This is a genomic window from Variovorax sp. 679, assembly GCF_003952185.1.
Lineage (GTDB): Bacteria > Pseudomonadota > Gammaproteobacteria > Burkholderiales > Burkholderiaceae_C > Variovorax.
Genome location: NZ_RXFS01000001.1, coordinates 730,462 through 837,336, shown reverse-complemented (window position 1 = coordinate 837,336; position 106,875 = coordinate 730,462). Strand labels below are relative to the sequence as shown.

The window sequence follows — 106,875 nt, the reverse complement described above, 5'->3', positions numbered from 1 at the left end:
TGGCAGCACGGGCACGAGCTACACGGGCCTGCCGCGCTCCTCCACCGGCTACGACTTCGGCATCCGCCACGCGTTCTGAAGTTGAACGCGCGCCGCGCGGGAGAAGGGGGCATTTGCTGCCCTTTTTCTCCTGCGCGGCTTTTTCGTTTTCCGCTCCTTCATCCATCCACCCATCTATCTGGAAGCGAGCTTTCGACAATGAACCGAATCAGACTTCTTGCAGGCGTGCTGGCGGCCTCCGGGCTGACCGGCTGCATCATGCTGCCGCCGCCTCCGATGCCGTATCGCCCACCACCGCCGATGCTCTTCGGCGATGCTCGCAGGCCGCCGCCTCCCGGATGGGGAATGTGCGCGGCCGACGGTGCTCCCGTGCAGGAACGCTGCGCGCGCGACGTGCCGGGCGAGCCCGGACCACAGCCTCCTGGAGCACACTGATGAGCGGTGCGCAGCTGCAATCGGGCAACCTCGGCGCCATCATTGCCGGCGCGATCCTGCTGGGCCTCGGCAGCGTGGTCTGCATGATGCTCTCGCTGTTCATCGCCAACCTGCGGCAGAGCGCGAAGGCGCAGGAGTTCGCGGCGCAGGCAAGGAGAGAAGCACGGCAGCGCCTGGACGCCAGCCGTGCACAGGACCTGCGGCCGCTGCTCGACGCGGCCGCGACCCAGGCCGATGGCAGCAAGGCCATCCGCCTCGACATCCGGCTGCCGCATGAAGCCGTGCGCGTGTTCGCGATAGAGGAGGAGCTGCGCGAGCTGCTCGCGAAAGTCACGGCCTATGCGGCCAGCGTGATGCGCGCCGGGACGACCTTGCAGGTATCCGCGCACGCGGAAGGCGAGCAGGCGGTGATCCACTGGCGCGACCTCGATGCCGTCGATGCGCGCCCGCTGCTCGCGAGGTTCTTCGACAGCACGCACGCGTCGGCCGCCGCGGCCAGCGCCAAGGCCTGCGAACGCATCGCCGACCATCATGGCGGGCGCATCTATTCGGCGCCCCATGGCGACGGCGTGCTTGGGCTGACGCTGCGCCTGCCGCTGCTGCGGGCATGACCGCAACCGGCGAACATGGACAAACGGTAATGAAGCTGCGGCGCTTTCTCTGATCCAATGGCGGCCAGGACGGCCCCGGCAGCGCCCGCGCGAGCGATGGGCTGCCGGCCGGCCTCATCGCCATGATGGCCATGATCGCCATGAGCACCAGAACGCAGCCACTCCCCAGCCTTCTTCCTTCACCGCCGGTTCCTCCCGCCGCTCCTCAACGGAGCGCCACGCCGCAGTGCTAGGCGCCACCGCCATGTGGCGCTGCCTCATCGTCGAGGACGACGCCGACAACGCGCGCTACATCGCCGACGGCTTCCGTTCGCTCGGCCACGTGGCGGTGATCAGCCGTGACGGCGCGGACGCGCTCGCGCGTGCCACCGGCGAGCCGTGGGACCTCGTCATCCTCGACCGCATGCTGCCCAACGAGGTGGATGGCCTGTCGATCCTCTCGACGATGCGCGCGCTGGGCAAGAAGACGCCGGTGCTGGTGCTCAGCGCGCTGAGCGCGCTCGACGAGCGCGTGCGCGGACTCAAGGCCGGCGGCGACGACTACCTCGCCAAGCCCTTCGCCTTCTCGGAGCTGGCGGCGCGTGCCGAGGCACTGGTGCGGCGCTCGCGCACCGGCCCCGAGATCCGCATGCTGCAGATTGCCGACCTCACGCTCGACCTGGCACGCCGACATGTCGAGCGCGGCGGCCGGCCCATCGCGTTGCAGCCGCGGGAGTTCAGGCTGCTGGCCTATCTCATGATGCATCCGGGCCAGGTCGTCACGCGCACCATGCTGCTCGAGGCGGTGTGGGACTACCAGTTCGACCCGCAGACCAACGTGATCGACGTGCAGGTCAGCCGCCTGCGCGGCAAGCTCGATGCAGGCGGCGCCCCGACGCTGATTCACACCGTGCGCGGCGTGGGCTACACGCTGGCAGCGCCGCAATGACCGCGACCCTGCGCCGGCTGTGGCGCTCGGTCGGTTTCCGGCTCGCCTTCTACTACGGGCTGCTGGTGGCGATCACCATGCTCGCGGCGCTGGCCATCGTCTACATGCAGACGGTGGGCGTGCTTCAGCAGCGCATGGTGCGGCAGGTGGCGGCGAGCATGCAGCAGCTGATGGTGCGCTACGACGCGCGCGGCGCCGACGGCGTGGCGGGCGAGATCGCGAATGCGCTTTCCGACGGCCGCAACTCCGACAACGAGATCTACCTGCTGACCGACCGCGAGGGCCGCAAGCTCGCGGGCAACCTCGACCAGATGCCCTCGCAGGCCCCCGACGCCGGCGACGGCGTGCACCGCCGCGTGGTGCGCGCGGGCCAGACCGTCATCGCCTACCTCGTGATGCGCCCGTTGCCCGACGGCGGACTGCTGGTGGTGGGCCACGACCTGCGCGACCAGGAGTCGATCGAATCGCTGGTGGCCAGCGCCAGCGCGGCGGCGGGCATCGTGGCGGTGCTGCTGCTGATCGGCGGTACCTTCGTCTTCCGCCAGGAGCTGGAGCGCAGCGTGGGCGCGGTGCGGCGCACGGCGGCTCGCATCGCGGCGGGCGAGCTGCAGGAGCGCGTGGAGCCTTCCTCGGGCGAGGAGGACGAGTTCGCGCTGCTGGAGCACGACATCAACGCGATGCTCGATCGCATCCAGTCGCTGATGGACGGCGTGCGCCACGTCTCCAACACCATCGCGCACAACCTGCGCACACCGCTTACGCGCGTGCTGGTGCGGCTGCGCGCGGCCGAGGCCGGACTCGGCGCGGACGATCCGCAGCGCGAGGCGGTGGCCACCGCCATCCGCGAACTGGAGGAACTGGCCGTGGTGTTCGAGAAGCTGCTGCAGATCGCCGAGGTCGAGGCCGGCGCGCGGCGGCAGCAGTTTGCGCCGGTGGCGCTGCACGTCATTGCCGACGACGTGGCGGAGCTGTACGAAGCCGTGGCCGAGCTGCGCGGCATCGTGCTGCTGCGCGAGCCCGCCGACATGGCCATCGCGCTGGGCGACCGCGACCTGCTGGCAGGCGCGGCGGCCAACCTGCTCGACAACGCGCTGAAGTACGCGGGCAGCGGCGCCACCGTGCGCATCGGCACGCACACGGTGGATGGAAGGGCGCAGCTCTTCGTGCAGGACGACGGGCCGGGCATTCCGGCCTCCGAGCACGAGCGCATCGGCGTGCGCTTCCACCGGCTCGACCGCAACGTGCCGGGGCACGGGCTGGGGCTGGCCAGCGTGCTGGCGGTGGTGGCGCTGCATGGCGGTCGGCTGGACTTCGCGGATGCGAAGCCGGGGCTGCGCGCATGCATCGACCTGCCGATGTCGGACGGCTGAGCGCACTCTTTCTCCCGCTCCCTCGTTCCCAACATTGCCGAACGGCAATGTTTTGTTCATGCACGGCGGCGCCGTGAATTCCTAGGATCGCCTGAGCGCACATCTCGTGCGGATCAACGCAGTTCCAGGAGACATCAACGGTGAGAATCAAGAGTCAGAGAGACTTCTGCTCGGGCGTGCTCTTCAGCGCCTTCGGCGTGGCCTTCGCATGGGGCGCCACGACCTACAACGTCGGCACCGGCGCCCGCATGGGGCCGGGCTACTTTCCCCTGATCGTGGGCATCCTCATCGCGCTCATGGGCGTGCTCATCACGCTCAAGGCGCTGGCCGTGGAGACCGACGACGGCGAGCCCATCGGGCGCATCGCGTGGAAGCCGCTGGCCTTCATCATCGGCGCGAACCTGATGTTCGGCGTGCTGCTGGGCGGCCTGCCGAGCATCGGGCTGCCGTCGATGGGGCTCATCGTCGCCATCTACGCGCTCACCTTCATCGCCAGCCTTGCCGGAGACAACTTCGGCTGGAAGGGCGTGACCGTCCTCGCGACCATCCTCGCGCTCGGCAGCTACCTGGCCTTCGTGGTCGCGCTGAAGCTGCAGTTCCAGGTGTGGCCGACCTTCATCTCGGGCTGATGCGCAAAGAAGAACAACAAGACCAAAGACAAGACACATGGACCTGATTACCAATCTCTCGATCGGCTTCGGCGTCGCCTTCACGGCGCAGAACCTCGTCTACGCCTTCGTCGGCTGCCTGCTGGGCACGCTGATCGGCGTGCTGCCGGGCATCGGCCCGGTCGCGACCATCGCGATGCTGCTGCCGGCCACGTACGCGTTGCCGCCGGTGTCGGCGCTGATCATGCTGGCCGGTATCTATTACGGCGCGCAGTACGGCGGCTCCACCACCGCGATTCTGGTCAACCTGCCGGGTGAGTCTTCATCGGTGGTGACCGTGATCGACGGCTACCAGATGGCGCGAAAGGGGAGAGCCGGACCGGCGCTCGCCGCGGCCGGCCTGGGCTCGTTCTTCGCCGGTTGCGTGGGCACGCTGATCCTGGCCGCCTTCGCGCCGCCGCTGACCGAGCTGGCCTTCAAGTTCGGCCCCGCCGAATACTTCTCGCTGATGATCCTGGGCCTGATCGGCGCCGTGGTGTTGGCTTCGGGCTCGCTGCTGAAGGCCATCACGATGATCCTGCTGGGCCTCGCGCTCGGCCTCGTGGGAACGGACGTGAACTCGGGCGTGGCGCGCTACAGCTTCGACATTCCGGAGCTCACCGACGGCATCGGTTTCATCGCCATCGCGATGGGCGTGTTCGGCTACGGCGAGATCATCGCCAACCTGGCCGTGCCCGAGCACGAGCGCGAAGTGTTTACCGCCAAGGTGAAGGGCCTGTGGCCCACCAAGCAGGACTTCAAGGACATGATGCCCGCCGTGCTTCGCGGCACGGCGCTGGGCTCCGCACTGGGCATCCTGCCCGGCGGCGGCGCGCTGCTGTCGGCCTTCGCGGCCTACACGATCGAGAAGAAGATCAAGCTCAAGAAGGGCGAGACGGCTTTCGGCAAGGGCAACATCCGCGGCGTGGCGGGCCCCGAGTCGGCCAACAACGCCGGCGCGCAGACCTCCTTCATCCCGCTGCTGACGCTGGGCATCCCGCCCAACGCTGTGATGGCTCTGATGGTGGGCGCGATGACCATCCACAACATCCAGCCCGGCCCGCAGGTGATGACCAGCAACCCCGAGCTGTTCTGGGGCCTGATCGCCTCGATGTGGATCGGCAACCTGATGCTGATCGTGCTGAACCTGCCGATGATCGGCATCTGGATCAAGCTGCTGACCATTCCCTACAAGTGGCTCTTTCCGTCGATCGTGCTGTTCTGCGCGGTGGGCGTGTACTCGGAGAACAACAACACCTTCGACGTGTGGATGGTGGCGATCTTCGGCATCGTGGGCTACCTGTTCCTCAAGCTGAAGTGCGAGCCCGCGCCGCTGCTGCTGGGCTTCATCCTCGGGCCGATGATGGAAGAGAACCTGCGGCGGGCACTGCTGCTGTCGCGCGGCGACTGGAGCGTGTTCGTCATGCGGCCGCTGTCGGCGGGCCTCCTGATCGCGGCGGCCCTGCTGCTGATCGTGGTGCTGCTGCCTTCGGTGAAGGCCAAGCGGGAAGAGGCCTTCGTGGAGGACTGACGGCCGGGGAGGAGAGGCGGGGCGGAACTCCGCGCCATACTTGCGGTCCCAGCTGCCGCCGCCTTCCTCCTCTTCGATGCCCGCCGTGCGACTTCCTTCTTCCCTGAGCCTTCTTCGTGCGCTTGCCGCCAGTGCAGCGTTTCTGGCCGCTGGTGCATTGCACGCGCAGGCCCTTCCACCGGGCGTGCGGCTGGGCATGTCGGCCGGGGAACTGCAGGCCGCGTTGCCCACCGCCGAGCGCGTGCAGCGGCCCCAGCGCTTGAGCGGTGGCCTCGTCGGCAACTGGCGCGCGGCGCCGGTCGAGATGGCGGGGCTGATGTTCGAGCCGACCTTCTTCTTCGCGGCCTCGGAGCTGAGGCGCGTCGAGTACGTCGCCTCGGCGCAGGCCACGCCGGACGGCGGCACGGCGGCCTTCGCGGCGCTGGTGCAGTGGGGCCGTGGTGCGTTCGGCACCGAGCTTTCTTCGCGCGACCCGGGCAGCGCGTATGCCGCATGGGTGAGCGACGACACCGACATCTACGTGCAGCAGCAGTCCGGCGACCCGCGCCGCGCCAGTGTGCGGCTGGTCTACAAGATGCGGCAGCTGCGCGACGGCAGCGAGCTCTGATCTTCGCCGCCGGGCTGCCTCAGGCGGCGGCCAGCATGCCCCGCTCCTCGATGAACGCGACCACGTCGGCCACGCCCGAGAGCGTCTTGAGGTTCGTCATCACGTAGGGACGCTGGCGGCGCATGCGTTGCGTGTCCTGTTCCATCACGTCGAGATTGGCGCCCACGTAGGGTGCGAGGTCGGTCTTGTTGATGACGAAGAGGTCGCTCTTGGTGATGCCGGGGCCGCCCTTGCGCGGGATCTTCTCGCCGGCCGCCACGTCGATCACGTAGATCGTGAGGTCCGACAGCTCGGGGCTGAAGGTGGCCGCGAGGTTGTCGCCGCCCGACTCGACGAACACCACGTCGGCGTCCGGGAAGTCTTCGAGCATGCGGTCGATGGCCTCGAGGTTGATGGAAGCATCTTCGCGGATCGCGGTGTGGGGGCAGCCGCCCGTCTCCACGCCCATGATGCGTTCGGCCGGCAGCGCGCCGGCCACGGTCAGCAGGCGCTGGTCTTCCTTGGTGTAGATGTCGTTGGTGATGGCGATCAGGTCGTACCTGTCGCGCATCGCCTTGCAGAGCATCTCGAGCAGCGTGGTCTTGCCGGAGCCGACCGGGCCGCCGATGCCCACGCGCAGCGGGGGCAGTCTCTTGGTGCGGTTGGGAATGTGGTGCAGGGCGGAGGTCATGGGGTGGTGTCCGGTTCAGCTTCGGAAGAGGCGGGAATATTGTGTTTCATGGCGGGCCGACAACACCGCCAGCAGGGGCGCGAAGGCCTGGCGCTCGTCGTCGCCGAGCGCCATGGCGCGGGTCGCGGCATCCGGGATTTCCTGTGCCAGCCGTCCGAGGATGCGCTGGCCCGCGCTCTGGCCCAGCGGCACGGCCTTGACGGCGGCGGCGACCATGTTCTCGGCCCAGCCGAAGGCGAAGGCCAGGCAGGCGTCGTGCACCGTGGCGCCGGCGCGGCTGGCCGCGAAGGCGAAGGCGATGGGGTAGCTGGCGGGCAGGTCGGCGAAGACTTCGACCGTGTCCGCGTGATGCAGCTTGAGCCACTCGACGAAGGAGCGGCCCATCTGCTCGGTCTGCAGGAAGAACTCGGCCGACTCACGGGTGCTCAGCACCCACTCGTTGAGCTGGCGGATGCGCGGCATGTCGCTGGCGCGCCAGGCCGCGACGGCCTGCGCGAAGACGGCCAGGTCGCCGCGCGCGAAGCCCAGGTGCAGCTGGTCGGCGAGCCATTCGGCGGCGCGTGGTTCGGAATCGACACCGGCCCATTCGACGGCGGCCTCGACGCCCTCGGAGTACGAGAAGCCGCCCACGGGCAGGGCTGGGGAAGCGAGCCAGATCAGCTGCAGGAGGCTTTGGGCAGACACGTCAGTCGTTGCGCCTTGCGTCGTGTTCAGTGCGAGTGGCCATGGTGGCCGTGACCATGATCGTGGTGCGAGTGGTCATGGTCGTCGAGCAGCTCCGGCGCGAGCACGAGCGGCTTCGGGCCTTTGCCGGCACTGCTGCCATGCGAGTGGCCGTGGTCGTGGTGGTCGTGCCCGTGATGGTCGTGGCCGTGGCCATGCGAGTGCTCGTGCGACCCGTACGCGCCACCCTCGGGCTCGAAGGCCTCTTCGACCGCCACGACGATCAGGTGCATCGAACGCAGCATGTCGGCCAGCACGTGGTCGGGCTCGATCTTCAGGTGGTCGGGCTTCAGCTCGATCGGCACGTGCCGGTTGCCCAGGTGGTACGCCGCGCGCGTCAGGTCGAAGGGCGTGCCATGGGCCGTGCAATGCGTGATGCGCAGCACCGGCTGCGGCGCCGCGACCACGCGCACCAGCGAGCCGTCTTCCGCCACCAGCACGTCGCCGCCCCGCACGGCGGTGCCGCGCGGCAGGAACACGCCGATCTGGCGGCCCTGCGAGTCGGTGGCGTCGAAACGACTCTTCTGGCGGATGTCCCAGTCGAGCTCGATGGTGGCTGCGCGCTTGAGCAGCACGGGCGCGAGGCCGCGGCCCTGGGGCATGAGTTTGTTGGCGGTGAGCATGGTGCAAATGGAGCGCCCCGGAGAGCGCCCGCTGGCTGGATGAATACCTTCGAGGATACGCAGCCTGTCAAGCAGGCGCACTCCCCGGGGCTTCAGAACAGGAAATAGCGCTGTGCCATCGGCAGCAGCTTCGCCGGCTCGCAGGTCAGCAGGTTGCCGTCGGCGCGCACCGCGTAGGTCTGCGCGTCGATCTCCATCTTCGGCGTGTAGCCGTTGTGGATCAGGTCCTTCTTGCGCACGTTGCGGATGTTCTTCACCGCGCTGAGCTGCTTCTTCAGGCCGTAGCGTTCGCCGATGCCCGCGGCCAGCCCGGCCTGCGAGACGAAGGTGAGCGAGCTTTTCGCGAGCGATCCGCCGTAGGCGCCGAACATCGGGCGGTAGTGCACCGGCTGCGGCGTGGGGATCGATGCGTTCGGGTCGCCCATGGCCGCCAGCGCGATGGTGCCGCCCTTCAGGATGGTGAAGGGCTTCACGCCGAAGAAGGCCGGCTTCCAGATCACGATGTCGGCCCACTTGCCGACCTCGATCGAGCCCACCTCGTGCGCTATGCCGTGCGCGATGGCGGGGTTGATCGTGTACTTGGCGACGTAGCGTTTCGCGCGGAAGTTGTCGTTGCGCGCGCTGTCCTCGGGCAGCGTGCCGCGCTGCAGCTTCATCTTGTGCGCGGTCTGCCAGGTGCGGATGACGACCTCTCCGACGCGGCCCATGGCCTGGCTGTCGGAGCTGAACATGCTGATCGCGCCCAGGTCGTGCAGCACGTCTTCCGCGGCGATGGTTTCCTTGCGGATACGCGATTCGGCGAAGGCCAGGTCTTCCGCGATGCCGGCGTCGAGGTGGTGGCACACCATGAGCATGTCGACGTGCTCGTCGAGCGTGTTCACGGTGTAGGGCATCGTCGGGTTGGTGGAGGAGGGCAGGAAGTTGCTCTCGCCCACCACGCGAAGGATGTCAGGCGCGTGGCCGCCGCCCGCGCCCTCGGTGTGGAAGGCGCAGATGCCGCGCCCACCCACGGCGGCGATGGTGTTCTCCACGAAGCCCGATTCGTTGAGCGTGTCGCTGTGAATGGCCACCTGCGTGTCGGTGGCGTCGGCCACGTCCATGCAGTTGCTGATGGCCGCGGGCGTGGTGCCCCAGTCTTCATGCAGCTTCAGGCCGATGACGCCGGCGTCGATCTGCTCGTGCAGCGCGTGCGGCAGGCTGGCGTTGCCCTTGCCCAGGAAGCCCAGGTTCATCGGGAAGGCGTCGGCCGCCTGCAGCATGCGTTCGATGTGCCAGGGGCCGGGCGTGGAAGTGGTGGCGAAGGTGCCGGTGGCGGGGCCGGTGCCGCCGCCGAGCATGGTGGTCACGCCGGAAGAAAGCGCCTCCTTGATCTGCTGCGGGCAGATGAAGTGGATGTGGCTGTCGATGCCGCCCGCGGTGACGATGTTGCCCTCGCAGCTGATGATCTCGGTGCCCGGGCCGATGACGATGTCGACGCCCGGCTGCACGTCGGGGTTGCCGGCCTTGCCGATGGCTGCGATGCGGCCGTCCTTCAGGCCGATGTCGGCCTTCACGATGCCCCAGTGGTCGAGGATGAGTGCGTTGGTCAGCACGGTGTCGACCGCGCCCTGCGCGCGGGTGCGCTGCGATTGCGCCATGCCGTCGCGGATGGTCTTGCCGCCGCCGAACTTCACCTCTTCGCCGTAGCCGCCGGCGCGAAGGGTGTAGTCGGCCTCGACCTCGATCAGCAGTTCGGTGTCCGCAAGGCGGACGCGGTCGCCCACGGTGGGGCCGAAGATTTCAGCATAGGCGCGTCGCCCGATGGTGGCCATGTTTCAGAGCTTCCCTTGAACGAGGCCGCGAAAGCCGTAGACGATGCGATCGCCGGAAAAATCGACCAGCTCGACCGTGCGCTGCTGGCCCGGTTCGAAGCGCACAGCGGCGCCCGAGGCGATGTTCAGCCGCATGCCGCGCGCGGCCTCGCGGTCGAAGCCGAGCGCGCCGTTGGTCTCGGCGAAGTGATAGTGCGAGCCGACCTGGATCGGCCGGTCGGCGGTGTTCTGCACCACCAGCGTGAGGGTGCGGCGGCCGGGGTTGAGCGCGTGCTCGCCGTCGTCGGTGAAGAGTTCGCCAGGGATCATTGCCGGCTGCCTCAGATGGCTTGCGCCAGCAGCGTCGCGCCCAGGCCGAGCACTGCGGCGCCCGCGATGCGCGGCAGCCAGGCGTTGGCATGGCGCAGTGCCCAGCCGATCGCGATGCCGGCGGCGTGCAGCAGCACCGTGGCGCTGACCATGCCGGCCAGCGTGAGGGCCGCGCCTTCTTCGCTGGCCAGTTCGTAGCCATGCGCCACGCCGTGGAACACCGCGAACACGCCGACCACCGCCATCGCCGCCACGGCCGGCAGGTGCACGCGCGTGACCACCAGCAGGCCCAGCACCAGCAGCGAGGCCGCGATCATCGGCTCGACCGCCGGCAACTGTACGCCGGCCATGCCCGTCAGCGCGCCCACCAGCAGCATGCCTGCGAAGGCCAGTGGCGCCCAGAGCAGGTCGGGCCAGGCGCGGCGCGCGGCCAGTGCGCTCCAGAAGCCGACCGCGACCATTGCGGCCAAGTGGTCGGCGCCGGTCAGCGGGTGCAGAAAGCCGGTGACGAAGCCATGGTGCATGCCGCCGTCGACGCCGGTGTGGGCGCTGGCCGCGAGCGGCAGCAGGAGGGCGAGCAGAGCGAGGGTTCTGGAAGCGTTGTTGCGCATGGAAAGTCCTTTGTTCTTCGAATTTCAGACGATGGGCTGGTGCACGGTGACCAGCTTGGTGCCGTCGGGGAATGTGGCTTCGATCTGGATGTCGGGAATCATCTCGGCGATGCCGTCCATCACGTCGGCGCGGGTCAGCACACTGCGCCCGTCGCTCATGAGCTCGGCGACGCTCTTGCCGTCGCGTGCGCCTTCCATCACGGCGGCGGAGATCAGGGCGATGGCTTCGGGGTAGTTGAGCTTCAGGCCGCGGGCCTTGCGGCGTTCGGCGAGCAGCGCCGCGGTGAAGATCAGCAGCTTGTCTTTTTCGCGCGGAGTCAGTTCCATGGGATCGGCATCGGGTGGCGGAGAGTGGCGGCCATTATGGGCAAGCCGGCTTCTTTGCAACAGTCGTGCCCTGTTCGCCAAAAGTCGTACGGATGGCACGGAAGATGCACCGAAACGGTGTGAACACCGAAGCCGCCTCTGCCACCCCGGACGACGCTCCCCAGCGCATCGTCAAGGTGCGGCGCGACTACAACAGCTGGGTCGCCAGCGAGACGCTGGAAGACTACGCCCTGCGCTACACGCCGCAGCGCTTTCGCAAGTGGTCCGAATGGCGGGTGGCCAACACGGCCTTCGGGGCGGCGTCGTTCCTGATCCTGGAGGCGGTGGGCGCCACGCTGCTGGTGCAGTACGGCTTTGCCAACGCCTTCTGGGCGATCCTGGCGACGGGGCTCATCATCTTCCTGGCGGGCGTGCCGATCAGCGTGTACGCGGCGCGCTACGGCGTCGACATGGACCTGCTCACGCGCGGCGCGGGCTTCGGCTACATCGGCTCCACGCTCACTTCGCTGATCTACGCGAGCTTCACCTTCATCTTCTTCGCGCTCGAGGCGGCGGTGATGGCCTATGCGCTGGAGCTGGCGCTGGGCATTCCGCCGGTGTGGGGCTACCTGGTGTGCGCGCTGGTGGTGATCCCGCTGGTCACGCACGGGGTGTCGGCCATCAGCCGGCTGCAGCTGTGGACCCAGCCGCTGTGGCTGCTGATGCTCGTGGTGCCCTTTGCCTATGTGCTCGTGCGCGATCCTGGTGCGTTCGCGGGCATCGTGCACTACAACGGAGTGCGGTCCGGCACCAAGGGCTTCGATCTGCACCTGTTTGGCGCAGCGCTCACGGTTGGCATCGCGCTCATCACCCAGATGGGCGAGCAGGCCGACTACCTTCGCTTCATGCCCGCGCGCACTGCGACTACGGCGCGCCGCTGGTGGGCCGGGGTGCTGGCCGGCGGGCCGGGCTGGGTGGTGCTGGGCGTGCTCAAGATGCTGGGCGGGGCGCTGCTGGCCTACCTGGCGATCACGCACATGGTGCCGGCCGACCGCGCGGTCGACCCGAACCAGATGTACCTGGCGGCCTACGAGTACGTGTTTCCGCACTACGGCTGGGCGGTGGCGGCCACGGCGCTGTTCGTGGTGATCTCGCAGCTCAAGATCAACGTGACCAATGCCTATGCCGGTTCGCTGGCCTGGAGCAACTTCTTCTCGCGCGTGGCGCACAGCCACCCGGGGCGGGTGGTGTGGGTGGTGTTCAACGCGCTCATCGCCTTCATGCTGATGGAGATGAACGTGTTCGAGGCGCTTGGCGACGTGCTCGGGCTGTTCGCCAACATCGCCATCGCCTGGATGATGGCCGTTGTGGCCGACCTGGTCATCAACAAGCCGCTGGGGCTGTCGCCGCCGGGCATCGAGTTCAAGCGCGCGCACCTGTGGGACATCAACCCGGTGGGTGTGGGCGCGATGGCGCTGGCCTCGGGGCTGTCGATCACGGCGCACCTGGGCGTATTCGGGCCGCTGGCTCAGGCGTTCTCTGCGCTGATCGCGCTGGGCACGGCGCTGGTGGCCTCGCCGCTGCTGGCGTGGGCGACGGGCGGCAAGTACTACCTGGCGCGCGGTCCGGCGGCAGCCTTCGAGCCCGCCGCCGGACCGCGCGCGGTGCGCTGGGCGAAGGTCGAGACGGGCAGCTACCAGCGCCTGAAGGTGCAGCAATGCGTGATCTGCGAGCGCGAGTACGAGGGGCCGGACATGGCCCATTGCCCCGCCTACCAGGGCGCGATCTGCTCGCTGTGCTGCACGCTCGACGCGCGCTGCGGCGACCTGTGCAAGCCGCACGCGAGCCTGTCGTCGCAGTGGTCGGCGGTGCTTCGCTGGATGCTGCCGCGCCGCAGCTGGCGCTACCTCGACACGGGGCTGGGGCATTTCCTGCTGCTGATGCTCATCATCGTGCCGCTGCTGGCCGTGGTGTTCGGCGTGCTCTACCAGCAGGAGCTGCGCGCCTTCGCCGAAGGCGCGCTGGAGCTGGCTTCCGAGTCCGACGTGGCGGCCGCGCTGGCGGGCGTGCAGAAGCTGTCGCTGCGCTCGGGCTTCCTCAAGGCCTACATGGCGCTGCTGGTCATCGCGGGCATCGTTGCGTGGTGGCTGGTGCTGGCGCACCAGAGCCGCAAGGTGGCGCAGGAGGAGTCGAACCGCCAGACCCACCTGCTGGTGCGCGAGATCGAACTGCACCGCGAGACCGACCGCGCCCTGCAGGCCGCCAAGCAGGCCGCCGACGAGGCGCGCGAGATTGCCGAGCAGGCCAAGCAGGCGGCCGACCAGGCCAACCAGGCCAAGAGCCGCTACATCAGCGCCATCAGCCACGAGCTGCGCACGCCGCTCAACAGCATCCTGGGCTATGCGCAGCTGATGGGCGAAGACCACTCGGTGCCGCCGCATCGCCAGCAGGCGGTGGCCGTCATCAAGCGTGGCGGGGAGCACCTGCTGTCGCTCATCGAGGGCACGCTGGCCATCGCGCACATCGAGGCCGGCAAGCTCACGCTGCATGCACGGCCGATGCGCTTCGCCGACACGCTGCGCGAACTGGCCGACATGTTCGAGCTGCAGGCGGCGGAGAAGGGGCTGCAGTTCCGTTTCGAAGCGGCGGGGGCGTTGCCCGAGGTGGTGCGCGCGGATGAAAAGCGCGTGCTGCAGATCCTCATCAACCTGCTGGGCAACGCGATCAAGTTCACGGCGGTCGGGCAGGTCACGCTGCGGCTGGCCTATGCGCGCGAGTTCGCTTCCATCGAGATCGAGGACACGGGCCCCGGCATGCCGGCCGGGGACATCGAGCGCATCTTCGAGCCCTTTGCGCGCGGCAACGCGACGGGCACGGCCGCCGCGCCGGGCGCGGGGCTCGGCCTCACCATCGCCAAGATGCTCACCGACCTGATGGGCGGCGAGATGAAGGTGAGCAGCACGCCGGGCGTGGGGTCGCTCTTCTGCGTGCGCCTTTTCCTGCCGCGCGTGCACGACACGACGGCCGGCTCCGGCCGCCCGCTGCCGGTGCAGCGCGCGCGGCGCGGCTACGAGGGCCCGCGTCGCCGTTTGCTGGTGGTGGACAACGAAGAGGCCGACCGCGACCTGCTGGGCCACCTGCTCGCGCCGCTGGGCTTCGAACTGCGCAGCGCGGCCAGCGGACACGACGCGCTCGACCTCATCGCGGCCGGCTACCGGCCCGATGCGATGTTCGTCGACCTCGCGATGCCCGGCATCGACGGCTGGGAAACCATCCGCCGCGCGCGCAAGCTGGGGCTGACCGAAGCCTCGGTGGCCATCGTCTCGGCCAACGCATTTGACAAGGGGCTCGACAACGACGTGGGCATTGCGCCGGAAGATTTCTTCGTCAAGCCCGTGCGCCATTCCGAATTGCTCGACTGGCTCGAGCGCCGGCTCGGGCTGCAGTGGACCGACGTTGCCGCCAGGCCCGCCGCCGCTGCGGCGCCGCGCGCGATGCAGGCCCCTTCGCTGGCTCGCCTGCGCGCGCTCGACGAGGCCGTGAGCCTGGGTTACTTCCGCGGCATCATGAACCAGCTCGACGACATCGACGCCGCGCAGCCCGAATGCGCGGCCTGGACCGACGCCCAGCGCGCGCTGGCCCGGCAGTTCCAGTTCGAGGCCATGAGCCGCGCGCTGGCCGAGGCCGTCGAAAGCGCCGCATGACCCCGCCGACGCAACCTCCTGCCATGGAAACCTCATCGCTCGCCAAGACCCTGCGCGAACAGCAGGGCGCCAACAGCGACCTCGTGCTGATCGTGGACGACGTGCCCGACAACCTTGCGGTACTGCACGACGCGCTCGACGAATCGGGCTACACCGTGCTCATCGCCACCAACGGCGAACAGGCGTTGCAGCGCGCCGTGCAGGCCAAGCCCGACATCGTGCTGCTCGACGCGATGATGCCGGGCATCGACGGCTTCGAGGTCGCGCGCCGGCTCAAGGCCGATGCGGCCACGGCGCACATTCCCATCGTGTTCATGACGGGCCTCACCGAGACCGAGCACCTGGTGGCCGCGCTCGAGGCCGGCGGTGTCGACTACGTCACCAAGCCCATCAAGCCGAAGGAAGTGCTGGCGCGCATGAACGTGCATCTGCAGGGCGCACGTCGCGCGCGGCAGGACGCTCAGCAGGCCGGCCAGGCGCGCAACGCGCTCGATGCCTTCGGCTACGCGAGCATCACGGTGCGGCTGCCCGAGGGGCGGCTGATCTGGCAGACGGCGCTCGCGCGCGACCTGCTGCAGCGCTACTGCGACACGCGCGCGCCGGAAACGCCGCCGGCCGTGCTCGAATGGCTGCGCAGCCACACGCCCGACGCACGCCAGCGCGGCATCGAGCCGCCGGCGCTGTCCATCGTGCAGGGCGCCAGCAGCCTCACGCTGCGGCTGCATCAGCAGACTGGCAGCGACGACGACGGCGACGAGTGGATGATCATCATGCGGGAGGTGTCCGACACCGCCGTGATCGAAGCGATGAGCCTGAGCCTGAAGCTCACGGCGCGCGAGGCCGAGGTGCTGTACTGGGTGGTCAAGGGCAAGACCAACAAGGACATCGGCGAGATCCTCGGCAGCAGCCCGGCCACGGCCAAGAAGCACCTGGAGCGGGTTTACGTGAAGCTGGGCGTGGAGACGCGCACGGCTGCGGCCGGCGTGGCCATCAAGCGCATCCGGGAGCTGCAGCCCCAGTTCGAAATCTGAAGGGTACCCACCGCGCGGCGCCGCGTCATGGCGCCTTCTTGCCGCCTCCCTAGAATGGTTCGAGGGCCCACGGGATGCGAGCGATGAAGAACAGCAGCAGGTACAGCAGAACAATGCCCCGGCCGCCATGGCGCGGCTGGATGCTCGCGGCTTCCGGTCTGTTCACGGGACTGGGCGCGCAGGCCGCAGGGCATTTCGACGTGGACGACGCCAGCACGCTCGATCCGGGCCAATGCCAGTACGAGACCTGGTGGGGCCGCACGGGGGTGGAGCCCATCACCGGTTTTCACTTCGGGCCCGCCTGCCGCGTCGGGCCGTTCGAGCTGGGCCTGAACCTCGACCGGACCTCGGTGGACGGCGTCCATTCGGTGACCGGCGGACCGCAGCTCAAGTGGAATTTCTACGGACAGGCGGCCGACGCGCCATTCAGCGCCGCCGTGTCGATGGGGGCGGTGTTCGACATGAAGCGCGGCGGCCGTGCGGGCGGCCAGTTCGTCGTGCCCCTTACCTGGCGGCCGCTCGGCAGCCTGCAGATCCATGCGAACGTGGGCGCCGACTGGGCCACCGGAACCGGCGTACGCACGCCGCGCGGCGGCATCGGCGCCGAATGGGCGCTGAACGACACCGTCTCGCTCATCGCCGAGCGCAGCCGTGCGTCGAACGTCTGGACCTCGCGCATCGGCGGCCGCTTCAGCATCACGCCGCTCATCAGCGTGGACGTGAGCGCGTCGCGCACCGGGCCGCAGGGCGTGCGCGGCTTCGTGATCGGGCTGAACCACGAGTTCAGCTGGAAGTGAGCTTCCCTCCCGAGCCTGCCTATCGCAGGTAGCGCTGTATGCGCTTCTCGTCTTCCGCCAGCTGCTGGCGCATGAGTGAAATGAAATCGCGCGCGGTGGCCGACAGCACCTTGCCCGCGGGCAGCGCCAGCAGGCAGGTGAAGTACACGTCGACCGAGAACCTGCGCACCACCAGGCCGCGCTCCGCGTAGTCGAGCGCGGTGATCGGGTTGACCAGCCCCACGCCCAGGCCACGCAGCGCCATCTCGCACACGCTGGCCGCGTAGGGCGTCTGCACCAGCACGCGCAGCGCCACCCCGTGCGGCGCCAATGCCGCCTCCAGCCGCTGGTGCGAAGGGTCTTCGGGGTTGAGCGAGATGAAGGGCGCCTCGGCCAGCTGCTCGGGCTTGATGGTCTTGAAGCGGGCCAGCGCATGGTCGGGCGGCATCACCACCACGCCCGGGGAGCGCGCGAAGGTCGAGTGGTCGATGCCTTCGAGCGAGAGCTCGTCGGCCATCAGCCCGAAGTCGGAGATGCCCATGGCCACGCGGTCGCGCACATCCTTGGAGCTCAGCACCTGCAGCGACACCTGCGGCCAGGGGCTCGCGCCGCGGTGCGCCTTCAGCCGCGCCAGCGCGCGCGGCATGAAGCCCAGGCCGTAGGCCGGAAAGCTGCTCAGCTCGAGCTGGCTGACGCCGAAGTCGCGCAGGCTGCGCACCCGGTGCTCGATGGCGTCCATGCCGATGAAAACCCGCTCCACCTCGACCCACAGGGCGCGCGCCTCGGGCGTGGGCACCAGCCGCCCGCCGGTGCGCTGGAACAGCAGCATGCCGGCCTGGGTTTCGAGGCGCTTGAGCGACTGGCTGATCGCGGGCTGCGTCACATGCAGCAAGGCCGCGGCCTTGCGGGTGGAGCTGCTGCGCATGAGTGCCCGGAATGTTTCGATTTCGCCGAATCGCATCGATAAGTTCTGTTATCGGTTGAGTATCTGAGGCTGCGTAATTTTATTTCCGATTGCATAAGATTTGGGCACAACTTCATACGCATGACCCCGTGACGACATCGCCCGTTCTGGACTTCAAGTTCGCAGCTCCCCCGCTGGACCCGCAGGCCAACTCCTTGTCCACGGGGCATTCCCCCGGTCTGGTGCGCGACCGGACCCCCAAGCCCCTGCGCAACCCGAACCTGCGCGGCCTGCAGTGCCTGCGGTGCGATGCGCTCTACCCGGTCACCCTGACGCACGACGGCTGCCCGGCTTGCAAGCGCGCGGGCGTCCACGTGGCGCTGCGCGCCAGCTACCTGCCCGACAGCGCGGAGTTCATGCCGATGCCGTACACATCCAGCTTCGCGCTGGGGGAGGGGCAGACGCCGCTGCAGGACATGCCCGAACTGGCGCAGCAGTTCGATGTGGCGCGCCTGTCCATCAAGGACGAATCTTGCAATCCCACCGGTTCGCACAAGGACCGCATGACGGCGGTGGGCGTTGCGCAGGCACTCGATTTCGACGCTCACACGCTGGTGCTGGCTTCCTCGGGCAACGCGGCCGTTTCGGCAGCGCACTACGCCTGGGCCGCGGGCCTGGGCTGCGAGGTCGCAACCTACGAGGGCATGCCGGCCACCTACGCGCGGCAGCTCGATGCGCTGGGCGCGCGGCGCTATGTCTTCTCCGACAACGCGGGCCGCTGGGCCTTCGTGCGCGAGCGCTCGCAGCACCCCGGCTATTTCGCGCTGACCAACTACCGCCTGCCCGCGCTGGGCAGCGCGCCGCTGGCGATCGAGGGCTACAAGCCGATCGCGCTCGAATGCGTGAACGACGGCGGCCTGCCAGACCACGTCGTCATTCCCACGGCGCGCGGCGACCTGGCGTGGGGCATCTACGCCGGCTTTCGCGATCTGCTGGCTGCGGGGCGCATCGCGCGCCTGCCGAAGCTCTGGCTGGTGGAGCCCTTCCCGCGCCTCGCGCGCGTGTTCGCGGGCGGCGCCATCAACGGCAGCTATCCGGGGCACACGGCGCAGTTCTCCACCGCGGGTGCCACCGTCACCTACTTGCAATGGCAGGCCGCGACGGCCACGGGCGGCGGTGCGGTGGTCGTCGACGACGAAGAAGCGCGCGGGGCTCGTCGCGCGCTCACTGCAGCCGGCGTGAGCGCCGAGCTGTGCGCGGCCGGCGGCCTTGCCGCGCTGCGTCAATTGCGTGAGAGCAACTCCATTGCGGCGGACGCGCACGTGGTGCTGATGCTGACCGCCAATGCGAGTGGCGATCCGAGCTGGCCCGATCGCCCGATCTAACCTCTTCAGGAATCCAACATGCCGACGATGAATCGCCGGGCCTTCGTGGCCTCCGGCTCTGCAGCCCTGCTCGCCTCTTCCGTCAGCCCCGCTTGGGCGGCCTACCCCGACAGGCCGGTGAAGCTCATCGTGCCGTGGGCCGCCGGCGGCAGCACCGACGCCATCGCACGGGCCATGGCGCAGCGCATGAGCCAGACCATCGGCAGCCCGGTGGTGGTGGACAACAAGCCCGGCGCCGCCGGCATGATCGGCACCGACGCGGCGGCCAAGGCCGCGCCCGACGGCTACACCATCGCCATCGTCGAGCTGCCGCATGCGATTGCTCCGGCGGTGACGGCGAAGCTGCCGTACGACCTGCTGCGCGACTTCACGCCGGTGACCATGATCGGCACCTCGCCGCTGGTTTTCTTCGCGGGCATGGGCGACGACAGCAAGGATTTCAAGACCTTCCTGAAGACAGCAGCAGCTGCAGCGGCGAAGGGCGCGCCACCGGCCATCGCGCACAGCGGCGCGGGCACGGTGAGCCATCTGGCGGGGGAACTGCTGGCGAACCGCACGAAGATCAGGTTCAACATGGTTCCGTACCGCGGCTCGGCGCCCGCGCTCACCGACGTGGCGGCGGGCACCGTGGCGGGCCACTTCGCGACGCTGGCCAGCGGCTCCAGCCTGCTGGGCGGCAACCGCATCCGCCCGTTGCTGGTGACGAGTACGCAGCGCGTGAATCTGCCCGGCCTGCAGAACGTGCCGGCGCTCGCCGAGAACGGGCTCAAGGGCCTGGAGATCGACCAGTGGTGGGCCATGGTGGCCCCGGCCACCACGCCGCTGGAAGTGATCGAGAAGCTGCGCCGCGAAGCCATCGCCGCGCTGGAGCATCCGTCGGTGAAGGAGCGGCTGTCGGTGCTCGGCGTGCAGATGAAGGGCTCGACGCCGGCCGAGCTGCGCGCCTTCCTGCGCTCGGAGGCCGAGCGCTGGCAGAAGGTCGCGCAGGAGATCGGCCTGCAGCCGCAGTAAGCGGCAGGCGCTCTCTCTTCTTCTATTTCGCGTCGCTGTACACCGTGGCGCGCGACACGCCCATGTGCGCCGCCGCTATTTCGGCGCCGCGGCGTACTTCCAGCATTCCGGCCTTCTTCAGCTCCTGCACCAGCTGCTTGCGGTCGGCCGGCTTCAGCGAGCGCGGCGTGGTCGCGCGTGCGGCCGCGAACTCGTCGATGCGTGCGTGGATGCGGTCGGAGTGATTGCCGCCGGCCTCGAGGTGCTCGTGCACTTCCTTGTCGTCGATGCGCGTGAACTGCGAGATCGCGCCCTGGAAGCTCTGGAACAGCGTGAGGTCGACGTTCAGGCACAGCGCGGCCACGTATTCGCCGCTCTCGTCCTTGATGCCGATGGAGGTGCTCTTGACCTTGCGCCCGTCGGGAAAGGTGTTGGCGTAGTTCGCGATCACCGCCGGGAACCCCGGGTCGCGGATGCGCGCGAGGCCGAGCTCGGTGACCGACTCGCCGACCTCGCGGCCGCTCAGGCTGTTCTCGATCGCATGGATCGCGTTCTTCGGATTGCTCAGGTCGTGCACCACCACTTCGCAGAAGGGCGCGAAGGTCTGGCCCAGGCCCTCGGCCATGTTGCTGAGCATTTCCAGGAGCTGCTTGTTCGGCTTCTTCTTCATACCGGGACTGTATCCAGCTCTGGACGAACAATCTGATTTATACAAAAAGTACAGTGTTGGATGTATTATCCAGTATTGTTCGGTTTGATCCAGGAGCCACGAATGACAGAACGCGCACGCTACGTCGATCCCCGCACCGGCAGGCACCACGAGCTGTCCGAGCGCCGCTGGCGTTCGGACGACGGCAATCCCATGCTGGTCACGCCGCTGCTTGGCATCGGGCGGGACGACATCGATTCGCGCACGCGCTCGCTGTGGCGCTACCGCGCGGCGCTGCCGGTGGCCATCGACAGGCCCGCGAGCATGGGCGAAGGCTGCACACCGCTGGTGCAGAAGCGCTGGGGCGACTTCGAGCCGCATTTCAAGCTCGAGTGGTTCAACCCGACCTGCAGCTTCAAGGACCGAGGGGCGGCGGTGATGATGTCCTTCCTGCGCCAGATCGGCATCGACTCGGTGCTGGAAGACAGCTCGGGCAACGGCGGCGCGGCCATTGCTGCTGCGGGCGCGGCGGCCGGCATGCGCGTGAAGGTGCTTGCGCCGAGCTACACGCCCGCGCCGAAGGTGGCGCAGATCCGCGCCTTCGGTGCCGAGGTGCAACTGGTGCCCGGTCCGCGCGAGGAGTCGGAATACGAGGCCGTGCGGCAGTCGGAGTCGATCTTCTATGCGAGCCACAACTGGCATCCGTTCTTCCTGCAGGGCACGAAGACGCTGGCGTATGAACTGTGGGAAGACCTGGGCTTCGCGGCACCGGACAACGTCGTGATCCCGACCGGAGCGGGCAGCAACGTGCTCGGCTGCTGGATCGGCTTCAAGGAGCTGCTGGCGGCGGGGCAGATCGCGAAGCTGCCGCGCATCTTCGTCGCGCAGCCGCTGAACTGCTCGCCGATCGACGCGAGCTTCATGTCGGGTGTCGACACGCTGGTGGAGCGCGCCGTGCAGCCGACCATTGCCGAAGGCACGGCGATCAGGCGGCCGGTGCGGCTTGTGGAGATCCTGCATGCGCTGCGCGAGACGAACGGCAGGACCGTGGCGCTGACCGAAGAGCAGATCGCGGGCGCGGTGCGCCGGCTCGCGGCCTGCGGCCTCTACGCGGAGCCGACTTCCGCGTCGGCCGCCGCGGCCATCGACGTGCTGGCGCAGCGCGGAGACATCAAGGCCACGGAGACGACGGTGGCACTGCTGACGGGCACGGGGCTGAAGTCGACGCAGTTCATGACCGGTCTGTTCGGCGACCAGGCGGCGGCTGGCGCCTGACGGGCAGTCGTCGAGAAAAAAATGGCTCCCATGCCACCCGGTATGGGAGCCATCTTCATGCTGGCCGATTCAGCTGTCGGCCTCCCTCCCTCATTTCCACTTCCAGCCGACACCGGCGTTGAAGCCCCATTCCTTGCCCGTGGTCGAAACGCCCGCGCCCCAGGACAACCTGCCGTCGCCGGTCAGTGCCTTGAAGGTCAGCGCGAGGGCGCTGTAGCCCTTGTAGCTGCCTACGCCCACACCCACGGTCTTCTCGCCCGGCGACAGCGTGGGCAGGTAGGTGCCCGACATCGCAAAGGCCATCGCCGTGCCCGAGTAGGCGATGCGGGCCACGTCGCCGACCTGGCTGCGCACCTGGTTCAGCTGGTTCATGTTGACCGCATCGGTCGGCAGCACGCCCGGCGCCAGGTTGGAGATGCGCGTGCCGCCCGGTGCCTGGCCGTTGCCCAGCATGACCTGGCCGTAGTTGACCGAGCCGTCCGGATTGGTCGCGTACTGAACGCCGCTGGCCCGCACAGCCGCCTCGGATGCCTTGAGCTGCGCCACGTTGGTCGCATCGCTGTCGGCCGCACCCGCCGCCACGCCGGTGATCTGGCGGAACTGTTTGCTGGCCGTGTCGCCCACCGCCACGGCTGCCTGCGTGCTGGTCGTTGTATTGACCGCAGCCTGATGCGGTGCGGGCGCATTGCCGGGCAGGTAGCCCGCAACACCGGCGGCGGTGGACGCCACCGAGCCGGCGCCCAGCGCCACGCCCTCGCTTTGCTGCACCACCGCGCCGAAGCCGATGGCCGTGCCCTTGACGACGTTCCGTGCCCGGCTCAGCGGAGTGCCGCCGGCATCCGCGTTGTCACCCAGTGCCGCGCCGCCGCCGCCTGCGCGGGAGCTGACGCCGATGGCCTGCGACCCCGTGGCGAGTGCCCCGGTGCCGATGGCGATCGCGCTCACGCCCGTGGCTTCGGCGCCGAAGCCCATCGCCAGTGCGCCGTTGGCAGAGGCTCTTGCGCCGTTGCCGGCGGCGAGGGCGTTGGGGCCGCTCGCCACAGACTGGGGACCGATCGCCACGGCCCTGTCGCCGCTCGCCACCGAATCGTTTGTCGTCGAGTTCGCGTGGAAATACTTCGTGCCCGTGTTGTAGATGCTGGTGACCGACGTGCTCAGGCTGCCGAGGTTGCGGTTGGTCGTGGTCAGGCTGGTCGAGAGGCTGCCGATGTTGCTCGTCACGGTGTTCAGGCCGGTCGAGGTGGACGTGGAAAGGCTTGCGATGGTGTTGTTCGTCATGCCCAGAGTGGTGGACAGCGACGCGGTGGCCGTCGAGAGCTGGCTGACGTTGACGGCATCTGTCGGCGCGCCGCCTGCGGCAAGGTTGGTGAGCCTGCGCTCGCTTCCGGTGGCCCCTATGGACACTTCGCCCGCGGGCGTCGCGCCAGAGATGGCTGCGCCCGCGGAAGGCGTGTAGCCGGCCACGCCCTGCAATGCGGCGAGCGAACTGGCCGTGCTGCTGGCCGCTCCGATGGCGACGCTGCCGTCATAGTGCGCAGTCGCTCCGTTTCCGAGCGCTACGGCGTCCTGGCCGGCCGCGCGGGTCGCTGCACCGATCGCCACGGCGCCGCTGCCGGATACGGTTGCGGCCTGACCGATGGCCACGCCGGAGGTCGCGCCGCTGGCGACCGAGGACTGTCCCCCGATGGCGAGGCTGTCCGCCGCGGCGGCCTGGGCTCCCTTGATCGAATTGCCGCCGATGGCAATGGCGCCGCTGCCCGAGGCAGTCGTGGAGTCGGCGGCCGACAGGGCGGTGGCTCCGTCGCCGCCTGCCCCGCCGATCGCGACCGAATTCAGGCTCCGGGCCTGCGAACCGAAGCCGACCGCGGTGCTGCCGGTGCCCGAGGCGTCGGCGGAGAGGCCGACCGCGCTGCCCCACTGGCCGGCGGTGCCGGAAAAACCGAAAACGGCCGAGCCGTTGCCGGTTCCCTTGGAGTAGGTGCCGAACACCGAAACGCCGTTGAGGCCGCCGCCGCTCGCGTCGCAACCCAGGATGTTGGACCAGGTGCCGCTTCCGTCGACAGGCTGGGCATTCGTTCCGGTGACGGCCACTCGTCCGATCGTTGCGGTGGTCGTGGTGCTGCAGTTGCCCGGTGCGTAGGTCGATGCGCTGGCGTCCGGGGCCGTCAGTTGAAGGCCGGCGGCAAGAGCTGCGATCGTCATCGCGGACAGCTTGAAGCGAGTCTGGCCGGTGACGCTGTTGCGGTAAGGCTTGTTCATGGAGTTTTCAGAAATTGACAAAGAAAATGGGTAATTGCAGAAATGAAAATTCCCGCATGACGGATTCACGGTGTTGGAAAACGCAATGCCAGAAGCCGAAGCAAAGCGCCAGCACGGCAATTGCCGTGTTGGTCCATTGATGTCGGAAATTCGTGGGGAAGGAGGCGGCCGGTCTGTCGGCTATGGGGCGGGACGGGATCCCGCTTCGATCACTTGCCCGTGATCGATGCCGCAGGTGGCGAGGGGAGGCCTAGCTGCAGGGCTCGAGTGAAATCATTCCATCCTCTCTCTGTTTATTCGGCTACGAATGTCATGGAGAGGCGTATTGCCGGTTTCCGCCATGACCTTTTGGGTGGCGGAATGTAGCGATTGGCAAGCGAATTGGACAATGACCGTTAATGCCAATTAATGACGGTCTTTAATGGGTGCGACGAGTCGCTGGAAAATGGATTCCTGCTTTGAAGTGCAAATAAATTCGCGCTTTCAATTTATCTTCTCGAATGAATCGTGCGCGCAAACTAGTCACCGGCGCATTGATGACAAAAACTGGCGAAGAGTGCCGGATCGGCGATGCCAGGAATGTTCTTTTCCTGGCATTAAAAAATTCACGCTTTCAATGCCGGGCGTTGCGCTACCAGGGCCAGGCGATGCGTGTGCCCACGCCGGTTTCGGCCGCGCGCGCATGAAGCAGGCGCGCGACTGTCAGGTCCTGCAATGCGAGGCCCGTCATGTCGAAGACGGTGATGTCTTCCGGCGCCCGCTCGAATTCCGCCTTGTTGCTCAGCAGGTCGCCCAGTTCGACGCAGGCCGTGGCGGGCGCCCATTGCGTTTCGCCGATCTGCTGCGCCTGCGTGCGGTCATCGACGAAAAGGCGTGTCCGGGGCAGCAGGCCTTCAGGGAGTTCACGCTTGCCGCGGGTGTCGGCACCCACGCAGTTGAGGTGCGTGCCGGGTTGCACGGCTTCGAGATCGAAGAGAGCGCCGCTGCCCGGCGTGGCGGTGATCACGATGTCGCTGCCGGCGACCGCGGTGTTGCGGTCGCCGGCAGGCGCGATGTGGCAGCGGCCGGCGAAATGGGCCTCGAACGCCGCGTTGCGCTGGCCGTTCGCACTTGCATATAGAACCTCGCGCAGCGAGGGGATCAGGCGCAGCGCGAAGTCGAGCTGGATGCGCGCCTGCACGCCGGTGCCGAACAAGCAAAGCCGCGTGCTGCCGGCCCGAGCGAGCCGCTGCAGGCCGAGTCCGCCCGCCGCACCTGTGCGCACGGTCGTCACGGTGTTGCCGTCGATGACGCACAGCGGCCGGCCGGTTGCGGGGTCGATCAGCAGGATGGTCGCCTGATGGGGCTCGCCGCCGCGCTGCCGGTTGGCTGGCCAGAAGCCCGCAGCCTTGAAGCCGAGCAGGCCCTGGGCCTGCACGTCGCCGGACTTGATGCCGAACACCCCGCCCGTTCGCAGCGGCTCGCGCACGACCGGAAAGACGCGGCCCTCGCGCTCGCTGTGCAGTACGAAGGCCTCGCGCACGGCCAGCAGTACTTCGTCGGGGGTAAGTAGGGCGTCGACCTGGGTCTTGTCGAGCAACAGGAGCCGGGCGTCCGCGGGGGCGATGGAGGATGTCATCTGGAAATATTATCTATCTCCAGACAAAAAATCAAAGCCCGTGGCCTATGCGCTCAGCGTCCGGTGTGCACCTTGATGCGTATCGTCGCCACGTCCCAGCCACGGTTCCTGAGCCGGGTGACCAGCATCGGCGACAGCTGGCGCAGCTTGGCGGCCGCGGCACTGCCCTTGACCAGCAGGCACCAGACATCGCCTTCGGCCGGCCCGGCCTGTACGGCGCCGCGCATGGCCGGAGGGATCAGTCCTTCCACCGCTTTCAGGCGCTCCGTGGTGTCGCGCGCACGCGCCATCAGGCTGCCCAAGGTGGGGGCGCCTTCCGCAGCTTGCTGCAGTGAGATGGCGGGGGGAAGTCGGCGATACATGGGTAATCCTGGGGTCAGAAACAAGACAGCTAAAATGCCCGGTTTGCCGGCGTCCTCGCCGGAAAAAGGCTGCTTGCTTTCATTGAAAGCGCGCCCAACTGCTTTCACCATATCTTAGGGAATCCGGTCGAAGTGCCTGCCGTATCTCATCAGGCGCCCGCCCATCTCCACCCATGGCAACCAACTTCCTGACCCAGATTTTCGGCAGTCGCAACGACCGGCTGCTCAAGCAGTATCGCAAGACGGTGGAACGCATCAATGCGCTCGAACCCGAGTTCGAGAAGCTCAGCGACGACGCGCTGCGCGCCAAGACCCAGGAGTTCAAGGATCGCATCGCCAAGGGCGAAACCCTCGATGCCCTGTTGCCCGAAGCCTTCGCCACGGTGCGCGAAGGCTCCAAGCGCGTCATGAAGATGCGTCATTTCGACGTACAGATGCTCGGCGGCATGGCGCTGCACAACGGCAAGATCTCCGAAATGCGCACCGGCGAAGGCAAGACGCTGACCGCCACGCTGCCGGTGTACCTGAATGCGCTGTCGGGCAAGGGCGTGCACGTGGTCACGGTGAACGACTACCTCGCCAACCGCGACGCGACCTGGATGGGCCGCCTCTACAACTTCCTCGGCCTGTCGGTGGGTATCAACCTGCCGCAGATGCCGCGCGAGGAAAAGCAGGCCGCCTACCGCAGCGACATCACGTACGGCACGAACAACGAGTACGGCTTCGACTATCTGCGCGACAACATGGTCTACGAGCCGGGCGACCGGGTCCAGCGCGGGCTGAACTACGCGATCGTCGACGAGGTTGACTCGATCCTGATCGACGAGGCTCGCACGCCGCTGATCATCAGCGGCCAGGCCGAAGACCACACCGACCTCTACCTCGCCATCAACAAGGTGGTGCCGCTGCTGACGAAGCAGGAAGGCGAAGCCGACCCGCGCACGGGCGAGGGCGTCACGGTGCCCGGCGACTTCACGGTCGACGAGAAGACGCACCAGGTGTTCCTGACCGAAGACGGCCACGAGAACGCCGAGCGCATCCTGGGCGAATTCAAGCTGCTGCCCGAAGGCGCGTCGCTGTACGACCCGGCCAACATCACGTTGATGCACCACCTGAACGCGGCGCTGCGCGCCCGTCACCTGTATCACCGCGACCAGCACTACGTGGTGCAGCAGGGCGAAGTGGTCATCGTCGACGAGTTCACCGGCCGCCTGATGACAGGCCGCCGCTGGAGCGACGGCCTGCACCAGGCCGTGGAAGCCAAGGAAGGCGTGGAGATCCAGGCCGAGAACCAGACGCTGGCTTCCATCACCTTCCAGAACTACTTCCGCCTGTACGGCAAGCTGGCCGGCATGACTGGCACCGCCGACACCGAGGCCTACGAGTTCCAGGAAATCTATGGTCTCGAGACCACGATCATTCCGCCCAACCGCATCAGCAAGCGCGAGGACCAGCTCGACCGCGTCTACAAGACGACGCGCGAGAAGTACGAGGCGGCCATCCAGGACATCCGCGAGTGCTACGAGCGCGGCCAGCCGGTGCTGGTGGGCACCTCGTCCATCGAGAACTCCGAAATCATCGACGGCCTGCTGACGCAGGCGGGGCTGCCGCACCAGGTGCTCAACGCCAAGCAGCATGCGCGCGAGGCCGACATCGTGGCGCAGGCCGGCCGCACGAAGATGATCACCATCGCGACCAACATGGCCGGCCGCGGCACCGACATCGTGCTGGGCGGCAACATCGAGAAGATGATCGAGGCGGTCGAGAACGACGAAGGCCGCGACGAAGCCGCCAAGCAGGCCGACATCGAGCACATCCGCGCCGAGTGGAGCAAGGACCACGAGTTCGTGAAGTCGCTCGGCGGCCTGCGCATCATCGCGACCGAGCGCCATGAGTCGCGCCGCATCGACAACCAGCTGCGCGGCCGTTCGGGCCGCCAAGGCGACCCGGGCTCCTCGCGCTTCTACCTGAGCCTGGATGATCCGCTGATGCGCATCTTCGCGGGCGACCGCGTGAAGGCGATCATGGACCGCCTGAAGATGCCCGACGGCGAAGCCATCGAGGCCGGCATCGTCACGCGCAGCATCGAGAGCGCTCAGCGCAAGGTCGAGGCGCGCAACTTCGACATCCGCAAGCAACTGCTCGAGTACGACGACGTTTCGAACGACCAGCGCAAGGTGATCTACCAGCAGCGCAACGACATCCTCGACGCGGGCGACCTCACGGCGCAGATCGCCGCGCTGCGCGAAGGCTGCTTCACAGACCTCGCCCGCCAGTACGTGCCGAGCGAATCGGTCGAGGAGCAATGGGACCTGGACGGCCTCGAGAAGAGCCTCTTCAACGAGTGGGGCATCGACATGCCGCTCAAGAAGGAAGTCGAGGCCTCCGACGCCATCGCCGACGAAGACATCGTCGAGAAGGTGCTCAAGAACGCCAACGAGACCTTCGACGCCAAGGTCGCGCTGATCGGCCAGGAGAACTTCACCCAGTTCGAGCGCATGGTGCTGCTGCAGAGCATCGACACCCACTGGCGCGAACACCTGGCTTCCCTCGATTACCTGCGCCAGGGCATTCACCTGCGCGGCTACGCGCAGAAGCAGCCCAAGCAGGAATACAAGCGCGAAGCCTTCGAACTCTTCGGCCAGCTGCTCGACTCGGTCAAGAACGAAGTCACTCGCCAGCTGATGACGGTGCGCGTGCAGTCGGGCGAGCAGCTCGAAGAGGCTGCCGAGGCGCTCGAGAGCCGTGGCGAGAACGTCACCAACATCACCTACAGTGCGCCGACCGAAACCGGCGAGGTCGAGGTGCGTGTCGACGAGGAGAGTCAGCGCCGTGCAGCGGCCGCCGGCGCCGGTGCGCTGAGCGCCGAAGCCATGGCCTTTGCCCGCGTCGGCCGCAACGATCCGTGCCCCTGCGGCAGTGGCAAGAAGTACAAGCAGTGCCACGGCAAGCTGAATTGATAACGTACTCCCCCAGGCTTGCCCACTTCGTGTGGCCGCCAACCCCCTCGCCGGGGGCGATACCGGCGGCCCGGCAGAGCCGGTTCCGCGGTATCCCTGGCGTCGGGAAGTGAGCCTTGTTGGTGCCGATGAAAAATTGATACGCAAGAAGGAATAGATGCCATGCCCGTGAACCTGTCAGCCCCTGATCCCGCCGCCTTGTTCGCGGTGCCCGGCGTCCGCATCGGCGTGGCCGAGGCGGGCGTGCGCAAGGCCAATCGCAAGGACCTGACGGTCGTGCTGATCGACGAAGGCTCGGCGGTCGGCGGCGTGTTCACCCAGAACCGCTTCTGCGCCGCGCCGGTGCAGGTCTGCCGCGACCACCTGGCTGCGAACCACGGCATCCGGGCGATGGTCATCAACACCGGCAATGCGAATGCCGGCACGGGTGAAGACGGACTGATGCGCACGCGCTCCACCTGCATCGCGCTGGCGCGCAAGCTGGAGATTTCGCCCGAGCAGATCCTGCCGTTCTCGACAGGCGTGATCATGGAGCCGCTGCCCATCGACCGCATCGAGGCGGGCCTGCCTGCCGCTCTCGCCGATGCCAAGGCGGACAACTGGGCGCGTGCGGCCGAGGGCATCATGACCACCGATACGATCCCCAAGGCATTCAGCCAGCGGGCGCAGGTCGGCGGCGCCAACGTCACCATCACCGGCATCAGCAAGGGCGCCGGCATGATCCGCCCGAACATGGCGACCATGCTCGGCTTCATGGCGACCGACGCGAAGATCGATCCGTCGCTGATCCAGCCGCTGGCCAGGTTGCTGGCCGACGCCTCGTTCAACCGCGTGACCATCGACGGCGACACCTCGACGAACGATTCGTTCGTGGTCATCGCGACGCAGAAGGCCGCGAACGCGACCATCACTTCGCTCGACTCGGCCGACGGCAAGGCGCTCGTGGCCGCCATGCAGGACGTGGCGCGCAAGCTGGCGCAGGCCATCGTGCGCGACGGCGAAGGCGCGACCAAGTTCATCACCATCCAGGTCGACGGCGGCAAGGACGCTGCCGAGTGCAAGCAGGTGGCTTATGCCGTGGCGCATTCGCCGCTGGTCAAGACGGCCTTCTATGCCAGCGACCCGAACCTGGGCCGCATCCTCGCGGCCGTGGGTTACGCGGGCATCGCCGACCTCGACCAGACGGGCATCGACCTGTTTCTCGACGACGTGCACGTGGCTGTCAAGGGTGGGCGCAATCCGTCCTATCGCGAGGAAGACGGCCAGCGCGTGATGAAGCAGAGCGAGATCACCGTGCGCATCGGCCTGGGCCGCGGCAATGCCAGCGAGACCGTGTGGACCTGCGACTTCAGCCACGAGTACGTGACGATCAATGCCGACTACCGGTCATGAATGAGCAGTTCCAGAAGCTGATCGAACGCGCCGAACAGCTCATCACCCGCATCGAATCGATTCTTCCGCAGCCGCTGGCGGAGCCCGCCGACTGGAACGCATCCATCGCGTGGCGCTACCGTCGCCGCAGCTCGGGCCATGGCGTGCTCGAACCGGTGAAGCATGTGGCGGCGATGTCGCTCGATTCGCTGAAGGAAATCGACGTCCAGAAGGAAAAGATCGCGCGCAACACGCAGCAGTTCGTCGAGGGCAAGCCTGCCAACAACGTGCTGCTGACCGGTGCGCGCGGCACGGGCAAGTCGTCGCTGATCCGCGCTTGCCTGCAGGCCTATGCGCCGCAGGGGCTGCGGCTGATCGAGGTGGACAAGGCCGAGCTCACCGACCTGCCCGACATCGTCGAGGTGGTGTCGCAGCGGCCCGAGAAATTCATCGTTTTCAGCGACGACCTGAGCTTCGACGAGGGCGAGCCGGGCTACAAGGCGCTGAAGTCGATCCTCGATGGTTCGATCGCGGCCTCGACGCCCAACGTGCTGATCTACGCGACCAGCAACCGGCGCCACCTGCTGCCCGAATACATGAAGGACAACCTCACGTACACCCACACCGAGGACGGCGAGGTCCATCCCGGCGAGGTGATCGAGGAAAAGATCTCGCTGTCGGAGCGCTTCGGCCTCTGGGTGAGCTTCTATCCCTTCAGCCAGAACGAATACCTGACGATCGTGGGCCAGTGGCTCTCGTCGTTCGGCGTGGACGAAGCCGCCATCGCGGCGGCGCGGCCCGAGGCGCTTGTGTGGGCGCTGGAGCGCGGTTCGCGCAGCGGCCGCGTGGCCTACCAGTTCGCGCGCGACTACGCGGGGCGGAGCAAGGCGTGAGCGAACAAGCCCGCAAGCACACGGAAGTCGCGGTCGGCGTGCTGATCCGCCTGGCCGACGACGCGCTGCTGCTTTCCACGCGGCCCGAGGGCAAGGCCTATGCAGGCTTCTGGGAGTTTCCCGGCGGCAAGATCGAGGCCGGCGAGACGGTCGAAGAGGCGCTGCGGCGTGAGCTGCAGGAAGAGCTCGGCATCACCATCGGCGGTGCCGAGGTCTGGAAGGTCACGGAGCACGACTATCCGCACGCGCTGGTACGTCTGCACTGGTGCAAGGTCACGGCCTGGAGCGGCGAGTTCGAGATGCGCGAAGGCCAGCGCATGGCCTGGCAACAGCTGCCGCTGGACGTGACGCCGGTGCTGCCGGGCGCGTTCCCGGTGCTGCAGTGGCTGTCGGAGGAGCGCGGCCTGCCGTTCGTGCCGCCGCCGGTCGTCGCGCCTGCAGACGCGCAGCAGGCCAACTGATCGCTTGATGCACCCCAAGTACCGTCCGGACATCGACGGCCTGCGCGCAATCGCGGTGGGCTCGGTGCTTGTGTATCACGCGTTCCCGACGGCGCTGATGGGCGGCTTCATCGGGGTCGACATCTTCTTCGTGATCTCGGGCTTCCTGATCACGACCATCATTCTCCAGAGCCTCGCGGTGGGCGATTTCAGCTACCGCGACTTCTACGCGCGGCGCATCCGGCGGATCTTCCCGGCGCTGCTCGTGGTGCTGTTCGCGACGCTGTGCGCGGGCTGGTACCTGCTGCTGTCCGATGAGTTCGCCGAGCTCGGCAAGCAGACCGTGGGCGGTGCGGCCTTCGTCGCCAACTTCGTGTTCTGGGGCGAATCGGGCTATTTCGACACGGCCGCCGAAACCAAGCCGCTGCTGCACCTGTGGTCGCTGGGCATCGAGGAGCAGTTCTACATCTTCTGGCCGCTGCTGCTGGGGCTCGCGTGGCGCAAGGGCTGGCCGATCGTGCGCGTGGTGCTGGCGGTCGCTGCGGTCTCGTTCGTGGTGAACGTGACGACGGTGCATCCGTTGCCGGCGGCGTCGTTCTATTCGCCGGCCTCCCGGTTCTGGGAGCTGATGGTGGGCGGCATCCTGGCTTGCATGCGATTGAAGCCGCCGACGCCGAGCGCCTGGCGCAGCCATGTGCAGTCGGTGGTGGGCGTCGGGCTGATCGTGCTCGGGCTGGTGATGATCCGCAGCACGAAGGCCTTTCCTGGCTGGTGGGCGCTGCTGCCCACGCTGGGCGCGGTGAGCTGTATTGCCGCGGGGCCGAACGGCGTGCTCAACAAGTACCTGTTGTCGAACCGCGTGATGGTGTGGATCGGGCTCATCAGCTATCCGCTGTACCTCTGGCACTGGCCGTTGCTGGCCTTCGTGCGCATCGTGGAGGCCGATCCGCTGCATCCCTCTCCGGTCTACCGTGCCGGCGCGATGGTGGCCAGCGTGCTGCTTGCGTGGGCCACGTACCGTTTCATCGAGCGCTATGCGAGAAACCGTCCTGGCCCGGGCATCCTGAAGGCGTTGGGTGCGGGCATGGTCCTGATCGCCGCCCTGAGCGCCGCGATCTTCTTCGGCGCACCCCAACCCCGCAACAGCAGCGAGAGGCTGCAGATCGTCGCCAACGCCACGCTGGACGCCGACTATTACGCCGGCTTCAAGCTCGACCAGATCGGCGAGCAGCTGGTCTACAAGACCGGGAGCGGGCCGAAGCGCGTGCTGTTCGTGGGCGACAGCCATGTGCAGCAGTACGCACCGCGCGTGATGGAGCTGTCCCGCACGCTGGCGATGCCGGACAAGTCGGCCTGGTTCGTGACCCAGGGCGCGTGCCCGGCGGTGCCGGGCGTCTACGCGGACAAGAACATCGGCTGTGCCGAGCGCCGCGACGCGATGCTGGCCTATGCGATGGGTCCGGAGATCGATTCGGTGGTCATCGGTGGCTGCTGGAACTGCTATTTCGTCGGTCACGGGGCGCTGGAGTACTACTACCGCGGGCCCGACAACCAGGTCCATCCGTTCCAGGGCGGCGACGGCATCGAGCGCGCGCTCGTTGCGCTGGAGGCCACGCTGCGCGAGCTGGCGCGGCACAAGAAGGTCTTCCTGCTGCTCGACAACCCCGGTGGCCCCGAGTTCACGCCCAAGCGCCTGATCGAAGGCAGTCGCCTGACGCACATGGAGGCCATGACCTCCTCGCCGACGGTGCCGCTGCCGGCCGACCAGAAGCAGCTCAACGACAGGTTGCGCGCCATCGCCGGAGCAAGCGGGGCCGAGCCCATCGACGCGATGGCGGTGCTGTGCAAGGACGGCAGCCATTGCCTGGTCACGCTGCCCGACGGCGCGCCCGCATACAAGGACGCCGACCACCTGCGCCCGCGCTACACGCGGGAAGAAGCCAGCTATTTCGACCCCACGGTGCGCGCCGCCCCCGCGCAGCAGCCGTCGCGCTGAGCGAGTCCTCGCCCGCCCCGACCGATCGACGACGACGATGCATCCCAAGTACCGCCCGGACATTGACGGCCTGCGCGCCATCGCGGTGGGCTCTGTGCTGGCGTACCACGCCTTTCCGAGCCTGCTGCCGGGTGGCTTCATCGGGGTCGACATCTTCTTCGTGATCTCTGGCTTCCTGATCACGACCATTCTTCTGCAGAGCCTGGCGGCGGGCGACTTCAGCTATGGCGACTTCTACGCACGGCGCATCCGGCGGATCTTCCCGGCGCTGGTGCTCGTGCTGTTGGTGACGCTGGCCTTCGGCTGGTATGTGCTGCTGCCGGGAGAGTTCTCGCAACTGGGCAAGCAGACCACCGGCGGGGCAGCTTTCTTCGCCAATCTCGTCTTCCTGGGCGAGGCGGGCTACTTCGACGCCACGGCCGAGACCAAGCCGCTGCTGCACCTGTGGTCGCTGGGCATCGAGGAGCAGTTCTACATCTTCTGGCCGCTGATGCTCGGGCTGGCCTGGCGCAAGCGTTGGCCGATGCTGCGCGTGGTGCTGGCGGTGGCCGTGATTTCGTTCCTCGTCAATGTGCTGACGGTGCAGCCGCATCGCGCAGCCGCTTTCTATTCGCCGCTGTCGCGCGCCTGGGAGCTGATGGCGGGCGGGCTGCTGGCGGCCATGCGGCTGCAGGCCGCGGCATCGGGCGCGGCGGAATCGCGCCCTTGGACGAAGCACCTGCAGTCGATCGTCGGCGTGGGCCTGCTTGTGCTGGGCCTTGTCATGACGCGCAGCACGAAGGCGTTTCCGGGCTGGTGGGCGCTGCTGCCGGTGCTGGGCGCGGTGAGCTGCATCGCGGCGGGGCCGAACGGCGTGCTCAACAAGTACCTATTGTCGAACCGCGTGATGGTGTGGATCGGGCTCATCAGCTATCCGCTGTACCTCTGGCACTGGCCGCTGCTTTCGTATGCGCGGATCGTGACCGGTGGCGAGCCGCCCCTGAACCTGCGAATCGCGCTCGTGGTGGCGTCGGTGGTGCTGGCCTGGGCGACGTATCGATTCCTCGAGCGCTTCGTCAAGCTGCACCTTTCGCAGGCGATGCTGCGCGGACTGGCAGGCGGCGGTGCGGCCCTTGCGCTGGCCGGTGTGCTGGTCTTCCTGGGTGCTCCGCAGCCGCGCCATGACAGCCCGGCCCTTCAGGCGGTGGCCGACGCGACGCGCGAGGACAACTACTACGACGGCTTTGAAGAGTCAGCTCTGGGCGGGCAGTTCGTCTACCGTGCCGGCAGCGGCAAGCGCAACGTGCTGCTGATCGGCGACAGCCACGTCGAGCAATACGCGCCGCGTGCGCTCGAACTGGTGCGCACGCAGCCCGACAAGGCCCGTACCGTGTACTTCGCGACCAAGGGCTCGTGCCCGCCGGTACCGGGCCTGTTCAGCAGCCTGGACACCGGCTGCGACGAGCGGCGCGCGGCGGTGCTCGACCTGGCGCTCAAGCCGGAGGTCGATTCGGTGGTGCTCGGGGCGTGCTGGAGCTGCTACTTCACAGGCGCGGGGCCGACGGTGAACTTCTTCGTCGACGGCAGTAAAGCCGTGCACCCGTTCCTCGGCGGCGACGGCGTCGACCTCTCGCTCAAGTCGCTGGGCGAAGTGCTGAAGCGCCTGTCGGCGAAAAAAACGGTCTACCTGGTGCTCGGCAACCCGGTGGGCATGGATTTCGACCCGCTCGGGCAGATCCAGGGCAGCCGGCTTGGCAAGATGACCGCTGCCTCCGGGCAGCCCGGGGCACCGATGCCGGAAGACCAGGCGCGATTCAACGAGCGGCTGAAGCAGGTGGCATTGGCCAACGGTGCGCGCGTCATCGAGCCGTTCGCCAGCCTTTGCGCCGACGGGCGGTGCCTTCGCAGCATGCCCGACGACGGTTCGCCCGCCTACAAGGACATCGGCCACCTCCGGCCCCGGTACGCGCGCAGTTTCGCGACGTACATCGATCCGGCGCTGCTCGACGACAGCCCGGCGGGGAAGTAACTACTGGATCTTGGGGTCGCCGAAGGGCTCGTCGTCCGGCGGGGCTTCGGCCGGCATGCGGAATTCCTCGCTGGCCCATGCGCCCAGGTCGATGCCCTTGCAACGGGCACTGCAGAAAGGCCGATAGCTATTGCCCGGGGCGTAGATGCTGTCGCCGCCGCAGGTGGGGCAGCGCACGATCCGCTCGCCCTTGTCGTTCACCGTCCCGGTCATGCGCAGAGAGTCAGCTCGAAAGGCGTGTCTTCCGGGCTCTGGTGCAGGCGGTCGTCCGAGTCCTGGCGCATCAGGCGCACTGAAACCATGAGGCGGTTGCCGCTGATTTCCGGAATCAGGCCAAGCTTGGGGTCGATGCGCAGGCGCAGCAACTGGAAGCTGCGGCCCTGCGGCAGGTTCTGCTGGAACTGGCCGTTGACGGCAATCACCTTGTAGGGCACGTCGGCGTCGCGCAGCAGCTTGAGCAGCAGGTAGATCGACGAGGCCAGCGGCGAAAGCGTGTTCGACCAGCGTTCGAGATCGGCGCGGCGGCTGGCGACGGGGCGGTGCTGCCAGGCGTAGTAGGCGGGCAGGTCGAACTCGCAGGTGCCGCCCGGAATGCCGGCGCGGCTGCGGATGCTCATGAGCCACTCGTTCTCGGTCAGTGCCTGGCCTGCCTTGCCGGCGACGCTGTTGAGGGCGGTGAAGTTGCCCTCGAGCTGGCTCACGACCTGATCGAGCACGGTCTCGGCGATGGCCGGATTGCCCCGGTAGCTGTTGAAGACGTTCTTGTGCTTGTCCAGGTCGCGCAGCACGTCGGCCTTGAGATCGGCGCGTGCGGCCACGTCCATGATCTCGAAGATCGTGACCAGGGCGTAGTGGTGGGACAGCGGGGATTCGGCCGGCACCAGCTCGCCGAGGCGGCGGAACAGGTGCTCGAGCCGCAGGTACGTGCGGATGCGCTCGTTGAAGGGGTACTCGTAGAGGATCACGCGTATCGGTTTTTCACGTCGGGTTCGAGCTCATTGCGATCTGGTGGCCGGTGGCGGGAACACCTCGCGCACAGCCTCCAGCATACGCTGCCCGAAAAGAATGTAACCCCGGGTCGATACGTGGGTCTCGTTGGCGGGGAAAAGATCCTTCATCTTGAAACGGTTCTGCTCCGCCAGGGCGAACAGGTCCGGCCCGATATTCTGCGGGTTGAACGCGGCCCGGAACTCGTCGGCATGGTTTTGTTGCAAATACACGCTGGTCTTGTTCGGCACCACCATCCATACCACCTTGTAGGGCGCGGCGGTGCTTTCGAAGCGCTTCATGAACTGCGCGGACTGGGCGGTCAGCGCCGGATTGACGCGGTCTTCGGCGGTCATCAGCAGCTTGTCGCAGGCGCGGTGGCTGAACTGCTTGCAGCCGTCGGGCACCACGCGCGCGTCGATCAGCGGGCCCCAGCGCTCGGGCGTGTTGGTCCAACTGTCGGAGGCCAGGATCTCCTTGGTGTTTTGGTATGTGAACCAGCCGCTGAGCAACTGGGCGTCCCAGTTGAGCTGGAAGCCGGGGGCGGGCCTCGACGGGTTCTCGAAAGGCGGCGGCGTGGGCTTGAAGGCGTGCTTCATCGTCTTGCACGACTCGGACTTCTCGATGCGGTCGGACAGCAGGCGCTCGATGCTCTCCACGATCACGACCTTGCCCTTGAAGCCGGACTTCTCGAGCCAACCGGGGAAATCGTCGCAAAGGACGCCGCCGAGGTTGTCCCAGTGCGTGGTGGTGACCTTGTAGCCCGCGCCCACGAGAGACGACTGCCATGCATAGCGCACGGAGAAGCTGTCGCCGATCACCAGGATGTCGGATTCATTGATGGGCCAGGTCTTGACGTCGGCGTCCGAAATGGGCGGCGGCGGTTCGTGCCAGCCGAATTCGCGCTCGGAGATGCGTCCGATGCGGGTCAGGTCGCCGTAGGGGATGGGCGTGAAGAGGCTGACGAGCAGCAGGGCGCAGCACACCAGGTAGCCGGCGGCGAAGATGCGAAGCCAGGTCCTGGCCGATTTCGTGTCTTCCATATCAGCTCTCCACCGTGCCGCGCGTGACCCCCGGTGCGTGAATCGGGCGTGCCCCATTCGCAAGACGCCGCGGAACCGGCTTTGCCGGGCCGCCGGCGTCGCCCCCGGCGAGGGGGGAGGAGAAGCGACACGAAGTGCGCGAAGCCTGGGGGAGTTTCATTTCAGAACTGGAAATAGAGGAAGGGGCTGTAGCTGCCGAATTTCGACACGCACAGGCCAAAGAGATAGACGCAGCCCAGTCCGGTGATCCAGGTGGCCAGGCGCTGCAGGCGCGGGCGTCCGGCCAGCCCCGCGACACTGGGAATCCAGCGGTCGAGCGTGATGGTGGGCGGCAGCGCCAGGCAGATCACGATGCCGACCAGGAGGGTCTGGAAGAACTCCGGCTTGCGAAACGGCACGCGGAACTCGCTGAAGGCCGACACGGGCGCGCCGTGCATGCCCAGCATGCCCTTGTAGATCTCGATGGCGGCCGCCATGCTGTCGGCGCGGAACACGACCCAGGCGATCATCACGCAGACGAAGGTGATGAACCAGCCGATCACACGGCCATACCAGGTGGTTTCGGTCTTGCCGCGACGCACCTTGGCGTTCCAGAAGTGGTTGACCATCAGGTAGAAGCCGTGCAGCGCGCCCCAGATGACGAAGGTCCAGGCGGCGCCGTGCCACAGGCCGCCCAGCAGCATCGTCAGGAAGAGATTGATGTAGCGCCGGGCCGGGCCTTTGCGGTTGCCGCCCAGAGGCACGTAGAGGTAGTCGCGCAGGAAGGTCGACAGCGAGATGTGCCATCGGCGCCAGAACTCGATCATGTTGGTCGACTTGTAGGGCGACCTGAAGTTGAGCGGCAACTGCACGCCCACGCACAGCGAGAGGCCGACGGCCATGTCGGAATAGCCCGAGAAGTCGAAGTAGATCTGCAGCGTGTACGCCAGCACCCCGAACCAGGCCGTGTACAGCGAGGGCATCACGCCTTCGTGCACGCCTTTGAACATCATGTCGGCGTACTGCCCCATCGGGTCGGCGATCAGCATCTTCTTGGCCAGGCCGAAGACGAAGATGCCCAGGCCCAACGCGATGTTGTTGGCGTTGATCCTGTAGGTGGCCGGGCTGTTGAACTGCGGCATCATCTGCGCGTGATGCAGCACGGGGCCCGCGATCAGGTGCGGGAAGTAGGTCACGAACAGCACGTAGTGGATGAAGCTGCGTTCGTGCACCTTGCCCTGCCAGCAGTCGACCAGGAAGGCGATCTGGGTGAAGGTGTAGAACGAGATGCCGATGGGCAGCACGATGTGCACCAGGTCGATCTGCGCGAAGCCCGCGGCGGCCAGGCCGGCATCGATGTTTTCCAGGAAGAAGTTGGCGTACTTGAAGACGGCCAGCACCCCGAGATTGATCACAAGGGCGATGATCAGCAGGGCCTTGCGGTGCTTGTCTTCGCGGCCCGGGGAAGGCGTGAGCCGCAGCCCGAACCAGTAGTTGACGCAGATCGACCCCAGCAGCAGGGGAAGCGCCTTGACGCTCCACCACCCGTAGAAGAAGAGGGATGCCAGTGCCAGGAAACCCGCCGCCGACCGGGGACTGCGCGCACCGATCAGGAAGAAGCCGATCAGGACCAGCGGGAAGAAAACAAAGATGAAGGGATACGAATTGAAAAGCATCGTGAGGGGCGCTTGGGCGTGCGCCGTTTGACGTGATCGTCGTGTAGCCGTCGCGGCGTCAACCCCAAATTATCGCGTGCCCGCCCGAACCCACCGTTCCCAGAGACCCCGGACCTGCTGAGCGAGTTCCTCCAGGGTCAGGGACTCGTTGTAAACAACCGCGTCGGCGGCGGCCCGGCGCGCCCTGCGCGGGGCCTGCTGGGCGATCACCGCCTTGACCGCTTCGGGCGCCCAACCCGAGCGCGCGACGACGCGCTTCAACTGCGTTTCCTCGGTGGCGTCGACCACCAGAACCCGGTCGACGATGGCGCGCCAGCGACCGGACTCGACGAGCAGGGGGACGTCGAATACGACGGTCGCTTCCTCGCCGGCCGCGGCGGCCTGGCGCTGGGTTTCGGCACCGATCAGAGGGTGAAGGATGGATTCGAGACGGGCCTTGGCGCCAGCGTCCGCGAAGACGATCCGGCGCATCGCGGCGCGGTCCATGCCGCCGTCCGGGTCGATGACTTCGGGGCCGAAGGCGGCCTCCAGGGCGGGCATCGCGATGCCGCCAGGGAGTGCGATGGCTCGCGCGATGGCGTCGGTGTCCACCAGTACCGCCCCCTGGGCCACCAGCAGCCCGGCAACGGTACTCTTGCCGCTGCCGATGCCACCTGTCAGGCCGATGCGCCGCACCATGCGGTGTGTCAATGGATCAGTGCGCCCAAGGGGAAGGCGAACGGAATCCATTGCCTCACGACTTCCGGACCCGCCACGAGGCAGACGAGGCCCGCGCCGGCCAGGAAGGGACCGAAGGCGATGGGAATGTCCTTGTGTGCCAGCTTGCCGGCGATGCGCAAAGAAATGCCTATCACCGCGCCCACCAGCGAGGAGACGAGGATGATCGCGATGAGATAGTCGGCGCCGAGCCATGCACCCAGCGCGGCCAGCAGTTTGAAGTCTCCATAGCCCATGCCTTCCTTGCCCGTGACCAAGCGAAAGCCATGGTACACAAGCCAGAGGCTCAGATAGCCGAACACGGCGCCCCAGACGGCCGAACTCAGCGAGACGCCGGTCCACCCCATGGCCGCGCCGATCAGGCCGAGCCAGAGCAAGGGGTAGTTGAGCGAGTCGGGCAGGAACTGGGTGTCGAAGTCGATCAGGAACTGGCAGATCAGCAGGGCGCCGAAGGCAGCCCACAGTGCCCCGGCTGGCGTGATGCCGAAGCGCCAGGCGCACAGGGCGAACAGGGCGCCCGTGATCAGTTCGACCAGCGGGTAGCGCGGGCTGATCGCCGTTTTGCACGATGAGCAGCGCCCGCGGAGCGCGGCATAGCTCAGCACGGGGATGTTCTCGTACCAGCGGATCTTGTGCCCGCAGGTTCCGCATCGCGACGCGGGGCGCATCAGGTCGAAGGGAGGTTGTTTCTCGACGACCTCCGCCGCCTTGTCGGCTGCGGCTTCCAGTCCGGCGGGAGCCGCGACCTTGGACCCGAAGGCGAGCGACCACAGCGAGGGCGCATCCTTCGACGACATGAGATTGCCGACCGCGTCAGCGAGCCATTCGCGGTACATCATCACCGGTACCCGGTAGATGACGACGTTCATGAAGCTGCCGATCAATAGCCCCAGGACACCGGCGAAAACGGTGTCGAACTCCCGCGAAACGAGCATCAAACGACCTGGCCGAGCTTGAAGATGGGCAGGTACATCGACACCACGATGCCGCCGATGATGGTGCCGAGGAACACGATGATGATCGGCTCCATCAGGCTGGAGAGGCCCGCGACCATGTCGTCGACTTCGGATTCGTAGAAGTCGGCGGCCTTGCCCAGCATGTGATCGATGGAGCCGGACTCCTCGCCGATGGCGGTCATCTGGATCACCATGGAGGGGAACAGGTTGACGTTGGTCATGGCCGCCGTGAGGCTGGTGCCGGTGGAAACCTCCTGCTGGATCTTTGCCGTGGCATCGCCGTAGACGGTGTTGCCCGAGGCGCCGCCTACGGAGTCGAGGGCTTCGACCAGAGGAACGCCGGCGGCGAACATGGTGGCCAGCGTGCGGGTCCAGCGGGCGACGCAGGATTTTTCGATCAAAACCCCGAAGACCGGGATTCTCAGCAGGATGCGGTCCATGGTCTTTTGTACGCGCTCGTTGCGCTTCCAGGCCTGCATGAAGAAATAGAGTCCACCGCCGATGCCGCCGAAGATCAACCACCAGTAGGACACGAAGAATTCGCTGATGCCGATCACGATCAGCGTCGGCGCGGGCAGATCGGCGCCGAATGACGTGAACACCTCCTTGAACGCCGGGATAACGAAGATCATGATGATGGCGATCACCACGAAGGCGACCACGATCACCGAGATTGGATACATCAAGGCCGACTTTATCTTGGACTTGATCGCTTCGGTCTTCTCCATGTACGTGGCCAGCCGGTCCAGCAGTTCTTCGAGAATACCGGCCGCTTCGCCAGCCTCCACCAGGTTGCAGTAGAGGTTGTCGAAGTACTTAGGGAACTTGCGAAAGGCCGCCGACAGCGAAGTACCGGTCTCGACGTCGCTGCGGATGTCGTTGAGCAGCTTGGCAACGCTTGCGTTCGCATTGCCGCGCCCGACGATGTCGAAGGACTGCATCAGGGGCACGCCGGCCTTCATCATGGTCGCCAGTTGGCGCGTGAAGATCGCGATGTCCTTTGGCTTGATCGCCTTGCCCGAGCGCATGCGGCGCTTCTTGATCTTCGAAGCGAGCACGCCCTGGCGGCGCAGTGCGGCCTGAACCTGGTTTTCGCCGGCGGCACGAAGTTCGCCTCTTACCAGCTTGCCGTTGCGGTCCTTGCCTTCCCATTCGAAGACAAATTCCTTGTGCGTGGGCTGGGTGCGGGGGGATGCCACTGTTGCCATTCGATCTCCGGTATTCGGTATGTTCGTTATTCGTTGGTGCAGGCCACCACTTCTTCCAGAGAAGTGAGACCTTGCATGACTTTCCGGAGCCCCGATTGGCGCAGCGAACGCACGCCTTCGGCTTCGGATTGCTGCGCGATGTCGAGCGCGCTGCCGTCACGCAGGATGATTTCCTGGATGGCCTCCGAGATCGGCATCACCTGGTAGATGCCGACGCGGCCCTTGTAGCCACCGCTGCAGGCGGAGCAGCCGACGGGGCGGTAGGGCTTCCAGGTGCCGTCCAGGTCTTCTTCCCTGAATCCTGCTTCGAGCAACGATTCGCGAGGGATGTCGGCCGGCGCGCGGCAGACGGTGCACAGGCGCCGCGCGAGGCGCTGCGCAGTGATCAGAATCACGCTCGACGCGATGTTGAAGGGCGCGATACCCATGTTGCGCATCCGAGTGAGCGTGGTCGGCGCGTCGTTGGTGTGCAGCGTGGAGAGCACCAGGTGGCCGGTTTGCGCGGCCTTGATCGAGATATCGGCGGTTTCGAGGTCGCGGATTTCGCCGACCATGATGATGTCTGGATCCTGGCGCAGGAAGGCGCGCAGCGCTGCCGCGAAGGTCAGGCCGGCGCGTTCGTTGACGTTGACCTGGTTGACGCCCGGGAGGTTGATTTCCGACGGATCTTCCGCCGTGGCGATGTTGACGCCCGGCTGGTTCAGCAGATTCAGGCAGGTGTAGAGCGACACCGTCTTGCCCGAGCCCGTGGGACCGGTGACGAGCACCATGCCATAGGGGCGACCGATGGCATGCAGCAGCCGCGCCTTTTCGTCCGCGTCGTAGCCGAGGGCGTCGATCCCAAGGCGAGCGCTGCTCGGGTCGAGAATACGCACGACGATCTTCTCGCCGAACAGCGTGGGCAGCGTGCTCACGCGGAAGTCGATCACGCGGTCGGGCCCGATCTTGAGCTTCATGCGGCCGTCCTGCGGCACGCGTTTCTCGGAGATGTCGAGCCGGGAGATGACCTTGATGCGCGAAGCCAGCTTGTCCTTGATGACGGTGGGCGGGCTGGCGATTTCGCGCAGTTCCCCGTCGACCCGGAAGCGCACGCGGTAGTTGTGCTCGTACGGCTCGAAGTGGATGTCCGAGGCCCGCATGCTGACGGCGTCGAGCAGCATCTTGTGCAAGAAACGTACGACCGGCGCGTCTTCGACTTCGGCGATCGCCTGATCGTTGCTCTCGTTCGCGGTATCGGCCGAGACCTCGTCGAACTCGAATTCGCTGCCGACGATGCTGTTGATGGTTTCCGCGGCGCTGACGGCGGCAGCTTCGATCATTCGCGACAGCTTGTCGTATTCGGCGATGACCCAGTCGACGCCCATCTGGGACGCGAACTTGATTTTTTCTGCCGCCTGCTGGTCGGAAGGATCGGCTGTGGCAACGATCAGCCGGTTGTTGCGCTTGCTGAGGACGACGATGCGGTACGCATGGCACAGCTTCTGGTCGACCAGATCCTTCGGAAGGCGCTGCGGATCTATGGCGTCGAGATCGAGCAGCGGGGCGCCGAAGGCGGTGGAGAGGGTGTGGGCGAGATCAGCTGCTGAGACTGCGCCGGAGCCGGTCAGCTCCGCGATGAAGCTGGTACGACCGCTGAGGGACTTCTGGTAGATGTCCTCGGCTGATCTGGCAGGAAGCTTGCCGGCCGAAACCAGGGCGCGCGCAAGCCCGGGAAGGGCAATCTGCGAGGGTTCTTTAACAGGAAGTTCGGCAGCGGCCATTCAGCGAGTGAAAAAGATGTGAAAATTTGCTTCACGATCATCGCTGAACACTCCTGTGCTGTAAATCGCTACACAGCAACAGGCATGGCCATTTGTCTATTTATGCCAGCCAAAGGCTGGTCGGGGTGAGAGGATTCGAACCTCCGGCCTCTACGTCCCGAACGTAGCGCTCTACCAGGCTAAGCTACACCCCGATGGTTGCAAGAAAAAAGAAATCGTCCTAGATGCCAACTCAGGAGAGGTGTTCAGGCACGTCGCTCAAGCAACTGAGCCGCCAATTGTAGCAAACCTGAAGCGTGCGAATTGGACGGGAAATCTTTTAATGCATGAATCGCACGCTGCGCCTCGGCGGCGGCGGCGGCGCGCGAAGCATCCAGGGCCCCGGTTTCACGGACGATCTCGACGACCTTGCCCAACTGGGTTGTGTCTCCGGCTTCAATGGCGGCACGCACCAGTTCGCTTTGAGCAGGAGTCCCTCGTTGCATTGCGAAGATGAGCGGCAGCGTGGTCTTGCCTTCGCGCAAGTCGTCGCCGACGTTCTTGCCTGTTTCGCTGGCGTCGCCCGCATAGTCCAGTACGTCGTCGATTACCTGGAAGGCGGTGCCGAGTGCCTGGCCGTAAGTGGCGCAGGCTTCTTCCACTTCGGGCGTGGCGCCTGCCAGCACGGCGGCGAGGCGGGTGCTGGCTTCGAATAGCTTTGCTGTCTTCGACCGGATCACGCGCAGATAGGCTGCTTCGTCCAGCGACGCGTCGTGCATGTTCATCAGCTGAAGCACTTCGCCCTCGGCGATCACGTTGGTGGCTTCGGCCAGGATCTGCATCACGCGCATGTTGTTGGCATCCAACATCATCTGGAATGCACGCGAGTAAAGGAAGTCGCCGACCAGTACGCTGGCTGGATTTCCGAAGGATTCGTTGGCGGTCGCCCGTCCGCGCCGCAAGGTCGACTCGTCGACCACGTCGTCATGCAGGAGCGTGGCCGTATGGATGAACTCCACGACGGCAGCCAGGTTGAATCGCTGCTCGCCCGTATAGCCCAGTGCGCCCGACATCAGCAACAGGAGCGCCGGCCGCAGGCGCTTGCCGCCAGCGGAAATGATGTATCTGGAAACCTGGCTGACCAGCGGCACGCCCGTATCGAGGCGGCGGGCAATCACATGGTCGACTTCGACCATGTCGCCGGCAATCAGGTCCAGCACGGTGGCGGTGGGGGAGGTGTCGGCGGCGGGAACTGGCAAAGCGGAGGCGCTGGGCGCTGCTGGGGATGAGGGTGGCCCAGGCTAGGGAAGGGCCGGAAGGCGCAAATTATAGGGAGCCAACGAGGTTTGCCGGGGCTGCGTGGTGCCAGAGCTGGTTAGCAGGCACAAACCGCGCTATAATCTTGGGCTCTGCGGAATTCGCCGCGGAGACTCATTTCTAAGAGGTTTACATGTACGCGGTCATAAAAACCGGTGGCAAGCAGTATCGCGTTGCTTCCGGCGAGAAAATCAAAGTAGAACAGATTGCTGCGGACGTAGGCCAGGAAATCGTGATCGACCAGGTTCTGGCCGTCGGCAACGGCGCTGAAATCAAGGTTGGCACGCCCCTGGTGTCCGGTGCAACGGTGACAGTCACTGTGCTGTCGCACGGTAAGCACGACAAGGTTCGCATCTTCAAGATGCGCCGTCGCAAGCACTATCAGAAACGTCAAGGCCATCGCCAGCAGTTCACCGAACTGCAAATCGGCGCGATCGCTGGCTAAGGAGCAGATTCCATGGCACAGAAAAAAGGCGGCGGCTCAACGCGAAACGGGCGCGATTCCAAGCCCAAGATGCTCGGCGTGAAGGCTTTCGGCGGCGAACTGATCAGCGCAGGCTCGATCATCGTGCGCCAGCGCGGCACCCAGTTCCACCCCGGCGTGAACGTCGGCGTGGGCAAGGACCACACGCTCTTCGCCCTGGTCGACGGCCACGTGTCGTTCGGTCAAAAGGGTGCACTCAACAAGCACACGGTCAACGTGACCCCCGCGGCGTAAGCCCCGAGTCACTTCGATCTACCCGAGGCCCCGCATTGCCGGGGCTTCTTCATTTGTAAACTGGACATCCCATGAAGTTCGTCGACGAAGCCTTCATCGACATCGCCGCCGGCGATGGCGGCAACGGCTGCGTGTCGTTCCGTCATGAGAAGTACAAGGAATTCGGCGGTCCCAACGGCGGCGACGGCGGCCGTGGCGGCCATGTGTTCGCGGTGGCCGATTCCAATCTCAACACGCTGGTCGACTTCCGCTATTCGCGCCGCCACGAGGCCAAGCGCGGCGAGCACGGCATGGGCTCCGACATGTTCGGCGCTGCTGGAGACGACATCACGCTCAAGATGCCGGTCGGCACGATCATTTCCGATGCTGAAACCGGCGAGGTGCTGTTCGAGTTGCTCAAGGACGGCGAAGTCATCACGATCGCCAAGGGCGGCGACGGCGGCTTCGGCAACATGCGCTTCAAGAGCGCCATCAACCGCGCTCCGCGTCAGAAGACCCCGGGCTGGCCCGGTGAGAAGCGCAGCCTCAAGCTCGAACTCAAGGTGCTGGCCGATGTCGGCCTGCTCGGCATGCCGAATGCAGGCAAGTCGACGCTCATCAGCGCCATCTCGAACGCCCGCCCGCGCATTGCGGACTACCCCTTCACCACGCTGCACCCGAACCTGGGTGTCGTGCGCGTCGGCCCCGAGCAGAGCTTCGTGGTGGCGGACCTGCCCGGCCTGATCGAAGGCGCCTCCGAAGGTGCGGGCCTTGGTCATCTTTTCCTGCGTCACCTGCAGCGTACGCGCCTGCTTCTGCATGTGGTCGACATGGCGCCGTTCGACGACAGCGTCGATCCGGTGGCACAAGCCAAGGCCATCGTGGGCGAACTGAAGAAGTACGACGCCGATCTCTACGAGAAGCCGCGCTGGCTTGTGCTGAACAAGCTCGACATGGTGCCTTCCGACGAGCGCGCGGCGCGCATCAAGGACTTCGTGAAGCGCCTGCGTTTCAAGGGTCCCGTGTTCGAGATTTCCGCGCTTACGCGCGAAGGCTGCGAGCATCTGGTGCAGGCCATCTACCAGCAGGTCAAGGCACAGCAGGTGGCCGAGCACGAGCCGGTCGAGGTCGATCCGCGCTTCGTGCCCCTGCCGCCCGAAGGCTCCTGAGCGGCATCGGTCGGCCGGTGCCGGCCGGATGGAAGACAGCAGCAACCCAAGCAGCATTCAAGACCGTTACAACCCCAAAATGACCTCGTCGAACTCCGGATCCACTGCCTTGCGGGATGCCCGCCGTATCGTCGTCAAGGTGGGTTCCAGCCTCGTGACCAACGAGGGGCGCGGTCTCGACGAGGCCGCCATCGGCGAGTGGTGCAGGCAACTGGCAGCGCTGGTGCGCGACGGGCGCGAGGTCGTGATGGTGTCGAGCGGTGCAATCGCCGAAGGCATGAAGCGCCTCGGCTGGCGCACCCGGCCGCATGAAATCAACGAACTCCAGGCGGCTGCGGCCGTCGGGCAGATGGGCCTGGCCCAGATGTACGAGACCAAGCTGCGCGAGAACGAGATCGGCAGCGCACAGGTGCTGTTGACCCACGCCGACCTGGCCGACCGCGAGCGCTACCTCAATGCCCGTTCTACGCTGGTCACGCTGCTCAAGCTGGGCGTGGTGCCGGTCATCAACGAGAACGACACGGTCGTCAACGACGAGATCAAGTTCGGCGACAACGACACGCTCGGCGCCCTGGTGGCCAACCTGGTCGAGGCCGATGCGCTGGTCATCCTCACCGACCAGAAGGGCCTGTACACCGCCGATCCGCGCAAGGACCCGGACGCGAAGTTCGTGCACGAGGCTGCCGCAGGCGACCCGGCGCTTGAGGCGATGGCCGGCGGCGCGGGCTCCAGCATCGGCAAGGGCGGCATGATCACCAAGATCCTCGCGGCCAAGCGCGCCGCGGGCTCGGGCGCCTCCACCGTCATCGCCTGGGGACGCGAGGCCGATGCGCTGCTGCGTCTTGCGAAGGGCGAATCCATCGGCACCCTGTTGGTAGCGCAAACCGCCAAGCACCAGGCCCGCAAGCGCTGGATGGCCGACCATCTGCAGCTGCGCGGCTCTGTCGTCGTCGATGCGGGCGCGGCCGCCAAGGTGCGGGCCGAGGGCAAGAGCCTGCTGCCGATCGGCATGACCAGTGTTTCGGGCGAGTTCTCGCGCGGCGACGTGATCGCGGTACGTGACGTCGATGGCGTCGAATTGGCCAGGGGCCTCGCCAACTACTCGAGCGTGGAGGCGCGACTTCTGTGCCGCAAGCCTTCATCCGAGTTCGAGCGACTGCTGGGCTACGTGGCGGAACCGGAGATGGTCCACCGCGACAACATGGTGTTGATGCCGGCAGGCTGAAAACGACAACGGGGCCCGAGGCCCCGTTTGTTTTTCCGCTTGGTTGCGTTACTGCACTTCCCGGATCGGGTTGCGGATGTTCTGAACCATGTCCCCCACCGAGGCACGCGGCGCGTTGCCGCGGCACAGGGCCTGCGTCGCCAGCTTTCGGGTGTAGCTGGAATTCATGTCGCCCAGCCGTTTCCATTCCGGCTTCGCCACGTCCTGCCACGTGCCGTTGTTGTAGCGGGCGTAGCTCTTCATCTCGGCCGTGGAGCACCGAACACCCTCGTAGAAGGCGTTGGTCGCGCCACCAGCACGGTTCTGGGCAACCACCACATAGCGCACGATCCCGTCGCCCGTGATGGCGATCGTCTGCGGGTCGACACCGAACTTCAGGCTCATGTAAGGCGGCATCTCGATCGGCAGCAGACGCTTTTCGCTGAAGGCCGGCGGTGGCGGCGTGGCCGTTTCTTCCCACTCCCTGTCCGTCTCGTAGCGCTTGGGCGGCGGCGGCAGACCGGCCTGCGCCCAGTCGGGGTTGTCGGTGTCGTGCGGGCCCGAGGCGCACCCCGCGAGGATGCCGAAGCAGGCCAAAAGAAGAACGCGCTCAGCGTTGCGTCGGAAGGGACGGCGGTGCTTGGTTGTCGTGGACAGGAGGTTCATTGCTCGCAGAAGGAATGTCGGGATGCGGATCGAAGCTGCCGCCGGGCGGCAGATCCAGTCCGGGAGGCGCCCCGGCGTCCGGCGAATGGCGCTCGAATTCTCGGGCGCGCACGTTGCTGCGCAGGAAGCGGTTGCGGAAATCCTGCCTCGGCAGGTAACGAGCAAGCTCGGTGAGCGCCATCTCGTAGACGCCGCGCTTGAACTCGACGACGACGTCGAGCGGCACCCAATAGTCATGCCAGCGCCAGGCGTCGAATTCGGGATGGTCGGTTGCACGCAGGTTGAGATCCCAATCGTGGCCGACGAGTTGCAGCAAATACCAGATTTGTTTCTGGCCCTTGTAGTGGCCCCGTGCGTCACGGCGGATGAACCGATCCGGCACCTCGTAGCGCAACCAGTCGCGGGTACGGGCCACGATGCGCACGTGCTCCGGGTGGAGCCCCACTTCCTCGTGCAGTTCCCGGAACATGGCTTGCTCGGGACTTTCGCCGCGGTCGATGCCGCCTTGCGGAAACTGCCAGGAATGAGTGCGTATGCGTTTGCCCCAGAAAACCTGGTTTCTCTGGTTGAGCAGGATGATGCCGACGTTGGGCCTGAAGCCGTCCCGGTCGAGCATAATCAAACCCCAATTTTTGAACTGAGTCGATTATGCATGCCGGGTTGCCCTCGGCAAGCTGCGATGCAGGCTCTCAGGGTCTCTCCGGGGGAGCAGTTCCCCACTTCCCAACTTCGAATCCAGCGATTCCCATCACCGCGATCCCGATGAAAGCTTCCCGATTTTTTGTCTCCACCCTCAAGGAAGCGCCCGCTGACGCAGAGGTCGCGAGCCATCGGCTCATGATGCGTGCCGGCATGATCAAGAAGCTCGGCACGGGCATCTACACCTACATGCCCATGGGGCTGCGCGTGATCCGCAAGGTCGAGGCCATCGTCCGTGAGGAGATGAATCGCGCCGGCGCCGTCGAGATGACGATGCCCGTGGTGCAGCCGGCCGAGTTCTGGCAGGAGACTGGCCGTTTCGAGAAGATGGGCCCCGAGCTGCTGCGCATCAAGGACCGGCACGACCGCGACTTCGTGATCCAGCCGACCAGCGAAGAGGTCGTGACCGACATCGCGCGCCAGGAAATCCGCAGCTACAAGCAGCTGCCCAAGAACTTCTACCAGATCCAGACCAAGTTCCGCGACGAGCGCCGTCCGCGCTTCGGCCTGATGCGCGGGCGTGAATTCATCATGAAGGACGCCTACAGCTTCGACCGCGACCTCGACGCCGCCAAGGCCAGCTACCAGGTCATGGCGCAGGCCTACCGCAACATCTTCGACCGCTTCGGCCTGCGCTATCGCGCCGTGGCGGCCGACAGCGGCGCCATCGGCGGCGACCTGAGCGAGGAATTCCAGGTGATCGCCGCCACCGGCGAGGACGCCATCGTCTATTGCCCCGACAGCAGCTACGCCGCCAACATGGAAAAGGCCGAGGCACTGGCCCCGGCCGGTCCGCGCCCCGCAGCCACCAAGGCGCTCGAGAAGACGCCGACGCCCGGCAAGAGCACCTGCGCCGACGTGGCCGAACTGCTCGGCGTGCCGCTCTCCACCACCATCAAGTCGCTGGTGCTGGCCACCGACATCGTCGACGAGGCCGGCAATCCGAAGGGTTCGCAGGTCTGGCTGCTGCTGCTGCGCGGCGATCACGACATGAACGAGATCAAGGTCGGCAAGCTCCCGGGCCTGAACCAGGGCTTCCGCTTCGCGACCCTGGCCGAGATTGAGGACCACTTCGGCTGCAAGCCCGGCTACCTGGGCCCGCTGAACCTCAAGAAGCCCGTGAAGCTCGTGGCCGACCGCGAAGCCGCCGTCATGGCCGACTGGATCACCGGCGCCAACGAAGTCGACTTCCACATGACGGGAGTCAACTGGGGCCGCGACCTGCCCGAGCCCGATCTCGTCGCCGACATCCGCAACGTGGTCGCGGGCGACGCCTCGCCCGACGGCAAGGGCGTGCTGGCCATCGAGCGCGGCATCGAAGTCGGCCATGTGTTCGTGCTGGGCACCAAGTACAGCAAGGACATGAACGCCACCTACCTCGACGAAGGCGGCAAGCCGCAGTTCCTCGAGATGGGCTGCTACGGCATCGGCATCACCCGCCTGCCGGCGGCCGCCATCGAACAGAACCACGACGAGCGCGGCATCATCTGGCCGGACGCGATCGCACCTTTCACCGTGGTGGTCTGCCCCATCGGCATGGACCGCAGCCCCGAGGTCAAGGTGGCGGCCGAGGCGCTCTACGAAGAGCTGCTGGCCAAGGGCGTCGACGTGCTGCTCGACGACCGCGGCGAGCGCCCCGGCGCGATGTTCGCCGACTGGGAGCTGATCGGCGTGCCACACCGCGTGGTCATCTCGGACCGCGGTCTCAAGGAAGGCCAGCTCGAGTACCAGGGCCGGCGCGATACCGCGGCCACCAAGGTGCCCGTGACCGGCATCGCCGACTTCATCGCCGGCAAGCTCGCAAAATGAGCCTGGAGGGCAGCCTCTCGCGACGCCAGTGCCTGGGCGGCGCCGTGACCGCTGGCGCCCTCACCGTGCTGTCGCTGCCGCAGGCCGCCTTTGCCGGTGCGCAGATCGAGGAGCCGCTGATCGACTCGGTGCGCACCGCGTTGAGTTCGGCCATCCACAACAAGGCACCGCCGGTGCCGCAGTTCGCGAACACCGAGGCTCGCCTGGCCTATCTGCGCTGGCTTGGCGATATGAGCGAGCGCCTCAAGAAGAAGATTGCCGATGCACCGTCGCGTATCGAATTCCTGCAGACCGTCTGGTACGAAGCGAAACGCTCGGGGCTCGAAGTGAGCCTGGTGCTCGGGCTGGTGCAGGTCGAGAGCAATTTCCGCAAGTTCGCAGTGTCGAGCGCCGGCGCTCGCGGCTACATGCAGGTCATGCCGTTCTGGACGCGCGTGATCGGCGACAGCGACCCGGCCAAGCTCTTCCACATGCAGACCAACCTGCGCTTCGGCTGCGTCATTCTTCGCCACTACCTCGACCGCGAGAACGGCGACCTGTTCATGACGCTCGGCCGCTACAACGGCAGCCGCGGCAAGTCGCCGTATCCGAATGCGGTGTTCTCCAATCAGCGGCTCTGGGTGTTCAACGACAGGGAGCGCGAGAAGGAAAAGGACAAGGACCGCTCGGCGGCCTGACGTCTTCCTGCTCCGGCCTGTTCAGTTCGCGGGCGCTTTCGCGGTGCCCGTGCCCTTGGTGACCATCACCTGGTCGATGCGGTAGCTGTCGACGTCCATCACTTCGAAGGTGTAGCCACCCCAGCTCACGTTGTCGGTGCGCTTGGGCACGCGGCGCAGCATCACCATCAGGAAGCCGGCCAGCGTCTCGTATTCCTCCGAGTGGGGCAACTCGTCGATGTGCAGCGCGCGCTGCACGTCCTGGATCGGCGTGATGCCGTCGATCAGCCAGGAGTTCTCGTCGCGCTGGACGATCTGCTCCTCGTCGGGCGTGGACACCAGGTCACCCATCACCGTGCTCATCACGTCGTTGAGGGTGATCACGCCCACCACGAGGCTGTATTCGTTGACGATGATCGCGAAGTCTTCGTGCGCCTGCTGGAACTGCTCGAGCACCTCGGTGAGCGACAGCCGGTCCGGAATGACCAGCGCCTTGTGCAGCGGCAGACCCTGGTCGAAGGCCAGCGGCTGGCCGCTGAGCACGCGCTGGAACATGTCCTTGGCGTCGACATACCCCAGCACGTGGTCGATGTCGCCGTCGCACACCGGGTAGGCCGAGAAGGGCTCGGCCACGATGCGCGCGCGCAGCACCGACTCGGGGTCGTCGTGCAGGAACCAGGCGATGTTGTCGCGCACCGTCATCACGCTGCTGACCAGGCGCGTGTCGAGCTCGAACACGTTGGCGATCACCTGCTGCTCGCGCACCGCGAGCACGCCGGCCTGCGCGCCGGCTTCGGTCATCGCAAGGATGTCGGCCGAGGTGATCTTGTCGTCGCGTGCCATCGGCATGCCGAGCAGCTTGAACAGCAGGTCGGTGCAGCGCGTGAAGAACCACACCAATGGCTTGAAGGTGGTGATCAGCAGCTGCATGGGCCCGACCATGCGCACCGCCAGCCGCTCGGGGTTGCTCATGCCCAGCCGCTTGGGGAACAGGTCTGCGAACACCAGGAACACCGCGATGATGATGACGAACGAGCACAGGAAGGCCGCGCTGGCAGAGGCCTCGGGGCTGAGCCACTTCTCGAAGAAGATGGCGAAGTACGGGCTGAGCGAGCCCTCGCCGACCACGCCGCCGAGGATCGCCACAGCGTTGAGCCCGATCTGCACCACAGTGAAGTAGTGGCCCGGCTGTTCCTGCACGCGCAGCACCTTCTCGGCCCGGGGGTCGCCTTCATCGGCCATCTGGCGCAGGCGCAGGCGGCGCGAGGCGGCCAGGGTGATTTCGGCAAGGGAGAAGAAGGCGCTCAGCGCTATCAGCAGCGCGATGATGAGCAGGCTTTGGGTCAGGGTCATGTTGGCACGTTGAAGACCGTCATGGTGCCATGACTGAGGGGCCATTCCAGCAACACCGCGGAACCGGCTTTGCCGGGCCGCAGGTGTTGCCCCCGGCGAGGGGGTTGGCGCAGCGACACGAAATGCGCGAAGCCTGGGGGAGAGCCTATGTTCCGCCGTGGGGGTGAGTGGGGTCGACCCAGAGGACCGATTCGGGCTTTTCGACAGGCTCGATGTCGAGGTTCACCGCCACCGCCTCGCCATCGCTGCGGCACAGCACGCATTCGAGCGTCTCGGTCGCGCTGGCGTTGATTTCCTGGTGCGGCACGTAGGGCGGCACGTAGATGAAGTCGCCCGGTCCGGCCTCGGCGGTGAATTCGAGCTTCTCGCCCCAGCGCATGCGGGCCCGGCCGCGCACCACGTAGATCACCGATTCGAGATGTCCGTGGTGATGAGCGCCGGTCTTGGCGTCGGCATGGATGGTCACCGTGCCGGCCCAGAGCTTCTGTGCGCCCACGCGGGCGAAATTGATGGCGGCTGCCCGGTTCATGCCGGGCGTCTGGGCGGTGTTGACGTCGAGCTGGTTCGCGCCGATCACCCGCACGCCATCGTGCTTCCAGGCCGGGGCGGCACTGTCGCTGCCGTTGTCGCCGCCGTCTTCATGGGAATGGCCGTGGTCCGCGTGATCGTGACTCATGGCCGTTCCCGCGGGGTCAGGCGTTGGCGCCGTTCACCACCTGCTGCAGCTCGCCCGACTCGTACATCTCCATCATGATGTCCGAGCCGCCGATGAACTCGCCCTTCACGTAGAGCTGCGGGATCGTGGGCCAGTTGCTGTATTCCTTGATGCCCTGGCGGATGCCGTCGTCTTCGAGCACGTTCACGGTCTTGAGCGTCTTCGTGTCGACGCCGACCGCCTTCAGGATCTGGATCGCGCGGCCGGAGAAGCCGCACATCGGGAAGCTGGCATTGCCCTTCATGAAGAGCACGAGGTCGTTGGTCTTGACGAGATCGTCGATGCGTTGCTGGGCGTCGGACATGGGGACTCCTGAAAAAATAGGCTGGGGGGATTATTTCACCGTGCGCCAGATTCCGCCGGAGCAGCGCTGGATGCCGGCGAGGTCGTCGCGGCTTTGCACTTCGGCGAAACCGCGCTCGGCGAGCAACTGGCGCACGGCCGCGGCCTGGTCATGGCCGTGTTCGAGCAGCAGCCAGCCGCCTTCCGCGAGGTGGGCGGGGGCGTTCTGCACGATCTGGCGGATGTCGTCGAGGCCATCGACGCCCGAAACCAGGGCGGAAGACGGCTCGTGGCGCAGCGCGGGCAGATGGGGATCGCCGGTGGCGATGTACGGCGGGTTGCTGGCGATGACCGCGTAGCCGTTGCCGGCGCCGTCGAGCCAGTTGGCCTGGGCAAAGCGCACGGGCAGGCCGAGGCGCCGGGCGTTGGCCTGGGCGACCGCGAGCGCATCGGCGCTGGCATCGACCGCGTCGACCTGCGCATCGGGGCGGGCGTGTTGCAGGGCCAGCGCGATCGCGCCGCTGCCCGTGCCGAGGTCGAGCGCGCGCGGAGCGGCATGGCCTTCGAGGCATTGCAGGGCCCATTCGACCAGCGTTTCCGTGTCGGGCCGCGGCACGAGCACACGGGCATCGACCTGCAGGTTGAGGCCGTGGAATTCCTTCTCGCCCAGCAGGTAGGCGACCGGCTCGCCAGTGCGGCGCCGCGACAGCTGCGCGGCCAGCGCGGACCACGCCGCATCGGGCATCGCGTCGGTGTCGTGTGCCAGCAGCCAGGCCCGGTCGTGCGGGGCGCGGCCCAGCGCGTGCAGCAGCAGCAACTGGGCGTCGAGCCGGTCCACGCCCAGTGCGATGGACGCGGCCAGCGCCTGCGCCACGGTGGCCGGCAACGGGTTCTCGATGGCGGTCATCATGCCGGCAGGCTCGATTCCAGCTCGGCCAGCTGCTCGGCCTCGCGCGCGGCGCGCAGCGCATCGAGCACGTCGCCGAGATCGCCTTCCATGATGGCGAGCAGCTTGTAGAGCGTGAGATTGATGCGGTGGTCGGTCAGCCGCCCCTGCGGAAAGTTGTAGGTGCGGATGCGGTCCGAACGGTCGCCGCTGCCGATCAGTCCCTTGCGCATGGCGGCGTCCTTGGCGGCGCGCTCGCTGCGCTCCTTCTCCTGGATGCGCGCCGACAGCACCTGCAGCGCCTTCGCCTTGTTGCGATGCTGGCTGCGGTCGTCCTGGCATTCGGCCACGATGCCGGTCGGGATGTGCGTGATGCGCACGGCCGAGTCGGTCTTGTTGATGTGCTGTCCGCCCGCACCGCTCGCGCGGTAGGTGTCGATGCGCAGGTCGGCCGGGTTGATCTGCACGGCCACTGTCTCGTCGGGCTCGGCCAGCACGGCCACGGTGCAGGCGCTGGTGTGGATGCGGCCCTGCGTCTCGGTGGCCGGCACGCGTTGCACGCGGTGGCCGCCCGATTCGAAGCGCAGGTGGCCGAACACTTCGTCGCCCACCACGCGCACCACCACTTCCTTGTAGCCGCCGAGCTCGCTCTCGCTCTCGCTGACGATCTCGCAGCGCCAGCCCGCGCGTTCGCAGTAGCGCGTGTACATGCGCAGCAGGTCGCCCGCGAACAGGGCCGATTCGTCGCCGCCCGTGCCGGCGCGGATTTCGAGGAAGGCGTTGCGCGCGTCGTCGGGGTCCTTGGGCAGCAGCAGGCGCTGCAGCTCGTCCTCGAGCTGCACCAGTTCGGCCTCGGCGCCTGCGATTTCCTCTTTCGCCATCTCGGCCATGTCGGGGTCGTCGAGCATTTCCTTGGCGCCGGCGATGTCGGCCTCGCGCTGCCTGTAGCGCTCGTAGCGGCCGGCGATCTGCGTGACCTCGGCATGCTCGCGCGAGATGGTGCGGTACTGCGCCATGTCGCTCATGATGTCTTCGCGCGAGAGCAGGAAGTCGAGCTCGCCCAGGCGCTGGGCATAGCGTTCGAGTTGGTGGCGGAGAAAGGATTTCACGGGGGAAAGAGGCTCGAAAAAATGGGGATGTGCTGCCGTGCGAGGGCAGGGCGCATGAAAGCCGCAGCCATGCAGGCCGGGCCGCCGACGAGCGTCGCTAACGCTCTTTGCGCAGGAACAGGCGCGAGATCGTCTGCGCCGTCTGCTCGCGCGAGGCGGCGTCGCCCGCGTGCAGCTCGGCCATCGCGCCGTGCATCATCTTCTGCGTGAGCCCGCGCGACATGGCTTCGAGCACCGCGTCGATCGATTCGCCCTTGGCCAGCAGCTTGCGCGCGCGGGCCATCTCGGCGGCGCGCCACTCGTCGGCCTGCGCGTTGAGTTGCTGGATCAGCGGCACCGTGCCGCGCTGGCCCAGCCAGTGCATGAAGCTCTGCACGCCGGCATCGATGATCACTTCGGCCTGCGCCACGGCAGCCTGCCGGTTGGCCTGGCCCTGCTGCACGACCTGCGCAAGGTCGTCGACGGTGTAGAGGTAGATGTCTTCCAGGGCCTTCACTTCGGGCTCGATGTCGCGCGGCACGGCCAGGTCGACCATGAACATCGGACGGTGCTTGCGCGCCTTGAGCGCACGCTCGACGGCGCCCAGGCCGATGATCGGCAGCGTGCTGGCGGTGCAGCTCACGACGATGTCGAATTCGGCCAGCCGCGAGGGCAGGTCGGCCAGCCGCATCGCCTCGCCGCCGAAGCGCGAGGCCAGCTTTTCGCCGCGTTCCAGCGTGCGGTTGGCGATGGCGATGGCCTTGGGCTCCTTCGCCGCGAAGTGCGTGGCCGCGAGGTCGATCATTTCGCCCGCGCCGACGAACAGCACGCGCGTCTTGCGCAGGTCTTCGAAGAGCTGGCCGGCCAGGCGCACCGCGGCGGCAGCCATGCTGATGGAGTGCGCGCCGATCTCGGTGGCCGTGCGCACTTCCTTCGCGACGGCGAATGAGCGCTGGAACAGCTGGTTCAGCGTGCTGCCGAGCGCGCCGGCCGTCTCGGCGGCACGCACGGCGTCCTTCATCTGGCCGAGGATCTGGGCTTCGCCGAGCACCATCGAATCGAGTCCGCTGGCCACGCGGAAGGCGTGGCGCGCGGCTTCGTCGTCGTGCAGGGTGTAGGCATGCGAGCGCAGCAGGGCAGGGGCGACGCCACCGCTTTGCGCCAGCCAGCCGAAGGTGTGGTCGAGCGCGGCGTGCTCCGAGGCGCAATAGATCTCGGTGCGGTTGCAGGTGGAGATGATCGCGGCCTCGACCTGGGGGTGGCGGCCGGTGGCGAAGGAACTGCGCAGGCTCTGCAGGGTGGGGGCGATCTGGTCGAGCGCGAACGCGAAACGACCGCGCAGATCGAGCGGCGCGGTCGTATGGTTCAAGCCGAGGGCCCAGACTGACATGGCCGTGATTATAAAATCAGCAGCCGCACGAGGCTCGCCAGGGGACAAATGGCTTTCCCTATGACAGCCATAACCCCGGACGCATGTTCCGGCCCCTGCGCAATCCCCTCCGATGGACCTGCTGGCCCTCCTGAACCACCTGCTTAATTTTGTAGCACCCGCGGCTTTCCTGGCCCTGGTGCTGGCCTTTGCCGGGCGGTTCCTGGGCGGCGGGCGCGCCGGCGTTCCGCGCTGGTGGGTGCAGTTCGCGCTGACCTTCGCGGCCGGCGTCGGGGTGCTGGTTGCCGGGCTCGTGGTGTTCGGGCGCGACGGGGCGATGGTGACCTATGCCGCGCTCGTCGTGGTCTGCGGCACAGTCCAGTGGCTGGCGATGCGCGGCTGGCGCCGCTGACGACCGGCCTTCAGCCCAGCCGGCGGATCATGTAGACCGATTCGCCCGGATAGGTGGCGAGACGGGCCTGCTGCTCGGGGCCGGCGGGTCGCGCGGCCTCATACCCCTGGCGCTGCCAGAAACCCACCGACGATTGCACCGACACCAGCGTCGAATGGCGCCAGCCGGCCTGCATCGCATGGGCCCAGGCATGGCGCACCAGCCGGGGCCCCAGCCCCAGGCCCGAGGCGCCCGGGTGCACCGCCAGGTCGTGCAGGTAGAGCGAATCGGCCTGTGCGGCCACTTCGAATTCGCCGTGCAGCGGCGTGAGCTTGCCGGCCACGGACGGATAGCCCGCCAGATAGGCCCGCACGCCGCCCTCGTGCTCGGCCACCCATCCCGTGTGCGGCGCGGCACCGAGCCGCCGCGCGATCAGCTCGCCGTCTTCCACGAACCCCGCGCCGTAGCAGGCGAGCTGGATTGCCAGCACCGCGTCGAGATCGTCGGCACGCATGGCGCGCACGAAGACGGTGTCCGACGCCATCAGGCCAGCAGCAGCTTGTCGTCGTCCAGCTTCTCGCCGCGGGTCTGCTCGAACATGCGCAGCAGGTCGGGCACGTCGAGTCCGGCGCGCTGCGGCCCGGCCACGTCGAGGATCACCTGGCCCTCGTGCAGCATCACCGTGCGCGAGCCGTAGTCCAGCGCCTGGCGCATGCTGTGCGTCACCATCATCGCGGTGAGCTGGCTGCCTTCGACGATCCTGGCGGTCAGCTCCAGCACGAAGGCGGCGGTCTTCGGGTCGAGCGCGGCCGTGTGCTCGTCGAGCAGCAGGATGCGCGAGGGCTTGAGGGAAGCCATCAGCAGGCTCACCGCCTGCCGCTGCCCGCCCGAGAGCAGGCCGATGCGGTCTGCCAGGCGGTTCTCCAGCCCCAGCTTCAGGATCGACAGCTTCTCGCGGAACAGCTCGCGCAGGTTGCGGTTGAGCGCGAAACCGAAGGCCCGGCGCTCGCCGCGCTTCCAGGCCAGCGCCATGTTCTCCTCGATGGTCAGCGCCTCGCAGGTGCCGGCCATCGGGTCCTGGAACACGCGGGCCACCATGCCCGAGCGCTGCCAGGCGTTCAGGCGGGTCACGTCCTTGCCGTCGATCTCGATGCTGCCCTTGTCGACGATCAGGTCGCCGCTCACCGCATTCAAAAAGGTCGACTTGCCCGCGCCGTTCGAGCCGATCACGGTGACGAACTGGCCGGTGGGAATTTCCAGGCTGAGCCCGCGCAGCACGCGGTTCTCGATCGGCGTGCCCGGGTTGAAGGTCATCTCGAGTTGTTGGGCGCGCAGCATCAGTTCTTCCCCTTGAAAAGCCCGCCCAGCTTGCGCTTGTAGGCTGGCACCAGCAGCGCGAAGGCCACCAGCACGGCGGTCACCAGGTTCAGGTCTTGGGCCTGCAGGCCCATGAAGTCGGTGTTCAGCGCCATCGCGATGAAGAAGCGATACAGCAGCGCACCCAGGATGCACGCCAGCGTGGTGATGATCATGCTGCGCGCGGGAAGCAGCGTCTCGCCGATGATCACCGCGGCCAGCCCGATCACGATCGTGCCCACGCCCATCGAGATGTCGGCCGTGCCCTGGCTCTGCGCGAACAGCGCGCCGGCCAGCGCCACCAGCGCGTTCGACAGCGCCAGGCCCGCCATGGTGTGGAAGTCGGTCGAGATGCCCTGGGCCCGCGCCATGCGCGCGTTGCCGCCGGTGGCGCGCATCGCCAGGCCGGCTTCCGAGGCGAAGAACATGTCGACCACGATCTTGGCCGCGATCACGATCAGCAGCAGCAACAGCGGCTTGGCCCACTGCTCCGGCATGCCGCCGAAGCTCGCCATGCTGAACACGGTGGGTTCGGTGATGAGCGCCACGTTGGGCTTGCCCATCACGCGCAGGTTGATGGAGTACAGCGCGATCATCACCAGGATGCTCGCGAGCAATTGCATGATCTTCAGCTTCACGTTGAGCCAGGCCGTGACCCAGCCCGAGACGGCGCCGGCCACGCAGGCCACCGCGGTGGCGGCGACCGGGTTCCAGCCGGCGACGATCAGCGTCGCGGCCACGGCGGCACCCAGCGGAAAGCTGCCGTCCACCGTGAGGTCGGGAAAGTTGATGATGCGGAACGACATGAAGACGCCCAGCGCGACCAGTCCGAATATCAGACCGATCTCGATGGCGCCCAGCGAGGCGATGAGGGACATGTGGGGAGGCTTCCGGCAGGCGGCGAGGCAGAAACGGACGCGCCCCGGTGGATGAAACCGGGGCGCGGGCCCGTCGGGGGCTTACTTGGTGCTCACGACCTTCGCAGTCTTCAGCAGCTCGTCGGACAGCGTCACGCCCTGCAGCTTGGCCGCGCCGGGGTTCACCACCAGCTCGAAGTTGGTGCTGGTCTGCGAGGCGATGGTGCCGGGCTTCTCGCCCTTGAGGACGCGCACCACGATCTTGCCGGTCTGGCGGCCGATGTCGCTGTAGTTCAGGCCCAGGGCGGCCACGGCGCCGCGCTCGACGGTGGCGGTGTCGGCAGCCACCACGGGCAGCTTGGCCTGCTGGGCCACCTTCACGATGCCCTCGAAGGCCGAGACCACGTTGTTGTCGGTGGGCGTGTAGATCACGTCGGCCTTGCCGACCAGGCTCTGGGCGGCGGTCGGCACGTCCACCGTGCGGGCGGCGGCGGCTTCGACCATGGTCATGCCGGCGGCCGAGGCGGCCTTCTTGAGCGACTCGACGATGGCCACCGAGTTGGCTTCGCCGGGGCTGTAGATCACGCCGATGCGCTTGGCGTTCGGCACCACCTGCTTGATCAGGCCGACATGCTTCTCGAGCGGCGACAGGTCCGACACGCCCGTCACGTTGGTGCCCGAGGGCTCCCAGTTCTTCACCAGCTTGGCGGCCACCGGGTCGGTGATGGCCGAGTACACCACCGGAATCGTCTTGGTGGCGGCCACCACGGCCTGCGCCGACGGCGTGGCGATCGCGACGATCGCGTCGGGCTGGTCGCCCACGTACTTGCGGGCGATCTGGGCTGCGGTGCCCACGTTGCCCTGCGCGCTCTGGTAGGTGAACTTCAGGTTCTTGCCTTCCTCGTAGCCGGCGGCCTTCAGCTCGGCCTTCACGCCGTCGCGCACGGCATCCAGCGCCGGGTGCTCGACGATGGCGGTCACGGCCACCGACTTGGTGTCGGCCGCGAACGAGGGCGCGGCGGCGAGCATGCCGAGAGCCAGGGCCACTGCGCTGAAGGGAGTGCGAAGCAAAGCGTTTTTCACGTGAAAGGGTCTCCGGGTGGGGAATGGATGCGTCTGAAGCCGCCGGCGGGTGCCGGCGGCGGGGGATTCAGCGGCCGGGGTTCGCGGCATGCGGCCCGGGCGCCACGGAGTCTAGATCGTACTTTGCACAATTAAGGTGCATCAAAGCCTCGGGCTTACCCCGCTTTGCGCCATAAAATTGCATTCAATTGGTGAATTGGGAGATGAAATTGCATGAGATCGAACTCGACCGGATCGACCGGAGGATTCTTGAGCACCTGCAGGCCCACGGCCGCGCGTCGAACCTGGAGCTGGCGGAGGTGGCCAATCTCTCGCCCGCCCAGTGCCTGCGGCGCCACCGGCGGCTGGAAGAACTGGGGCTCATCAACGGCTATGCGGCGCGGCTGAACGCGCGCCACATCGGGCTGGGCGTGATCGCCTTCATCCACGTGACCATGGCGCGCGGCCATGTGGACGAGCTGCCCAAGTTCCAGGACCTGATCGCGGACATGAAGCAGATCCTGGAGTGCTACTCGGTGACGGGCGACTTCGACTACGTGCTCAAGGTCGTCGCACGGGACCTGGAGGCGCTCTCGCAGTTCCTGATGCACACGCTGATGCACATGCCGGGCGTGTCGGCGGTGCGCTCCAGCGTGTGCCTCAACGAGATCAAGTCCACCACGGCGCTGCCGCTGGAGTGAATCGGAAGAGGGCGGGGCCTCAGGTCGGCAGGCCCGGTATCGGCGAGGCTGGCGACGAAGGCACGGCCGCCGGTGCGGCGGGGGCTTCCGGCACGGCGGTCATCACCATCGTCGGTACCGCCAGCGGCAGCGAGGCCTTCTTGAGGTCGTCGAGGATCACGAACAGCAAGTCGCTGCGCACGCCGCCCGCCAGGCGCGGGCTCGCCACATAGGCGATCGCCTGGAAGATCAGCAGCCCGTTCTCGATGCCTTCCAGCGTGAGCGACGGCGCCGGCGTCTCCAGCACGCCCTCGTGCGCCTTGCAGGCTGCGAGCATCAGCTCGCGCACGCGCTGCGCGTCGGTGGTCAGCGGCATCGGCAGGCGGATCAGCACCCGGCCCTCGGCATTGGCCAGCGTCATGTTGCGCACGGTCTTGGTGATGAACTCCGAGTTCGGCACGATCAGCGTCGAGCGGTCGCCCAGCTGGATCTCGGTGGCGCGCACGTTGATGCGCCGCACGTCGCCCTCGGCCGTGCCCAGCACCACCCAGTCGCCCACCTTCACCGGCTGCTCGGCCAGCAGGATCAGCCCCGAGATGAAGTTCTGCACGATGGCCTGCAGGCCGAAGCCGATGCCCACCGACAGCGCACTCGCCACCCACGCGATGCGCTCGATGCCGATGCCCAGCGCCGACAGGGCGAACGCCACCACCAGGATGCCGCCCACGTACCCGAGCAGCGTGGTGATCGAGCTCTGCATGCCCGGCTCGAACTTGGTGTTCGGCAGGTAGCTGCGTTCGAGCCAGCGCTTGAAGATCCGCAGCAGGATGAAGCCCGCCACCGCCACGCCGACGGCGCTCAGGATCGCGCCCGGCACCAGCTGGAACTCGCCCACCTTCACGCCGGTGCCGAGCTTGCCGCCGCGCTGGAACACCTCGCCCGGCCCCGTGCCCAGTGGCGCGGCCAGCGCCACCAGCATGTAGAAGAAGAGGGCCACCCGACTCAGCGCCGACAGCACCGTCGCAACCTGGTCGAGCGTCTGCGGCGCGAGGTTGAAGCTCTTCTGCAGCCGCTGGCCGAAGGCTGCGCGCGACGACACCGTGGCCATGAACACGTCGTCCGCGAACTTGAACAGCACGTAGAAGGCTGCCGCGACGATGCCGCTCCAGGTCAGCTGCGAGGCCAGGAAGCTGGCGAGCGCCACGTAGCCGACGGCCACCAGCACCCAGATCGCGATCATCAGCGCGCCGATCAGCGCCACCAGCAGGCCGACCCACATCGGCCGTTCGGGCAGGCCCGCCTCGGCCGCGTCGGCGCGCAACGGCTTCACGACATAGAGCACCGTGGCGACCAGCGCCGTCAGCACCAGCGCCGTGAGCACGTGCGTGGCCACCACGGCCGCGAAGCTCGCGTCGATCAGCGAATTGACCTCCGCCGGCGTCCATGCCAGCGCAGCCACCAGCGCCACCAGCCAGGGCAGGGCGGCCAGCCGCGAGGCCATGGCGTCGGGAATCGGCGGCAGGCGCCACGAAGGCCGGCTGGTTGCCAGCAGCCCGCGGCCCAGCCCGATCACGAAGGCCATGAAAACCATCGCCTGCGCCGTCGAATTGAGCACCTTGCGCGCCTGCGGCTCCCAGGTGGCGAACTCCTTCAGCACCGCGACGAAGCCATGCGCGGCCACGGCCACCAGCAGCACGTGGCTGGCGACGATGCCGATCACCAGCAGCGAGCGCCGCAGCCGGCCCGCCGGCAGGAAGCGCGCGGCCAGCTTCACGAGCAGGGCCTCGGCCGCCCAATTGCCGAACACCGCGAGCAGCAGCGCGCCGATCAGCGCCGCGATCACCTGCAGGCGCGTCTCGGGCTGCGTGGCGGCCATCAGGCCATCGTTGACCGAGGACGCCATCGCCTGCAGCCGGGCCAGGTCGTCGGGCCAGGCTTCGCGCAGGTCGCTCCAGAACTCGGCCGTCAGCGGCGAGGCCGCGCGCTCGGTGAGCTCCGCCTCGAACAGCGCCCGGCGCTGCGTGACCAGGTCGGTGCCGCGCTGCCGCACGTCGACCGACAGCAGGCGCGCGAGGCGGATGTCGGCATCCAGCGCGTTGCGCTCCTTGGTCAGGCGGGCGCGCTGGCGGGTGATGTCGGGGTCTTCGGTGGCGCCGGCGGCGGGCGGGTTGCCGAGCTCGCCGAGCTTGGCGTTCAGGTCGGCAAGCTCGCCGGTGCGCGCAGTGACGAACTTGTCGGCCTGGACGCCGATGTCGTTGATCTGCGTGAGCAGCTTGCGCGCTTCCTCGTCGGTCTCGGCGGCGGTGCTGAGCTTCGTGAACTGGGCGCGCAGTTCCGCCACCGTGGGGGCGGGAGTTGCGGCGGCCGCGGCGGCACTGTTGGCGTTGCCGCCGAGCTCAGGCTGCGCCAGGGCGCCGCCGCACATGCACAGGGCCGCGAGGCACAGGCTCGCGAAGCGTAGGGTCCAACTCATGGCCGCATCATAGAAGCCGCCATTTCGTAAGGGCCGGTAAGAAATGCAGCCCCTGTTCGGCGGCGTCAGCCGGCGGGGCTGAACAGGTCGACCCTGTCGGTGATGATGCCGTCGGTGCCCAGGTCGATCAGCCGCTGCGCGGCCTTGTCGTCGTTCACGGTGTAGCTCAGCGTGCGCATGCCTGCGCCATGAACCAGCGCCACCACCGCCGCGTCCCACAGCGTGTGGTTGCAGACGATGGCCGAGCAGCCGAGCTCCCTGGCTGCTTCGAGCCAGCCGTCCCAGAGCTTGTCGAGCAGCAGGCCTCGCGGCAGTTCAGGCTGCACCGCCTGTGCGCCCTTGAGCGACTCGACCTGGAAGGATGTGAGCAGCGGCGGCACGGCCGCGCCTTGCCACAGCCGGGCGGCTTCGCGCGCCACCACTTCGCCGGTTTCACGCTCGCTGCCTGGCGTCGGCTTGATCTCGATGTTGAGCAGGTAGTCGTTGGCCAAGCAGAAGCGCGCGAGGTTCTCCAGCGTGGGCAGCGGTTCGCCCGCATAGGCGCGCGAGTGCCAGCCGCCCGCGTCGAGTTGCGCCAGCGCGCTCCAGGGCTGCGCGCCACCGGTGCCGTGGCCGCTGGTGGTGCGGTCGAGCGTGGCGTCGTGCATCAGGAAGACGACGCCGTCGGCGCTGAGCTTGGCGTCGCACTCGAACATGCGGTAGCCGTGCGAGGCGCCGAGCCGGAAGGCGGCGAGCGTGTTTTCGGGCGCGAGCTTGCCGGCGCCGCGGTGCGCGACCCAGCGGGGGTAGGGCCAGGGTGTCGACAAGGCCATCGCTCAGTCGGCCCTTTTGCCCGAGCCGGCGTCGAACCAGTGCAGCTTTTCTTCGCGTGCGGCGATCTTCACCGTGTCGCCGGCAACGGGCGGGTGGTCCGCCTCATCGGTGCGCATGATGATCTGCTCGTCGCCGATGCGGCCGTACACCAGCCGTTCGGCGCCCAGCAGTTCGACGTGCTCGACCTGCACCGACCAGCCGTTCTCGTCGAGCACCAGGTGCTCGGGGCGGATGCCCAGGATCTGGCCGGGGCGCACGCCCGGTGCGTGCTTCAGCAGGTTCATCGGCGGCGAGCCGATGAAGCTCGCCACGAAGGTGGTGGCGGGGCGCGAGTACACCTCCTCGGGCGTCGCGAACTGGTCCATCACGCCGCCGTTCATCACGATGATGCGCTGCGCCAGCGTCATGGCCTCGACCTGGTCGTGCGTGACGAACAGCGAGGTGATGCCGAGCTCGCGGTGCAGTTTCTGGATCTCGAAGCGGGTCTGCGCGCGCAGCTTGGCGTCGAGGTTCGACAGCGGTTCGTCGAACAGGAACACCTGCGGCTGGCGCACGATGGCGCGGCCCATGGCCACGCGCTGGCGCTGGCCGCCGGAAAGCTCGCGCGGCTTGCGTTCCAGCAGGTGGCCGAGTTCGAGGATCTTCGCGGCCTTGTCGACGCGCACCTTGATCTCGGCTGGCGGCACCTTGGCGATCTTCAGGCCGTAGGCCATGTTCGCGAACACGCTCATGTGCGGGTACAGCGCGTAGTTCTGGAACACCATGGCGATGTCGCGCTCGGAGGGTTCGAGCTGGTTCACCACCTTGTTGCCGATGGCGATCTCGCCGGCGGAGACTTCCTCCAGGCCGGCCACCATGCGCAGCAGAGTGGACTTGCCGCAGCCCGAGGGACCGACGATGACGATGAACTCGTGGTCGGCGATCTCGGCGCTCACGCCGTGGATGACCTGGTTGGCCTTGGGCCCGTGGCCGTAGCGCTTGATGACGTTGCGTAGGGAAAGAGCAGCCATTCTTTATTTCTCGGTATCAACAAGGCCCTTGACGAACCACTTTTGCATCAGCACCACCACCAGCGCGGGTGGCAGCATGGCGAGGATGGCGGTGGCCATCACCACGTTCCATTCGTTCTGGCCGTCACCGCCGGCGATGAGCCGCTTGATGCCGACCACGATCGGGTACATGTCCTCGTTGGTGACTGCCAGCAGCGGCCACAGGTACTGGTTCCAGCCGTAGATGAACTGGATCACGAAGAGCGCGGCGATGCTGGTCTTCGACAGCGGCAGCAGCACGTCGAAGAAGAAGCGCATCGGGCTCGCGCCGTCCATGCGCGAGGCCTCGGTGAGTTCCTCGGGCACGGTCAGGAAGAACTGCCGGAACAGGAAGGTGGCCGTGGCCGACGCGATCAGCGGCACCGTGAGGCCCGCGTAGCTGTTCAGCATGCTCAGGTCGGACAGCACCTTGTAGGTGGGCAGGATGCGCACCTCCACCGGCAGCATCAGCGTCACGAAGATCGCCCAGAAGCAGATCTTCTTGAACGGGAAGCGGAAGTACACGATGGCGAAGGCCGACAGCAGCGAAATGGTGATCTTGCCGATGGCGATGACCAGCGCCGTCACCAGGCTCACCCACATCATGTGGGCCACTGGGGCGTTGGAGCCCGCGCTGCTCGCGCGGCCGAAGAGCGCGCCCTTGTAGCTGTCGAGCATGTTCGAGCCCGGCAGGAGCGGCATCGGCCGCTGCACGATTTCCTGCGCGGTGTGGGTGGACGCCACGAAGGCGAGGTAGATGGGGAAGGCGACGATCAGGACGCCGAGGATCATCACCACGTGGGCAAGGATGCCCTGGGTGCTTCTTCTTTCAACCATGTCAGTACTGCACCTTTTTCTCGACGTAGCGGAATTGCACGATGGTGAGCGCGATCACGATCACCATCAGCACGACCGACTGGGCGGCCGAGCCACCCAGGTCCAGGGCCTTGAAGCCGTCGTGATAGACCTTGTAGACGAGGATTTCCGTGTCCTTGCCCGGGCCGCCCTCGGTGGCGGCGTGGACGATGGCGAAGGTGTCGAAGAACGCATAGACCACGTTCATCACCAGCAGGAAGAAGGTGGTGGGCGACAGCAGCGGGAACTGCACCGTCCAGAAGCGGCGCCACGGGCGCGCGCCGTCGATGGCGGCCGCCTCGATCAGCGACTTGGGAATGGACTGCAGGCCGGCCAGGAAAAACAGGAAGTTGTAGGAGATCTGCTTCCACACCGCGGCCATCACGATCAGCGTCATCGCATGCTTCGAATTGAGCAGGTGGTTCCAGTCGATGCCGATCTTGCCGAGCGCATAGGCGACCACGCCCAGCGAGGGGGAGAACATGAAGACCCACAGCACGGCCGCCACCGCGGGCGCCACGGCATACGGCAGGATCAACATGGTCTTGTAGAACATGCCGCCGCGCACGATGCGGTCGGCGAACACCGCCAGCGTCAGCGAGAGGCTGAGGCCGATGGTGGCCACCAGCACCGAGAAGACGGCGGTGGTCTTGAAGGACTCGCCATAGGCCGGGTCTTCGAACAATTCCTTGAAGTTCTGCAGTCCAACGAAGTCGACGGAAGTGCCGAACGCGTCCTGCTGCTGCAGCGATTGCAGGAGGGCCTGCCCCGCCGGCCAGAAGAAAAACACGAATATCACCGCCATCTGCGGTGCCAGCAGCAGCCAGGGCAGCCAGCCCGAGCGAAAGAAAACGCGTTTTTCCATGAACCCTCTACGTAAAAAATCCCGCCGCGCCCACTCTTGTAGAAGAGTGAGCGGGGGCGGGCGATATTAGCCGGACACGCGAGGGGTCCGGTCGTCGATCGTCAGCTCTTGTTGGCCTTCTGGAAGCGTTCCAGTTGCTCGTTGCCTCGGGTCACGATGGCGTCGAGGGCTTCCTTGGCCGTTTTCTTGCCGTTCCAGACCTGTTCGAGCTCTTCGTCCTCGATGGCGCGGATCTGCACGTAGTTGCCCAGGCGGATGCCGCGGCTCTTGTCGGTGACCTTGCGGATCATCTGCGTCACGGCCACGTCGGTGCCGGGGTTCTGCTTGTAGAAGCCCGAGTCCTCGGTGAGCTTGTAGGAGGCCGTGGTCACGGGCAGGTAGCCGGTGCGCTTGTGGCTGGCGGACTGCACTTCAGGCGTCGAGATGAAGCTGAAGAACTTGGCCACGCCCTTGTACTCGGCCGGCTTCTTGCCCGACATGACCCACAGGCTGGCGCCGCCGATCACGGTGTTCTGCGGTGCGCCGGGAACGTCCGGGTAGTAGGGCAGGGGAGCCAGGCCGTAGGCGAACTTGGCGTTCTTGGCCACGTTGCCGTAGAAGCCCGAGGACGTGTTGATCATGGCGCACTCGCCCGACACGAACGAGGCCTCGGGCACGTTGCCGCGGCCCTTGTAGATGAAGAGGCCCTGCTTGGCCATGCTGGCCAGGTTCTCGATGTGGCGCTGGTGCAGCGGCGAGTTGACCTTCAGGCGCGCGTCGAGGCCCTGCAGGCCGTTGGCCTTGCTGGCGAACTCCACGTTGTGCCAGGCCGAGAAGCTCTCGACCTGCGTCCAGTTCTGCCATGCCGTGGTGAACGGGCACTTGTGGCCGCTGGCCTTGAGCTTGGCGGCGGCGGCGACCACTTCGGGCCAGGTCGACGGCGCCTTGTCGGTGGGCAGGCCGGCGGCCTTGAAGGCGTCCTTGTTGAAATAGAAGATGGTGGTCGAGCTGTTGAACGGGAAGCTCAGCATCTGGCCGTTGGGGGCGGTGTAGTAGCCGGCCACGGCGGGGATGTAGGCGGCCGGGTCGAACTTCTCGCCCGCGTCCTTCATGACCTGGCCCACCGGCACGATGGCACCCTTGCTGGCCATCATGGTGGCGGTGCCCACCTCGAACACCTGCAGGATGTGCGGTGCGTTGCCGGCGCGGAAGGCCGCGATGGAGGCCGTCATCGATTCGTCGTAGGTGCCCTTGAAGGTCGGGATGACCTTGTATTCCTTCTGGCTCTCGTTGAACTGCTTGGCCAGGTCGTTGACCCACTCGTTGTTGACGGCGGTCATGGAATGCCACCACTGGATCTCGGTCTGGGCCTGCGCCACGTTGAAGAGCGTGGTGGCGGCCAACGCCGATGCCAGGGCGAGCGTCTTGAATCGCATGAAGACTCCTGAAGGGAAAAATGGAAAGCGCGGATGCTAGGGCATGTGCATGACACAGCCGCGTCACATTGGCGCACGGCGCACGGGTTTCCTCCAATCGGGGAAACCCCTTTGGCACCGCCTGCCCTTTGGCCCTGTTCGCGTCAGGCCGGCACGGGCCGCGAACCCGCATGTTGCGCCGCACCATGCTAGCATCGCCCTCCCTTTTTTTGGCCTAGCCTGTCGCCATGGCCGGGGCTTCCAAGAGACCTCCATGAGCAGCAAAACATCCCTCGACAAAAGCAGGATCAAGTTCCTCTTGCTCGAAGGCATTCACCCCTCGGCCGTGGAGGTGCTGCGCGCCGCCGGCTACACCAACATCGAGTCGCTGCCGGGCGCGCTGCCCGACGCCGAACTGAAGGCGAAGATCGCCGACGTGCACTTCCTGGGCATCCGCTCGCGAACCCAACTGACGGCCGACGTGTTCGCCGCCGCCCACAAGCTGGTGGCTGCGGGCTGCTTCTGCATCGGCACCAACCAGGTCGACCTGGAAGCCGCCCGCGAGCATGGCGTGGCGGTGTTCAACGCACCGTACTCCAACACCCGCTCGGTGGCCGAGCTGGTGCTCGCCGAGGCCATCCTGCTGCTGCGCGGCGTGCCCGAGAAGAGCGCGGTGGCGCATCGCGGCGGCTGGCTCAAGTCGGCCGAGAACGCCTACGAGATCCGTGGCAAGACGCTGGGCATCGTGGGCTACGGCTCGATCGGCGCGCAGCTGTCGGTGCTGGCCGAGGCGCTGGGCATGCACGTGGCCTTCTACGACGTGGTCACCAAGCTGCCGCTGGGCAATGCGCGCCAGGTGCGCGAACTGCACCAGCTGCTGGCCCAGAGCGACATCGTCACGCTGCACGTGCCCGAGACGCAGGCCACGCAATGGATGATCGGCGCGGCCGAAATCGCGGCGATGAAGCCCGGCTCGATCCTCATCAACGCCTCGCGCGGCACCGTGGTCGAGATCGAGCCGCTGGCCGAGGCCCTGAAGGCTCGCAAGCTGCTGGGTGCCGCCATCGACGTGTTCCCGGTGGAGCCGCGCAGCAACAAGGACGAGTTCCTGTCGCCGCTGCGGGGCCTCGACAACGTGATCCTGACGCCGCACATCGGCGGTTCGACCATGGAGGCGCAGGCCAACATCGGGCTGGAAGTGGCGGAAAAGCTGGTCAAGTACAGCGACAACGGCACCTCGACGTCTTCCGTCAACTTCCCCGAGGTGGCGCTGCCGGCGCACCCGGGCAAGCACCGGCTGCTGCACGTGCACCGCAACGTGCCGGGCGTGCTGTCGGAGATCAACAAGATCTTCTCGGACAACCAGATCAACATCTCCTCGCAGTTCCTGCAGACGAACGAGAAGATCGGCTACGTGGTGATGGACATCGACGCGGCCTCTTCCGACCTGGCCCTGGAGAAGCTCGCGAAGGTGAACGGGACGATCCGCAGCCGCGTGCTGTTCTGATCCGGGGCGGTCGGGGCAGGGTTGGGAGCGGAAAGTTGCGCTTGGCACAAGGTCGCAACCCCCGCCACGAGGCAAGACCCCAAGCCCTGCAATAAAATCCCCAGCCCGGCTATGGGTGCGCAGCGCCCGGCCGAGGCGCCCCACCCGATGAATGCTCCGACCGCGTTGAACACGCTGTTGTCGCAGGCCGCAGAGCCTGTACGACTGCGCGAGATCCCGTACAACTACACCAGCTTCTCCGATCGCGAGATCGTGATTCGCCTTCTGGGCGAACGCGGCTGGGAACTGCTCCAGACCCTGCGCGCCGAGCGCCGCACCGGCCGATCGGCGCGCATGCTCTACGAGGTGCTGGGCGACATCTGGGTGGTCCAGCGCAACCCCTACCTCGTCGACGACCTGCTCGACAACCCGCGCCGCCGCGGCCAGCTGGTCGATGCCCTCAGGCACCGCCTGGCCGAGGTGCAGAAGCGCCGCACCCCCGACAGCGACCTGCCGCGCGACCAGCTCGTGGGCGAGCTCACCGGCCTCGTCGGCGAAGCTGTTGCCGCCTTCGACACCAAGTTCCGCGACGTCGCCGCCCTGCGCCGCAAGGCCACCCGCGTGCTGGGCCGCCTCACGGCCAAGGACAACATCAAGTTCGACGGCCTCTCGCGCGTGGCCCACGTCACCGACGCCACCGACTGGCGCGTGGAGTACCCCTTCGTCGTGCTGTGCCCCGACAGCGAGGCCGAGATGGCGCTGCTGGTGAAGGGCTGCATCGAGCTGGGCCTGACCATCATCCCGCGTGGAGGCGGCACAGGCTACACCGGCGGCGCCATTCCGCTGACCTGGAACAGCGTCGTCATCAACACCGAGAAGCTCGAGGCGATGACCGAGGTCGAGCATGTGCCGCTGCCCGGACTGGCCGACCCCGTTCCGACCATCTGGACCGAGGCGGGCGTCGTCACCCAGCGCGTGGCCGACGCGGCCGAGCGCGCGGGCTTCGTCTTCGCGGTCGACCCGACCTCCGCCGAGGCCTCGTGCGTCGGCGGCAACGTCGCCATGAACGCGGGCGGCAAGAAGGCCGTGCTGTGGGGCACGGCGCTCGACAACCTCGCCTCGTGGCGCATGGTGACGCCGCAGGCCGAATGGCTCGAAGTCACGCGCATCGGCCACAACCTCGGCAAGATCCACGACGTCGACAGCGCCGTGTTCGAGCTGCAGTACTACGCCGCCGACGGCAGGACGAAGCTGCGCAACGAGCGCCTCGAGATCCCGGGGCGCACCTTCCGCAAGGAAGGCCTCGGCAAGGACGTGACCGACAAGTTCCTTTCGGGCCTGCCCGGCATCCAGAAAGAGGGCTGCGACGGCCTCATCACCAGCTGCCGCTGGGTGGTGCACCGCATGCCGGCGCACACGCGCACCGTGTGCCTGGAGTTCTTCGGTAACGCCAAGGACGCGGTGCCCAGCATCGTCGAGATCAAGGACTTCATGTTCGCCGAGCAGAAGCGCTCGGGCGTTCTGCTGGCCGGTCTCGAGCACCTGGACGACCGCTACCTCAAGGCCGTGGGCTACGCCACCAAGTCGAAGAAGCACGGTGGCCTGCCGAAGATGGTGCTGTTCGGCGACATCGCGGGCGACGACGCCGACGCGGTGGCGCGCGTCACCTCGGAAGTGGTGCGCATTGCCAATTCGCGCAGCGGCGAAGGCTTCATCGCCATCAGCCCCGAGGCACGCAAGAAGTTCTGGCTCGACCGCAAGCGCACGGCCGCCATCAGCCGCCACACCAACGCCTTCAAGATCAACGAGGACGTGGTGATCCCGCTGCCTCGCATGGCCGAGTACAGCGACGGCATCGAGCGCATCAACATCGAGCTGTCGCTGCAGAACAAGCTCGCGCTCACCGACGAGCTCGAGGCCTTCCTCACGCGCGGCAACCTGCCGCTGGGCAAGACTGACGACGCGCACGAGATTCCGGCGGCCGAACTGCTGGAAGACCGCGTCGCGCAGGCCGTGGCGCTGGTGCAGGAAACGCGCGCGCTGTGGGCCGGCTGGCTCGAGAACGTCGACACGCTGTTCTCGCAGCTGCAGGACCACTCCCTGCGCGCCAGCTGGAAGACCCAGTTGCGCCAGCCGCTGCAGGCCATCTTCACGGGCGCCGAGTTCGCGCCGATCCTGGCCGAGTGCACCGCCATCCACAAGCGCGTGCTCAAGGGCCGCGTGTGGGTCGCGCTGCACATGCACGCGGGCGACGGCAACGTGCACACCAACATCCCCGTGAACAGCGACAACTACGACATGCTGCAGACCGCGCATGCCGCGGTGGTGCGCATCATGGCGCTGGCGCGCAGCCTCGACGGCGTGATCTCGGGCGAGCACGGCATCGGCATCACCAAGCTCGAATTCCTGAGTGACGAGGAGCTGCGTCCCTTCACCGAATACAAGGCCAGGGTCGACCCCGAAGGCCGCTTCAACAAGGGCAAGCTGCTGCGCGCGCCTGCCGGCAAGCCCGAGACGCTGCACGCAGACCTGACCAACGCCTACACGCCGAGCTTCGGCCTCATGGGGCACGAGTCGCTGATCATGCAGCAGAGCGACATCGGCGCCATTGCCGACAGCGTGAAGGACTGCCTGCGCTGCGGCAAATGCAAGCCGGTGTGCGCCACGCACGTGCCGCGCGCCAACCTGCTGTACAGCCCGCGCAACAAGATCCTCGCGACCTCGCTGCTGGTGGAGGCCTTCCTCTACGAGGAGCAGACGCGCCGCGGCGTGAGCATCAAGCACTGGGAAGAGTTCGAGGACGTGGCCGACCACTGCACGGTATGCCACAAGTGCCTCACGCCGTGCCCGGTGAAGATCGACTTCGGCGACGTGTCGATGAACATGCGCAACCTGCTGCGCAAGATGGGCCAGAAGAGCTTCCGCCCCGGCAACGCGGCCGCGATGTTCTTCCTGAACGCGACCAATCCGCAGACCATCAAGGCGGTGCGCGCCGGCATGGTGGGCGTGGGCTTCAAGGCTCAGCGCCTGGCCAACGACCTGCTGCGCGGCCTCGCGAAGAAGCAGACCTCCGCGCCCCCGGCCTCGCTGGGGCCGGCTCCCGTCAAGGAGCAGGTGATCCACTTCATCAACAAGAAGATGCCGGGCAACCTGCCGAAGAAGACGGCGCGCGCGCTGCTCGACATCGAGGATGCGGACTACGTGCCGATCATCCGCAACCCGAAGGCGACCACCTCCGAGACCGAGGCGGTCTTCTACTTCCCGGGTTGCGGCTCGGAACGCCTGTTCTCGCAAGTGGGGCTCGCCACGCAGGCGATGCTCTGGCACGCGGGCGTGCAGACCGTGCTGCCGCCGGGCTACCTGTGCTGCGGCTATCCGCAGCGCGGCAGCGGCCAGTACGACAAGGCCGAGAAGATGATCACGGACAACCGCGTGCTCTTCCACCGCGTGGCCAACACGCTGAACTACCTCGACATCAAGACGGTGGTGGTGAGCTGCGGCACCTGCTACGACCAGCTGCAGGGCTACCAGTTCGACAAGATCTTCCCGGGCTGCCGGATCATCGACATCCACGAGTACCTGCTCGAGAAGGGCATCACGCTGGCCGATGCGGCCGGCGGCGGCTACCTGTACCACGACCCCTGCCATTCGCCGATGAAGCAGCAGGATCCGATGAAGACCGTGAAGGCGCTGGTCGGCGACAACGTGCTCAAGAACGACCGCTGCTGCGGCGAGTCGGGCACGTTGGGCGTGTCGCGGCCCGACATCTCCACGCAGATCCGCTTCCGCAAGGAAGAAGAGCTGAAGAAGGGCGAAGCCGCGCTGCGCGACAGCGGCAAGGTCGGCGAGAAGGACAACGTGAAGATCCTCACCAGCTGCCCCAGTTGCCTGCAGGGCCTCTCGCGCTACGGCGGCGACCTGAACAACGGCTTGCTCGAAGCCGACTACATCGTGGTCGAAATGGCCAACAAGATCCTCGGCGAAGACTGGATGCCCGACTACGTGGACGCCGCCAACCAGGGCGGGATCGAACGGGTGCTGGTGTGACGGCGAAGAAGGTGCAGCAAGGCTGCGTGCTGTGCGAGGGCCCGGGCGGGCGCCTCGTGTTCGAGGGCGCGAAGCTGCGCGTGATCCATGCCGAGGAAGCGGGCTTTCCGGCCTTCTATCGCGTGGTGTGGCAAGACCATGCGGCCGAGTTCTCCGACCTCGATGCCGCCGACCGCACCCTGTGCATGGAAGCGGTGACGGTGGTCGAGCAGTGCCTGCGCGAGCACCTGAAGCCGGCCAAGATCAACCTCGCCGCGCTCGGCAACATGGTGGCGCACCTGCACTGGCACGTCATCGCGCGCTTTGCAGACGACAGCCATTTCCCGGGCTCGGTGTGGGCGCCGGTGCAACGCGAGCGGAACGCTGCGCAAGAAGCCAGCATCGCCGCGCGCCTGCCCGGCATCGAGGCTGCGATGATCGAGCGCTTGGGCAACAGGAGCTTCTGATGGCAGGCTTGAAACCGGGCGCACCGACGCCGCAATCGATCACCGTGCATGGCCAATCGCGCGTGCTCGAAGTGGGTTTTTCGGATGGCGCGACCTTCCGCATTCCCTTCGAGCTGATGCGCGTCTATTCGCCGTCGGCCGAAGTGCAGGGCCACGGCCCGGGCCAGGAAGTGCTGCAGACGGGCAAGCGCGAGGTCGAGCTCGTCGACCTCGAGGCGGTCGGCAACTACGCAGTGCAGCCGACCTTCAGCGACGGCCACAACACGGGCATCTACTCGTGGGATCTGCTCTACGAACTGGGCGAGAAGCAGGCCGAGCTGTGGGCGACCTATGAGCGCCGATTGGCCGAGGCGGGCGTCGATCGCGACGCGCCGATGATCGAGAAGGGCGGCCACGCCTGCGGCAGCCACTGAGCCTGCGGGATCGCCTGAAAATCCGCGCGCGCTATTGAAAAGATAGCCCTACGCCCAGAAAGGGCGGGGCGGAAAAAGCAACAAATGTCCGCCGTGCGCGCGGGGTCGTCAGCTTGATGTGAAGGCTTCCGGCCTAACATCGGTTGCATGAGTACCACACACTTCGGCTTCGAGACAGTCGACGAAAGCGAGAAGGCCAGCCGCGTGCGCGGCGTCTTCGATTCGGTCGCATCGCGCTACGACATCATGAACGACCTGATGTCGGCCGGCCTGCACCGCGCCTGGAAGGCGTACACCGTGATGGTCGCGAACGTGGGCGAAGGTTCGCGCGTGCTCGACATCGCGGGCGGCACCGGCGACCTCGCACTGGCCTTCGCGAAGAAGGTCGGCGCGAGCGGACAGGTGGTCCACACCGACATCAACGAGGCCATGCTGCGCACCGGCCGCGACCGCCTGCTCGACGCCGGCGTGGTGCTGCCCACCATGGTCTGCGACGCCGAGAAACTGCCCTTTCCCGACAACCACTTCGACGTGGTCACTGTGGCCTTCGGCCTGCGCAACATGACGCACAAGGACGCTGCGCTCAAGGAGATGAACCGCGTGCTCAAGCCGCGCGGCAAGCTGCTTGTGCTCGAGTTCTCGAAGGTCGCGAAGCCGCTCGCCAAGGCCTACGACTGGTACTCCTTCAACGTGCTGCCCCGACTGGGCAAGCTCGTGGCCGGCGATGACGCGAGCTATCGCTATCTCGCCGAATCGATCCGGATGCATCCCTCGCAAGAGGAGCTCAAGACCCTCATGAAAGAGGGCGGTTTCGGACATGTGGACTATCACAACATGACTGGGGGAATCGCTGCCCTCCATGTTGGAATCAAGTGTTGATAAAGCGGATCTTTCGCTCGAGAGGAGACGACGATATGAAGAGTTTGGGTTCTTTGTTTTTGGCGGCCGCATTGGTGCTGGTCAGTGTTCAGGCCGAGGCTGCCCGCATGGGTGGCGGCAAGTCGGTGGGGCGCCAGTCGTCCAACGTGACGCAGCGCGAGTCGGCAGCACCGTCGGCACCCGCGCAGCAGAGCGCGACCAACGCCGCAGCGGCCAAGCCCGCGACGCCGGCACCGGCAGCCGCTGCACCGAAGCGTCCGTGGGGCGCGATGCTCGGTGGCCTCGCCGCCGGCCTGGGCCTTGCATGGCTCGCTAGCTCGCTGGGCCTCGGCGCCGGCTTCGCCAACATCCTGCTGATCGGACTGCTCGTGCTGGCTGGCGTGGTGGTGTGGCGCATGATCAAGTCGCGCTCGCAACCCGTCGCCAACCGCCAGGGCGGTTTCGCCTTCCAGGGCGCGGGCGCAAGCCCGAGCAACGCAAGCGCTCCGGCGCAGTACAGCCCGAACAACGTGGGCAACGATGCATCGGCACGTCCGTGGGAGCGCAACACCGCTGCCTTCGACGCCACGCCGCACGGCAGCAGCCTCTCGGCAGCGGGCGCCGCGGCAGGCGGCAGCATGATCGGTTCGGCACTCGGCGGTTCGCAGTCGTGGGGCATCCCCGCGGGCTTCGACGTCGACGGCTTCCTCGGTGCCGCCAAGCGCAACTTCGTGACGCTGCAGGACGCATGGGACCGCGCCGACGTGTCGACGCTGCGTTCGATGATGACCGACGGCATGGTCGACGAAATCCGCTCGCAGCTGGCCGACCGCGCCAGCCACACCGGCGGTGCCTCGAACAAGACCGAAGTCGTGATGCTCGACGCCAAGCTGCTCGGCATCGAAGAGCTGCCCGATGCGTACATGGCCAGCGTGGAGTTCTCCGGCATGATCCGCGAAGACGCCTCGGCGGGCCCGGGCCCGTTCCGCGAAGTGTGGAACATGACCAAGCCTGTCAGCGGCAACAGCGGCTGGCTGGTGGCGGGCGTGCAGGCCCTGCAGTAAACAAAGGCTCGCCCCCAGGCTTCGCGCACTTCGTGTCGCTTCTCCCACCCCCTACCGGGGGCAACACCAGCAGCCCGGCAAAGCCGGTTCTGCGGTGTTTCTGAAAAAGGGCATGTGGTCTGTGAGTCGCGGGGCGCTACAGTGACGGGATAATGGGGACATGGCCACACCATCGTCCCCATTTTCTTTTCTAGGCGAGCTCTTCAACACCATTGGCGAGCGCCTGCAGCCCCCGGACTGGGCGGTCCACGAGATACAGAACCGCGTGGTCCTGTTCCTGAATCATGTGCTCCAGCAGGAGCCCGAAGCCCAGCAGCGGCTGTTGCGCCAGCAGGGGCGGGTGGTGCGCTTCCAGTGGCGCTTCGTGACCATGGAGCTGGTGGCCACGCCAGCCGGCCTGCTCGACCTGGCGCCCGCCGGCTCGGTGCCCGAGCTGACGCTCACCGTCACCGATGACTCCCCCTTCGATCTCGCCCGTGCCGCGCTGCGCGGCGACAAGCCTGCCGTGCAGATCATCGGCGACGTGCAGTTGGCGGCCGAGGTCAACTGGCTGGTCGACCATGTGCGCTGGGACGTCGAGGACGACCTTGCCCGCGTGATAGGTGACGTGCCCGCGCACACGCTGGGCAATGGCGTGCGACGCGTGGTGGGCGCGTTGCGGCAGTTCGTCGGCGACCGCACGGCCAAGGCCGGTTCGGCGGGCACGGCCGAATGAGGCGCTTCTACCGCGGCCTGTTCATCGTCTGGGTCGCACTGCGCTACGGCCTCGACGAGCTCGTGCTCTCGAGCTTCCAGAAGCCCTGGCTGCGCGTGGTCACGCGCATCGTTTCCTTCGGACGCAATCTCGACGCGCCGCGCGGCCAGCGGCTGCGCGAGGCGCTCGAACGCCTGGGCCCGATCTTCGTGAAGTTCGGCCAGGTGCTGTCGACCCGGCGCGACCTGCTGCCGCCTGACATCGCCGACGAGCTGGCCTTCCTGCAGGACCGGGTGCCGCCGTTTCCCTCGTCCGTGGCCATCGCCACCATCGAGCGTGCGTTCCGCCGCCCCGTGAGCGACGTGTTCGTGCAGTTCGACGAGACGCCCATCGCCAGCGCGTCGATCGCGCAGGTGCACTTCGCGACCATCCGCACCAACCAGGGCGAGGAGCGCGAGGTGGCGGTCAAGGTGCTGCGCCCCAACATGCGCGGCGTGATCGAGAAAGACCTGGCGCTGATGGCCATGATGGCCGGCTGGCTCGAGAACCTCTCGGCAGACGGCAAGCGCCTGAAGCCGCGCGAGGTGGTCGCCGAGTTCGACAAGTACCTGCACGACGAGCTCGACCTGGTGCGCGAGGCCGCCAATGCGGCCCAGCTGCGCCGCAACATGGCCGAACTCGACCTGGTGCTGATCCCCGAGATGTTCTGGGACTTCTGCTACCCAGAGGTCATCGTGATGGAGCGCATGAAGGGCGTGCCCATTGCGCAGATGGACCGCCTGCGCGCCGCCGGCGTCGACATTCCCAAGCTGGCGCGTGACGGCGTCACGATCTTCTTCACGCAGGTGTTCCGCGACGGCTTCTTCCACGCCGACATGCACCCCGGCAACATCCAGGTGAGCCTGGAGCCCGAGACCTTCGGGCGCTACATCTCGCTGGACTTCGGGATCATCGGCACGCTGACCGAGTCGGACAAGGAATACCTCGCGCAGAACTTCGTGGCCTTCTTCCGGCGCGACTACAAGCGCGTGGCCGAGCTGCACCTCGAAAGCGGCTGGGTGCCGGTGGGCACCCGCATCGACGAGCTGGAGGCGGCCATCCGCACCGTCTGCGAGCCGTACTTCGACCGGCCGCTGAAGGAAATCTCGCTGGGCATGGTGCTGATGCGGCTGTTCCAGACCTCGCGCCGCTTCCACGTCGAGATCCAGCCGCAGCTGGTGCTGCTGCAGAAGACGCTGCTCAACATCGAGGGGCTGGGCCGCAACATCGACCCCGAACTCGACCTCTGGGCCACGGCCAAGCCCTTCCTCGAGAAGTGGATGGTCGACCAGATCGGCCCCAAGAAGCTGTTCCAGCAGCTCAAGGCCGAGGCGCCGCGGTACGCCAAATTGCTACCCCAATTGCCTCGATTGCTGCACGATTTCCTGGAAAATCGCCCGGTCGACAACCGCCGCGAACTGCTCGAACTGCTGGCTCAGCAGAAGCGCACCAATCGGTTGCTGCAGATCATCGTCAGTAGTGGCATAGGTTTTGTATTGGGATTGCTCGTCATGCAATTCCTGATGCGCGTGCGCTTTTTCTAGAGGAGTCTCCGCCGTGTTGTTGACGCTGGTCATCGTCTATCTGCTGGTCACCATCGCGATCGGCCTCTATGCCGCCAAGAGGGTGAAGAACACCACGGACTTCGCCATCGCCGGGCGGCACCTGCCGCTCTTCATGATCGTCACGACCACCTTCGCGACCTGGTTCGGCTCCGAAACGGTGCTCGGCATCCCGGCCAAGTTCATCGAGGGCGGGCTCAACGGCGTGATCGAAGACCCGTTCGGCGCGGGTACCTGCCTGATCCTGGTGGGCCTGTTCTTCGCCGGCAAGCTCTACCGCATGACCTTGCTGACCATCAGCGACTACTACCGCGAGCGCTACGGCCGCGGCGTCGAGGTGGCCTGCTCGCTCATCATCATGCTGAGCTACCTGGGCTGGGTGTCGGCGCAGGTCACGGCGCTGGGGCTGGTGTTCAACCTGCTGTCGGGCGGCTTCGTCAGCATCCCGATGGGCATGGTGATCGGGGTGGTCTCGATCCTGGCGTACACGCTGTTCGGCGGCATGTGGTCGGTGGCCGTCACCGACTTCATCCAGATGATCATCCTGGTGGCCGGCTTGGCCGTGATCGCGATGTTCGCGGGCAACATGGCCGGCGGCGCCGACAAGGTGGTGGCCTTCGCGGTCAGCAAGGACCTCTTCAAGTTCTGGCCCGAGCCGAACCTGCACGACATGGTGTTCTTCTTTGCGGCCGCCATCACGATGATGCTGGGCTCCATTCCCCAGCAGGACGTGTTCCAGCGCGTGATGTCGGCCAACAGTGTCAAGGCGGCCCGGCGCGGCCCGGTGATCGGCGGCGTCGCATACATCCTGTTCGCTTTCGTTCCCATGTTCCTGGTGGCCAGCGCGCTGCTGATCATGCCGGAGCAGACGGCCGCGCTGCTGAAGGAAGATCCGCAGAAGGTGCTGCCCACGCTGGTGCTCGAGAAGATGCCGTTCGTGATGCAGGTGCTGTTCTTCGGTGCGCTGCTGTCGGCCATCAAGTCGACCGCCTCGGCCACGCTGCTGGCCCCCAGCGTCACCTTTACCGAGAACATCTGGCGCCAGTTCCGGCCGGCCGGCACCGACCGCCAGAACCTGATGACGATGCGCATCACGGTGCTGCTCTTCAGTGCGGCCGTGCTGGCCTATGCGATCCGCATGCAGGGCACGTCGATCTACGAACAGGTGTCGAGTGCCTACCAGGTGCCGCTGGTGGGGGCCTTCGTGCCGCTGGTGTGCGGGCTGTACTGGCGCCGCGCCACCACCCAGGGGGCCGTCGCCTCGATCGTCCTGGGCATTGGCGTGTGGCTGCTGTTCCTGAAGGTTTCATCCTGGGGCGCCGTATTTCCGGCCCAGCTGGCGGGCGTGCTGTGCTCTTTCGCCGGCATGGTGGTCGGCTCGCTGCTGCCGCAATGGTTGGCGAACACTCACACGCCGCACCGGCCGCTGGCCACCGAACCGGCCTGAAGCCCGGGCTCGGCGGCCGGGCCGGGCGTCCTTTGGCGGGGGCGCCCCTATAATCGAGGGCTTTGCGAGCGGCCGTTGCGCCGCTTTTAGACCCCATTTCCCCATGCCCATCTACGCCTACAAGTGCAGCGCCTGCGGCTTCGCCAAGGACGCTTTGCAGAAGATGTCCGATGCGCCGCTCACGGTGTGTCCGGCGTGCGGCGCGAGTGCGTTCGAAAAACAGGTCACGGCGGCCGGCTTCCAGCTCAAGGGCTCGGGCTGGTACGTGACCGATTTCCGCGACGGCGGCGGCAAGAAGTCCGAGCCGGCCACGGCACCCGCTTCCGCCGAGTCTTCCTCTTCCACCACGACCGCCGCGCCGAGCCCCGCTCCGGCGCCCGCCGCACCGGCTCCCGCGCCGGCCGCGGCCAGCGGCGACTGAAACACTCCTGACCGCCATGCTCGCCCTGCGCAAATGGTTGCTGTCCGGCCTGCTGGTCATCGTGCCGCTGGTCATCACGCTCGGCGTGCTGAACTGGATCATCGGCACGCTCGACCAGACGCTGTGGCTGCTGCCCGAGCAGTGGCAGACCTGGCTCAGCGACCACAAGGTGCGCGGCCTGGGCGTGCTGCTCACGCTGGCCATCCTGCTGGCGGTGGGCGCAACGGCCAGCAACTTCGTTGGCAAGCGCCTGCTCGGCTGGGGCGATGCCGTGGTGCGCCGCATCCCGGTGGTGCGCTCGATCTACTCCAGCGTCAAGCAGGTGTCGGACACGCTGTTCTCCGAGAACGGCAATGCCTTCCGCACGGCGGTGCTGGTGCAATGGCCGCGCGAAGGCGTATGGACCATCGCCTTCGTGACGGGCGCGCCCGGCAACGAAGTCGCTGAACACCTCGGCGAGGGGGAATTCCTCAGCGTCTACGTGCCGACCACGCCCAATCCCACGGGCGGCTACTTCGTGATGCTCAAGCGCAGCGACTGCATCGAACTGAAGATGAGCGTGGACGAAGCGCTCAAGTACATCGTCTCGATGGGGGTGGTCGTTCCAGGCGGCCCCACCACGGTGGCGGTGAAGTCTTCCAACTCATAAAAGAACGAACGCGCCCTCGAGGCGCCGGAATGGATTCCTATGGCCATGCGTACTCACTATTGCGGTCTCGTGACCGAAGCCCTGCTGGGCCAGACCGTCACCCTTTGCGGCTGGGTCAACCGTCGCCGCGACCACGGCGGCGTGATCTTCATCGACGTGCGTGACCGCGAAGGCTACGTGCAGGTGGTGTGCGACCCCGACCGCGCCTCCACCTTCGCCGTGGCCGAGAACCTGCGCAACGAGTTCTGCGTGCAGATCACGGGCCTCGTGCGCGCACGTCCCGAAGGCACCACCAACGACCAGCTCAAGAGCGGCAAGATCGAAGTGCTGTGCCATGAACTGAAGGTGCTGAACCCCTCGGTCACGCCCCCGTTCCTGCTGGACGACGACAACCTGTCGGAAACCACCCGCCTCACGCACCGCGTGCTCGACCTGCGCCGCCCGGCCATGCAGCGCAACATGCTGCTGCGCTACAAGGTGACGATGGAAACGCGCAAGTTCCTCGACGCCAACGGATTCATCGACATCGAGACGCCGATGCTGGGCAAGTCCACGCCCGAAGGCGCGCGCGACTACCTCGTGCCCAGCCGCGTGCACGACGGCAGCTTCTTCGCGCTGCCGCAGTCGCCGCAGCTCTTCAAGCAGCTGCTGATGGTGGCCGGCTACGACCGCTACTACCAGATCGTGAAGTGCTTCCGCGACGAAGACCTGCGCGCCGACCGCCAGCCCGAATTCACGCAGATCGACATCGAGACCTCGTTCCTCGCCGAAGAGGAAATCCGCGAGATGTTCGAAGGCATGATCCGCAACGTGTTCCGCAACGCCGCTGGCATCGACCTGCCGGTGTTCCCGACCATGACGTACGCCGACGCGATGTTCAAGTACGGCTCGGACAAGCCCGACCTGCGCGTGAAGCTCGAATTCACCGAACTCACCGAGCTGATGAAGCGCGTCGAATTCAAGGTGTTCTCGAATGCCGCCACCATGACCGGCGGCCGCGTCGTCGCACTGCGCGTGCCCGGCGGCGGTGCCGAGGGCGGCCTGTCGCGCGGCGAGATCGACGCGTACCAGGAATTCGTCAAGATCTACGGCGCCAAGGGACTGGCCTACATCAAGGTCAACGACGCGCAAGCCGGCCGCGAAGGCCTGCAGAGCCCGATCGTGAAGAACCTCGACGACAACGCGCTGGCCGAGATCATCGCCCGCACGGGAGCCCGCAACGGCGACATCCTGTTCTTCGGCGCTGACAAGGAAAAGGTCGTCAACGACGCCATCGGCGCGCTGCGCGTGAAGATCGGCCACAGCGCCTTCGGCAAGAAGAGCGGCCTGTTCGACGACCGCTGGGCACCGCTGTGGGTGGTCGACTTCCCGATGTTCGAGTTCGACGAGGAAGGTCAGCGCTGGAGCGCCGTGCACCACCCGTTCACCGCGCCGAAGGACGGCCATGAAGACCTCATGGACACCGCGCCCGAAAAGTGCATCGCCAAGGCCTACGACATGGTGCTCAACGGCATCGAGATGGGTGGCGGCTCGGTGCGTATCCACCGCGAGGAGGTGCAGAGCAAGGTGTTCCGCGCGCTGAAGATCAGCGCGGAAGATGCGCAGCTCAAGTTCGGCTTCCTGCTGGACGCGCTGCAGTACGGCGCGCCGCCGCACGGCGGCATCGCCATCGGCCTGGACCGCCTCGTCATGCTGATGACCGGTGCCGAGTCGATCCGCGACGTGATCGCCTTCCCCAAGACCCAGCGCGCGCAAGACCTGCTGACGCAGGCCCCGAGCCCGGTCGACGAGAAGCAATTGCGCGAACTGCACATCAAGCTGCGCAACGCGCAAGCATGATGCTCGCCCCCAGGCTGCGCGCACTTCGTGTCGCTTCGCCAACCCCCTACCGGGGGCAACACCTGAGGCCCGGCAAAGCCGGTTCCTCGGTGTTCCGCGAAGAAGCCTGAGCGCCTCCGATGACGACCGACTCTCGGCCCTGGAAGATCCCGGAGTCGGTGCTGGTCGTGATCCACACGCCGGCGCTCGATGTGCTGCTGATCCGGCGCGCGGACGCCGAATCCGACTTCTGGCAATCGGTCACCGGCAGCAAGGATTCCGCCGACGAGCCGCTCGCGCTCACCGCCGCGCGCGAGGTGGCCGAGGAAACCGGCATTCATTGCGGTGAAGGCACGGCGCTGGCCTTGCAGCTTGTCGACTGGCAACTGCGCAACGTCTACGAGATCTACCCGCGCTGGCGCGCCCGCTACGCGTCCGGTGTCACGCACAACACCGAGCACCTGTTCGGCCTGCGCGTGCCTGAGCGCATCGTGCCCACGCTCGACCCGCGCGAGCACACCGACTGGCGCTGGCTGCCGTACCGCGAAGCCGCCGACGCCTGCTTTTCCCCATCGAATGCCGAAGCCATTCTGTTGCTGCCAGAATTTGCGCGATGAACCAGCCGGCAGCAGCAGCAGCGGTGCAGAACCTCCGCGTCGCGACCTACAACATCCACAAGGGTGTGCAGGGCATCGGACCCGCGCGGCGGCTCGAGATCCACAACCTCGGCCACGCCATCGAGCAACTCGATGCCGACATCGTCTGCCTGCAGGAAGTGCGCAAGATGAACCGGCAGGCGGCCGCCCGTTTCGCGCGCTGGCCCGAGCTGCCGCAGGCCGACTTCCTCGCGCCCGAGGGCTACACCGCCGTCTACGAGACCAATGCCGTCACACGCCACGGCGAGCACGGCAATGCGCTGCTCACGCGCTGGCCGGTGCTGGGCACCAACCACCAGGACATTTCCGACCACCGTTTCGAGCAGCGCGGGCTGCTGCACGTGATGATCGACGTGGAGGGCCGGCGGGTGCACGCCATCGTGGTGCACCTGGGGCTCATCAAGGGCAGCCGGGTGCGGCAGATCGCACGGCTGCGCGAGTTCATCGACCGCGAGGTGCCGCCCGGCGAGGCCGTGGTGGTGGCGGGCGACTTCAACGACTGGGGCGCGCGCATGCGCTACGCCATGAACGCCATGGGCCTGCGCGACACCAGCGACCTGCGCGGTCCGCGCACGCTCACGTATCCCTCGCGCCTGCCGGTGACTCAGCTCGATTTCGTCTACGGACGCGGGCTGGCGCCGCAGGCCTGCGTGGTGCCGCGCGGTCCGATCTGGGCCCGCATGTCCGACCATCTACCGCTGGTGGCCGATTTCACGCTGATCTGAGCTCGCCCCCAGGCTTCGCGCACTGCGTGTCGCTTCGCCCACCCCCTACCGGGGGCAACACCTGCGGCCCGGCAAAGCCGGTTCCGCGGTGTTTCCCCTCTGGAGGTGCTGAAAAAGCGTTCACTGATACCATGCACGGATGTTGAGGAAAACCGACGTCGACCCGCGCCCCGATCGAAACGACGATGACGAGGGCACGCCCGTCTCCGTGAAGATCCGCGAGCGCATCACCGCCGCGCGCAAGCGCTTCAACGCCAACGACAACATCGCCGAGTTCATCCAGCCCGGCGAGCTGGAGACCTTGCTCGACGAGGTCGAGGTCAAGATGAAGGGCGTGCTCGAAAGCCTGGTCATCGACGTCGAGAACGACCACAACACCGACAACACCGCGCGCCGCGTCGCCAAGATGTATCTCAACGAGGTGTTCAAGGGCCGCTACGTGGCGCCGCCTTCGCTCACCGAGTTTCCCAACGCCGAGCACCTGAACGAGCTGATGATCGTCGGCCCGATCACCGTGCGCAGCGCCTGTTCGCACCACTTCTGCCCGATCATCGGCAAGCTCTGGATCGGCGTGATGCCCAACGAGCACACCAACGTGATCGGCCTGTCGAAGTACGCGCGCCTGGCCGAGTGGGTCATGGGCCGTCCGCAGATCCAGGAAGAAGCCGTGGTGCAGCTGGCCGACCTGATCCAGGAAAAGACGCAGCCCGACGGCCTTGCCCTCGTCATGGAGGCCGAGCACTTCTGCATGGCCTGGCGCGGCGTGAAGGAAATGGACAGCAAGATGATCAATTCCGTGATGCGCGGCGTGTTCCTGAAAGACCCGAGCCTGCGCCGCGAATTCCTGTCCCTGCTGCCAAGAAAGGGCTGAGCCATGCTGGTCCGACTCCTCTACGCCAGCCGCGCCGTCGACACCAGCCCCGAGGCCGTCGAGGCGATCCTCGCGCAATCGCGCACGCACAACACGACCTGCGGCATCACCGGCATCCTCTGCTACGGCGCCGGCACCTTCTTGCAGGCCATCGAGGGCGGCCGCATGGCGGTCAGCGAACTCTACGGCCATATCCAGCGCGATGCGCGCCACAAGGACGTGGTGCTGCTGCACTACGAAGAGATTTCCGAGCGCCGCTTCGGCGGCTGGACGATGGGGCAGGTCAACCTGTCGAAGCTCAACGCCTCGACGCTGCTGAAGTATTCCGAGAAGCCCGAGCTCAATCCGTACGCGGTGTCGGGCAAGGTCTCGCTGGCGCTGCTCGAGGAACTGATGGCCACGGCTGCCATCGTCGGCCGCCACTGACCGCGGGGTGCCGCTCTCCGCATTCGCACTGATCCTGCTCGCCGGGATCATCCACGCCAGCTGGAACATCGCCGCCAAGAAGGCGAACGGCGACGCGCGCTTCAGCTTCCAGGCGAGCGTGTTCAACATGGTCATCTGGGCCCCGCTGGGCATCGTGCTGGGCTGGAACGTGGTGCCGGGCTGGGGCCGGGCCGAGTGGGGCTTCGTCGTGCTCAGCGGCGCACTGCATGTCGTCTACTTCATCGTGCTGCTGCGCGGCTACCGCAAGTCGGACCTGACGGTGGTCTATCCGCTGGCGCGCGGCTCCGGGCCGCTGCTGTCGTCGCTGGTGGCGGTACTGTTCCTCGGCGAGAAGATCAGCCTCGTGGGCGTGGCCGGCATCGTGGGCGTGGTGGCCGGCGTGTTCCTGATCGCCGGCGGTCCGCGCCTGTGGCAGAAGGCGCACGACCCCGCGCAGCGCGCGCGCGTGCACAAGGGCATGCGCTACGGCGTGCTGACCGGCGCCTTCATCGCGGCCTACACGGTGGCCGACAGCTACGCGGTCAAGTTCCTCGCGATGTCGCCGATCCTGCTCGACTACATGGGCAACCTCGTGCGGATCGTCCTGCTGCTGCCCGCCGCGCTGCAGGACCGCGCGACCACCGTGCGCATGTGGCGCGACCAGTGGAAGTACGCGCTGCTTGTGGCGGCGATCAGCCCCGTGTCGTACGTGCTGGTGCTCTACGCGGTGCAGCAGGCACCCATCTCCCATGTAGCTCCGGCGCGCGAGGTGTCGATGCTGTTCGCCGCGCTGATCGGCGGCCACCTGCTGCGCGAAGGTGACCGGCTGCTGAGGCTGCTTGGAGCGATGTTCATCGCCGCCGGCGTGGTGGCGCTCGCGATGGGCTGAGGCCGTGCTGTTGTTCGGCTGCGACTTCTCCAGTGCGCCGACGGCACGCAAGCCGATCGTGATTGCCGCTGGCGAATTGGCCGGCACCGACCGCTTAGTGCTGGGCAGCCTGCAGCGCTTTTCGACGCTCGACGACTGGGGCGATTGGCTGCGCGCCACGCCGGCCTGGACCGGCGGCTTCGACTTTCCATTCAGCCTGCCGCGCGAACTCGTCGAGCACCTGCGATGGCCGCGGCAATGGGAGCCGTTGATCGCCCACTACGCCAGCCTGGGCCGCGCGGAAATCCGCGAGACCTTCGCCGCCTTCTGTGCGGCGCGCCCGGCCGGTGGCAAGTTCGCGCACCGTGCCACCGACGGGCCCGCGGGCTCCAGCCCCTCGATGAAGTGGGTCAACCCGCCGGTGGCCTACATGCTCCATGCCGGCGTGCCGCGCCTGCTGGCGGCCGGCGCGCGTATTCCGGGCCTGCATGCCGGCCGCAGTGCCGATCGCGTCGCGCTGGAGGCCTATCCGGGCCTGCTGGCGCGCGAGTTGATCGGCCGGCGCAGCTACAAGAGCGACGACCTGCAGAAGCAGACCCCCGAGCGCCGCGCCGCGCGCGCCGACCTGCTGGCCGCGCTCGAAGCCGGATCGCCCCGCCTCGGGTTGAGGCTCGTCCTCGCCAAGTCGCAGCGGGCGGAACTGGTGGCCGATGCCCGAGGGGACGACATCGACGCGGTGCTGTGCCTGCTGCAGGCCGCCTGGGGCCAGCAGCGCGCCGGCAGCCCGGGGCCCGGCCATGGCTTGCCGGAAAACCTCGATCCGCTTGAAGGATGGATCGTCAGCGCCTGAGCCTCGTTGTCCTACACCGCTTCGGGATTCCGTCGGCATTCGCCCCCGCTGACCGGCGCCTAGATTGAGGGCAGTGGGTCATTCCGGCCCACGCATCTCATCACTCCCCCAGGAAGGAAGCGACATGAACAAGGACCAAGTGGCAGGCCGCGTCGAGGAAGCCAAGGGCAAGCTGAAGGAAGTCGCCGGCAAGGTCGTCGGCAACGAGAAGCTCGAAGGCGAGGGCCTTGCAGACCAGGCCGCGGGCAAGGTGCAGAAGACCTACGGCGACCTCAAGGAAAAGGCCAAGGACGCGATCAAGTCGGGCGCCGACAAGTTGTGAGCTGACGAGGCCATGGGGCGCTCCCGTGGCCCGTTCCGGCTTGCCCTTTTCATTTCCGTGAGCGACAGGAGGATTTACATGAACAGAGCGAATCGACACATCGCCCAGCCGCCCTCGCGGCATTCGCGCGCGTGGCTCGCCGTGCTCGTGGCCGGCGCGGCATTGACGCTGGCCGCCTGCGACAAGGCCGACAACCGCAGCGCCGGAGAAAAGCTCGACAGCGCGGTGGCGAAGACCGAACAGGCCGCCGACACTGCGGCGGCAAAGACGGGTGAAGCCGTCAAGGACGCCAAGGCGAAGCTCGAGTCGTCCAGCACTGTTTCCGATGTCAAGGAAGCCGCCAAGGACGCCGGCGCCGCCGTGAGCGCGACGGTGAGCGACGCAGCCATCACGGCTTCCGTGGCGGCGGGCCTGGCCAAGGACCCGGACCTGAGTGCGATCAAGATCGACGTCGACACCAAGGGCGGCGCGGTGAGCCTGAAGGGCCCGGCGCCCACGGCCGCCGCCAAGGCGCGCGCCGAGGAGATCGCCAAGGGCGTGCAGGGCGTGACCTCGGTGGACAACCAGCTCGAAGTGAAGGGCTGACCCTGATCGGCCCGGAGCTTCGCTTCGCCCATGAAAAAGCCCGGCTCGAGCCGGGCTTTTTCATGGGGGTCTTTTCATGGAGGCGGAGGAGGCCTTCGCATCAGCGTGTTGATGAGGTCCGCCACGTCGGATGTCTTCAGCACCGCCGCCACCACCGCCGTGGCGGACAGCAGGCGCCAGGGCTTCACAAGCACAAGCACCGCGCCGGTGGCTGCGGCGGCCGCCATCAGCTTGGCCGGTTCCTTGTGCGCGTAGTGTTCGAGCACCGGGCGCGCCAGCTGGCCGACCGCATGCGCGGGATGCCTGCGCCACCAGCGCTCCACCACGCTGCGGCCCACCGCGAGCCACATGTTCTCGTCGCGTCGTCTTTTCCTTGGTGAGTGGCCATGGCGCGGGTCATCCGGCGTCGCGGCGGCTTGCGAGGCTTCGCTGCCGTACGCGTATTCCAGATCGTTCTGCCCGTCGCCTTCGGCCGGCGCGCCCGCGTCATCGTTCAACTGCCGCACCAGTGCGCGGCGCGAGAGCGCCAGCCGCTGCTGCGGGGTGAGCGGTGAAGGACGGCGTTCAGCGGCCATGGTGCGCTCCGGCCTCGCGCAGGGCCTGCAGGTCGGCATCGAGCTGCGAGCGCAGGTCGTCGAAGGCGTAGCCCGGAGCGGGACGGGCCGCGTACCAGGCGAAGATGAGCGCAATCACCACTGCGACGGCTGGCACGGCCACCAGCACCCAGTGAAAGCTGCCTTGCATCACGCCCAGCAGCACGGCAACGCCGATCAGCCCGAGGGCCAGCGTGGCGCTGGCCACCGCCAGCAGGGCCGCGACGAGGCGGGCGACAAGGCCGCGCCCCGCCTGAGCGGATTCCTGGCGGACGAGGGCGGCGTAGTTGGCGAGGTGTTCGGCGACGAGTTCCGGATGCCCGAGTACCGTGGCGAAAATCGGATGGAGCATGGTGCCGGGATCGATCGGCGACGGCCCCGGGATCAGTAGTCGTCCCGGCTGCGGCGGCTTGCCAGCACGATGAGCGCCGTGATGGCGGCACCGGCGGCCGCGGCCAGCAGCACCGAGCGCACCGGCTGGTCGGAGATGTAGCGGCCGGTGACGTCGGCGGCCTGCTCGATGCGGCGCTGCGCGCGCGCCCCGGTGGTGGACGCGGCGTCCAGGCCGCGCTGAACGGCTTGCTGCACGCGGGCTGCCAGTTGCTCGACGGCCGGTTCGGAATCGCGCTGCAGGTCGCGGACCTTTTCGCCCGCCGCATTCACCGCGTTCTGTGCATAGGCGCGGGTCGTCTCGACCGCTTCGCGGGCGGTCTGGCGCGCGTCTTCGGCGAGTTGCGAGGGGGTCTTGGTCGTCGTGTTCATGTGAAGGTCCTTTCCGGAAAAATGAAATGCGCAAGCCTGTTGATCGTAACGACGCTACTTGCGTCGTAGCAAGCCGGCAAGGAAGCTCGCGATCGCGAGGATCACGAAGATCACGAAAAGGATCTTGGCGATGCCTACCGCGCTGGCGGCGATGCCGCCGAACCCGAACAGGGCCGCGATCAGGGCGATGACCAGAAACACCACGGCGTAATGCAGCATGTGGAACTCCTTCGAGGCTTGCCTCGCTGTCTTGAAGAACATCGGAACGGCGCATCCGGCAACCCCGAAGGGCAACAGCCGGATGGCACAGGAGCAACCTTAAGCGGGGGCCGGCGCCAGACCTGTCAGCGGCCGGGGTTGGGGTGCGTAGGAGATGGCCGAGTCGCCCGGCGGCGGTGTGTGCGGAAGTGCCGCCTTCGCAGGGGAATCAGGCCGCAGCAGGCTTGACGACCGGGAGCATGGCGCTCAGCCGCGTGCCCTTGCCCGGCGCCGACGAGACCGTGAGCCTGCCGCGCGCCGCCTCCACCCGGTGCCGCATGCCCGCGAGGCCGTGGGTCGACGGCCGCATGCGCTGCGTGTCGAAGCCCTTGCCGTTGTCCGCGACTTCCACCACCACGTGGTTCTCGTAGTTCTTCAGCACGATGGTGGCTTCGCTGGCCTCGGCGTACTTGCCGATGTTGGTGAGGCTTTCCTGCACCATGCGGTAGATGGTGAGCTGGCGCGATTCGTCCATGCTCACCGGCTCCAGCACCATTTCCACCCGAAGGCCCGAGCGCTCCCCGAACTCGCGTCCCAGGATCTCCAGCGACGCGACCAGCCCCAGGTTGGCCAGCGACGACGGCCTGAGGTCTTCGATGATCCGGCGCTTGAGCGCGATGCCGCTGTTGAGCAGCTCGGTCAGGTGCTGCAGCCGCTGGATCGCGTCGGGTGTGTCGGCCAGGCGCGACTTGAGCCGTGCCACGTCGAGCTTGGCGGCGGTGAGCAGCGAACCCAGCTCGTCGTGCAGCTCGCGCGCGAGAAAGCCGCGCTCGGTCTCGCGCACGTCCTGCAGGTGGGTGGCCAGTTCGGCCAGCGAGGCGGTGCGCTCGCGCACCTCGTCTTCCAGCGCGTTGCGCTCGCGTTGCAGCGCCTCCTGCTGGCGCTCGCCGATGGAGCGCAGCGCGTGCGTCTGGCGCAGGTAGAGGAAGAAGGCGAGCAGCGCGGCCAGCGCCACGACGGCGGTGCCGACGCGCGCCAGCTGCAGCGAGCGCAGCACCTGCGCCTGGCTCAGGCTCAGGGTGCTGTTGCTGATCTTCACCAGCTCGCCCGCCGTCGCGCGGATGGCCTCCATCTCTTCCTGGCCCACGTCGGTCGTGATGACGAACTTCCAGGCGTCGTCCTTGCCGTCCTGGCGCAGGCGCACGCTCATGTCCATTTCGGCGACCTTGCGCAGCACGTGCTTCGACAGTTCGGCCAGCTGGGTGAGCTCGGTCGGGCGGCCGGCATACAACCGGCGCAGCGTGGCGAGGTGGCCGTCGACATGCTTGACCGCGTCGTCGTAGGGTTTTCTATAGCTCGCCTCGCCGGTCAGCAGGTAGCCCCTCTGGCCGGTTTCGGCATCCAGCATGTTCTGCAGTATCTGGTTGAGCGTGCCCCGCACCTGCTGCGCCTCGTCGATGTCGGCAAGGGCGCGGGTGGACTGCCGGTAGCCGGCCTCGTTGATGCCGACGAGGGCCAGCGCGGCCAGGGCCGCAAGCAGCAGGCTCACGGCCATTCTTGGAGGGGCTAACCAGTGCATGACACTTTCAGGGTTGCTTGGACGCAAGTTCGTGAATAATTGATAACAATCAGGGACCAGGCAGGTTGCGACGCCCGCGTACGCAACACATCGACGAAAGTAACAGATGATCAAAATCGGAATTGTGGACGACCACGCCATCGTGCGATCGGGCCTCCGGCAGTTCTTCTCCGAGCACGTGGACCTGCGCGTGGCGGGCGAGGCAGCCAGCGGCCGCGAAGCCATCGAACTGGTGCGCACCACGGAGCTGGATGTGCTGGTCATGGACCTTTCGATGCCCGGGCAAAGCGGTATCGATGCGCTCGCCATGATCCGCGCCAAGGCGCCGGACGTGGGCATCCTGATCCTGAGCGGCTACCCCGAAGAGCACTACGCGATGAACCTGATCCGCCAGGGCGCGAGCGGCTACCTCAACAAGGAATGCGATCCCATCGAGATCGTCAACGCCATCCGCACCATCTCGCTGGGCCGCCGCTACATCACGCCCGCTGTGGCCGAACTGCTGGCCCGCCAGCTCGACCGCAAGGACGACGCCGCGCCGCACGAGCAGCTCTCGGAGCGCGAGTTCCAGGTGTTCCTGAAGCTCGCCAAGGGCGAGACCGCCGGCGACATCGCCAAGACGCTGTCGCTTTCCGTGAAGACCGTGAGCACCTACCGCACGCGCCTGATGGAGAAGATGAATCTCTCCTCCAACAGCGACCTCACGTACTACGCGCTGAAGAACAAGCTGATCGACTGAAGCCGGCCGGCTGGCGGGGAAGGGGCCCGATGCGGCCCCTCCTTCTTTTGGCTCAGCCCGCACCGGGCGCGGAGCGCGAGGCCCGGTCGCGTGCCTGGACCAGGCAGAACTCGACCAGCGCGTCGATCTCGTTCGACTTGTCGAATACCGCGTCGACTCCGAACTCCGCGCAGCGCCTCCGGATGTCGGGCGTGGCGTAGTTGCTGAGCACCACCACCTTCTGCACCGGCTTGCGGGCCTGGCAGGCCTGGAGCACGCCCAGGCCGCTGCCCTGCTTGAGGAAGAGATCGACGATGACGAGATCCCACTCGCCGTCGTGGCCGAGCAGCCATGCGCGTGCACCGCTTTCGGTTTCGGCGAAGCCGACGACGGTGGAGCAGGTGAGTTCTTCCAGCGTGCCAATGAGGTTTTCACGGATCGTGAGGTTGTCTTCGACAACATAGGTCTGCAATCTGGAGTCCATGCCGAACCGCTCTTCCTCCGAGGTTGGGCAGGCGCATTCGCAGCGCGCCCGTTGGCAGGAAATGCCTGTAGACGAACTGTGAGGCGTTTCCGTTGCGCATCATGCAAGCTTCGGCGTGTGGCTGTTGTAGGCGGGTTCCGACGCATGCATCCGCCAAGCCGCCTGCGAAGCGTTTCGTAGGCAATGCCTCACGGTTTCTGCGGCCCGCCGCCGACCGGGGCAAGCCCATTACCGGAGTTACAAGGAACCCATGGAAAAGAACGAGACGACGAACGACATCCCGCGCCGCCGGCCGCTCTGGCAGAAGCTGCTGGCCGGCGTCGTGCTGCTGTTCGTCGCATTGGCCGTCGGGCTCGCCTTCTTCCCGTGGGACGTGCTGCGCGAGCCCGTCAACCGCTACGTCAGCGAGAAGACCGGGCGCAAGTTCGAGATCACGAGGCGGCTCGACGTGGGGCTCGGGTGGCGGCAGGCCACCGTCAGCTTCGACGGCCTCGAGTTCGCCAACCCCTCGTGGGCGCGCGACCCCTACCTGGTCAAGGCGGACCGTGCCGAGTTCGACATCCGCATCTGGCCGCTGGTCTCCGGCAAGGTCGACATCCCGCGGCTCGCGCTCTTCTCGCCCTCGGTGGGGCTGCAGATGGAAGCCGACGGCCGCCGCACCTGGGCGCTCGGCAAGGACACCTCCGAGGGCGGCACCGTGCCCACCATCGGCCTCGTGCAGGTCGACACCGGCGCGGTCGATTTCCTCGCCAAGCACCTGGGCGTCGATCTGCACGCCGACCTGAGCTACGACAGCAGCCGCGGCGAGATGCCGCTGAGCTACCGCATCAAGGGCCGCTACAAGGGGCAGCCGCTGACAGCCAGCGGGCGCACCGGCAACGTGCTGCAGATCGGCGCCACCGGCGCGTCGCCCTTTCCGCTGGAGATCAGCGCGGCCGCCGGCCAGACCCAGCTGAAGGCGACCGGCACCGTGGCGCGGCTGGCGGGGCTCGACGGCATCGACGCGAAGTTCGAGATCAAGGGCCAGACGCTGGGCGCCCTGTTCCCGCTGCTGGGCATCGCGCTGCCGCAGACCTCGCCCTACATCGTGAGCGGCAAGCTGGACAAGCGCGGCAAGCTGTGGGAGGCCACCGGCCTCAAGGGCAGGCTGGGCCTGTCCGACATCGCCGGCGACATGCGCTTCGACCAGGCCGGCAAGCTGCCGCACCTGGCGGGCGACCTGCGCTCGCGCGTGATGGACATGGACGACCTGGGCCCGCTCATCGGCCTGCCGCCCACGGCGCGCACCGCCGCCACCGTGGAGGGCGTGGCGCCGCCGCCCACTGTCGCCCAGGTCAAGCGCCCCGGCGGCAAGGTGCTGCCTGCCGTGCCGCTCGACTTCGAGCGCCTGCGCGCCATGAACGCCGACGTGAAATACACGGCGGACCGCATCCGCAACGTGCGCGAGGTGCCGCTCGAACGCGGCAGCGTCCAGGTGAAGCTGGCCGAGGGCGTGCTCACGCTCGACCCGCTCGAGCTGGGCGTTGCCGGCGGCAGGCTGGGCGGCGCGATCCGCATCGACGGCTCGAAGAAACCGGCGGACATCCGCGCCTCGCTCGACGCGCGGGGAATGCAGCTGGCCCGCCTGTTCCCGAAGCTCGAAACCACGGGCAACAGCGTGGGGCGGCTGGACGGGCGCATCAATCTCTCGGGCTCGGGCAGCACCGTGGCCAACTGGCTCGGGGGCGTGTCGGGCGACGTGGCGGTCATTTCGGGGCGCGGCCAGTTCGGCAACCTGATTCCGGTGTTCGCCACGCTGGTGGGCGGCGACATCATCAAGTTCATGCTGCGCGGCGACCGCAACGTCGAACTGCGCTGCGCGGCGCTGGCCTTCGACGTGAACAAGGGGCTGATGACGGGGCGCACGCTGGTGGTGGACACCACCAACGCCGTCTTCATTGCCACCGGCCAGGCCAACCTGGCGACCGAGGGGCTGGACTTCGTGGTCCGTCCGGAGCCCAAGAGCAAGAGCATCCTGTCGATCCGCACGCCGCTCGTGGTGAGCGGCACTTTCGCCGATCCGAAGGGCGGCCTCGAGATCGCGCCCCTTGCCGGGCGCGGGCTGGCCGCGCTGGCGCTGGGCGCCATCAATCCGCTGCTGGCGCTGGCGGCGACCATCGAGACCGGTCCGGGGGAGGATTCAAACTGCAAGGGCGTGCTGGCACAGGCCAACAAGCCCACTGCGGGAGCTGCGGCCAGCGGCGCCGCCCGTGCAAAAGCCGCGAAGCAGCCTTCCCAGCCTTCCTAGAGGGCCGAGGCAGGAGCCGCGCGCTGCGCGCAGACGCTGCAGTGCGGGTCGCGTGCGACCCGCAGCGTGTCGAAGGAGGTGCTGCGTCCGTCGAACATCAGCAGCCTGCCTGCCAGCGACGGGCCGATGCCGGCCAGCAGCTTCAGCGCCTCGCTGGCCTGCAGCGTGCCGATGGTGCCCACCACGGGACCGAACACGCCCAGCACCGCGCAGCGCGTTTCCTCGAAGTCCGCATCGGGCGGGAACAGGCAGGCGTAGCAGGGCGAGGCGTCGTCGCGGGTGTCGTAGACGCTCAGCTGGCCGTCGAAGCGGATCGCCGCGCCCGCCACCAGCGGCTTCGCATGGGCGACGCAGGCGCGGTTGACGGCCTGCCGGGTGGCGAAGTTGTCGCAGCAATCGACCACGACGTCGGCCTGCGCGACCAGGCGCGACAGCAGCGCCTCGTCGGCGCGCAGCGCGTGGGTTTCGATGGCGATGTCGGGGTTGATGTCGCGCATGGCCTGCGCGGCGGATTCGACCTTGGGCAGGCCGACGCGCCCGTGGGTGTGGGCGACCTGGCGCTGGAGGTTGGTGAGGTCGACTTCGTCGTCGTCGACCAGCGTGATGCGGCCGACGCCCGCTGCCGCGAGGTACAGGGCCACCGGCGAGCCCAGCCCGCCGGCGCCTATGACGAGAACCCGTCCGGCACTGACGCGGGCTTGGCCGTCGATGCCGAACTCTTCGAGAAGGATGTGGCGCGAATAGCGCAGCAGCTCGCTATCTTCCATGCGCCACCGGGCTCAGTTTTCCTTCTTCTCTTCCTTGTTGTCGACGATGACCTGCGTCTTGCTGACAAGCACCGGCTGACCCTTCAGGCGGTTGAGCGCCTGAACGAGCGGGAAGTCCTTGTCGGTGCCGAACTCGGGCACCTTGCGGTCCTGCGGCGGCTTCTTGGCTTCTTCCTCGAGGCGCTTGCGGGCTTCGTCGCGTGCCTTTTCGCGTTCCGGATCCTTGACTTCGGGACCCTGGCCGCTGGCCAGGTGCTTCTCGAGGTCGGCCTCGCGCATGCGCAGGGCGGCGAAGGGGCTGCCCTCGGCGCTCTCGTCGACCAGCACGTTGGGCACGATGCCCTTGGCCTGGATCGAGGTGCCGCTTGGCGTGTAGTAGCGCGCGGTGGTGATCTTCAGGCCCGTATCGGGGCCGAGCGGGCGCACCGTCTGCACCGAGCCCTTGCCGAAGGTCTGGCTGCCCATGATGGTGGCGCGCTTGTGGTCCTGCAGCGCGCCGGCGACGATTTCGCTGGCCGAGGCCGAGCCTTCGTTCACCAGCACCACCAGCGGCACGGTCTTGAGCGCGGCCGGCAGGCTGCGCAGCGGGTCGCTGCCCGAACGGCGCTGGTAGAACTCCGGCGCCGCCTTGTAGACCGACTTGCTTTCGGCCAGCTGGCCGTCGGTGGTGACCACCGTGACGTTCTCGGGCAGGAAGGCAGACGACACCGCCACCGCCGCGTCGAGCAGGCCGCCCGGGTCGTTGCGCAGGTCGAGCACCAGGCCCTTGAGGTTCGGGTCTTCCTTGTACAGCTCGTCGATCTTCTTGACGAAGTCGTCGACGGTGCGTTCCTGGAACTGGGACAGGCGGATCCAGCCGTAGCCCGGCTCCATCATCTTGCCGCGGACCGATTGCGTGCGGATTTCCTCGCGCGTGATCGTCACGGGGAAGGTGCGGCTCTCGTCCTTGCGGAAGATGGTCAGCAGCACCTTGGTGTTGGCTTCGCCGCGCATGCGCTTGACCGCCTCGTTCAGCGACAGGCCGCGCACGGCGGTGTCGTCGATCTTGGTGATCAGGTCATTGGGCTTCAGGCCGGCGCGGAATGCCGGGGAGCCCTCGATGGGCGAGACGACCTTGATCAGGCCGTCTTCCTGGGAAATCTCGATGCCCACGCCGACGAAGCGGCCGGTGGTGCCTTCCCTGAATTCCTTGAAGGACTTCTTGTCGAAGTACTGGGAATGCGGATCGAGCCCGGCAACCATGCCCGAAATGGCGTCGGAGATGAGCTTCTTCTCGTCGACCGGCTCGACGTAGTCGCTCTTGACCATGCCGAAGACGGCGGCGAGTTGCTGCAGTTCCTCGAGTGGCAGCGGCGCGAGCGAGCCGCGCGCGACTGTCTGCAGCGAGACGGTGGTCAGGACGCCTGCAACGGCGCCGGCGGCGACCCAGCCTGTGATCTTCAATTTCTGGCCCATCATGAGTGGTTGTCCTTGTCGGCGGCTGTCAGTCCAATATACACAGCTTGGAAGCAATTTGTTTGCCGGGGTTCCACGGGTGGAGTGCCGGACGGGGGCTTTGAAGCGGTCTTTACCGGCCTTTTTCAGCCCTTGCCCTGCGACGCCACCGCGGCGGCGGCCTGTTCGGCTGCCGCGGCATCGCCGAGGTAGTAGTGGCGCAGGGGCTTGAGGTCGTCGTCGAGCTCGTAGACCAGCGGAATGCCGTTCGGGATGTTCAGACCGACGATGGCGTCGTCCGAGATGCCGTCGAGGTACTTCACCAGCGCCCGGATCGAGTTGCCGTGGGCCGCCACCACCAGGCGGCGCCCGGTGCGGATGGCCGGCGCCATCGATTCGTTCCAGAAGGGCAGCACGCGCGCGACCGTGTCCTTCAGGCACTCGGTCAGCGGGATCTGCTCGGGCGACAGCTTGGCGTAGCGCACGTCGCCGCGCTCGCTGCGCGGGTCGTCGGCTTCCAGCGGCGGGGGCGGGGTGCCGTAGCTGCGGCGCCAGACCAGCACCTGCTCGTCACCGTATTTCTTGGCGGTTTCGGCCTTGTTCAGGCCCTGCAGGCCGCCGTAGTGGCGCTCGTTCAGGCGCCAGGAATGCACCACCGGCAGCCAGGTGCGGTCGAGTTCGTCGAGCGTGTGCCACAGGGTGCGGGTGGCGCGCTTGAGCACGCTCGTGTAGGCGACGTCGAAGTCGTAGCCTTCGGCCTTGAGCAGCCGGCCGGCCTGCTTTGCCTGTTCCACGCCGGTTTCGGTCAGGTCGACGTCGGTCCATCCGGTGAAGCGGTTTTCGAGATTCCAGGTGGATTCGCCGTGACGGATCAATACCAGTTTGTGCATGTGGGAGGCCTTTGGCTGCGCTTGCGAAACCTCGCATTCTAAAATCCCCGGTTTGCCATTCAAGGAACCCCCGTGAAATTGATCGAATTCGTCACCGCGAACTGGATGCTGATCCTGATCGCGCTCAGCTCGGGTGCCATGCTGGCCTGGCCGCTGGTGCGGGGGGCGGGCGGCGGAACGCTCACGGCGCAGGGTGCCGTGCAGCTCATCAACCGCGAGCGCGCGGTGCTGGTCGACGTGCGCGAACCGGAAGAATTCGCCACCGGCCACATGATCGGCGCCAAGAACGTCCCCCTGAACCAGCTCGAGGAAAAGCTCGCTGGCGCGGTCAAGAACAAGAACGTGCCGCTGCTGCTGGTGTGCGCCACCGGCGCCCGCGCCCAGCGCGCCGTGGCCATGGCCAAGAAGCTGGGCTACGAGCAGGCCCAAGCGGTGGCCGGCGGGCTCAAGGCCTGGAAAGACGCTAACCTGCCGGTTGAAAAAGCCTGAGGCCCCCTGAGATAGAGCGTATGCAAGCAGTCAAGATGTACACCACCGCCGTTTGCCCTTACTGCACGCGTGCGAAACAGATCCTGAAGTCCAAGGGCGTCGAGCAGATCGAAGAAATCCGCATCGACACCGACCCCCAGGCCCGCAACACCATGATGGAAATCACCCAGCGCCGCACGGTGCCGCAGATCTTCATCGGCGACACCCACGTGGGCGGCTGCGACGACCTGATGGCACTCGACAGCCGCGGCGGCCTCGTCCCGCTGCTGCAGGGCGCCTGAAACACATCGCGCCCGGAACCGTCTTGTGACCGGGCGATAATCTTCAGCTCATCCATCTGCAGCCCGCTGCGGGAACCTCTCCCCGGCGGGCATTGTTTTGATCCTCGAAAGTTCAGCCATGGCCGACCAGCAAGCCCAAGATCCCGTGTTCCAGATCCAGCGCGTCTACCTCAAGGATCTGTCGCTCGAACAACCCAACTCGCCCGCGATCCTGCTGGAGCAGGAACAGCCTACCGTCGACATCCAGCTCGGCGTGGACGCCCAGCCCGTGGCCGAAGGCATCTTCGAGATCACCGTGTCGGCCACCGTGCAGACCAAGATCGGTGACAAGACCGTGTTCCTGGTCGAAGCCAAGCAGGCCGGCATCTTCGAGATCCGCCACCTGCCGGAAGAGCAGATGGGCGCCATCCTCGGCATCGCCTGCCCCCAGATCGTCTACCCGTACCTGCGCGGCAACGTGGCCGACGTAATCCAGCGCGGCGGCTTCCCGCCCGTGCACCTCGCCGAAATCAACTTCCAGGCGATGTACGAGCAGCAGCAGGCGCAAGCCGCCGGCCAGGCCGCGCCCTCGCTGGCACAGTAAGACGGCCCAACGCCGTAGCAGCCGCCAACGCCGATGAAGATCTGCGTTCATGGCGCCGGTGCCTGGGGCACGGCAGTCGCCGTCAACGCGGCGGCCCGCCACGAGGTCACGCTCTGGGCGCGCGACGCCGCCCAGGCCGACGCCATGTCGGCCGCGCGCGAAAACACCCGCTACCTGCCCGGGCTGGCCCTGCCGGCCTCGCTGGCCGTGCGCGCGGGCGACATCGCCCAGGCACAGGCCGGTGCCGACCTGGTCATCGTGGCCACCCCCATGGCCGCCCTGCGCGAACAACTCGTCGCACTGCGTGGCACGACCGCGGCGGTGGCGTGGCTGTGCAAGGGCGTCGAGCCTGCGCTCGATGCATCCTCACCCGTATCCTTCGGCCTGCTGGCCCACGAAATCTGGGCCCAGGTTGCTCCTGATTTGAGAGCGGGCGTGCTCAGCGGCCCGAGCTTCGCGCAGGAAGTCGCCGAAGGGCGGCCGACCGCGCTGGTGGCCGCCAGCCCGCACGCCGCCGTGCGCGACATGCTGGTCGACGCCTTCCACGGCCCTGCGCTGCGCGTCTACGCCAACGAGGACATCGTCGGCGTGGAAGTGGGCGGCGCGGTCAAGAACGTGCTGGCCATCGCCACCGGACTGTGCGACGGCCTCGCGCTCGGGCTCAACGCCCGCGCGGCGCTCATTACCCGCGGCCTCGCCGAAATGACGCGTTTCGGCCTTGCACTCGGCGCCCGCGCCGAGACCTTCATGGGCCTTTCGGGCCTGGGCGATCTGGTGCTGACCTCCACCGGCGACCTGTCGCGCAACCGCAAGGTCGGCCTGCTGCTGGCGCAGGGCCGCACGCTGGCACAGGCCGTCGATTCGCTGGGCCACGTCGCCGAGGGCGTCTACTGCGCCCGCACCGTGGTGCAGCGCGCTCGTGGCCTCGGCCTCGAGATGCCGATCGCCGAAGGCGTGGTCGCCCTGCTCGATGGCCGTGTGAGCCCGCAGGACGCCGTGACGGCCCTCGTCGGCCGCGACCCTGTGCCGGAAACGGTGCAGGCGTTCCCCCGTCAATCCCCCTGAGAAAAACGCAGAGACAAAGAGAGCCATGAGCCTTCGCTTTGATTTTTCAGCGTCGGCCGTGGCCGCGCTGGCCTTGTCCGATGCCACCCGCGCATTGCAGGAAGACGTCGCCGACGGCGACCTCACCGCGTCGCTGGTCGATCCGGCCCGCACCGCCCGCGCCCGCGTGCTGGCGCGCGAAGCCGCCGTCGTTTGCGGCGCCCCCTGGGTCGAGGCCACGCTGCGGCAGCTCGATCCGCAGGTGCGCATCCACTGGCTGTGCGCCGAAGGCGAGCGCTGCGCGGCCGACCAGACCGTGCTCGAGATCGAAGGCTCCGCCCGCGCGCTGCTGACCGCCGAGCGCACCTCGCTCAACTTCCTGCAGCTGCTGAGCGCGGTCGCCACCAAGACCGCCCTCTACGCCGACGCCGTGCGCGGCACGCGCGCGCGCATCGTCGACACCCGCAAGACCATTCCCGGCCTGCGCCTCGCGCAGAAGTACGCCGTGCGCACCGGCGGCGGCCTGAACCACCGCATCGGCCTGTACGACGCGGTGCTCATCAAGGAAAACCACATCGCCGCGGCCGGCGGCGTGGCCGCGGCCCTGCGTGCAGTGGCGCCCGTGGCTTCGCAAGCCGAATTCGTCGAGGTCGAGGTCGAGACGCTGGCCCAGCTGCGCGAGGCGCTGGAAGCCGGCGCACGCATGGTGCTGCTCGACAACATGGACCTGCCCACGCTGCGCGAGGCCGTGCGCATCAACGACGAGGCCGGCGAAGACCGCAAGGCCGTGCTGGAGATATCCGGCGGCGTCACACTGGAAGGCCTGCGCGCCCTGGCCGAAACCGGTGTAGACCGCATCTCGGTGGGTGCGCTGACCAAGGATGTGAAAGCCATCGACTACTCGATGCGTTTCCAGGAAGGCTGATCCGCCCATGTCGTCTCCGGTCATCGACGTCGACTACGAACAGCCCGCCGAAACGAAGGCGGGCGCCGTCTGCGACACCCGCCACGCCTGGGCGCGCGTGCCGCCCGAGCCTTCGCCCCACGAGCGCGTCGCGCTGAAGGAGCGCATCCGCCGCCTGCTGCGCGACCGCAATGCGGTGATGGTGTCGCACTTCTACGTGCACCCCGACCTGCAGGACCTCGCCGAGGAAACCGGCGGCATCGTGAGCGATTCGCTCGAAATGGCGCGCTTCGGCCGCGACCATGCCGCGCAGACGCTGGTGGTGTCGGGCGTGCGCTTCATGGGCGAGACCTCGAAGATCCTGTCGCCCGAGAAGCGCGTGCTGATGCCCGACCTGGACGCGAACTGCTCGCTCGACCTGGGCTGCCCGGTCGACCAGTTCAGCGCCTTCTGCGACCAGCACCCCGACCGCACCGTGGTCGTCTACGCCAACACCAGCGCGGCCGTGAAGGCGCGCGCCGACTGGCTCGTCACCTCCAGCTGCGCGCTCGACGTGGTGAACGCGCTGCATGCGGCGGGGCAGAAGATCCTCTGGGGCCCCGACCGCCACCTGGGCGACTACATCCAGCGCCAGACCGGCGCGGACATGGTCAGCTGGAACGGCGCGTGCATCGTGCACGACGAGTTCAAGGCGCTGGAGCTCGAACTGCTCATGAAGGAGCACCCGAAAGCCAAGGTGCTGGTGCATCCGGAGTCGCCCTCGGACGTGATCGCGCTGGCGGATGCGGTGGGCTCCACCTCGGCCATCCTGAACGCGGCGCAGCGCATGGACGCCAGCGAATTCATCGTCGCCACCGACAGCGGCATGCTGCACAAGCTGCGCACGCTGAACCCCGGCAAGGTTTTCATCGAGGCGCCCACGGCCGGCAACGGCGGCACCTGCAAGAGCTGCGCGCATTGCCCATGGATGGCGATGAACGGGCTGGTGGAGCTGGCCAACGCGCTGGAGACGGGCGCCGGAGAGATCCACGTCGATCCGGCATTGGGGCTGCGGGCACGGGTGCCGATCGACCGGATGCTGGCATTCACGGCAGGGCTGAAGAACGGGCAGGCGCCCGGCAGCCTGGTCGCCGGCATCGGCGCGGCCTGAGCGGGCGCCGGGCGGGCGGCGGCTAGAAGTCGACCGTGCAGCTGTCGCCCAGCGCCTCGCGCCAGACCTTCACGCGCGCCAGCGAGGGCCGCAGGTCGGGCAGCGCATCGGCGATGAACACGCACAGGTTCTCCAGCGTCGGCGGATGCAGTCCCGCCACGTCGTCCAGCAGGTGGTGGTCGAGCTGCTCGCGCACGTCTTCCAGGCGGCGGCGCAGCAGGCCCAGGTCGATCACCATGCCCGTTACGGGATTGCGCTCGCCCGCGAGCCACACTTCCGCGTGATAGGTGTGGCCGTGGATACGGCGGCTGCCTTCGACTTCGATCTCGCGCTTCAGCGTGTGGGCGGCGTCGAAGAAAAAGCGTTGGCTGATGGTGAATCGCATCGTCAAAAAGAAACTCAGAGGGAAAAGGGCCGCTTTCTCAGCGGATGCCGGTGATCTTGTGCGTCTGCACGCTGAGGCGCCATGCGGGCTGCTTCATGCATTCGGCAATGCAAAGCTCGGTGTTCGCGACGCGGTCGGGCCCGTCCATCGGCTGCAGGAAACGGTGAGTGAATTCGCCGGTGCGTGCCATCGTGTCAAGGTCGAACTCGCCCTGCGGCCACACCAGCTTCAGCTCCTGTCCGCGCTGCTGCACCCAGGGCGCGCCGGCCTTGGGGCTGATGCACAGCCAGTCGATGCCCTCGGGCGCCTCGACCGTGCCGTTGCTCTCGACCGCGATGCGGAAACGGCGCGCATGCAGCGCGTCGACCAGGGCCGCATCGACCTGCAGCAGCGGCTCGCCGCCGGTCAGCACCACCAGCCGGTGGTCGGCATCGGTGGCGGGCCATTGCGCGGCGATGGTGTCGGCGAGCTGGTCGGCGGTCTTGAACTTGCCGCCCAGCGTGCCGTCGGTGCCGACGAAATCGGTGTCGCAGAAACGGCAGACGGCGGAGGCGCGGTCTTCCTCGCGGCCCGTCCAGAGGTTGCAGCCTGCGAAGCGGCAGAACACGGCCGGCATGCCGGCCTGGCCGCCTTCGCCCTGCAGCGTGTAGAAGATTTCCTTGACGCTGTAGGTCATGGGGCCGGCGTCTCGATTTCGAGGTTGTCGATCAGCCTCGTGGTGCCCAGGCGCGCGGCGGCCAGCGCCACCAGAGCGTCGCCCGCGGCCGGCGCCTGCAGGTCGGAGCGGCGGCGCAGCACGAGGTAGTCGGGCTTCCAGCCGCGTTCGGCCAACGCCTGCATGGCCCGCGCCTCGATGGCCGACAGGTCGCGCTCGCCCGAGCGCACCGCCTCGGCCATCGCCTTCAGCGCCTTCGACAGCTGTACGGCCTCGGCGCGCTCGCTCTCGCTCAGGTAGCCGTTGCGCGACGACAGTGCGAGGCCGTCGTCGGCGCGGAAGGTCTCGCCGCCGACGATCTCGATGGGTAGCGCGAACTGCCGGACCATGTGCCGGATCATCATCAGCTGCTGGTAGTCCTTCTTGCCGAACACCGCCACGCGCGGCTGCACGCACTGGAAGAGCTTCATCACCACCGTGCACACGCCGATGAAGAAGCCGGGGCGAAAGTGCCCTTCGAGGATGTCGGCCAGCGCCGGGTCGGGGTGCACCTTGCAGGTCTGGGGCTCGGGGTAGAGGGCCTTCTCGTCGGGCGCGAACAGCACGTCGCAGCCGGCGGCGCGCAGCTTCTCGCAGTCGCTGTCCCAGGTGCGCGGATAGGTGTCGAAGTCTTCGTGCGGCAGGAACTGCAGGCGGTTCACGAAGATGCTGGCCACGGTCACGTCGCCCAGCGGCCTGGCCTGCTTCACGAGGGCCAGGTGGCCTTCGTGCAGGTTGCCCATGGTCGGGACGAAGGCGGGGCGCTTGAAGTCGGCGAGGTGGCTGCGCAGGTCGTCGATGGTGTGTGCGATGTGCATAAGGGTTTCCTTCCTTACCAGGCGTGGAGTCGGTCGTCGGGGAAGCTGCCGTCCTTGACGGCCTGAACGTAGGCCTTGAGCGCGGGCAGCACGCCCGGCGCGTCGGCCATGAAGTTGCGCACGAACTTCGGCATCTTTCCGAGGTTGATGCCCAGCATGTCGTGCAGCACGAGCACCTGTCCGGCGGTGGCCTTGCCGGCACCGATGCCGATGGTGGCGCAGTGCTTCAGCTCGGCTGTGAGCTCAGCGGCCAGCGCGGCCGGCACCATTTCGAGCACCAGCATCGCGGCGCCCGCGTCCTGCAGCGCGTGGGCCTGCTGCTTCAGCAGCGCGCCGGCGGTGTCGCCCTTGCCCTGCACGCGGTAGCCGCCCAGCGCGTGCACCGTCTGCGGCGTCAGCCCGAGGTGGGCGCACACCGGAATGCCGCGCTCGACCAGGAAGCGCACGGTCTCGGTGGTCCAGCCGCCGCCTTCGAGCTTGACCATGTGCGCGCCGGCCTGCATCAGCACCGTGGCGCTGCGCAGCGCCTGTTCGCGCGATTCCTGGTAGCTGCCGAAGGGCAGGTCGGCAATGAGCCAGGCCGTGCCCTGCACGCGGCGCAGGCCGCGCGAGACGCTGTCGGTGTGATAGCGCATGGTGTCCAGGCTCACGCCCACCGTGCTGTTCAGGCCCTGGCAGACCATGCCGAGCGAATCGCCGACGAGCAGGCAGTCGACGCCGGCCGCGTCGGCCATGGCCGCGAAGGTGGCGTCGTAGGCCGTCAGCATCGCGATCTT

Annotated in this window: 106 protein-coding genes and 1 tRNA gene (1 of these 107 only partly in view); 54 read left to right on the top strand and 53 right to left on the bottom strand. The window is 67.1% G+C overall.

Annotated elements, in window-relative coordinates; genetic code table 11:
* Positions 1 to 434 precede the first annotated feature (434 nt).
* The 6 genes from EJO71_RS03960 (at position 435) to EJO71_RS03935 (ending at position 6,129) form a co-directional block, all read left to right on the top strand.
* On the top strand, positions 435 to 1,046 hold the full coding sequence (locus EJO71_RS03960; RefSeq protein WP_171022489.1) for an ATP-binding protein: 612 nt from the start codon (positions 435 to 437) through the stop codon (positions 1,044 to 1,046).
* 244 nt (positions 1,047 to 1,290) lie between these two features.
* A complete protein-coding gene (locus EJO71_RS03955; protein ID WP_125946714.1) occupies positions 1,291 to 1,974 on the top strand; it encodes a response regulator transcription factor in 684 nt (227 codons plus the stop codon).
* Positions 1,971 to 3,344, top strand: a complete 1,374-nt coding sequence (locus tag EJO71_RS03950; protein WP_125946715.1) for an ATP-binding protein — start codon at positions 1,971 to 1,973, stop codon at positions 3,342 to 3,344. The genes EJO71_RS03955 and EJO71_RS03950 overlap by 4 nt, the downstream gene beginning before the upstream one ends.
* A 140-nt stretch (positions 3,345 to 3,484) precedes the next feature.
* A complete protein-coding gene (locus EJO71_RS03945) occupies positions 3,485 to 3,973 on the top strand; it encodes a tripartite tricarboxylate transporter TctB family protein (protein WP_125946716.1) in 489 nt (162 codons plus the stop codon).
* A 37-nt stretch (positions 3,974 to 4,010) separates the two neighbouring features.
* Positions 4,011 to 5,522 carry a tripartite tricarboxylate transporter permease gene (locus tag EJO71_RS03940; protein ID WP_125946717.1) on the top strand — a complete coding sequence of 504 codons (1,512 nt, stop codon included), beginning with the start codon at positions 4,011 to 4,013 and terminating at the stop codon, positions 5,520 to 5,522.
* A gap of 76 nt (positions 5,523 to 5,598) precedes the next feature.
* On the top strand, positions 5,599 to 6,129 hold the full coding sequence (locus EJO71_RS03935) for a hypothetical protein (RefSeq protein ID WP_125946718.1): 531 nt from the start codon (positions 5,599 to 5,601) through the stop codon (positions 6,127 to 6,129).
* Between the two features lie 19 nt (positions 6,130 to 6,148).
* Here EJO71_RS03935 and ureG read toward each other — a convergent pair whose 3' ends face one another.
* The 7 genes from ureG to EJO71_RS03900 form a co-directional block, all read right to left on the bottom strand.
* Positions 6,149 to 6,799, bottom strand: coding sequence for an urease accessory protein UreG (gene ureG, locus EJO71_RS03930; RefSeq protein WP_125946719.1), 651 nt, complete (start codon positions 6,797 to 6,799; stop codon positions 6,149 to 6,151).
* Between the two features lie 15 nt (positions 6,800 to 6,814).
* The gene (locus tag EJO71_RS03925) at positions 6,815 to 7,483 is read right to left on the bottom strand and encodes an urease accessory UreF family protein (protein ID WP_125946720.1); all 669 of its coding nucleotides are present in this window, start codon (positions 7,481 to 7,483) and stop codon (positions 6,815 to 6,817) included.
* A gap of 26 nt (positions 7,484 to 7,509) precedes the next feature.
* A complete protein-coding gene (ureE, locus tag EJO71_RS03920; protein ID WP_125946721.1) occupies positions 7,510 to 8,145 on the bottom strand; it encodes an urease accessory protein UreE in 636 nt (211 codons plus the stop codon).
* A gap of 92 nt (positions 8,146 to 8,237) precedes the next feature.
* A complete protein-coding gene (gene ureC, locus EJO71_RS03915; RefSeq protein WP_125946722.1) occupies positions 8,238 to 9,956 on the bottom strand; it encodes an urease subunit alpha in 1,719 nt (572 codons plus the stop codon).
* Between the two features lie 3 nt (positions 9,957 to 9,959).
* Positions 9,960 to 10,265 carry an urease subunit beta gene (locus EJO71_RS03910; RefSeq protein WP_093057422.1) on the bottom strand — a complete coding sequence of 102 codons (306 nt, stop codon included), beginning with the start codon at positions 10,263 to 10,265 and terminating at the stop codon, positions 9,960 to 9,962.
* A gap of 11 nt (positions 10,266 to 10,276) precedes the next feature.
* Positions 10,277 to 10,876, bottom strand: a complete 600-nt coding sequence (locus tag EJO71_RS03905; protein ID WP_125946723.1) for a HupE/UreJ family protein — start codon at positions 10,874 to 10,876, stop codon at positions 10,277 to 10,279.
* Positions 10,877 to 10,900: 24 nt separating this feature from the next.
* A complete protein-coding gene (locus EJO71_RS03900) occupies positions 10,901 to 11,203 on the bottom strand; it encodes an urease subunit gamma (protein WP_056512745.1) in 303 nt (100 codons plus the stop codon).
* Between the two features lie 104 nt (positions 11,204 to 11,307).
* Here EJO71_RS03900 and EJO71_RS03895 point away from each other — a divergent pair, with 104 nt between their 5' ends.
* From EJO71_RS03895 to EJO71_RS03885, 3 genes are all read left to right on the top strand, one after another.
* On the top strand, positions 11,308 to 14,886 hold the full coding sequence (locus tag EJO71_RS03895; RefSeq protein ID WP_125946724.1) for an ATP-binding protein: 3,579 nt from the start codon (positions 11,308 to 11,310) through the stop codon (positions 14,884 to 14,886).
* A 23-nt stretch (positions 14,887 to 14,909) separates the two neighbouring features.
* On the top strand, positions 14,910 to 15,917 hold the full coding sequence (locus EJO71_RS03890) for a response regulator transcription factor (RefSeq protein ID WP_125946725.1): 1,008 nt from the start codon (positions 14,910 to 14,912) through the stop codon (positions 15,915 to 15,917).
* Between the two features lie 113 nt (positions 15,918 to 16,030).
* Positions 16,031 to 16,714, top strand: a complete 684-nt coding sequence (locus tag EJO71_RS03885) for a hypothetical protein (RefSeq protein ID WP_240651235.1) — start codon at positions 16,031 to 16,033, stop codon at positions 16,712 to 16,714.
* 19 nt (positions 16,715 to 16,733) lie between these two features.
* Here EJO71_RS03885 and EJO71_RS03880 read toward each other — a convergent pair whose 3' ends face one another.
* The gene (locus EJO71_RS03880) at positions 16,734 to 17,654 is read right to left on the bottom strand and encodes a LysR substrate-binding domain-containing protein (RefSeq protein ID WP_125946726.1); all 921 of its coding nucleotides are present in this window, start codon (positions 17,652 to 17,654) and stop codon (positions 16,734 to 16,736) included.
* A gap of 92 nt (positions 17,655 to 17,746) precedes the next feature.
* Here EJO71_RS03880 and EJO71_RS03875 point away from each other — a divergent pair, with 92 nt between their 5' ends.
* Positions 17,747 to 18,982, top strand: coding sequence for a pyridoxal-phosphate dependent enzyme (locus EJO71_RS03875; protein WP_125946727.1), 1,236 nt, complete (start codon positions 17,747 to 17,749; stop codon positions 18,980 to 18,982).
* An 18-nt stretch (positions 18,983 to 19,000) separates the two neighbouring features.
* A complete protein-coding gene (locus EJO71_RS03870; protein WP_125946728.1) occupies positions 19,001 to 19,993 on the top strand; it encodes a tripartite tricarboxylate transporter substrate-binding protein in 993 nt (330 codons plus the stop codon).
* A gap of 22 nt (positions 19,994 to 20,015) precedes the next feature.
* On the opposite strand, the gene EJO71_RS03865 is transcribed toward EJO71_RS03870, so the two are convergent.
* On the bottom strand, positions 20,016 to 20,642 hold the full coding sequence (locus EJO71_RS03865; RefSeq protein ID WP_125946729.1) for a helix-turn-helix transcriptional regulator: 627 nt from the start codon (positions 20,640 to 20,642) through the stop codon (positions 20,016 to 20,018).
* A gap of 102 nt (positions 20,643 to 20,744) precedes the next feature.
* Here EJO71_RS03865 and EJO71_RS03860 point away from each other — a divergent pair, with 102 nt between their 5' ends.
* Positions 20,745 to 21,896 (top strand): pyridoxal-phosphate dependent enzyme, encoded by a 1,152-nt coding sequence (locus tag EJO71_RS03860; protein WP_125946730.1) that lies wholly within the window; start codon positions 20,745 to 20,747, stop codon positions 21,894 to 21,896.
* A 90-nt stretch (positions 21,897 to 21,986) separates the two neighbouring features.
* On the opposite strand, the gene EJO71_RS03855 is transcribed toward EJO71_RS03860, so the two are convergent.
* The 3 genes from EJO71_RS03855 to EJO71_RS03845 all read right to left on the bottom strand — a co-directional run bounded on the left by EJO71_RS03855 (position 21,987) and on the right by EJO71_RS03845 (position 26,135).
* Positions 21,987 to 24,155 (bottom strand): YadA-like family protein, encoded by a 2,169-nt coding sequence (locus EJO71_RS03855; protein WP_125946731.1) that lies wholly within the window; start codon positions 24,153 to 24,155, stop codon positions 21,987 to 21,989.
* A 631-nt stretch (positions 24,156 to 24,786) separates the two neighbouring features.
* Positions 24,787 to 25,773: an ornithine cyclodeaminase family protein gene (locus tag EJO71_RS03850; RefSeq protein WP_125946732.1), complete on the bottom strand. Its 987-nt coding sequence runs from the start codon at positions 25,771 to 25,773 to the stop codon at positions 24,787 to 24,789.
* A gap of 53 nt (positions 25,774 to 25,826) precedes the next feature.
* Positions 25,827 to 26,135 carry a hypothetical protein gene (locus tag EJO71_RS03845; RefSeq protein ID WP_125947389.1) on the bottom strand — a complete coding sequence of 103 codons (309 nt, stop codon included), beginning with the start codon at positions 26,133 to 26,135 and terminating at the stop codon, positions 25,827 to 25,829.
* A 173-nt stretch (positions 26,136 to 26,308) separates the two neighbouring features.
* On the opposite strand from EJO71_RS03845, the gene secA reads away from it, so the two are divergent.
* The 6 genes from secA to EJO71_RS03815 all read left to right on the top strand — a co-directional run bounded on the left by secA (position 26,309) and on the right by EJO71_RS03815 (position 35,803).
* The gene (gene secA, locus EJO71_RS03840; RefSeq protein WP_125946733.1) at positions 26,309 to 29,095 is read left to right on the top strand and encodes a preprotein translocase subunit SecA; all 2,787 of its coding nucleotides are present in this window, start codon (positions 26,309 to 26,311) and stop codon (positions 29,093 to 29,095) included.
* Positions 29,096 to 29,257: 162 nt separating this feature from the next.
* Positions 29,258 to 30,487 (top strand): bifunctional glutamate N-acetyltransferase/amino-acid acetyltransferase ArgJ, encoded by a 1,230-nt coding sequence (gene argJ, locus EJO71_RS03835; RefSeq protein ID WP_125946734.1) that lies wholly within the window; start codon positions 29,258 to 29,260, stop codon positions 30,485 to 30,487.
* Positions 30,484 to 31,359, top strand: a complete 876-nt coding sequence (locus tag EJO71_RS03830; RefSeq protein WP_093302412.1) for an ATP-binding protein — start codon at positions 30,484 to 30,486, stop codon at positions 31,357 to 31,359. The genes argJ and EJO71_RS03830 overlap by 4 nt, the downstream gene beginning before the upstream one ends.
* Positions 31,356 to 31,820, top strand: a complete 465-nt coding sequence (locus EJO71_RS03825) for an NUDIX domain-containing protein (RefSeq protein ID WP_125946735.1) — start codon at positions 31,356 to 31,358, stop codon at positions 31,818 to 31,820. Before EJO71_RS03830 ends, EJO71_RS03825 begins: the two co-directional genes overlap by 4 nt.
* Before the next feature lie 7 nt (positions 31,821 to 31,827).
* A complete protein-coding gene (locus EJO71_RS03820) occupies positions 31,828 to 33,795 on the top strand; it encodes an acyltransferase family protein (protein WP_125947390.1) in 1,968 nt (655 codons plus the stop codon).
* A 37-nt stretch (positions 33,796 to 33,832) separates the two neighbouring features.
* The gene (locus tag EJO71_RS03815; RefSeq protein ID WP_125946736.1) at positions 33,833 to 35,803 is read left to right on the top strand and encodes an acyltransferase family protein; all 1,971 of its coding nucleotides are present in this window, start codon (positions 33,833 to 33,835) and stop codon (positions 35,801 to 35,803) included.
* Here EJO71_RS03815 and EJO71_RS03810 read toward each other — a convergent pair whose 3' ends face one another.
* The 10 genes from EJO71_RS03810 to EJO71_RS03760 all read right to left on the bottom strand — a co-directional run bounded on the left by EJO71_RS03810 (position 35,804) and on the right by EJO71_RS03760 (position 45,367).
* Positions 35,804 to 36,016: a DNA gyrase inhibitor YacG gene (locus EJO71_RS03810; protein WP_125946737.1), complete on the bottom strand. Its 213-nt coding sequence runs from the start codon at positions 36,014 to 36,016 to the stop codon at positions 35,804 to 35,806.
* A complete protein-coding gene (gene zapD / locus EJO71_RS03805; protein WP_125946738.1) occupies positions 36,013 to 36,768 on the bottom strand; it encodes a cell division protein ZapD in 756 nt (251 codons plus the stop codon). Before zapD ends, EJO71_RS03810 begins: the two co-directional genes overlap by 4 nt.
* 30 nt (positions 36,769 to 36,798) lie before the next feature.
* Positions 36,799 to 37,833, bottom strand: coding sequence for a hypothetical protein (locus EJO71_RS03800; RefSeq protein WP_125946739.1), 1,035 nt, complete (start codon positions 37,831 to 37,833; stop codon positions 36,799 to 36,801).
* A 161-nt stretch (positions 37,834 to 37,994) separates the two neighbouring features.
* The gene (locus EJO71_RS03790; protein WP_125946741.1) at positions 37,995 to 39,488 is read right to left on the bottom strand and encodes an MBOAT family protein; all 1,494 of its coding nucleotides are present in this window, start codon (positions 39,486 to 39,488) and stop codon (positions 37,995 to 37,997) included.
* 69 nt (positions 39,489 to 39,557) lie between these two features.
* Positions 39,558 to 40,166, bottom strand: a complete 609-nt coding sequence (coaE, locus tag EJO71_RS03785; RefSeq protein ID WP_164546718.1) for a dephospho-CoA kinase — start codon at positions 40,164 to 40,166, stop codon at positions 39,558 to 39,560.
* Between the two features lie 8 nt (positions 40,167 to 40,174).
* Positions 40,175 to 41,140 carry an A24 family peptidase gene (locus EJO71_RS03780; protein ID WP_125947392.1) on the bottom strand — a complete coding sequence of 322 codons (966 nt, stop codon included), beginning with the start codon at positions 41,138 to 41,140 and terminating at the stop codon, positions 40,175 to 40,177.
* The gene (locus EJO71_RS03775; protein WP_125946742.1) at positions 41,140 to 42,369 is read right to left on the bottom strand and encodes a type II secretion system F family protein; all 1,230 of its coding nucleotides are present in this window, start codon (positions 42,367 to 42,369) and stop codon (positions 41,140 to 41,142) included. The genes EJO71_RS03780 and EJO71_RS03775 overlap by 1 nt, the downstream gene beginning before the upstream one ends.
* A 26-nt stretch (positions 42,370 to 42,395) precedes the next feature.
* Entirely contained in the window at positions 42,396 to 44,129 is a 1,734-nt protein-coding gene (gene pilB, locus EJO71_RS03770) for a type IV-A pilus assembly ATPase PilB (RefSeq protein ID WP_125946743.1), read from the bottom strand.
* A gap of 117 nt (positions 44,130 to 44,246) precedes the next feature.
* Positions 44,247 to 44,323: transfer RNA gene (locus EJO71_RS03765), tRNA-Pro, on the bottom strand.
* Positions 44,324 to 44,374: 51 nt separating this feature from the next.
* On the bottom strand, positions 44,375 to 45,367 hold the full coding sequence (locus tag EJO71_RS03760; protein ID WP_125946744.1) for a polyprenyl synthetase family protein: 993 nt from the start codon (positions 45,365 to 45,367) through the stop codon (positions 44,375 to 44,377).
* A gap of 191 nt (positions 45,368 to 45,558) precedes the next feature.
* Here EJO71_RS03760 and rplU point away from each other — a divergent pair, with 191 nt between their 5' ends.
* From rplU to proB, 4 genes are all read left to right on the top strand, one after another.
* Positions 45,559 to 45,870, top strand: coding sequence for a 50S ribosomal protein L21 (gene rplU / locus EJO71_RS03755; RefSeq protein ID WP_057592097.1), 312 nt, complete (start codon positions 45,559 to 45,561; stop codon positions 45,868 to 45,870).
* 12 nt (positions 45,871 to 45,882) lie between these two features.
* Positions 45,883 to 46,143, top strand: a complete 261-nt coding sequence (gene rpmA / locus EJO71_RS03750; protein ID WP_081267930.1) for a 50S ribosomal protein L27 — start codon at positions 45,883 to 45,885, stop codon at positions 46,141 to 46,143.
* A gap of 71 nt (positions 46,144 to 46,214) precedes the next feature.
* Positions 46,215 to 47,291 (top strand): Obg family GTPase CgtA, encoded by a 1,077-nt coding sequence (cgtA, locus tag EJO71_RS03745; RefSeq protein ID WP_125946745.1) that lies wholly within the window; start codon positions 46,215 to 46,217, stop codon positions 47,289 to 47,291.
* A 79-nt stretch (positions 47,292 to 47,370) separates the two neighbouring features.
* Entirely contained in the window at positions 47,371 to 48,516 is a 1,146-nt protein-coding gene (gene proB, locus EJO71_RS03740) for a glutamate 5-kinase (RefSeq protein ID WP_125946746.1), read from the top strand.
* A 48-nt stretch (positions 48,517 to 48,564) separates the two neighbouring features.
* On the opposite strand, the gene EJO71_RS03735 is transcribed toward proB, so the two are convergent.
* Positions 48,565 to 49,092 (bottom strand): CNP1-like family protein, encoded by a 528-nt coding sequence (locus EJO71_RS03735; RefSeq protein WP_240651845.1) that lies wholly within the window; start codon positions 49,090 to 49,092, stop codon positions 48,565 to 48,567.
* 13 nt (positions 49,093 to 49,105) lie between these two features.
* Positions 49,106 to 49,777: an RNA pyrophosphohydrolase gene (locus EJO71_RS03730; protein ID WP_125947393.1), complete on the bottom strand. Its 672-nt coding sequence runs from the start codon at positions 49,775 to 49,777 to the stop codon at positions 49,106 to 49,108.
* Between the two features lie 146 nt (positions 49,778 to 49,923).
* Here EJO71_RS03730 and EJO71_RS03725 point away from each other — a divergent pair, with 146 nt between their 5' ends.
* Positions 49,924 to 51,669 (top strand): proline--tRNA ligase, encoded by a 1,746-nt coding sequence (locus EJO71_RS03725; RefSeq protein ID WP_125946747.1) that lies wholly within the window; start codon positions 49,924 to 49,926, stop codon positions 51,667 to 51,669.
* The gene (locus EJO71_RS03720) at positions 51,666 to 52,346 is read left to right on the top strand and encodes a lytic transglycosylase domain-containing protein (protein ID WP_125946748.1); all 681 of its coding nucleotides are present in this window, start codon (positions 51,666 to 51,668) and stop codon (positions 52,344 to 52,346) included. The genes EJO71_RS03725 and EJO71_RS03720 overlap by 4 nt, the downstream gene beginning before the upstream one ends.
* Before the next feature lie 21 nt (positions 52,347 to 52,367).
* On the opposite strand, the gene EJO71_RS03715 is transcribed toward EJO71_RS03720, so the two are convergent.
* From EJO71_RS03715 to hemA, 6 genes are all read right to left on the bottom strand, one after another.
* Positions 52,368 to 53,678, bottom strand: coding sequence for a hemolysin family protein (locus EJO71_RS03715; protein ID WP_125946749.1), 1,311 nt, complete (start codon positions 53,676 to 53,678; stop codon positions 52,368 to 52,370).
* A 145-nt stretch (positions 53,679 to 53,823) separates the two neighbouring features.
* A complete protein-coding gene (locus tag EJO71_RS03710; protein ID WP_125946750.1) occupies positions 53,824 to 54,354 on the bottom strand; it encodes a cupin domain-containing protein in 531 nt (176 codons plus the stop codon).
* 16 nt (positions 54,355 to 54,370) lie between these two features.
* Positions 54,371 to 54,697 (bottom strand): Grx4 family monothiol glutaredoxin, encoded by a 327-nt coding sequence (gene grxD / locus EJO71_RS03705; protein WP_125946751.1) that lies wholly within the window; start codon positions 54,695 to 54,697, stop codon positions 54,371 to 54,373.
* Positions 54,698 to 54,727: 30 nt separating this feature from the next.
* A complete protein-coding gene (gene prmC / locus EJO71_RS03700; protein ID WP_125947395.1) occupies positions 54,728 to 55,582 on the bottom strand; it encodes a peptide chain release factor N(5)-glutamine methyltransferase in 855 nt (284 codons plus the stop codon).
* Positions 55,582 to 56,670 carry a peptide chain release factor 1 gene (gene prfA, locus EJO71_RS03695; protein ID WP_125946752.1) on the bottom strand — a complete coding sequence of 363 codons (1,089 nt, stop codon included), beginning with the start codon at positions 56,668 to 56,670 and terminating at the stop codon, positions 55,582 to 55,584. Before prfA ends, prmC begins: the two co-directional genes overlap by 1 nt.
* Before the next feature lie 97 nt (positions 56,671 to 56,767).
* Entirely contained in the window at positions 56,768 to 58,039 is a 1,272-nt protein-coding gene (gene hemA / locus EJO71_RS03690; RefSeq protein WP_125946753.1) for a glutamyl-tRNA reductase, read from the bottom strand.
* 112 nt (positions 58,040 to 58,151) lie between these two features.
* Between hemA and EJO71_RS03685 the strand changes: the two genes are divergently transcribed.
* Positions 58,152 to 58,430 (top strand): hypothetical protein, encoded by a 279-nt coding sequence (locus EJO71_RS03685; protein WP_125946754.1) that lies wholly within the window; start codon positions 58,152 to 58,154, stop codon positions 58,428 to 58,430.
* Positions 58,431 to 58,440: 10 nt separating this feature from the next.
* On the opposite strand, the gene EJO71_RS03680 is transcribed toward EJO71_RS03685, so the two are convergent.
* From EJO71_RS03680 to EJO71_RS03665, 4 genes are all read right to left on the bottom strand, one after another.
* Positions 58,441 to 58,953, bottom strand: a complete 513-nt coding sequence (locus tag EJO71_RS03680; protein ID WP_125946755.1) for a GNAT family N-acetyltransferase — start codon at positions 58,951 to 58,953, stop codon at positions 58,441 to 58,443.
* The gene (locus EJO71_RS03675; protein ID WP_125946756.1) at positions 58,953 to 59,747 is read right to left on the bottom strand and encodes an ABC transporter ATP-binding protein; all 795 of its coding nucleotides are present in this window, start codon (positions 59,745 to 59,747) and stop codon (positions 58,953 to 58,955) included. The genes EJO71_RS03680 and EJO71_RS03675 overlap by 1 nt, the downstream gene beginning before the upstream one ends.
* Positions 59,747 to 60,643, bottom strand: a complete 897-nt coding sequence (locus EJO71_RS03670; protein WP_125946757.1) for an ABC transporter permease — start codon at positions 60,641 to 60,643, stop codon at positions 59,747 to 59,749. Before EJO71_RS03670 ends, EJO71_RS03675 begins: the two co-directional genes overlap by 1 nt.
* Positions 60,644 to 60,724: 81 nt before the next feature.
* Positions 60,725 to 61,651 carry an ABC transporter substrate-binding protein gene (locus EJO71_RS03665; protein ID WP_125947396.1) on the bottom strand — a complete coding sequence of 309 codons (927 nt, stop codon included), beginning with the start codon at positions 61,649 to 61,651 and terminating at the stop codon, positions 60,725 to 60,727.
* 263 nt (positions 61,652 to 61,914) lie between these two features.
* On the opposite strand from EJO71_RS03665, the gene EJO71_RS03660 reads away from it, so the two are divergent.
* On the top strand, positions 61,915 to 62,385 hold the full coding sequence (locus EJO71_RS03660; RefSeq protein WP_125947397.1) for an Lrp/AsnC family transcriptional regulator: 471 nt from the start codon (positions 61,915 to 61,917) through the stop codon (positions 62,383 to 62,385).
* A gap of 19 nt (positions 62,386 to 62,404) precedes the next feature.
* Here EJO71_RS03660 and EJO71_RS03655 read toward each other — a convergent pair whose 3' ends face one another.
* The 6 genes from EJO71_RS03655 to ugpB form a co-directional block, all read right to left on the bottom strand.
* On the bottom strand, positions 62,405 to 64,837 hold the full coding sequence (locus EJO71_RS03655) for a DUF3772 domain-containing protein (RefSeq protein ID WP_125946758.1): 2,433 nt from the start codon (positions 64,835 to 64,837) through the stop codon (positions 62,405 to 62,407).
* A 65-nt stretch (positions 64,838 to 64,902) separates the two neighbouring features.
* A complete protein-coding gene (gene ugpQ, locus EJO71_RS03650) occupies positions 64,903 to 65,649 on the bottom strand; it encodes a glycerophosphodiester phosphodiesterase (protein WP_125946759.1) in 747 nt (248 codons plus the stop codon).
* Between the two features lie 3 nt (positions 65,650 to 65,652).
* Positions 65,653 to 66,660, bottom strand: coding sequence for a sn-glycerol-3-phosphate ABC transporter ATP-binding protein UgpC (gene ugpC / locus EJO71_RS03645; protein WP_125946760.1), 1,008 nt, complete (start codon positions 66,658 to 66,660; stop codon positions 65,653 to 65,655).
* A gap of 3 nt (positions 66,661 to 66,663) precedes the next feature.
* On the bottom strand, positions 66,664 to 67,515 hold the full coding sequence (gene ugpE / locus EJO71_RS03640) for a sn-glycerol-3-phosphate ABC transporter permease UgpE (protein ID WP_093198282.1): 852 nt from the start codon (positions 67,513 to 67,515) through the stop codon (positions 66,664 to 66,666).
* A gap of 1 nt (position 67,516) precedes the next feature.
* On the bottom strand, positions 67,517 to 68,398 hold the full coding sequence (ugpA, locus tag EJO71_RS03635; protein ID WP_125946761.1) for a sn-glycerol-3-phosphate ABC transporter permease UgpA: 882 nt from the start codon (positions 68,396 to 68,398) through the stop codon (positions 67,517 to 67,519).
* A 101-nt stretch (positions 68,399 to 68,499) separates the two neighbouring features.
* Positions 68,500 to 69,813: a sn-glycerol-3-phosphate ABC transporter substrate-binding protein UgpB gene (gene ugpB / locus EJO71_RS03630; protein WP_125946762.1), complete on the bottom strand. Its 1,314-nt coding sequence runs from the start codon at positions 69,811 to 69,813 to the stop codon at positions 68,500 to 68,502.
* Between the two features lie 253 nt (positions 69,814 to 70,066).
* Here ugpB and serA point away from each other — a divergent pair, with 253 nt between their 5' ends.
* The 20 genes from serA to EJO71_RS03530 all read left to right on the top strand — a co-directional run bounded on the left by serA (position 70,067) and on the right by EJO71_RS03530 (position 90,039).
* Positions 70,067 to 71,299, top strand: a complete 1,233-nt coding sequence (serA, locus tag EJO71_RS03625) for a phosphoglycerate dehydrogenase (protein WP_125946763.1) — start codon at positions 70,067 to 70,069, stop codon at positions 71,297 to 71,299.
* Between the two features lie 147 nt (positions 71,300 to 71,446).
* Positions 71,447 to 75,325 (top strand): FAD/FMN-binding oxidoreductase, encoded by a 3,879-nt coding sequence (locus EJO71_RS03620; protein ID WP_125946764.1) that lies wholly within the window; start codon positions 71,447 to 71,449, stop codon positions 75,323 to 75,325.
* Positions 75,322 to 75,771 carry an HIT family protein gene (locus EJO71_RS03615; RefSeq protein ID WP_171022492.1) on the top strand — a complete coding sequence of 150 codons (450 nt, stop codon included), beginning with the start codon at positions 75,322 to 75,324 and terminating at the stop codon, positions 75,769 to 75,771. Before EJO71_RS03620 ends, EJO71_RS03615 begins: the two co-directional genes overlap by 4 nt.
* Entirely contained in the window at positions 75,771 to 76,184 is a 414-nt protein-coding gene (locus EJO71_RS03610; RefSeq protein ID WP_125946765.1) for a DUF971 domain-containing protein, read from the top strand. Before EJO71_RS03615 ends, EJO71_RS03610 begins: the two co-directional genes overlap by 1 nt.
* A gap of 147 nt (positions 76,185 to 76,331) precedes the next feature.
* The gene (gene ubiE / locus EJO71_RS03605) at positions 76,332 to 77,063 is read left to right on the top strand and encodes a bifunctional demethylmenaquinone methyltransferase/2-methoxy-6-polyprenyl-1,4-benzoquinol methylase UbiE (protein ID WP_093198268.1); all 732 of its coding nucleotides are present in this window, start codon (positions 76,332 to 76,334) and stop codon (positions 77,061 to 77,063) included.
* Between the two features lie 35 nt (positions 77,064 to 77,098).
* On the top strand, positions 77,099 to 78,106 hold the full coding sequence (locus tag EJO71_RS03600; RefSeq protein WP_125946766.1) for a TIM44-like domain-containing protein: 1,008 nt from the start codon (positions 77,099 to 77,101) through the stop codon (positions 78,104 to 78,106).
* 160 nt (positions 78,107 to 78,266) lie between these two features.
* Complete coding sequence (locus tag EJO71_RS03595) at positions 78,267 to 78,821, top strand: hypothetical protein (RefSeq protein ID WP_125946767.1); 555 nt, start codon at positions 78,267 to 78,269, stop codon at positions 78,819 to 78,821.
* The gene (gene ubiB, locus EJO71_RS03590) at positions 78,818 to 80,383 is read left to right on the top strand and encodes a ubiquinone biosynthesis regulatory protein kinase UbiB (protein WP_125946768.1); all 1,566 of its coding nucleotides are present in this window, start codon (positions 78,818 to 78,820) and stop codon (positions 80,381 to 80,383) included. Before EJO71_RS03595 ends, ubiB begins: the two co-directional genes overlap by 4 nt.
* Before the next feature lie 13 nt (positions 80,384 to 80,396).
* Positions 80,397 to 81,848, top strand: a complete 1,452-nt coding sequence (locus EJO71_RS03585; protein ID WP_125946769.1) for a sodium:solute symporter family protein — start codon at positions 80,397 to 80,399, stop codon at positions 81,846 to 81,848.
* A gap of 103 nt (positions 81,849 to 81,951) precedes the next feature.
* Positions 81,952 to 82,269 carry an FmdB family zinc ribbon protein gene (locus tag EJO71_RS03580; RefSeq protein WP_125946770.1) on the top strand — a complete coding sequence of 106 codons (318 nt, stop codon included), beginning with the start codon at positions 81,952 to 81,954 and terminating at the stop codon, positions 82,267 to 82,269.
* 16 nt (positions 82,270 to 82,285) lie between these two features.
* Positions 82,286 to 82,918, top strand: coding sequence for a DUF502 domain-containing protein (locus tag EJO71_RS03575; protein ID WP_125946771.1), 633 nt, complete (start codon positions 82,286 to 82,288; stop codon positions 82,916 to 82,918).
* A gap of 39 nt (positions 82,919 to 82,957) precedes the next feature.
* Positions 82,958 to 84,757, top strand: a complete 1,800-nt coding sequence (aspS, locus tag EJO71_RS03570; protein WP_125946772.1) for an aspartate--tRNA ligase — start codon at positions 82,958 to 82,960, stop codon at positions 84,755 to 84,757.
* A 119-nt stretch (positions 84,758 to 84,876) separates the two neighbouring features.
* Positions 84,877 to 85,353 (top strand): dihydroneopterin triphosphate diphosphatase, encoded by a 477-nt coding sequence (gene nudB / locus EJO71_RS03565; RefSeq protein WP_125946773.1) that lies wholly within the window; start codon positions 84,877 to 84,879, stop codon positions 85,351 to 85,353.
* Entirely contained in the window at positions 85,350 to 86,117 is a 768-nt protein-coding gene (locus EJO71_RS03560) for an endonuclease/exonuclease/phosphatase family protein (protein WP_125946774.1), read from the top strand. The genes nudB and EJO71_RS03560 overlap by 4 nt, the downstream gene beginning before the upstream one ends.
* A 139-nt stretch (positions 86,118 to 86,256) precedes the next feature.
* Positions 86,257 to 86,988 carry a GTP cyclohydrolase I gene (gene folE, locus EJO71_RS03555; protein WP_125946775.1) on the top strand — a complete coding sequence of 244 codons (732 nt, stop codon included), beginning with the start codon at positions 86,257 to 86,259 and terminating at the stop codon, positions 86,986 to 86,988.
* 3 nt (positions 86,989 to 86,991) lie between these two features.
* On the top strand, positions 86,992 to 87,414 hold the full coding sequence (locus tag EJO71_RS03550; protein WP_125946776.1) for a BLUF domain-containing protein: 423 nt from the start codon (positions 86,992 to 86,994) through the stop codon (positions 87,412 to 87,414).
* Positions 87,415 to 87,421: 7 nt separating this feature from the next.
* Complete coding sequence (locus EJO71_RS03545) at positions 87,422 to 88,303, top strand: DMT family transporter (RefSeq protein ID WP_125946777.1); 882 nt, start codon at positions 87,422 to 87,424, stop codon at positions 88,301 to 88,303.
* A 4-nt stretch (positions 88,304 to 88,307) separates the two neighbouring features.
* The gene (locus EJO71_RS03540) at positions 88,308 to 89,132 is read left to right on the top strand and encodes a DUF429 domain-containing protein (protein ID WP_125946778.1); all 825 of its coding nucleotides are present in this window, start codon (positions 88,308 to 88,310) and stop codon (positions 89,130 to 89,132) included.
* A 124-nt stretch (positions 89,133 to 89,256) separates the two neighbouring features.
* Entirely contained in the window at positions 89,257 to 89,454 is a 198-nt protein-coding gene (locus EJO71_RS03535; protein WP_125946779.1) for a CsbD family protein, read from the top strand.
* A 78-nt stretch (positions 89,455 to 89,532) separates the two neighbouring features.
* Positions 89,533 to 90,039 (top strand): BON domain-containing protein, encoded by a 507-nt coding sequence (locus EJO71_RS03530; protein ID WP_125946780.1) that lies wholly within the window; start codon positions 89,533 to 89,535, stop codon positions 90,037 to 90,039.
* Between the two features lie 74 nt (positions 90,040 to 90,113).
* Here EJO71_RS03530 and EJO71_RS03525 read toward each other — a convergent pair whose 3' ends face one another.
* The 5 genes from EJO71_RS03525 to EJO71_RS03505 all read right to left on the bottom strand — a co-directional run bounded on the left by EJO71_RS03525 (position 90,114) and on the right by EJO71_RS03505 (position 93,147).
* Positions 90,114 to 90,614 (bottom strand): hypothetical protein, encoded by a 501-nt coding sequence (locus tag EJO71_RS03525; RefSeq protein WP_125946781.1) that lies wholly within the window; start codon positions 90,612 to 90,614, stop codon positions 90,114 to 90,116.
* Complete coding sequence (locus tag EJO71_RS03520; RefSeq protein ID WP_125946782.1) at positions 90,604 to 90,984, bottom strand: hypothetical protein; 381 nt, start codon at positions 90,982 to 90,984, stop codon at positions 90,604 to 90,606. The genes EJO71_RS03525 and EJO71_RS03520 overlap by 11 nt, the downstream gene beginning before the upstream one ends.
* 32 nt (positions 90,985 to 91,016) lie before the next feature.
* Entirely contained in the window at positions 91,017 to 91,394 is a 378-nt protein-coding gene (locus EJO71_RS03515) for a hypothetical protein (protein WP_125946783.1), read from the bottom strand.
* 54 nt (positions 91,395 to 91,448) lie between these two features.
* Positions 91,449 to 91,613, bottom strand: a complete 165-nt coding sequence (locus EJO71_RS03510; protein ID WP_093198217.1) for a DUF1328 domain-containing protein — start codon at positions 91,611 to 91,613, stop codon at positions 91,449 to 91,451.
* A gap of 208 nt (positions 91,614 to 91,821) precedes the next feature.
* Positions 91,822 to 93,147, bottom strand: coding sequence for a CHASE3 domain-containing protein (locus EJO71_RS03505; protein WP_125946784.1), 1,326 nt, complete (start codon positions 93,145 to 93,147; stop codon positions 91,822 to 91,824).
* A 130-nt stretch (positions 93,148 to 93,277) separates the two neighbouring features.
* On the opposite strand from EJO71_RS03505, the gene EJO71_RS03500 reads away from it, so the two are divergent.
* A complete protein-coding gene (locus EJO71_RS03500) occupies positions 93,278 to 93,910 on the top strand; it encodes a response regulator transcription factor (protein ID WP_007837167.1) in 633 nt (210 codons plus the stop codon).
* Between the two features lie 52 nt (positions 93,911 to 93,962).
* Here the strand turns inward: EJO71_RS03500 and EJO71_RS03495 are convergent, their stop codons facing one another.
* The gene (locus tag EJO71_RS03495) at positions 93,963 to 94,373 is read right to left on the bottom strand and encodes a response regulator (protein ID WP_125946785.1); all 411 of its coding nucleotides are present in this window, start codon (positions 94,371 to 94,373) and stop codon (positions 93,963 to 93,965) included.
* Between the two features lie 250 nt (positions 94,374 to 94,623).
* On the opposite strand from EJO71_RS03495, the gene EJO71_RS03490 reads away from it, so the two are divergent.
* Entirely contained in the window at positions 94,624 to 96,660 is a 2,037-nt protein-coding gene (locus EJO71_RS03490) for an AsmA family protein (RefSeq protein WP_125946786.1), read from the top strand.
* Here the strand turns inward: EJO71_RS03490 and moeB are convergent.
* The 3 genes from moeB to gpmA form a co-directional block, all read right to left on the bottom strand.
* Positions 96,657 to 97,427 carry a molybdopterin-synthase adenylyltransferase MoeB gene (gene moeB / locus EJO71_RS03485; RefSeq protein WP_125946787.1) on the bottom strand — a complete coding sequence of 257 codons (771 nt, stop codon included), beginning with the start codon at positions 97,425 to 97,427 and terminating at the stop codon, positions 96,657 to 96,659. The two genes, EJO71_RS03490 and moeB, sit on opposite strands and share 4 nt — an antisense overlap.
* A gap of 12 nt (positions 97,428 to 97,439) precedes the next feature.
* On the bottom strand, positions 97,440 to 98,882 hold the full coding sequence (locus EJO71_RS03480) for a S41 family peptidase (protein ID WP_125947399.1): 1,443 nt from the start codon (positions 98,880 to 98,882) through the stop codon (positions 97,440 to 97,442).
* Between the two features lie 125 nt (positions 98,883 to 99,007).
* A complete protein-coding gene (gpmA, locus tag EJO71_RS03475) occupies positions 99,008 to 99,751 on the bottom strand; it encodes a 2,3-diphosphoglycerate-dependent phosphoglycerate mutase (RefSeq protein WP_125946788.1) in 744 nt (247 codons plus the stop codon).
* A gap of 81 nt (positions 99,752 to 99,832) precedes the next feature.
* On the opposite strand from gpmA, the gene EJO71_RS03470 reads away from it, so the two are divergent.
* The 6 genes from EJO71_RS03470 to nadA all read left to right on the top strand — a co-directional run bounded on the left by EJO71_RS03470 (position 99,833) and on the right by nadA (position 104,202).
* Positions 99,833 to 100,240 (top strand): rhodanese-like domain-containing protein, encoded by a 408-nt coding sequence (locus EJO71_RS03470; RefSeq protein WP_164546741.1) that lies wholly within the window; start codon positions 99,833 to 99,835, stop codon positions 100,238 to 100,240.
* Between the two features lie 20 nt (positions 100,241 to 100,260).
* A complete protein-coding gene (grxC, locus tag EJO71_RS03465; protein ID WP_106937051.1) occupies positions 100,261 to 100,521 on the top strand; it encodes a glutaredoxin 3 in 261 nt (86 codons plus the stop codon).
* A 118-nt stretch (positions 100,522 to 100,639) separates the two neighbouring features.
* Positions 100,640 to 101,104, top strand: coding sequence for a protein-export chaperone SecB (secB, locus tag EJO71_RS03460; RefSeq protein ID WP_125946789.1), 465 nt, complete (start codon positions 100,640 to 100,642; stop codon positions 101,102 to 101,104).
* Positions 101,105 to 101,137: 33 nt separating this feature from the next.
* Positions 101,138 to 102,169: an NAD(P)H-dependent glycerol-3-phosphate dehydrogenase gene (locus EJO71_RS03455; RefSeq protein WP_125946790.1), complete on the top strand. Its 1,032-nt coding sequence runs from the start codon at positions 101,138 to 101,140 to the stop codon at positions 102,167 to 102,169.
* Between the two features lie 25 nt (positions 102,170 to 102,194).
* The gene (gene nadC / locus EJO71_RS03450; protein WP_125946791.1) at positions 102,195 to 103,073 is read left to right on the top strand and encodes a carboxylating nicotinate-nucleotide diphosphorylase; all 879 of its coding nucleotides are present in this window, start codon (positions 102,195 to 102,197) and stop codon (positions 103,071 to 103,073) included.
* Positions 103,074 to 103,080: 7 nt separating this feature from the next.
* On the top strand, positions 103,081 to 104,202 hold the full coding sequence (gene nadA / locus EJO71_RS03445; RefSeq protein WP_125946792.1) for a quinolinate synthase NadA: 1,122 nt from the start codon (positions 103,081 to 103,083) through the stop codon (positions 104,200 to 104,202).
* Positions 104,203 to 104,224: 22 nt separating this feature from the next.
* On the opposite strand, the gene EJO71_RS03440 is transcribed toward nadA, so the two are convergent.
* The 4 genes in view from EJO71_RS03440 to panB are tightly spaced (at most 37 nt apart) and all read right to left on the bottom strand, a layout consistent with a single transcriptional unit that may run on beyond the window.
* Positions 104,225 to 104,587 (bottom strand): 6-carboxytetrahydropterin synthase, encoded by a 363-nt coding sequence (locus EJO71_RS03440; protein WP_125946793.1) that lies wholly within the window; start codon positions 104,585 to 104,587, stop codon positions 104,225 to 104,227.
* A 37-nt stretch (positions 104,588 to 104,624) separates the two neighbouring features.
* Positions 104,625 to 105,263: a 7-carboxy-7-deazaguanine synthase gene (gene queE, locus EJO71_RS03435; RefSeq protein ID WP_125946794.1), complete on the bottom strand. Its 639-nt coding sequence runs from the start codon at positions 105,261 to 105,263 to the stop codon at positions 104,625 to 104,627.
* A complete protein-coding gene (panC, locus tag EJO71_RS03430) occupies positions 105,260 to 106,099 on the bottom strand; it encodes a pantoate--beta-alanine ligase (RefSeq protein WP_125946795.1) in 840 nt (279 codons plus the stop codon). Before panC ends, queE begins: the two co-directional genes overlap by 4 nt.
* 14 nt (positions 106,100 to 106,113) lie before the next feature.
* Positions 106,114 to 106,875: the 3' portion of a 3-methyl-2-oxobutanoate hydroxymethyltransferase gene (panB, locus tag EJO71_RS03425; protein WP_171022493.1), read on the bottom strand. Its footprint extends 141 nt past the window's final position; the window shows 762 of its 903 coding nt (coding positions 142-903); its start codon lies off the right edge, out of view; its stop codon occupies positions 106,114 to 106,116.

What these genes read in the sequence shown, in the direction of transcription:
- EJO71_RS03960 (WP_171022489.1), top strand. Translation starts at nt 435, where the DNA reads ATGAGCGGTGCGCAGCTGCAATCGGGCAACCTCGGCGCCATCATTGCC.
- EJO71_RS03955 (WP_125946714.1), top strand. Translation starts at nt 1,291, where the DNA reads ATGTGGCGCTGCCTCATCGTCGAGGACGACGCCGACAACGCGCGCTAC.
- EJO71_RS03950 (WP_125946715.1), top strand. Translation starts at nt 1,971, where the DNA reads ATGACCGCGACCCTGCGCCGGCTGTGGCGCTCGGTCGGTTTCCGGCTC.
- EJO71_RS03940 (WP_125946717.1), top strand. Translation starts at nt 4,011, where the DNA reads ATGGACCTGATTACCAATCTCTCGATCGGCTTCGGCGTCGCCTTCACG.
- EJO71_RS03935 (WP_125946718.1), top strand. Translation starts at nt 5,599, where the DNA reads ATGCCCGCCGTGCGACTTCCTTCTTCCCTGAGCCTTCTTCGTGCGCTT.
- ureG (WP_125946719.1), bottom strand. Translation starts at nt 6,799, where the DNA reads ATGACCTCCGCCCTGCACCACATTCCCAACCGCACCAAGAGACTGCCC.
- ureE (WP_125946721.1), bottom strand. Translation starts at nt 8,145, where the DNA reads ATGCTCACCGCCAACAAACTCATGCCCCAGGGCCGCGGCCTCGCGCCC.
- ureC (WP_125946722.1), bottom strand. Translation starts at nt 9,956, where the DNA reads ATGGCCACCATCGGGCGACGCGCCTATGCTGAAATCTTCGGCCCCACC.
- EJO71_RS03910 (WP_093057422.1), bottom strand. Translation starts at nt 10,265, where the DNA reads ATGATCCCTGGCGAACTCTTCACCGACGACGGCGAGCACGCGCTCAAC.
- EJO71_RS03905 (WP_125946723.1), bottom strand. Translation starts at nt 10,876, where the DNA reads ATGCGCAACAACGCTTCCAGAACCCTCGCTCTGCTCGCCCTCCTGCTG.
- EJO71_RS03900 (WP_056512745.1), bottom strand. Translation starts at nt 11,203, where the DNA reads ATGGAACTGACTCCGCGCGAAAAAGACAAGCTGCTGATCTTCACCGCG.
- EJO71_RS03895 (WP_125946724.1), top strand. Translation starts at nt 11,308, where the DNA reads ATGCACCGAAACGGTGTGAACACCGAAGCCGCCTCTGCCACCCCGGAC.
- EJO71_RS03890 (WP_125946725.1), top strand. Translation starts at nt 14,910, where the DNA reads ATGGAAACCTCATCGCTCGCCAAGACCCTGCGCGAACAGCAGGGCGCC.
- EJO71_RS03885 (WP_240651235.1), top strand. Translation starts at nt 16,031, where the DNA reads ATGCCCCGGCCGCCATGGCGCGGCTGGATGCTCGCGGCTTCCGGTCTG.
- EJO71_RS03880 (WP_125946726.1), bottom strand. Translation starts at nt 17,654, where the DNA reads ATGCGATTCGGCGAAATCGAAACATTCCGGGCACTCATGCGCAGCAGC.
- EJO71_RS03870 (WP_125946728.1), top strand. Translation starts at nt 19,001, where the DNA reads ATGCCGACGATGAATCGCCGGGCCTTCGTGGCCTCCGGCTCTGCAGCC.
- EJO71_RS03865 (WP_125946729.1), bottom strand. Translation starts at nt 20,642, where the DNA reads ATGAAGAAGAAGCCGAACAAGCAGCTCCTGGAAATGCTCAGCAACATG.
- EJO71_RS03860 (WP_125946730.1), top strand. Translation starts at nt 20,745, where the DNA reads ATGACAGAACGCGCACGCTACGTCGATCCCCGCACCGGCAGGCACCAC.
- EJO71_RS03855 (WP_125946731.1), bottom strand. Translation starts at nt 24,155, where the DNA reads ATGAACAAGCCTTACCGCAACAGCGTCACCGGCCAGACTCGCTTCAAG.
- EJO71_RS03850 (WP_125946732.1), bottom strand. Translation starts at nt 25,773, where the DNA reads ATGACATCCTCCATCGCCCCCGCGGACGCCCGGCTCCTGTTGCTCGAC.
- EJO71_RS03845 (WP_125947389.1), bottom strand. Translation starts at nt 26,135, where the DNA reads ATGTATCGCCGACTTCCCCCCGCCATCTCACTGCAGCAAGCTGCGGAA.
- secA (WP_125946733.1), top strand. Translation starts at nt 26,309, where the DNA reads ATGGCAACCAACTTCCTGACCCAGATTTTCGGCAGTCGCAACGACCGG.
- argJ (WP_125946734.1), top strand. Translation starts at nt 29,258, where the DNA reads ATGCCCGTGAACCTGTCAGCCCCTGATCCCGCCGCCTTGTTCGCGGTG.
- EJO71_RS03830 (WP_093302412.1), top strand. Translation starts at nt 30,484, where the DNA reads ATGAATGAGCAGTTCCAGAAGCTGATCGAACGCGCCGAACAGCTCATC.
- EJO71_RS03820 (WP_125947390.1), top strand. Translation starts at nt 31,828, where the DNA reads ATGCACCCCAAGTACCGTCCGGACATCGACGGCCTGCGCGCAATCGCG.
- EJO71_RS03815 (WP_125946736.1), top strand. Translation starts at nt 33,833, where the DNA reads ATGCATCCCAAGTACCGCCCGGACATTGACGGCCTGCGCGCCATCGCG.
- EJO71_RS03810 (WP_125946737.1), bottom strand. Translation starts at nt 36,016, where the DNA reads ATGACCGGGACGGTGAACGACAAGGGCGAGCGGATCGTGCGCTGCCCC.
- EJO71_RS03800 (WP_125946739.1), bottom strand. Translation starts at nt 37,833, where the DNA reads ATGGAAGACACGAAATCGGCCAGGACCTGGCTTCGCATCTTCGCCGCC.
- EJO71_RS03790 (WP_125946741.1), bottom strand. Translation starts at nt 39,488, where the DNA reads ATGCTTTTCAATTCGTATCCCTTCATCTTTGTTTTCTTCCCGCTGGTC.
- coaE (WP_164546718.1), bottom strand. Translation starts at nt 40,166, where the DNA reads ATGGTGCGGCGCATCGGCCTGACAGGTGGCATCGGCAGCGGCAAGAGT.
- EJO71_RS03780 (WP_125947392.1), bottom strand. Translation starts at nt 41,140, where the DNA reads ATGCTCGTTTCGCGGGAGTTCGACACCGTTTTCGCCGGTGTCCTGGGG.
- EJO71_RS03775 (WP_125946742.1), bottom strand. Translation starts at nt 42,369, where the DNA reads ATGGCAACAGTGGCATCCCCCCGCACCCAGCCCACGCACAAGGAATTT.
- pilB (WP_125946743.1), bottom strand. Translation starts at nt 44,129, where the DNA reads ATGGCCGCTGCCGAACTTCCTGTTAAAGAACCCTCGCAGATTGCCCTT.
- rplU (WP_057592097.1), top strand. Translation starts at nt 45,559, where the DNA reads ATGTACGCGGTCATAAAAACCGGTGGCAAGCAGTATCGCGTTGCTTCC.
- rpmA (WP_081267930.1), top strand. Translation starts at nt 45,883, where the DNA reads ATGGCACAGAAAAAAGGCGGCGGCTCAACGCGAAACGGGCGCGATTCC.
- cgtA (WP_125946745.1), top strand. Translation starts at nt 46,215, where the DNA reads ATGAAGTTCGTCGACGAAGCCTTCATCGACATCGCCGCCGGCGATGGC.
- proB (WP_125946746.1), top strand. Translation starts at nt 47,371, where the DNA reads ATGACCTCGTCGAACTCCGGATCCACTGCCTTGCGGGATGCCCGCCGT.
- EJO71_RS03730 (WP_125947393.1), bottom strand. Translation starts at nt 49,777, where the DNA reads ATGCTCGACCGGGACGGCTTCAGGCCCAACGTCGGCATCATCCTGCTC.
- EJO71_RS03725 (WP_125946747.1), top strand. Translation starts at nt 49,924, where the DNA reads ATGAAAGCTTCCCGATTTTTTGTCTCCACCCTCAAGGAAGCGCCCGCT.
- EJO71_RS03720 (WP_125946748.1), top strand. Translation starts at nt 51,666, where the DNA reads ATGAGCCTGGAGGGCAGCCTCTCGCGACGCCAGTGCCTGGGCGGCGCC.
- EJO71_RS03715 (WP_125946749.1), bottom strand. Translation starts at nt 53,678, where the DNA reads ATGACCCTGACCCAAAGCCTGCTCATCATCGCGCTGCTGATAGCGCTG.
- EJO71_RS03710 (WP_125946750.1), bottom strand. Translation starts at nt 54,354, where the DNA reads ATGAGTCACGATCACGCGGACCACGGCCATTCCCATGAAGACGGCGGC.
- grxD (WP_125946751.1), bottom strand. Translation starts at nt 54,697, where the DNA reads ATGTCCGACGCCCAGCAACGCATCGACGATCTCGTCAAGACCAACGAC.
- prmC (WP_125947395.1), bottom strand. Translation starts at nt 55,582, where the DNA reads ATGACCGCCATCGAGAACCCGTTGCCGGCCACCGTGGCGCAGGCGCTG.
- hemA (WP_125946753.1), bottom strand. Translation starts at nt 58,039, where the DNA reads ATGTCAGTCTGGGCCCTCGGCTTGAACCATACGACCGCGCCGCTCGAT.
- EJO71_RS03685 (WP_125946754.1), top strand. Translation starts at nt 58,152, where the DNA reads ATGGACCTGCTGGCCCTCCTGAACCACCTGCTTAATTTTGTAGCACCC.
- EJO71_RS03680 (WP_125946755.1), bottom strand. Translation starts at nt 58,953, where the DNA reads ATGGCGTCGGACACCGTCTTCGTGCGCGCCATGCGTGCCGACGATCTC.
- EJO71_RS03675 (WP_125946756.1), bottom strand. Translation starts at nt 59,747, where the DNA reads ATGCTGCGCGCCCAACAACTCGAGATGACCTTCAACCCGGGCACGCCG.
- EJO71_RS03670 (WP_125946757.1), bottom strand. Translation starts at nt 60,643, where the DNA reads ATGTCCCTCATCGCCTCGCTGGGCGCCATCGAGATCGGTCTGATATTC.
- EJO71_RS03665 (WP_125947396.1), bottom strand. Translation starts at nt 61,651, where the DNA reads ATGCTCGCCGCCGCGCCCTCGTTCGCGGCCGACACCAAGTCGGTGGCC.
- EJO71_RS03655 (WP_125946758.1), bottom strand. Translation starts at nt 64,837, where the DNA reads ATGAGTTGGACCCTACGCTTCGCGAGCCTGTGCCTCGCGGCCCTGTGC.
- ugpQ (WP_125946759.1), bottom strand. Translation starts at nt 65,649, where the DNA reads ATGGCCTTGTCGACACCCTGGCCCTACCCCCGCTGGGTCGCGCACCGC.
- ugpC (WP_125946760.1), bottom strand. Translation starts at nt 66,660, where the DNA reads ATGGCTGCTCTTTCCCTACGCAACGTCATCAAGCGCTACGGCCACGGG.
- ugpE (WP_093198282.1), bottom strand. Translation starts at nt 67,515, where the DNA reads ATGGTTGAAAGAAGAAGCACCCAGGGCATCCTTGCCCACGTGGTGATG.
- ugpA (WP_125946761.1), bottom strand. Translation starts at nt 68,398, where the DNA reads ATGGAAAAACGCGTTTTCTTTCGCTCGGGCTGGCTGCCCTGGCTGCTG.
- ugpB (WP_125946762.1), bottom strand. Translation starts at nt 69,813, where the DNA reads ATGCGATTCAAGACGCTCGCCCTGGCATCGGCGTTGGCCGCCACCACG.
- serA (WP_125946763.1), top strand. Translation starts at nt 70,067, where the DNA reads ATGAGCAGCAAAACATCCCTCGACAAAAGCAGGATCAAGTTCCTCTTG.
- EJO71_RS03620 (WP_125946764.1), top strand. Translation starts at nt 71,447, where the DNA reads ATGAATGCTCCGACCGCGTTGAACACGCTGTTGTCGCAGGCCGCAGAG.
- EJO71_RS03610 (WP_125946765.1), top strand. Translation starts at nt 75,771, where the DNA reads ATGGCAGGCTTGAAACCGGGCGCACCGACGCCGCAATCGATCACCGTG.
- ubiE (WP_093198268.1), top strand. Translation starts at nt 76,332, where the DNA reads ATGAGTACCACACACTTCGGCTTCGAGACAGTCGACGAAAGCGAGAAG.
- EJO71_RS03600 (WP_125946766.1), top strand. Translation starts at nt 77,099, where the DNA reads ATGAAGAGTTTGGGTTCTTTGTTTTTGGCGGCCGCATTGGTGCTGGTC.
- EJO71_RS03595 (WP_125946767.1), top strand. Translation starts at nt 78,267, where the DNA reads ATGGCCACACCATCGTCCCCATTTTCTTTTCTAGGCGAGCTCTTCAAC.
- ubiB (WP_125946768.1), top strand. Translation starts at nt 78,818, where the DNA reads ATGAGGCGCTTCTACCGCGGCCTGTTCATCGTCTGGGTCGCACTGCGC.
- EJO71_RS03580 (WP_125946770.1), top strand. Translation starts at nt 81,952, where the DNA reads ATGCCCATCTACGCCTACAAGTGCAGCGCCTGCGGCTTCGCCAAGGAC.
- EJO71_RS03575 (WP_125946771.1), top strand. Translation starts at nt 82,286, where the DNA reads ATGCTCGCCCTGCGCAAATGGTTGCTGTCCGGCCTGCTGGTCATCGTG.
- aspS (WP_125946772.1), top strand. Translation starts at nt 82,958, where the DNA reads ATGGCCATGCGTACTCACTATTGCGGTCTCGTGACCGAAGCCCTGCTG.
- nudB (WP_125946773.1), top strand. Translation starts at nt 84,877, where the DNA reads ATGACGACCGACTCTCGGCCCTGGAAGATCCCGGAGTCGGTGCTGGTC.
- EJO71_RS03560 (WP_125946774.1), top strand. Translation starts at nt 85,350, where the DNA reads ATGAACCAGCCGGCAGCAGCAGCAGCGGTGCAGAACCTCCGCGTCGCG.
- folE (WP_125946775.1), top strand. Translation starts at nt 86,257, where the DNA reads ATGTTGAGGAAAACCGACGTCGACCCGCGCCCCGATCGAAACGACGAT.
- EJO71_RS03550 (WP_125946776.1), top strand. Translation starts at nt 86,992, where the DNA reads ATGCTGGTCCGACTCCTCTACGCCAGCCGCGCCGTCGACACCAGCCCC.
- EJO71_RS03535 (WP_125946779.1), top strand. Translation starts at nt 89,257, where the DNA reads ATGAACAAGGACCAAGTGGCAGGCCGCGTCGAGGAAGCCAAGGGCAAG.
- EJO71_RS03530 (WP_125946780.1), top strand. Translation starts at nt 89,533, where the DNA reads ATGAACAGAGCGAATCGACACATCGCCCAGCCGCCCTCGCGGCATTCG.
- EJO71_RS03525 (WP_125946781.1), bottom strand. Translation starts at nt 90,614, where the DNA reads ATGGCCGCTGAACGCCGTCCTTCACCGCTCACCCCGCAGCAGCGGCTG.
- EJO71_RS03520 (WP_125946782.1), bottom strand. Translation starts at nt 90,984, where the DNA reads ATGCTCCATCCGATTTTCGCCACGGTACTCGGGCATCCGGAACTCGTC.
- EJO71_RS03515 (WP_125946783.1), bottom strand. Translation starts at nt 91,394, where the DNA reads ATGAACACGACGACCAAGACCCCCTCGCAACTCGCCGAAGACGCGCGC.
- EJO71_RS03510 (WP_093198217.1), bottom strand. Translation starts at nt 91,613, where the DNA reads ATGCTGCATTACGCCGTGGTGTTTCTGGTCATCGCCCTGATCGCGGCC.
- EJO71_RS03505 (WP_125946784.1), bottom strand. Translation starts at nt 93,147, where the DNA reads ATGGCCGTGAGCCTGCTGCTTGCGGCCCTGGCCGCGCTGGCCCTCGTC.
- EJO71_RS03500 (WP_007837167.1), top strand. Translation starts at nt 93,278, where the DNA reads ATGATCAAAATCGGAATTGTGGACGACCACGCCATCGTGCGATCGGGC.
- EJO71_RS03495 (WP_125946785.1), bottom strand. Translation starts at nt 94,373, where the DNA reads ATGGACTCCAGATTGCAGACCTATGTTGTCGAAGACAACCTCACGATC.
- EJO71_RS03490 (WP_125946786.1), top strand. Translation starts at nt 94,624, where the DNA reads ATGGAAAAGAACGAGACGACGAACGACATCCCGCGCCGCCGGCCGCTC.
- moeB (WP_125946787.1), bottom strand. Translation starts at nt 97,427, where the DNA reads ATGGAAGATAGCGAGCTGCTGCGCTATTCGCGCCACATCCTTCTCGAA.
- EJO71_RS03480 (WP_125947399.1), bottom strand. Translation starts at nt 98,882, where the DNA reads ATGGGCCAGAAATTGAAGATCACAGGCTGGGTCGCCGCCGGCGCCGTT.
- gpmA (WP_125946788.1), bottom strand. Translation starts at nt 99,751, where the DNA reads ATGCACAAACTGGTATTGATCCGTCACGGCGAATCCACCTGGAATCTC.
- grxC (WP_106937051.1), top strand. Translation starts at nt 100,261, where the DNA reads ATGCAAGCAGTCAAGATGTACACCACCGCCGTTTGCCCTTACTGCACG.
- secB (WP_125946789.1), top strand. Translation starts at nt 100,640, where the DNA reads ATGGCCGACCAGCAAGCCCAAGATCCCGTGTTCCAGATCCAGCGCGTC.
- EJO71_RS03455 (WP_125946790.1), top strand. Translation starts at nt 101,138, where the DNA reads ATGAAGATCTGCGTTCATGGCGCCGGTGCCTGGGGCACGGCAGTCGCC.
- nadC (WP_125946791.1), top strand. Translation starts at nt 102,195, where the DNA reads ATGAGCCTTCGCTTTGATTTTTCAGCGTCGGCCGTGGCCGCGCTGGCC.
- nadA (WP_125946792.1), top strand. Translation starts at nt 103,081, where the DNA reads ATGTCGTCTCCGGTCATCGACGTCGACTACGAACAGCCCGCCGAAACG.
- EJO71_RS03440 (WP_125946793.1), bottom strand. Translation starts at nt 104,587, where the DNA reads ATGCGATTCACCATCAGCCAACGCTTTTTCTTCGACGCCGCCCACACG.
- queE (WP_125946794.1), bottom strand. Translation starts at nt 105,263, where the DNA reads ATGACCTACAGCGTCAAGGAAATCTTCTACACGCTGCAGGGCGAAGGC.
- panC (WP_125946795.1), bottom strand. Translation starts at nt 106,099, where the DNA reads ATGCACATCGCACACACCATCGACGACCTGCGCAGCCACCTCGCCGAC.